This window comes from Bacillus manliponensis (assembly GCF_000712595.1).
Taxonomy (GTDB): domain Bacteria; phylum Bacillota; class Bacilli; order Bacillales; family Bacillaceae_G; genus Bacillus_A; species Bacillus_A manliponensis.
In genome coordinates this window covers 1-115343 of sequence record NZ_JOTN01000008.1, presented here as the reverse complement: position 1 = coordinate 115343, position 115343 = coordinate 1, and the positions used below count along the sequence as shown (strand labels likewise).

Sequence of the window (115343 nt, the reverse complement as noted above, 5' to 3'; positions counted from 1 at the left end):
AGTATGATTGCGCCTATACAACAACATTTTTCAAATTTCTCACCAAGAGCAAAAGAAGTTACTTTTGAAACCTTATTAAATATCGATGACTATAAAGGAATTCCAGTATTTCTACAGTTAGCACGTAGTTGCGATGAACATGTGACAGTTCCATTTTGGTTACTCGAAGACATAGATGGCATTGGCAAATATATTTTCCCGGAACTTTTACAACTGTTACTACATAAACAATATAATTTAACCCTGTCAGATCAAGCACTACTACAACATACAGTGTTAGCAAAAGCGGAAACTCTATATAAAAGTTACGGCTTATATGAGAAAGAATATAGTCTTGAAAAAGCCTATCAGCAGTGGAGTGATATGTACTTGCCACTCCGTTCGGAATTAAGTATGTACTGCGGAGTAATGGGATTTTTACAAGACTCTCAAACAAAACATTTTCTCAATCAATTACTATTAGCAAAAGATGATTGGATTGCATGTAGCGCTCTTATCTCATTAACAAGAAGAGGGGTTGAAGCTGGGCCAACTATATATGAAACATATGCAAAGTCCTCTGAAACACGTAGCTTTTTACTAGTACAGTTACAACTTATGGAGCAAGAAGACTTATTCCCGTCTCTATATAAAACACAACACCAGCTTGTCCTTGGACAAATCGAAGAAATGTTACTGGAAGGTAAATTTAAACATCTTCCAAATAAACATACACTTTGGACAGAATGCGAGCGAGAAGATGAAGATGGTACGAATTGGATTTACTATGTAACAAAGTTTACGAGCGACCACCTTCCTTGGAAAGAACAAGGAGAGTTAACAGCTGTTGCTCGTGTACAGAAAGAAAAAATGAAATCGGGATTCACAGCAGAAATAGAAGCATTTACAGGCTATGAAAAAGCAAACGCATATGAAATCGAAGAGCATATTGAACGTGCAATTGAATTTGGAAGTAATGATGACGAACTTGCAATGATAAGTGAAGAGACAATCTATGAATTTAGTCCTTCATTTCATTATATGAGACTAATTAGCTCTATTTTATTAACTGGGTTTGCCATTTTTCATGTGAAAGATAAAAGTTTCATAGAAATCTTATTGATCGCTACTTTCATTACCGTTTTAGTGTGGATTATACAAAAGAATTATCGCGAAGTACGAGCAACCTCAGTTCAATTAAAACGAGGATCCATTGAGTATGTAACGATGTACAATGCTTGGAAAGTAAATATTTCTGAAATTGCTTTCGTGAATTGTGAAAGAAGAAAGTTCCAAAAGGGAGAACGTTTAGAGAAACTGAGATCTTCTGGAGATTACATTGTTCTTTCCAATGCACAGCAAGAAGAATTGCTAGCAATACCTGTTGATTCATTCGATGAGGACCTATTCTTTAATTGGATTGAACATATCGTTCCTCATGCATCCGTTAAAATCACTTCAAAAAGAATTAAGACAAAAATTTTATAATCAAAAACAAGGTAGCTCTTATATGAGCTACCTTATTTTTAATTTCATTATTCTTTAATTTTCACAAGCTGTGCGTCTACCTCATCACCTTTAGGTATCTGTTTTGCTGGGTCTTTTTCAAACTTCAGTACACCTACTGTCGTTTCTTCGCCATTCACACTTGCATATTTCCCGTTCTCTACAACGGCAAACATATCCGCATAAGAACGACCATCACCGATGATTACATTTCCTTCATATTTTAACGCATACCCATCAAGAGCTACATTTGTCATTTCTTCTTTCGCAAATAATACACCTTGATTTTCTGTTACTGTTGGTAATTTATCAATTGCTGTCGTTTTATCATTCTCTACTTTCTTTAATAGTTCCTTTTTCATTAGCTCATCCGCTGTTTTTTGATCCATAACAAGCACTTTTTTATCGTCAATATTTACAACTTTCATCTTATACATATCTTTTTCAGCGGGCTTTTCTTTATCCGCAACTGCTTGTACTTGTGTTTCAGTTCCATATAATACAAAACCATTCGCTTTTTCTCCTAATAATCCACAACCTGTTAAAGCACTCATAGAAATTGCTGCCGCTAAACTTAACCTTACTAATTTTTTCATATATACCAAACTCCTATAGTTTTTATCATTTCTACCATGTTCAGTATATAGAAATAGTGTTCTCTCAACTATCGAGTTAACTTACATAAGTATTACAATTTTGTAAGTTAGTTCTTTAGCTTTTTCTCATATGAATACTGCTATATTTGAAATTATTCATAATATCAAGAAAATAAAATCAACTGTTTGATTAGCCCTTCTATTTGCCTATGCAGATGAATCTCTATTTCCCCTAATTGTTTGTTATATAACTTTCCGTCATCTGAAAATGACATTGCAAAGCGGTGTTTCCCATTCGATTTGAATCCAAATTGAGGGAACGTGAGACTATTGTAGTCTTTATATGTTTTCAATTTGGGATAGTTTGTATCTCCACGAAAAAAGCCATCATATGCCTTTTTGAGTCGTAAAAATACTTCTTGTAAGGGCTGTGATGGCACTTCTTTCAGAAAAAGATATCTCTTCTTATCGATTACTTGTTGCTTTTGCATGTCAGAACGTGTATACACTTGCTTATTTTCTTTATATTTTCTCTGTTTATCTAAAAGAGCAGAGTTATAGGTTTGACGACAATATTGTAGCCAACGTTCTAACATGTCTTTCTGTTCTTTCGTGGGAAAAATTTCATACTTTTGGCTCAGCAACATTGTCATCACCCTCCTTATTTTTCATTGTAGTGTTTCAAATTCCTACAAACAAAAACGAATGTACGTTCCTTTTTTTTTACTAGTATACATAAAGTTACAGGAAAAGGAAACAAAAATTCGTGCTGTGCACGACCAACATTCATCCCCTCCCTACTACTGGACTATGTCCTGCACGCGCTTGAGGAAGGAGACTTCTGTTGGAGTACTGTTAAAGGCATTCATATATTAAAGCGTTTTTTAGAACATGCCCCAAGTCCTAATGCAAGTATTTGGCATCAGTCATTAATTGGTGCTGTTCAAGACATTTTTCCTCATCAAACAGCATATTTCCACCGAAATGCAATCATTGCTCAAGAATATATTACTTCCTGGAATAACGATTGCGATGAACAAATCAATATGGATTGGATTAAGCATCTAAGAGATGACATGTTACCTTATACAAAAGGTGACTATGTAAATTGGCCTGATTTAAATATTAAAGATTGGCCAACTACGTATTATGGAACCAACTTTACAAAATTAAGAGAAGTAAAAACTTCCTATGATCCTTATGATGTATTTCGTTTTCCTCAAAGTATTCCACCGCTTGGCAAAAAGAAAAAGGAAGAACAGTAAATCGTTCTTCCTTATACCATAAATTGTTCGATTGTCTTCTTTAATTCTGCTGATCGCTCTTCTAACTCTTTTGATAGTTGATCAATTAATACCATATTCTCAGATTGTTTCAGTGTTACACGCGTTACTTCTTGTGATCCTGCTGATGTTTCTTCAGCAATCGCAGCTACTTCTTTTGTTTGTATACCTGTCTCATGAATCTGTTCCATTTGCTCATTCATATATTTACTAATTAACTGAATGGCTTCTGCTACTTCTATAATGCTTGAACTCATCTCTTTTAAGATTAGTTCAGTTGCTGCACCTCGCTTTGCCTCTTCCCTCGCTGTTTTCACTTGTCCTGTCATTTGCTTTGCAACGTGATCTACCTCTGTTTGCATATCATGAAGTAATCGTGAAATATTTTGAGCTGAATTTGCACTTTCATCAGCAAGCTTTCGAACTTCTTCTGCAACAACTGCAAATCCTCTTCCATGCTCTCCAGCGCGCGCTGCTTCAATTGATGCATTTAACGCTAGTAAATTCGTTTGACTAGCGATTTCACTAACTAACGAAACAATATGCCCCACTTGTTTCGTATGCTCTTCTAGCTTTTGTACACTTTGCATAGATTGTTCATTTTCTTTTGCTAACGTTTGAATTCCTTCAATTAAAGAAACAAATACTTTCGTACTTTGTCCTAACGCTTGTACCATTTGACTTGATAACTGATTCGAATGGTTTGCCTTCTCTTCCACTTCACTTGCAATTGATATTGTCTTATCCACTGTCGAAACAATGGTTTGAATAGATGCTGCTGATTGTTCTGCCCCTAATGAAATTTCAGAAAGTGTTTCTGATACACCTTGCGCTTGTTTTGTTGCTTCACTTGTTTGCTCACGAATTTGTTCCACATGATGATTTGTATACGTAAATGTTGTATCAATATTTTTTACCATCGTGCGTAAATTACTAAGCATTGTATTAAAAGCTACACTTAAAGAACGAATTTCATCATCTGTCTTTGGAAGAGGGACATCTTCACGAATATCACCCTCTGCAGCTTTGTGTGCTGCTTCCTCTAATTTTCGTAACGGCTTAATTAGAAAATCTGCTGCGAAATATGCTAAAATACCAGACCATATAACACCTAGCAACATAACTACAATGTTATACAATGTTTGATTTACATACTGATCTACATAGTCATACAAAACATAAATAAATACCACGCTTGTTGAGTATGTAATGAATGCTAATATTGTCGTAAATAGCATAAGCTGTATGCGTAAGCCGAATGAAAAAGGTTTTTTTTCATCTCTCATTTGTAACTCCCCCTATTTGTCCCACTAATTGCAGGTCACCTTATATCACATAAACAACGTCTATATACTACTATTCCTATTTTTATTATATATACATAAAATGATTATTAAAATATCTTTTTTGGAATTCAATAAAGTGAAACCTCACTCAGTGGGGGGGTTCTTCATCCCCACTGAGCGTTAGTTAAACAAATCGGGCTTTTACGGATTGCTAATCCCCCACCTAAACTTCTTCGTTTTCTCTCAAGTTTTGAAGTGGGAGTCTTACAGTCCGCAAATAGCGGGATAAAAGCAAGAAAATCCTTCTCTTCCATATACTCACCCTCTAAAAATAAGTTTTTTGAAAGCACAAAACACAAATTTGAGAAAAAAATAAAGGAATTTGACGTTTTATCCCTAATAACAAAGAAAAGATGCATTTTATAAAAAATTGTTATTGGGGGATTGGTATGATTCAAGTTCAAAATCTCGTAAAGTCATTTGACTCACTACAAGTATTAAAAGGGATTGATCTACAAGTAAAAGAAAAAGAAGTTGTTGTTTTAATTGGTGCCAGTGGTTCTGGTAAAAGCACATTACTCCGCTGTTTGAACTTTTTAGAAACGTATGACAAAGGTGAAGTTTGGATACAAGGTAAACAAATTGACCCAAAGCTTACGAATTTAAACAACGTCCGCGAAAATGTTGGAATGGTTTTTCAGCATTTTAATCTATTTCCTCATATGACTACATTAGAAAACATCATAGAAGCACCCATTCACGTCAAAAAACTAGAAAAAGCAAAAGCAAAAGAACTCGCTTACGAGTTACTTAAAAAAGTTGGCTTGCAAGATAAAGCCGATGTTACACCAGATTTATTATCAGGTGGGCAAAAACAACGTGTCGCCATTGCAAGGGCACTTGCGATGAATCCAAAGGTCATGTTATTTGATGAACCAACTTCAGCCCTTGACCCTGAGCTTGTTGGCGAAGTACTACAAGTTATGAAAGAGCTTGCTGAAGAAGGAATGACGATGATTATTGTTACACATGAAATGAGTTTCGCTAGAGATGTAGCTGACCGCATTATTTTTATGGATGACGGACAAATTGCTGAAGATGCACCGCCAGAACAATTTTTCACCGCACCATCAAGTGAACGAGCAAAACAATTTTTACGCAACATTATATAAAGAAAATGGAGGGGATTTGAATGAAACGAAAAGTGTTTGCAATTCTTACCGTACTCACATTATTTTCTTCTATCTTATTAGGTGCCTGTAGTAAAGAAACAAGCTCAGATTCAGCTGATGGAAAAAAAGAGTTCCGCTATGCAATGAGTGGATTATATAAGCCGTTTAATTATAAAGACAACGGAAAACTTGTTGGGTTTGATGTTGAAATTGGCGAAGCTCTTGCGAAGAAGATGGGAATGAAGCCTGTTCCAGTTACCAATCCGTGGGAAACGTTAATCCAAGGGTTAGATGCAAAGAAATATGATGTCATTTTAGGAAGTATGGCGATTACGGAAGAACGTTTAAAAGCAGTAAACTTTACGAATCCATATTACCGCTCTGGTGCACAAATTTTCGTTTCTGAAAATAACGATTCCATTTCATCAGCAAAAGATTTAAAAGGGAAAAAAGTAGGTGTAGTAAAAGCAAGCACATTTAAAGATCTTGTCGCAGAGCATACAGATCAAATTACAGAATATGATAGTGATCTTACTGCAATTATGGATTTAGAGCCTGGTCGTGTAGACGCTGTTGTCACAGATCAGATGGTAGGTCTTCGCGTCATGAAAGAAGGAAAATCAAATATTAAAGATGCTGGAAAGCCTCTATCATTAGACGAAATGGCTATTGCTGTTCGAAAAGAGGACAAAGAACTACTAGAGAAAGTAAATAAAGCTTTAGATGAAATTATTCAAGATGGGACATATGAAAAAATCAGTAAAAAGTGGTTTGGTCGTAACATTCTTGGAGAAGAAACAGATACAAAATAAACTTTAATTGATGTCCCGTTAATATGTAACGGGACATTCTCATTCACTATATGAGGGGGGACCTTTATGCTTGAAATCTTTACTTCTACATATCCAATATTTTTAAAAGCTGTCGTACTGACACTACAATTAACGATTACATCTTTAGCACTTGCTTGTGTGATCGGACTCATATTTGCTTTTTTCCGTATTTCCAACAGTAAAATTTTAAATGGCATTGCTCAAGTGTATATTGCGATTATTCGCGGAACACCGCTTATTGTCCAAATTATGATTCTCTATTTTGGGATTACTTCTATCATTGTACTTTCTCCATTCTGGGCAGGAACAATCGCTTTAGCAATTCATGGCGGCGCCTATATTACGGAAATTTTCCGAGGAGCCATTCAATCTGTTGATCGTGGACAGTTAGAAGCAGCTAGATCACTAGGAATGTCTTATCCACTCGCAATGCGAAGAATTGTTTTGCCACAAGCATTTCGTTTATCCATTCCACCACTTGGTAATCAATTCATTATTGGGTTAAAAGACTCTTCACTTGTTGCCTATATAGGTGGAACCTCTGAGCTATGGGGCTCTGCTCTATCTGAAGCGGCAGCAAATTACCAACAGCTTGAAACATATATGATCGTTGGGTTTTACTACCTCGTGCTTGTTTTGTTATTTACATACCTTGTACATCTACTAGAAAAAAGAATGGCACGAAAAAACAAAGTCAATGTGCAAAATAATCAACAAAAAGAAGTTTCCATGTAAAAAAACACGAACTTGCAAGCAAGTTCGTGTTTTTTTACGTTTCATATTATATAAAGGTTGTGAGGGTTATATAGATATTTCATCTACAAATTTGATTCAAACATTTTTATTAGCCGTTTTTTAAACCGTTCATTTTCTTTTCTTCTTCTAAATCCTTAGTGCGATATTCTATATTTTCAGGATCTAGCCCATTCCCTAAAGAGCCGTATACGTGTACTTTATGTGGGTCAATTAATTCATTATCTTGATAATATACACGTGGCGTTTTCCAAAGTGTCGCTAACGCTTTCCCCATCGGCATTTCGTGATAGCGTTCTGGCCACATTTCTTTAATTTTCTCTTTTACTAACGGGTAGTATTTTGAACTCATACCTGGGAATAAATGATGCTCAGTATGATATGAGAAATTGAAATGCAGAACATCTACCCAACGCGGCACTGTAACTGATAAAGAATTTGCTAATGGGTCATTAACAGGTGTAACTGGGTTCAAACGGTGATTTGTAGAAATGTATGCCATTACAATAAAGTTTGCAATTAATAATGGAATTACATAAGCAAAAAACCATTTTGCAGGACCCATAATGAACAATAAGCTAATCCATACAGTCCAAGGCAAAAGAAGCTGGAACCATACAGATGGTCTACTTGCTGACTTAAATTCTTTAATGAACTGAAAGAACATACGAGACGAATGCAGTGTAAATTGAATTGTTAACGATGCAAAACTGAAAAAAGAACGAACATGTAATGGAAGACGATATACCCATCGTAAAAACTTACTCTTTTTCCACTTTTCCAATGTAGGCCATGCATCTGGATCTTTTTCATCATGCTGCGTATGAACATGGTGAGTTAAATTATGCCATTTTCTCCATAATTTAGGACCAGTTGATAACGGCATAAATGCAATCGCTCCTAAAAAGTCGCGTAACCATGCTTTTCGTACAACTGTACCATGCAAAATTTCATGACCTAAAAATCCAAGTGACGCAAAACATAATCCTAATACAACCGCAATCCCGATATTTGCCCATACATGTAAGTCAAATAAGCCGATTGCTAAAAATCCCGCTACCGTAATTAAAAGATAAGCTAGTCCACCAAATAACCTAGCTGGAACTGGCTTAAACGCTTTCTTCGGCAAATGCGGGGATACGCGTGCTGCATACCATCCAAACGTATGAAGATCTTTCATCTTTTTGCCCCTTTCTTATGCCGCGCTTTCGCACTTTGTATACATAATCTTGCTTCCAGATTGATATTTGATAATGATTCTCTTTATCACTATCTTAATTTATACTCACTCTTACTTTTTATTATTCATTGAAAAACATTTCTCTTTTTACTCTTTATCAACCTTTCCACATGTTGAATGATATCAGTAGACTTTCTATATTGTCAACAACTTTTATGACCTAGTAATAAAAGTTGGTTATATTTTTATAATCAACTTTTATTTCACAAAAAAGAAAATGCTTATTTATAAAGGATTTCTTTATATAGCAATTTTGTATTTCATCTTAAGTAATAACTTCTAATCAAGAGAGACACATAAAACATTATTAATATCTAATATATGTATATCGAAAATTCAGAGAGCAATAAAAAACTGCACCTTCTCCGGATTTGTTATACTAAAATAATAAAAAACATACAAAAAAACCACTACTCTAATCAGTGGCTACATTCCGATCCACATACGATTTCACGGAATAATTCATTTAGTTCTTCTACATGTACTTCCTGTCCTTTTTCTAATTTTTTCGCATACTGTTCATAGTAATCAATTTGTCGCTCCAAAAACAAGTTCAATATCTTCACTTGCTTTTCATCATCAAGCTCTGCTCCTGCTTTCTTCTGTTGCAGTAAAACTTGTATTTCACTTACGATTTCTGCTGGCAATTTAACTTCATTCATTAATGTTTCAAATTCAACCGGTGGTAAAGTCCCTTTTTCCTCTATCCACTTGCAAGCAAATAATGGCCTGAGGACATAAAAATACTTTTTCAATTTCACTTTTTCTTTTTGTAAAAAAAGCCGATAGTTTTTCGATGCCATATGTAAATAATGATATAAAACTGCCTTTTTATTAAAACTATCATATGCTATTTGTTGTAAACGCTCTGGAAAATCTAATTGTTGACGATACGAAATTGGCGAATGAATCCATTCCAATATTGACGGATTGGACTTCCGAAATAATTGCAAGGCCTTACGAATATCCCAACCACTTATATCTAGCGCGTCACTAATAGGGCATTCAATTACATCACGTTTCTCATCAATGGATAAGTACCACTCTACAGAATGGCAAAAAACAAACCGTACATCATAATCACTATCAGTTGACGGAAATCCCCAAGCGCGGCTTCCTGATTCTACTGCAAATAAAATTTTTACATTGTGGTCTCTTTCAATTCGACACAACTCTTCTAAAATTTTCTCTCTCATATATTCCACTCTCATTTTTTGATTATTTCCTTGGAAATTCGACATTAACTTATGTGTATAATTGACACATTCAAACCTCTGCAATAGACAGCTACTTCTACATAAAGTGAAACTTCAATCAGTGAAGGGTTCTTCATTCCTCACTGATTGTTAACCCGACCAATCGGGCTTTTACATTTAAAAGCGAAGACGACTGTTCAAGCACGACAAGCACAAGATAAGCCTTGGCGTGGCTCAGTTTGCCACAGAAAGGATTAGCTTGTGGCTCGAGTGCTTAGGAGTCGTAGCTAGATACGGGCTGAAAAGAAATAGCTGCCTAGCTCCTATTGTATGTTATTTTGTTTGCTTTGAAAAACTTGCGATACTCTCTAGTTCTTTTTGAATTTCTTCTTTGTATTTGTCTACTTTTTCAAAATCCATTGCAGCAATATAAACTTTTTCTAGCTTATCTCGAACCATTTTCGCTTTTGCTAAATATGATATTGCTTCGCTCATTTTTTCTTTATATCGCAGTGACACATCTTGAATTTCCTGTTCATATTTCTCATCCGTTCCTGGCGTAATAATTAAATCGTACATATCAATAATTTCATCGCCCTCACGTGAAGGGAAATATTCATGCGGTGCAGTACTATCAAAAATTGCAAATCCTAATTCTCTTACAATAATCATATCCAAGCTATTCGGATCAAAACCACAATGATACACTTCTACATCAAATCCTTTTTGCTCCGCAGCTGTAGCTAATTTCTTTAACATTGTTGATTTACCAGAGCCTGGACGCCCTTTAATGAAATACCGTTTTTTCACGTCCTCAGTTAAATTCGGAACGAAATCAACCGCTCCTTTTGGCGTTGCCGCTCCTAAAAAACGATGTTTCACAATTGCCTGTTTCTTATGAGATTCCTTACCGAAGAATGTTTGAATTAATTTCTCTGTTAATTCATTTGCTTTCTCAAAATCAATGTTATCAATATAAAACTTCTCCCACTCATCGTGAACCGCTAACGCTTCTCGAAAACAAGCATACGCCGATTGAAAATGTTTACTCGCTTCTGCTGTATACTGCTGAATCGTCATTTTACTTTCTTTCAGCTTTTTCGAATCCCAAGCAACACCTAAATTCACATATTCCTCCACTGCCCCAGGTGCCTTCGGTTCAATAACATGAGGTGCTGTACCATCTACAACTCCCGCTTTCAAAGCAGGAATAATAACACCATCAATTGAATTATTGTCAGACGAACAATGAAGAAATTCAATGTCATATCCTTTTTGAATCCATGCTCTACCTATCGCTTTCATCAATGAAGATTTCCCTGTTCCTGGTCCACCTTTTAAAATAAATAATCGCTCTAACCCCACTATATTTTCTTCATATAAGCTATAAAAACCTCTGGCAGTATTCCCACCTGCGTAATAATTTATAATTTTCCCTGTCACTGTCTTACCACTCCTTTTACAGCGGTTTCATTACATAAGTACAGTATGCACATTGGGTGGGATGGGTGAATACCTAATTTTCTCTAATATAGAATAAAAAATCCCCTTTAGATAAACAGCAACGAGTCCATCAAATTTAATGATTTCTTCTTACTGAATATCTAAAGAGGATACAGCTATACTTGTTTATAGCTTTAGGACCTTTTTTAATCTAAAGCTATATTACCAAGATCCGAACATATTCCACCAACCATATCGTACCACTACTTGTTCTTGTTTAGTTTCCATTTCATGTCACCTCCTTCAATTCACTTTTTTTAGAATTCTCCTGTAAATACGAACAATCATGATGAAACTTTACCCATTTCGGGTATACTCTTTGAAATATTTCTACTAAGCCTGGATCAAATTGTGTACCACTTCCATCAATTATTCTTTGATAAGCCTCTTCCAACGAGAGCGCCGATCGATATGAACGAGATGACGTCATTGCATCAAAAGCATCTGCAATCGCTGTTATTCTCGCTAAAATTGGGATATCTGTTCTAGCTAATTGATCTGGATAACCGTTTCCATCCCAGCGTTCATGATGTGAGCGAATAACGGGTAGTCCATCTTGTAATCCCGTTACATTTTTAATTGCTTCTTCTCCAACAACCGGATGCGTTTTTATAATTTCGAACTCTTCTCCTGTTAATCTACCAGGTTTTGTTAAAATAGAATCTGGAATGTGAATTTTACCAATATCATGGAGTAAGCAGGCATTATAGAACATTTTTAAGTCCTCTTTATCAAATTGTTTCATTTCTTTAGCAAGCATTAATCCATAATTTGCAACTCTTTCACTATGTCCCCTTGTGTAAGGATCTTTTAATTCTAATGTGGCAATAACACCTTTTACAAGAGCTTCTAATTGCCTATCATAAGAATCTGCAACTGCTTGAACATGCATTTGAAAACGCTTCAATAAAATGTATGCAATACTTGAAAGTATCGTTATAAAGATTACAGGGGCCATAACAACAAAAGTTTGTAATGCAGCACCGATTACGATATATTTTCCAATTAAACTTCCGTATACAAAATAAAAGAATCTGATATTCACGAATATTGGGGTGAATAAAAGCACAAAAAGTTCTACTATATTTCCATTCCTATAGTTTAGGGGGTTATTCCAGTATGAAAATATATCATTTAAAAGCGCTAAAACTATATATACTAAAAATATTATATATTTTATCCACCTTTGTTTGTTTATTTTTTTCAAGTACCAAAAGATAGGAATGTTAATTAACATCCCCACATAAAACCAATAACCCATGGCATTCGATAAATCTTCCACCCCATAAGGGATATACTTGGGTATAAAGTAGTAACAAATCAAATCATAGCAAGCCATTATAAGAATAAATAAAGACAAAAACCAGTGCATTGATTGCTTTTCTTCACTTTCTAAAATAGTGTCATTCAATTGTTTCTTCATATCCTCCTTCTTCCTCTCAATATAGTAAAATAAACCTAATCAATATTTGATTCTCAGCAAATATAAAATCTATCAAATTTAATATTAAACTTAAACAATGTTAATTTTTATTATAAAACAACTTTATAATAAAACAAAGATGTCTCATATGTTTTTCATAGAAAGTCATGCAATACAAAAGAACTTTCCTCCTTTACATTAAGAAAATTTCTTTTTATTATAAACTGGCAATGTCAACGCAACCGTTGTCCCTACTCCCAAACTACTTTCAAAATGCAATTTACCTTCGTGTTCTTCAATAAACTTAGATGTGATCATTAGACCTAAACCTGTTCCATGCTCTTTTGTTGTATAAAAAGCTTCTTTCAATTTTGGAATTTTACCTTCCGGAATTCCACAACCTGTATCAGTAATTCGAATATGTATCTCATCTTTATTAACAACAGCCTGAACAAAAATATTTCCTCCATTCGGCATCGCTTCAATTGCATTTTTAATTAAATTTAAAAAGACTTGTTTCATTTGTTTTTCGTCACAGTTGATTTTAGATAAAGACTCTTGGAAATCTGTTTGTATAGTAATCCCTTGTTTAGACGCGGATTGCTCCACTACTTGAATCACATATAAAATAATTTCTTCTATGTCATTCATTTCATATTCTTTTGATTTTGGTTTTCCAAACAACATTAATTCACCGACAATTTCATTCATACGTTCAATTTCTTGTGTCATAATGTCGTAGTATGTATGATCCCTTGGATATTTTTCTGCTTGTAATTTTGTAAAACCCTTTAAAGCTGTTAATGGATTGCGAATTTCATGCCCAATCGCTGTTGCTAATCTTCCCAGTGCAACCAACTTCTCTTCTGCCTTCATTTTTATATGTACTTGTTCAATGGTTTCAATATATGACTGAAAACGTATTAAAAGTAACCAACATACTACTCCAAATATAAAACATAACGTAATAGCGACCATAACCGTTGTTGTCTGTAGAATAACCCCAACTAACGCATACTTCCCAATTATCCCTGTTGTTACTATCCAAAAATAACGTTTATTAACAAAGAACGGTGAGAAAAAAATAAAAAATACCTCTACTAAATTTCCTGCAAGAAATACTTTAGTTGTCCCGTAGTACATGAGCATATTATTAATGAAATCAAGGAAAATAAAAGCAATAAATAAAATATATTTTATCGCACGCAGATATCTAGTTTTCATTAAAGATATACATATGAAGGCTACTAATGCCATCCAAATATAGAACCATACACCTAGTCCTTCATCTGGAAAAACATATTTATCTAGTTGTGGCTCTGGTACTATAAAAGAGTAGTATATAATATCATTCCCTAAAAAAGTAACATAAAATAAAATAAAAAAAAGTTTAAGTGCTTTTATCTCTTCTTGAGCAAACATATAATCTTTATTCATACAAAACCACCTTTATTAGCAATATACGTTTTAAATTTAGTATTCACTTAATTATTTCGTTACTATTGTTTATTCTAAAATAATGATAAATAATATTATACATTCCAACAAGAAAAAGACTAGAAATTCTATTCTAGCCTTTTGATACATGTACTTCTTACTGAATAGGTAAACTCAATTCAACAGTAGTACCCTCACCAACATTACTCATAAATTGAATTGTCCCTTCATGTTCTTCAATAATTTTATACGTAACCATTAAACCTAAACCTGTTCCACTTTCTTTCGTTGTATAAAATGCTTCACCAATTTTCGGAATTTCACTTTCTACAATTCCGCAACCTGTATCTTTAACACGGATATTCATCATGTCTTTACTTACAACACCTGAAATGACAATGTCTCCACCAGCTGGCATTGCTTCAATCGCATTTCGTAATAAGTTTAAAAAGACTTGTTTCATTTGCCTTTCGTCACAATACACTTTTGGTAAACTCTTATCAAATTCCACTTTTAAAGTAACCTTTTGTCCAGAAGTAGCTTGTTCAACAATTCGAGTTACATATAAAATAATTTCTTCTATACTATGTAATTGATACTCTTTCGATTTTGGCCTTCCAAACAACATTAATTCACTGACAATTTCGTTCATACGTTCAATTTCTTGTGTCATAATGTCATAGTATGTACGATCCTCTGGATGTTTTTCTGCCTGTAGCTTTGTAAAGCCTTTTAAAGCTGTTAGTGGATTACGAATTTCATGACCAATGGCAGTAGCCATCCTTCCAATTATCGCTAATTTTTCTGTTTGTTTGATTTGTGTATGTACCGTTTCAAGTGCATTTATATAATCTTGGACACGTACTAAAATAACCCAACATATAAAAGCAAATATAGAACATAATGCAACCGGAACCATAACAACATTCGTTTTTAAAACAAGACCAATAATAATATACTTCATAAGTACCCCTCCGGTTATCCACCAAAAATAGTATCTATTCACAAAGAGAGGTGCGAAGAAAATAAGAAAAATTTCAACTATATTTCCTGAGATAAACCTTTTATCTGTTCCATAATACATTAAAATAAGATTTATAAAATCTATTACAATATATCCAATAAAAATGACATATTTCACAGCATACGGATAATCCTTTTGAACGCCTAGGCCAATAACTAGTAATAAAATTACTAAGATATATAACCAAATACCTAGTCCATCATCCGGAATACCCATCGGAGTGTTAATTAATCTCATCTTAGGTAAAACATATAGAGACAAAAATTCGTAAAAAAAATAAATACTATAAAATAACTTTAAAGAAAATTTAAGAGCTTTCATCTCTTGTTGGATTAAGATATGATCCTTATTCATACAAAACCACCTTTATTAGCAACATACATTCAAAGCTTACTATTAGCTTAATCGTTTCGTTATTACTATCTATCTCAAAGTAATGATAAATAATTTTATACATCCCAATAAGAGAAAGACTAGAAATCTCTTCCTAGCCTTTCGAATTATTCCCTTATTTTACATAATCGGAGTATATATATTTTCATTTAATTGGTAATGTCACCTCAACCGTCGTTCCTTTACCAACATTACTTGTAAATTGAATTGTTCCATCATGTTCTTCAATAATTTTATAGGTAATCATCAAACCTAGCCCTGTTCCACTTTTTTTCGTTGTATAAAAAGCTTCGCCTAGCTGAGGAATTTTACTCTCTACAATCCCACAGCCCATATCTGTGATTTTAACTTTCATTACCGTTTGACTAGCAAATACAGAAACGATAACACTCCCACTATTTTGCATAGACTCAATTGCATTCTTTATTAAATTTAAAAAAACTTGTTTCATTTGTGTTTCATCACAATATATCTTTGGCAATGACTTTTGGAAATCTGTTTTTATTGTAATGCCTTGCTTAGACGCAAATTGTTCCAAAATCTGTATCACGTATAAAATAATTCCTTGTATATTATGTAATTCATGTTCCTTTGATTTCGGTTTTCCAAATGCCATTAATTCACTTACAATTTCATTCATTCTCTCAATTTCTTGCGTCATAATCGTATAGTATGTACCTTCTTCTGGATGCTGTTCCGCTTGTAATTGCGTAAAGCCTTTTAATGCTGCTAGTGGATTACGAATTTCATGACCAATAGCTGCTGCCATGTTCCCTATGATTGCCATTCTTTCTGCTTCTTTCATTTTCATAGATGTTATTTTAATTATATCCACGTAAGAATAGAAGCGAGCTAAAAGCATCCAACATACAAGTGCCAGTACAATACATATTGTAATACCAGCTATAACTGTACTTGTCTTCAATATAATTCCAGTTATAGCGTATTTTCCAATTACCCCTAAATTTACTGCCCAAAAATATCGCTTACTCACAAAGAAAGGAGAGGAAAATACAAAAAATAGTTCTACTAAATTTCCCGAAAAGAATTGTTTTGATGCTCCGGAATAAATCATTATATTATTAATCAAATCCACAAAAAGAAATCCACTTAAAATAATATATTTCACTGCGTAAAGGTATCTTGTTTTCATACAATATATACCTATCAATAAAAACGGTAATACTAAAATATATAACCATACCCCTAATCCATCTACTGGGAATCCTCCCTCAGCTACATCAGGTCTCCACCTCGGTTGTATAATATAGTAATATACAATATCAGTACTTAAAAAAATAACATAAACTAAACATAAAAAAAGCTTAAGCGCTTTAACCTCTTCTTGTGCAAGCATATGAGCCTTATTCATTCAAAACCACCTTTATTAACAACAAACATTTTCAGTTTATCCCGCATTAGCTGGCTGTAAGACTCCCACCTCAAAACTTGAGAGAAGCAAAGAAGTTTAGGTGGGAGATTAACAGCCAGTAAAAGCCCGATTGGTCGGGCTAACACTCAGTGGGGGATGAAGAGAACCCCCACTGAGTGAAGTTTCACTTTATTAAAAAACCTCTCTCAAATTAACTATATTAATATAAAGATATTAACATGATTAATCGCTATCTGCATAAGAGAAAGACTAGAAAAGTCTTTCCTAGTCTTCATCCTTTACATCCATGTCCTCTGGAATGGGTTCATTTAATATTTCTTCTACTAATTTTTTATATTTTTCTAGTTGTTCAAAATGCGTTTGGAATTGATCTTGATACAGTAAATATTGTTCGCCATCATGCACTGCGCGTACGCGTCTTTGTAAAATTAAATTTTCTACTTGTGCCTCTGGAATATTTAAGTATTCCGCAGCTTCTTTTATCGTTAAATACATGATATTACGTCCTTCTTTTCATATGATTGATTTCTATTATACCACATACTCTTTACCATACAGTGTGCATCGTCACAAAACGATGCACACTGTATGGTAAAGAATTAAGCCCCTTTCTTAACCCTCTACCAATACATTATCCCGCATTAACGGCCTAACACTCAGTGGGGGATGAAGCCCCCACTGAGTGAAGTTTCACTTTATTTTTGTCCGTATGTCTCAAACTTTTTTGCCAATCGTTGTAGTTCTTCTTCACCTAATAACTTCGGTTCACCAATTGCTTTTGTTTGGTAATAAATTTGAGCACAAAACTCTATTTCTTCCGCAACCGTAAATGCCATTTTAATCGTATTGCCTCCCGCAATTAAACCGTGATTTGCAAGTAGAACTGCTCGGCGATCAATCATTCCTTCATAAGCTACTTCTGCTAGCTCTTTCGTACCAAATGTTTCATAAGGTGCACAGCGTACATTTGGTCCTGCAAATGCAATTAAATATGAAACTGGTGGAATCTCCCACCCTAATGATGCAATTGTTTTTGCATATGGCGAATGCGTATGTACAAGTGCATTTAAATCTTCTCTTTTTTTATAAAAAATTAAATGCATATCTAGTTCACTAGATGGATTTCTCTCTCCATCTACTATTTCACCGTCTAAATTTAGAACTACAACATCTTCAGGCTCCGTTTCAAAGTACTCTAATCCACTTGGACTCATTGCAACAAGCCCTTTTTCTCGATTAAAAATACTAATATTTCCGCCTGTTCCTTTTGTTAGGCCACTTGCAATTAACTTCTTACCATACTCTACAACATCTTCTCTCTCTTTTTGTAGTAGTAGCACTATATACACTCCCTTTGTTCTCTTATTTCATAAATAGTTTCTGCAAGCTTTCCGCAAATGGTGGGCGAATGATTCCTTTTTCCGTAATAATTGCTGTTACATTTTCATGCGGCGTTACATCAAATGCTGGATTGTATACTTTACTATCTACCGGTGCTGAATATTGCCCAAAGCGATTAATCACTTCTGAAGCGTCGCGCTCTTCAATTGGAATTTCTTTTCCGGTGGGTGTATTCAAGTCAATTGTTGGTGTTGGCGCTGCTACATAGAAAGGAATATTATAATATTTTGCTAGAATCGAAACACCTAACGTCCCAATTTTATTCGCAACATCACCGTTTGCTGCAACTCGGTCACAGCCAACAATTACTGCATCAATTTTCCCTTGCGACATCACCATGGCAGCCATGTTATCGGTAATAACCGTTACATCAATACCTGCTCGTTGTAACTCTAAAGCCGTTAGTGTGGAACCTTGTAATCTTGGACGTGTTTCATCCGAGTAAATTTTTAAATTCCAACCTTTTTCCTTCGCTAAATACATCGGTGCTGTTGCTGTACCATACTTTGTCGTTGCTAAAGCACCGGCATTACAATGTGTGAGCAAGCCCATTTCATCTTTAAAAAGTGTAAGGGCATGCTCGCCAATTTGACGATTAATTTCTTCATCTTCTTTATGAATGATTTTTGCCTCTTCTAGCAAAAGATTTTTCAATTTTGAAACAAGAATGTTTGTATGTTCCTTTGCGACACGCTCCATACGCTCTAATGCCCAAAATAAATTTACAGCCGTTGGTCTTGAAGTTGCTAAATATGCACATGCTTTTTCAACTTCGCGAATAAAACTCTCCATATCATCTTCTTTAGCATCTCTTACCCCTAAGTACACACCGTAAGCTGCTGAAACTCCAATCGCTGGTGCACCTCTTACTTTCATCACTTGAATAGCATCCCATACACCTTCTGCAGTCGTAAACTCTTCATATACAACTTCATTTGGCAATACAGTTTGATCTAGTAAAACTAATGCATCATTTTTCCACTGAATAGGTATTAATTGTTCTGACATGATCTTCTCTCCCTACGCTTTGCTGTATGAATGTGCCTCTTTTTGCAACACTTGTATAAAATCAGCACCTGTTTTGAACGTACTTGCTTGTAATACAAATAATTTTGCTGCTTGTAAACAAATGCGTTCTGCTCTAGCTCTTGCCTGTTCGTCTTCGATTGAAGTAATATCCTTTACTTTTGCTAATCCAACAATGCGACGAATTAATTCAAGTCCTGTAACAGCTGCTGTATCTGCTAAGACAGAGTTTAAGTACCATAATTTAAACTCATCATTCTTTGCCATTATATCTGTTACATGAATATCCCATGCAGCTACAAATTTCTCGCTAAATAAATCAATCACATCTGCAATGGTCTTTTCTAACCAAGCAACATAACTATCTTTTCGATCCCCTGCTTCCATTATCGCATCTGCGTTTACCCAAGCAAACATTAAATTTGCTACGATATTTCCAACGTCGTAGCCCATCGGTCCATAAAACGCAAATTCTGGATCAATTACTTTTGTTGAATCTCTCCGAACAAAAAGAGAGCCAGTATGTAAGTCACCATGTAATAACGCCTGTGCATTTGTCATAAATGAAAACTTTAATTTGGCTACTTCTGTTCGTAACTTCACATCTTCATATATATTCTTTTGAATCCACTCTTCATTTAGTAAGAATAGTTCATTTCTTTCGTTATGATTTACGTATGGCTCAGAGTACACAAGATCTTCTGTAATCTCACAAAGCTCTGGATTAATGTAATTTTTCACTAACTCTTTCTTTTCTTTATGATTCATCACAACATCGGATGTTAATAAAAGGTTACGTACTAAAAATGTAGTAATATCCTCTGCTAACTTCGGGAATATTTCATGATGTAACAGAGCTGTACGAAGAATTGTATGATCCGATAAATCTTCCATTACGCAACAATTCATTACGTCATCATAGAGATACACTCGCGGCACAAGTCCTGGTGCCAATTCTCCCTCTAACTTCAGCACGTCTGACTCAATACGAATGCGATTTGTCGATAATTTAAATTCATCTGAAATTCTTGCTGTATCTCCCGCTTGTTTCACAATGATAGAAGTCCCCTTTTCTTCATCCCAAACACGAAATACATAATTCAAATTACCGTCACCAATTTCTTTACAACATAAATGTTCTTTTTCTTCAAACATCGGTAGCTTTTCTACTACATACTCAATTACATCTTGTGCTTCCATTAAAAAATAATTTGTGAACTTAGACATAGTTTCTCCCCCACACCCTCATAATTGTAAGCGCTTTCTGAAAATAATAAAATAAATAGATTGATAGAACTCAATCCTTGATTTTTATTACATATTGTTTGAAACGAACATCTACTTTCATTATATCTCGCTATATATTATAGTCAATATTTTCCTATCTAAAGTAACCATTAGCTTCTTAATCAAAATAAAAAGCAGCATTTTAAAATGCTGCTTTTTATGATTTCATCATTTGTTTTACAAGCTCACGATTACGCTCTTTAAATACATCGTTATGCGAAGAAACCATTGCATAACCATTTGCATCAGGCTCGATAAATTGTTTTGCTTTATTAACAGCATTTGCGGCATCTTGAAAAGCACCAGCAATTAAATGTAGCTTTCCTTCATGCTTTAAAATATCACCAGCAGCATACAAACCTGGTACAGACGATTCACTATTTGCATTACAAGCAATATAATAGTCATCCGCTCTATCAATTGGAAGATTACTATTTTCAAGCAATGTTGCATCACGCTCATAGCCATGATTAATTACGACCTCATCCACTGCTAAATAAGAAACTTCACCTGTTTTTTGATTTGTTAACTCAACTTGTTCGATATATTCATGATTATCACTTGCAAGTAACTTTGTAATTGTCGTATTTAACAGACATTCCGCAGAACTATTTAGCAATTGTTCTACTTGTGCTTCATGACCTGCTAATTTGTCTTTTCGATATGTTATATATACTTTTTTAGCAACTGGTTCTAATTCATTTGCCCAATCAATTGCAGAGTTTCCGCCACCAGAAACGATAACCGTCTTACCTTTAAAATGCTGCAGAGACTTCACTGTATAATTTAAATTGGAAACTTCAAATCGCTCTGCTCCTTCTATTTCAAGCTTCTGCGGGTTTAATATCCCGCTTCCAATTGCAACAAGAACTGTTTTAGAAATGTGCTGATGACCGGAGGCAGCGTGTAAAGTGAAAATACCTTCTTCATTACGTGAGATTGATTCTATTTTTTCATTTAATACAACTTCTGGATTAAATGTAAGCCCTTGTTTTGTAATTTGCTCTATTAATTGTGCCCCCGTAGTAGGCAACAATCCTCCAACGTCCCAAATCATTTTCTCTGGATATACGTGTACCTTTCCGCCTAGTTTCGGTTGATACTCAACAATTTTTGTCTTCATTCCTCGAAGCCCACTATAAAAAGCGGCGTATAAACCAGCAGGACCTCCTCCAATTATCGTTATATCAAACAACTCATCTTGTTTCATCTTCGTTCACTCTCCGATCTAAAAGTAGAAGCATTTTCAACTAAATCTTGATATTAGAATAACTATTGACAACTTATATAAATAAACATTATAGTATGTAGGTCAGCGGTATTGATAATCATTATCACAATTATTACCTATCCTTAAAATAAAGTCAAACAATGATTCATCTGCTACTGACTAAATCGTTTCTTACATACACAAACTATGTTATATTCAATAATTTTATAAAAGGAGAAAACAAATGAAGAAATTATTATTCTCATTCGTATTACTATTTGTCTTTGTTATGGGAGCTTGTAGCAATCCATCTAAAGACAATGCAGATTTAAAAGGAAATAAATCAGATACAATTACGTATCAATCTGAAAACGGGAAAGTTGAAGTACCCGCAAATCCAGAACGTGTTGTTGTTCTATCAACATTTGCCGGTAACGTAATGTCTTTAGGCGTAAATGTTGTTGGTGTTGATTCATGGTCTAAAGCAAACCCTCGTTTTGAAAAAGGCTTAAAAGATGCTGTAGAAGTATCAGATGAAAATATTGAAAAAATTATCGAACTAGATCCGGATTTAATTATCGGTCTATCAAATACTAAAAACATTGATAAACTAAAAAAAATCGCACCAACTGTAACATACACATATGGAAAAGTTGATTACTTAACGCAACATATCGAAATCGGAAAATTACTAAATAAAGAAAAAGAAGCAAAAGATTGGGTTAATGATTTCAAAAAACGTGCTGCAAAATCTGGCGATGACATTCGTGCGAAAATCGGTGAAGACGCAACAGTTACTGTTATCGAAAACTTCGATAAGCAACTATACGTATTTGGCGATAACTGGGGACGCGGTACAGAAATTCTATACCAAGAAATGAAATTAAAAATGCCTGAAAAGGTAAAAGAAATGGCACAAAAGGATGGCTATTATGCTTTATCAGCAGAAGTTCTTCCTGAGTATGTAGGCGACTACTTAGTTATAAGTAAGCAAAGCAGCGCAGACAGTTCATTCCAAGAAACAGATAGCTACAAAAATATGCCTGCTGTAAAAAATAATCAAGTATTCGAAGCGGATGCAAGCGAATTTTTCTTTAACGATCCATTAACGCTAGATTATCAATTAGATTTCTTTACAAAAAGCTTTCTTCAAAAATAAGGTTTAACTAATAACCTATTAGTGGAGTATAATATTACAAAGAGGAATTCTTATACTAAGAATTCCTCTTCCTTTATTCTCATAAAGAAAAGATGTGATACAAATGGAAACAAGTAAGCTACGTTCTATACCTTTTACATACAAGTTCATTGGATCTGTACTAATTTTCCTTTGTTCATTTTTCATCGCGATGATGTTTGGCGCAGCAGAAACTTCAATGAAAGATGTATGGCTTGCACTTACGACTAATGATATGAGCGATAAAGTTTCTATCATTCGTGATATCCGCCTGCCACGTGAAATTGCAGCTATATTTGTTGGTGCTGCACTCACTATTTCTGGTGCTATCATGCAAGGTGTAACAAGAAACTCTTTAGCTGATCCAGGCTTACTTGGATTAACTGCTGGCGCAAATTTAGCGCTTGTTATTACAATTGCACTTATTCCTTCAGCAAACTATTTCTCTATTATGATTGCTTGCTTTGTTGGTGCTGCTGCTGGAGCAATGATGGTTTTTGGTATTAGCAACATGAAGCGAGGAGGCTTTTCACCACTACGCCTCGTTTTAGCTGGTGCTGCTGTGACTGCTTTTTTACAAGCATTTTCTGAAGGAATAACCCTTTATTTTAAACTATCAAAAGATGTGTCAATGTGGACAGCTGGTGGAACTGTTGGAACAACTTGGGGGCAACTGCAAATCATTGTTCCTGCTATTACAATCGCAACAATTATTGCAATACTCTTTTCTAAACAACTAACTGTTTTAAGCTTAAATGAAGAAGTTGCAATTGGATTAGGTCAAAGAATTATCCTTATTAAAACAATTCTCTTTATTATCGTTATTATATTAGCCGGTGCTGCTGTGGCACTCGCTGGGAACTTAGCTTTTGTTGGCTTAATGATTCCCCATATCGTACGCTCCATTGTTGGAACAGATTACCGTTTCATTATTCCAATGTGCGCGACTATAGGAGCAGCATTTATGTTATTAGCTGATACAATCGGACGAACAATTAATTCACCATATGAAACATCGATTGTTGCTGTCATATCCATAGTAGGATTACCTTTCTTCTTATTTATTGTACGAAAAGGAGGTCGAACATTCTCATGAACCCAGCGTTACTAAAAAAGCAAAGAATGGTTCTAGCTTTCATTACCTTGCTTACTATCGTAAGTATCATCATTGGTATGGGAATTGGCCAAGCTTCTTTATCTTTCGATCGATTACTTCCGACACTTTTCGGACAAGGTACATTTAAAGAAGAATTCATCCTATTTTCGATTCGATTGCCAAGAATTATTATTACATTATTAGCAGGGATGGCTCTTGCATTATCCGGTGCAATTTTGCAAGGAATTACAAGAAATGATTTAGCCGAACCGGGAATTATCGGTATTAACTCGGGGGCCGGTGTAGCCATTACAGTGTTATTTTTATTTTTCCCAATCGAACAAGAATCATTTGTATATGTGCTACCGTTTGTTGCTTTTCTCGGTGCTTTCATTACAGCTTGTCTCATTTACGTATTTTCATACGATAAACGGACAGGGTTGCAGCCAGTTCGCTTAACGTTAGTTGGAATTGGCTTTTCAATGGCCCTTTCTGGACTGATGATTGTGCTTATTTCCTCTGGTGAGCGATCAAAGGTAGATTTTATTGCGAAGTGGATTGCCGGAAATATTTGGGGTGATGATTGGCCTTTCATTTGGGCAATCTTGCCGTGGCTAGCTATTTTGATTCCTTTCAGTTTATATAAAGCCCAACGTTTAAATTTACTTTCCTTAAATGAAGAGGTATCAATTGGAGTGGGGATAGCTGTTGAAAAAGAAAGACGCATACTCCTTTTAACAGCAGTTGCCCTAGCGTCTGCAGCTGTTTCTGTTACAGGGGGCATTGCCTTTATTGGTTTGATGGCTCCCCATATCGCAAAAGCTTTAGTTGGTCCAAGACACCAACTCTTTATGCCAGTTGCGATTTTACTAGGTGGATGGCTCTTATTTATCGCAGACTTAATTGGACGTCAAATTTTAGAACCTGATGGTATTCCAGCTGGAATTATGGCAGCGATGATTGGTGCACCTTATTTTATGTACTTATTATTTAAAAAGTAGAAAGACCCCCCTTAAAGATTATTCTCAAGGGGGGTTTTTTACTTTATCAATGAAAAGGTTTAGTTACCTCTTTTCATTGAACCATTCTGTCCGCCATTACCTGTTCCTTGACCTTCGCCTGAACCATTACCTGTTCCTTGGCCTCCGCCTGAACCATTACCTGTTCCTTGACCTTTACCTGCCCCTGGGCCTTCGCCTGTTCCTTGGCCTTTACCTGCCCCTGGGCCTTCGCCTGTTCCTTGGCCTTTACCTGCCCCTGGACCTTCGCCTGTTTCTGGACCTTTACCTGCCCCTGGACCTTTACCTGCCCCTGGACCTTCGCCTGTTTCTGGACCTTTACCTGCCCCTGGGCCTTCGCCTGTTTCTGGACCTTTACCTGCTCCTGGACCTTTACCTGCCCCTGGACCTTCGCCTGCTCCTGCGCCACCTTTACCTGCTCCTGGACCTTCGCCTGCTCCTGCGCCACCTTTACCTGCTCCTGGACCTTCGCCTGCTCCTGCGCCACCTTTACCTGCTCCTGGACCTTCGCCTGCTCCTGCGCCACCTTTACCTGCTCCTGGACCTTCGCCTGCTCCTGCGCCACCTTTACCTGCTCCTGGACCTTCGCCTGCTCCTGCGCCACCTTTACCTGCTCCTGGACCTTCGCCTGCTCCTGCGCCACCTTTACCTGCTCCTGGACCTTCGCCTGCTCCTGCGCCACCTTTACCTGCTCCTGGACCTTCGCCTGCTCCTGCGCCACCTTTACCTGCTCCTGGACCTTCGCCTGCTCCTGCGCCACCTTTACCTGCTCCTGGACCTTCGCCTGCTCCTGCGCCACCTTTACCTGCTCCTGGACCTTCGCCTGCTCCTGCGCCACCTTTACCTGCTCCTGGACCTTCGCCTGCTCCTGCGCCACCTTTACCTGCTCCTGGACCTTCGCCTGCTCCTGCGCCACCTTTACCTGCTCCCGGACCTTCGCCTGCTCCTGCGCCACCTTTACCTGCTCCTGGACCTTCGCCTGCTCCTGCGCCACCTTTACCTGCTCCCGGACCTCCGCCTGGGCCGCCTTTACCTGCTCCCGGGCCTTCGCCTGGGCCGCCTTTACCACGTCCTCCCGGTTTGATTCCCATTTTTATATTTGAATACGTATACGTAATAGATTGGAATGTGCGATCGTCTACTACCCCTGTCACTGGTAATCCGTGCTTCTTCTGATAATACTTCACTCCAGCAACTGTTGTATCATCATATACTCCACTAATACTCCCTGCATAACTACCAATTGATTTTAACATTCCTTGAATAACATAAATATCCGGTCCTTTTGCACCTTTACCGACAGCTAAACTAGTTGCTGGCATACTTAGTACTAACATAAAAGCTAACAATAATGTCCCAATTCTCTTTTTGCCAGCGCCTTTAAAACTTAGTCGTTTTACACGAGAAAAAGGGCTCTGCTCCCATTTCTTCATTACATACACTCCTTTACATAAAATGAATTTTAACTACAAAATTTACTATCCCCTTTTTCTTTTCAATCATGCAAAATTCCATAGTTTCACAAAAAAATTTTCATATAAAAACAGCAGTTTCTTACTGTTTTTACAGAAGGAACTGCTGCTTTTTAATAATATGTAATTCATTTCATATGTTAAGTAGTATCAAACTTGATAAACTATGAAAGGGATTCTAAAATCCCTTTCGATAATCTTTCAATCGTAGGAATATCAGCCGGAGCCCATTCTAACAACTCTAATTCTGCTGGTAATAACCATTTTATTGCTACATGATCTGTTAATACTGGCTTACCAGAGATAAGCCTACAATAGAATGTAGTTAAATGTACTGTGCCAAAATCATACTCATGCACAGTATGGACAATTTGATCGCCTACCTTAATCTTACAATGCATTTCCTCATCAATTTCTCGAATTAAAGCTTGCTGCGGAGATTCTCCCTTTTCGATCTTTCCACCTGGGAACTCCCATTTCAGAGGAAGTATTTTCATTTCTCCCCTTTGTGCACATAGTATTTTTCCCTCTTCAACAATCACAGCTCCAACAACATGAATGTTCTTTTTCATAATTCCCCTCCTGTATGGATTAAAATAATGAAAAGCTAACACTCAGTGGAAGATAAAGCGAACCCCCCTGAGTGAAGTTTTACTTTATCTAATACCCAAATCGATATACTAAAAATCTCTCATTCGAATTATTTTTATATAACTCCGGTAATTGTATTTCTTTCGTTAACTCAAAGGCTGTTTGATACTCTAAAAAATAAATATAATCTTCCGATGGATAATATAAAATGATTTCAACTTCTCGTTCTACTTTTTCTACTGAAAGTAATATGTTATTCACAACATTCATAAACACTTGTACAGAAAACGGGTTAAAGAAGTAAAAGCGGTTATCACGCGGATTAACCTCGTACTCTTGTGCTAAGCAACACTTAAAATCTATTTCTCCCCCATTATCTTCTACCGCATCTAAATAGTACTCACGATTTGTCATCGCTTCTTCATAAAACACTTCATTCATTTCAATCCCGATTACATCCGACCCATGAAAATAATTAATATAAAAATTCAAACGCCCTTTTCCACATCCAAAGTCAACCACACGATCGCTACTTTTCAGTTCATACTGTTCAAATAATGTTTGCAGTGCACTATAAGGCGTTGGTTCATAACGATGATAGTGAAACGATTTATAAAAACCGTCTTGCTCTTCCCATGTTTGGATATTAAGCAGTTCATCGTAGTATTGTTCTGTCATGAATTCACTCCTAATTTATAACATGATAAATGTATTTCAATATAACTTTATTTTACAATCATAAAAAATAACCTTGATATTACATCAAGATTATTTTTCTTCTTACTATTTAGTTTCTCATACATTACATATGATTGAAACAGCGAGGAGGAAAAATCACTTTTAACCTACGCCTAAAACCTCACGTACGGCACCTTCTAATATCTCTACCCCATCTATTAAACACGCTCTATCAAACGTCATATGTGGGTGATGTAATCCTGGCTGTAAGTTCGCTCCTAATCCAAGCATTGCCGCTTTTAAATGTGGCCTTTTAATTGTATAGTAGTGAAAATCATCACTTCCTGTTGTCATAAGAGGTAATGTACACCCTTCTTCACCATACTTTTTCAGAATACCTTTGCGTAAAAATTGCTCTGCTTCCTCTGATACTTCCGCTCCCGGCACAAAATCAGTCCATTGATACGAAATTTTTGTCCCCATTGATTCAGCAAATTGTAGTACCGTTTCAATTTTTTCTTTTAACTCCTTAAGCAAATCATTGCTTTCTGCTCTTACATCTAAAGCAAATTGACCATTTCCTGGAATGATATTTAAATTTTCACCACCAGCTTGGCATCTTGTCATTTTTACAGAGTAAGAACATTGCGGTGGTAACCAAATATTTTTAATTCCCATATTAATCATCGAAATAACATCGATGGCATTTACCCCTTGATGCGGCCTAGCCCCATGAGCATCTGCTCCTTGTATTTCAGCTTCTAAAAAATCTGCTGCTCCGTGACGAATAGATGGTGCCGCTTGCTTAAGTGTAAGTTCTTCTACTGGCCTTACATGCATACCAAATAAGAAATCAGCATCATCAACAACACCATTTTCAACCATTGTAATTGATCCATTTCCCTTCTCCTCTGCTGGCTGAAAGATTACACGGATTGTTCCATTTTCCCACTTTGCATGTTTTAACTGTAAAATAAGTCCCATTGCAATTGTCATATGGGCATCATGTCCACATGAGTGATTCGCCCTAAACTCTCCATCTATCTCTTGCCATAATGCATCCATATCAGCACGAATTGCTACTATAGGTTTCCCACTTCCTAGTTCTGCTACAACTCCTGTACAATTATCGAATGTTTTATATGAAATACCTTCTCCCTCTAAAAAACGTGCAATATAAGCAGATGTATTGTATTCTTTCCAACTCACTTCAGGATGCTCATGTAAATAATGAAATATTTCATCCAATTGATTCTGTAAGTCTATTTTTTTCAATTCAGTACACTCCTCTTTCTAATTTAGATTGTTATTTCAATATAATTATCTCTCTTTGCAAAGCGACTAAAATTCGTATAATGCAACACCACGATGTAGTGCCTACACACATTACTTTATAAAGACATGCCCAAACTCTTGTAAGCGATTTCGTATTGACGTATCAATAAATAGAAGTTTATCATATTCATAATAACGTCTATTTTGCGACAATTAAAAATTATTCAATGATTATTATTAGGGGGAGTATTATGAAAAAAGAAATGACATTCACGATGGCAACTATTCCACTTCTTGTTACTATTTTTGTCATGACAATTACTGTTGTTGTTCTCGAACAAAGTCCTCACGTTCCACTTATTATCGGTACAACAGTAGCCTCTCTTGTTGCTTTATACGCAGGGCACAAGTGGAAAGACATTGAAGAAGCAATGTATAAAGGAATCCGCCTCGCATTACCTGCAATTGTTATTATTATTCTTGTTGGTCTTACAATTGGTGCTTGGATTGGCGGAGGTATTGTCGCAACAATGATCTATTACGGCCTAAAGCTTATGACACCTTCTTTATTTTTAGTTTCTATTGCTGTTATTTGTGCTGTTGTAACCCTTGCAATTGGTAGTTCTTGGTCAACGATGGGTACAATTGGAGTCGCTGGTATGGGTATTGGTCTTAGTATGGGTATCCCTGCTCCAATGGTTGCTGGTGCCATTATTTCTGGAGCTTACTTCGGCGATAAAATGTCACCGCTTTCAGATACAACAAATCTAGCAGCGGGCCTTACGAACACCAATTTATTTGTTCACATTCGTCATATGCTTTCTACAACAATACCAGGTTTCATCATCGCTCTTATCGTATATGCTTTTTTAGGTAGAAAATTTAGTAGCGAAAATGTTGATACAACAAATATTGAACAAATTTTGCATACATTAGAAAATAACTTTGTTATCTCACCATTTCTATTGTTAATCCCTGTTATTGTTATGGTATTAGTAGCAAAAAGAATGCCTGCTACACCTGCATTACTTATTGGTATTGCACTCGGGTTCCTATCACATATTTTCATTCAAGATGGCTCTGTTAAAGAAGCTGCTAGTGCCCTTCAAAATGGCTTTGTTATTGATACTGGCAATAAACTAGTTGATGACCTTTTTAATCGCGGTGGTTTAGATTCAATGATGGGTACTGTTTCCATGACGATCGTCGCAATGACATTTGGTGGTGTGTTAGAACATACTGGCATGCTTCACGTCATCGTAAATCAAATTTTAAAATTAGCAAAATCGACAGCAGGACTTATTGCTTCTACAATTGTCTCTTGCTTTGCTACAAATGCTACATGCTCTGAACAATATATTTCTATCGTTGTCCCTTCCCGTATGTATGCAAATGCCTATACAGAAAAAGGGCTTCATTCAAAAAATTTATCCAGAGCATTAGAAGATGGCGGAACATTAACCTCTGTATTCATCCCATGGAATACATGTGGTGTATTTATTCTTGGAACGCTTGGTGTAGGAGCTTTTGAATATGCCCCTTACGCTGTTCTTAACTTTGTTGTACCTATTATTTCAATCCTTTATGGAATAACTGGCTTTACAATCGAAAAGCTTTCGGAAACAGAATTGATGGAACTAAAGAAAGAACAACAAGCTAAACTTGAGGCTTAGTTTGCAAGGCATATACGGGTAGTTTGAATTCATACAATGTACGAGGGCGCCCTTTTTGATATGGCATTTCCTCACCACAAACTATCGCATACTTATGTTCAACTAGTTTCTTTAAAATTCGTTCCGCTGTGCGTCTTGTTACTTGTAAGTAATCAGATAAATCAGCAGCTGTAAATTGAAGTTCTGCACGCGACCTACTAAACTGGATAATTTTCGACAAGTTTGCTGGACTTAACTTTGTATCTTTTGCAATCTTCACCAACTGCGGGTGATTATTTTTCAAACTATACACCTTTTGTTCTTTAGGGAATGGACCAAGTAATTGTTTATCATCCGTTAATATGTAACAACAACTTTCAAATTCATTGTTTCGCGCAAAATTTCCAGCAATTTTGGCGTGTTGTTCGGCTTCTTTCACTGAACTTCCATAGCCAAATCCAAGTGCAATGGCACCTTTTGATTGCGCAAATACACTGTGAATAACGTCAGTTTTCATTAACATTTCAATATCACCGCGCGTTGTATACAAAATATATGAAGTATCAGTGATTTGACGAAACGAACCGTTCACATGACGGGAAAATTCATTTAATAGCTCTAATTTGACATTTTGCGACGACAGAAATGACACCACGCACGCTGCAACAGTCGCTAAATGGCTTTTTACTAACTGTGCTTTCGCTTTTGCATCACGTAACCCTTGTATAATCGACTTTGTAGTATCTATCATTCGCTTTGCCGGAACGCCGATTTCTATAAGCTTATCGTACACTGCATGAACGCTCGTTAATGCTAGATCGACCATGCCTAATTTATAACGCGAAGCATGAAATTCGGTAATCTCTTCTATTTTGAGCATATTTGGAAGCATATTTTGATAATCCATAACATTTGATGAGCTTGATATACCGATATCAGCAAAAACATTCGTAACGAAAGATGCATTCGTCAAATCGATAGAAATCCGCTCTGGCTTCACATTTTCATGATAGAAAATCGAAAGCAAAGAAGATGCGAGTGCTGTTTCATCTTGCTGCAAGTAAATATTTGGTACTCTCAATTGTTCTGTCATATCTTTTGAAATATAATATGGTAGAGCACCAGAAAAAAAGATGACATCACATGGCTTCAAATGCTTCATAATTTCTAGAGATTCTTTCGGGTGAGAATATATATACGGTTCAATCTCTATTTCTTCTACTTGATGTGCGACATGTAGCAGTTGCTTCATAAAATTTTCTGAACCAATCACCGCAATTTTTGTTACCATTTATAAACTCCTTATTTTTATTTAACGACTATTTAACGTCAACTATAACAACCGATAAAATGATTGTAAATAGAAAGGGGTATTTTCTCATGAAAATTACAAATATTCACTTATATGCAATTCGTTTACCACTCGAACAACCATTTATTATTAGCTACGGTTCTTACAACGACATGCCTTCTATTATTGTGAAGCTTGAAACAGATGAAGGCATTATCGGTTACGGAGAAGCTGTTGCCGATGATCACGTAACTGGAGAAACGTGGGAAAGTACATTCCATGTTTTAAAGCATTCATTAGCCCCTGTTTTATTAGGAAAAGATCCAATGAACATTGAAAAAATTCATGATTTAATGGATAAAACTATTTACGGCTGTCCTACTGCAAAGGCGGCTCTTGATATTGCTTGCTTTGATATAATAGGAAAAAAATTAAATCAGCCTGTATATAACTTAATTGGTGGTCGTTATCATGAAGAATTCCCAATTACACACGTATTAAGCATCGCTCCCCCAGCTGAAATGGCTGATGAGGCTGCAGCGATGGTGGAAAAAGGCTATCAATCTTTTAAAATGAAAGTTGGTACAGAAGTTAAAAAAGATGTAGAGCGCATTCAAGCAGTTCGTGAACGTGTAGGAAGTGAAATTGCAATTCGCGTCGATGTAAACCAAGGCTGGAAAAATAGTGCGGATACTTTAAGCGCCTTACGAGCATTACAAAACCTTGATATCGATTGGGTTGAGCAACCTGTTGTGGCAGATGACATTGATGCAATGGCTCACATTCGTTCCAAAACAGATATTCCACTTATGATTGATGAAGGCTTAAAAGGATCTCGTGAAATGCGTCAAATCATTCAAAAAGACGCGGCTGACAAAGTAAACATTAAATTGATGAAATGCGGTGGTATTTATCCTGCTGTTAAACTTGCGCACCAAGCAGAGATGGCTGGTATTGAATGTCAAGTTGGTTCTATGGTCGAATCATCTGTCGCATCCGCAGCTGGATTCCACGTCGCTTTTTCAAAGAAAATCATTACTAGTGTTGAATTAACAGGGCCGCTAAAGTTCTCAAAAGACATCGGTGACCTTTCTTATGACGTACCGTTCATCCGCTTAACAGAAAAACGAGGGCTTGGCGTTGATGTAAATGAAGATATTTTACAAGAACTAACTGTATTTCAAGATGTGATTCGCTAAAGGAGGGGACAAAATGATTAAGAGTTTATATGAAGGTACATTAAAGCAAAACAAACAAACATATGATATAAAAGAACTTTCGCTAAAACATATTGAGAAAATTTTATCTTTGCAAAACGTTGTCATCGAAGCATTAGAAAACAAAAACACTTTGCAACCTCTTACGTTAGAAGAATACGAATATATACTAACAGGAAATGGCCTAATGATTGGTGCATTCGTAGATGAAGAACTCATCGCATTCCGTGCTCTATTAGCTCCTCCTACCAATGACGAAGAGCACCTTGGTTTAGACATTGGATTACCAGAAAACGAACTACACCGCGTCATCTATCAAGAAATTTCAAACGTCCACCCTGCTTGCCGCGGAAACGGACTACAAAAGATTTTAGCAAATGTTATCATGAAGCAATTGCAGCAAGAACACAGTAAATATGATTATGTTTGCTGTACAGTAGCACCATTTAACATTCCAAGTTTAAAAGATAAATTTGCACAAGGAATGGAAATTACAGCGCTAAAAGAAAAATACAATGGCCGTCTACGTTATGTGTTCATGAAAGACTTACGAAGTAACAAGCAAACCGATTGGAAAGATACAACCTTTCTCCCAATGAATGATATTGCTCGTCAGCAAAATCTACTATCAGAAGGATTTCGTGGTTATAAAATAGAAAATTGTGATGGGGAGTATTTTGTATACTTCGGAAAGTAAAACAAAAAAGAACAGTGAGATACTTCATGCACTGTTCTTTTTTCTACAAATAAAAGCTTCACAAAAATGAAACATGATCTTCACAACAGCTTCACAAAAACTATCTAAATATTGTTAAAATTAATCTAAGAATACATTTTATTTCTCCTAAACTAGTTAATCGAAACACTCCATGTAATATTGAATGAAGAAAAATATTTAGAAAATCTCTTTAAATCTCCCGTAGTTCCCTAGCTTTAGCACCACTATGAGTAAAAAGTACAAACTTTTTACTTGCAAAATAAAAAGTTTTATATGATAATGAATATCGAATTAGAATTATTATTATTTATTAAATCTTTGCTTTATGAGCAATCTAATTAAGATTACTCATAACTTATAAATTAGGAGGTATTTTATTATGTTATTAATCGGTACAGAAGTATTACCATTTAAAGCAAAAGCTTTCCAAAAAGGTGAATTCCTTGACGTTACAGAAGAAAACTTCAAAGGTAAATGGAGCGTAGTTTGCTTCTACCCAGCAGACTTCACATTCGTATGCCCAACTGAACTTGAAGATTTACAAAACGAATATGCAGCATTAAAAGAGCTAGGAGTTGAAGTATACTCTGTTTCAACTGATACTCACTTCACTCATAAAGCATGGCACGATCATTCAGAAGCTATCGGCAAAATCGAGTACATCATGATTGGTGACCCAACATTAACAATCTCTCGTAACTTCAACGTATTAGTTGAAGAAGAAGGTTTAGCAGCTCGCGGTACATTCATCATCGATCCAGATGGCGTTATCCAAACTGTTGAAATCAACGCAGGTGGCATCGGCCGTGACGCAAGCATTCTTGTAGACAAAGTAAAAGCTGCACAATACGTTCGCAACAATCCAGGCGAAGTTTGCCCAGCTAAATGGAAAGAAGGCTCTGAAACACTTAAGCCAAGCCTTGACCTTGTAGGTAAAATCTAATAAATAAACAAAAAGAAATAAAACGTAAGGAGTAAGATACAATGTTACTAGATGCAGATATCAAAGCACAATTAGGCCAATATCTTCAACTGATGGAAGGCGACGTACTACTAAAAGTTAGTGCAGGATCTGATGACACATCTAAGGATATGCTAGCTCTTGTAGATGAATTAGCAACAATGTCATCAAAGATCCAGGTAGAAAAAACAGAATTAGAAAGAACGCCAAGCTTTAGTGTAAATCGTGTTGGTGAAGATACAGGGGTAGTTTTTGCAGGTATCCCTCTAGGACACGAATTTACTTCTCTAGTTTTAGCGTTACTACAAGTTAGTGGCCGCGCTCCAAAAGTTGAGCAAAAAGTCATTGACCAAGTTAAAAATATTCAAGGTGAATACCGCTTTGAATCTTACATTAGCTTAAGCTGCCACAACTGTCCTGATGTTGTACAAGCACTGAACTTAATGAGCGTTTTAAACCCTGGTATTACACATACAATGATTGACGGCGCTGCATTTAAGGAAGAAGTTGAAAGTAAAGACATCATGGCAGTACCAACTGTATTCTTAAATGGTGAAACATTTGGAAGCGGTCGTATGACCATTGAAGAAATTCTTGCAAAACTAGGCGGTGGCCCAGATGCGTCAGAATTCGCTGATAAAGATCCATACGATGTACTTGTTGTTGGTGGCGGCCCTGCTGGTGCAAGTGCAGCAATTTACGCAGCACGTAAAGGCATTCGCACAGGTATTGTTGCTGAGCGCTTTGGTGGCCAAGTGATGGATACAATGGGTATCGAGAACTTCATCAGTGTGACACGCACTGAAGGTCCTAAGCTTGTAGCAAGCCTTGAAGAACACGTAAAAGATTACGACATCGACGTAATGAATTTACAACGTGCGAAGCGCCTAGAAAAGAAAGACTTAATCGAAGTGGAACTTGAAAACGGTGCGGTTCTGAAGAGTAAGAGCGTAATCGTTGCAACAGGTGCACGCTGGCGTAATGTTGGTGTCCCAGGTGAAGCTGAGTTTAAAAACAAAGGTGTAGCATACTGCCCACACTGTGACGGTCCATTATTCACTGGAAAAGATGTAGCAGTTATCGGCGGCGGTAACTCTGGTATTGAAGCAGCAATTGATTTAGCAGGTATCGTAAAACACGTAACTGTTCTTGAGTTCATGCCAGAACTAAAAGCTGATGCTGTATTACAAGAGCGTCTGTACAGCTTACCAAACGTAACTGTATTAAAGAACGTTCAAACGAAAGAAATTACTGGTACTGACAAAGTAGAAGGTATTTCTTACATCGATCGTGAAACTGAAGAAGTTCACCATGTAGAATTACAAGGTGTATTCGTTCAAATCGGTCTTGTACCAAACACTGACTGGTTAGGCGACACAGTTGAACGTACTCGTGGTGAGATTGTTACAGATAAGCACGGTGCTACAAACGTACCTGGTGTATTTGCTGCGGGTGACTGCACAAATAACCCATACAAACAAATCATTATTTCAATGGGATCAGGCGCAAACGCATCTCTAGGTGCATTTGATTACCTAATCCGTAACTAATACAAAAGGGAGTGTCTGCCAAAGACACCCCCTTTTGTTTATATGAAACTTCTAATTTAATTGCTTATCCCTACTTATATTCCTTTCCCGTTAAAGTATAATAATCATATCCCTCAAACTCTTTATACTCATCAGAAAGGTTTTGTAAAGTATACTGATACTTCATCCCAAGTTTATGTAATATTGCTACAGAAGAACGATTTTCCGGAAAAACAGTTGTCACAATTTCATCTAGCTTTAACGTTTTAAAGCCATATTGTAGCACCGCACGAGTAGCCTCTGTCGCTATACCTCTCCCTCGAAACTCTTTTCCAACACCGTAATATACCTCAACTTTTGATGCATCAATATCATAAGGGCCAAGGCCGCAGAAACCAATTACTTTTCCAAGCTCTTTATGAACAATTGCTAAATTCAATTTATATATTTTATCAAGTCTATTTTTCTGATTGCATTGTATCGACCATTTTATAATCCCCTCCACTTCTTGAAGAGACGGTGCTACTTCTGGAATATAATCATAGAAATTCGCATCAGAAACTACTTGAAACAGTTCATAAAGATCCTCTTCCTTATACGGCCGAATGATACAACGTTCTGTTTCTAGTTGTAACTGAGTAAATATTGGATTGCCTATATCGTTTGATTTCATAAATTTTATCTCCTATAAAATGTTTTTTAATATTTTTTAACCAAACTGCGAACAATCTCATGGACTATTTAAACATACATAAGGAACTCGTAATACCTTACAGGTTAATTTTAACAAATGTAAATATAAAAACTATATTTCTTTATTGAGGATATTTTCGTTCGTAAACCGTGGCGAAAGCGTGGCTTTGCGAAGTTTTTGCTTACACAAGCTTTGAATTACTTAAAGTCTCATGATTTAAAATACGCTCATTTAATGGTACTGACCACAAATAAATCAGCTCTCTCTTTATATGAATCTGTTGGCTTTTATGAGGATGGGGAAGAAATTAGATATTATACGGAACTGAAATAAATACAGCAAAAAGAGAGGCTTGTTGCCTCTCTTTACTAAAACATTCCAGCTTTAGCTATCCTTCTTCATTAACAATGAAACATGCTCCTTATAGCTTAAGTACCATTGTAAATGGCTTTTAAAAATTTAATGCATTGTTTAGTAAACACTAGGATAGATATTTTTATTTCTGGTACAGTTCACCGTGATTTATGAAAATAAAAACATACGAGAGCATCTATTCTTTTTGATCAGTGATTAACATATGTCCTGGGGCATGGGTAATCATAATTTCAGGTTTTGCTTCTAATCCAACATATTGAGGGGTTACACCACAAGCCCAAAATACAGGAATTCCCTCGTCCTCACTAAATGGAGTAAATTCTCCATAATCAGTTTTTTCGATGTCATATATCCCAATGAGGGATGGGTCTCCAATATGTACCGGGGCACCGTGAGCTGATGGAAATTGTGAGGTGATTTCAATTACTTTCATTAGCTCTTCCTTTTTAATTGCTCTCATACTAACGACCATATTTCCTTTAAAACGCCCAGCACTTTTGCACTGGATATTCGTTTGATACATAGGAACAACCTTATTCATTTCTTGATGTAATAAACTTATTTTCGCCTCTGTTAGCGCCATTTCAAACGTAAAGCTGCAACCTAATAAAAAGGTAACGAAATTCCCCTGCCAATATTCTTTAATATCAAGTCTTTCCTCTTCTAGTTTCCCATGACGATATATACGATATTTAGGGAGATCTGTCCGAATATCTGCATCTGCTATATGTGGCTGAAATTGACCTACCTCTAACACATCCACAATCGGACATGGCTTAGGGTTACGTTGGCAAAATAAAAGGAACTCAAAGGCATATTCTTCTGGAAGTGTAATCATATTTGCTTGAAGATAACCATCACATAATCCTGATGTTGTTATACTTTCAAGATTTTCACGAAACTTAAGCCTTTGCTTTTTGGGACTTTCTATCATCATAAGATGGATCGCCTCCACTAGATATGATTATAATTCATAAATTTCAAGAAACTTTGTATTAAAATCCCCTTCTAAAAATTTCTCATGATTTAATAATTTTTTATGAAATGGGATCGTTGTTTTAACTCCATCAATACGAAACTCTTGTAAAGCACGTTTCATACGTGCAATTGCCTCATCGCGTGTTGAGCCATAAGTAATTAACTTTGCCACCATCGAATCATAAAATGGCGGGATTACATATCCTGTGTATACTGCTGAATCAACGCGAACACCAAAACCACCAGGTGGTAAGTATGCCTCAACCTTTCCAGGTGATGGCATAAACTTTTTATCTGGATCTTCCGCATTGATCCGACACTCAATCGCCCACCCGTTAATCTGTATATCTTTCTGCGTTTGGGAAAGTGGTTTATTATCAGCGATTTGAATTTGTTCTTTAATTAAATCCACTCCAGTCACCATTTCTGTTACAGGGTGCTCAACTTGAATCCGTGTATTCATTTCCATAAAATAGAAATAACCACTTTTATCATATATAAATTCAACTGTCCCTGCTCCAGAATAATTTACAGCCTTTGCAGCTCGTACAGCAGCCTCTCCCATTTCTGCTCGTTTCTGTTGATCTAATGCCGGTGAAGGAGTTTCTTCTAGCAATTTTTGTAACCGCCTTTGAATAGAGCAGTCACGTTCACCAAGATGAATTACATTTCCATAATTATCTGCAAGAATTTGAATCTCTATATGACGAAAGTCTTCAATATACTTTTCAATATAAACTCCCGGATTTCCAAATGCTGTAGCAGCCTCTTGTTGAGTAATATCAATCCCTTGTATTAACTCTTTTTCATTATTGGCAATTCGAATCCCTTTTCCGCCTCCGCCTGCAGTTGCTTTAATAATTACAGGGTAGCCCATTTCGTCAGCAAGTTTGACAGCGTCTTCTTTACTTTCAATAATACCATCCGATCCCGGGACAATTGGTACCCCAGCTGACTCCATTGTTGCTCTAGCAACATCCTTTATTCCCATTTGATTTATTGCAGCTGCACTCGGTCCAATAAATGTAATATTACAGTCCTCACAAAGCTCTGCAAATTGAGCATTTTCTGCTAAAAATCCATACCCAGGGTGAATTGCATCTACCCCCGTAGACATTGCTACACTGATAATATTCAAGTAATTTAAGTAACTATCCTTAGAGGATCTCGGTCCTATACAATAACTTTCGTCAGCCAACTGAACATGTAATGCATCCTTATCTGCTTCAGAATAAACAGCTACAGTTTGTATACCCAGTTCATGACAAGCTCTAATAATACGTACAGCAATTTCTCCACGATTTGCTATCAATACCTTTTTTATTCCCATCTAGCATTCTCCTATTCTGTCTTAATTAAGAATAGCGGTTGTCCATATTCTACTAGTTCACCATCATTAACAAGAACTTCTACAATCTCACCATTAACTTCAGCTTGAACATCATTAAAAAGTTTCATTGCTTCTATCACACATAGATTAGCATCCGCTGTTACGTGATCACCCACTTTAACAAATGGAGGTTTATCTGGTGCTGAAGAAGAATAAAAAGTTCCTACCATCGGTGAAACCAATTTATAGGTTGTATCAGTTACATCATCTAACTCTTTCTTCTCACTTACTACTGTTATTTCTTTTGAATCATAATCAGTTACTTTTTCATGACTTTGTATGGATTCTGTTTCTATATTCTTTTGAATAGGTTGTCCTTGAGATTCAAGGTTTCGATTTTTTACTCGTACAATAAAACCATCTTTCTCATAATAGACCTCATCTATTGTTGTTCCGTCAATACGCTCAACAAGCTTTAAAAGCTCCTCTGACTTTAACATATAAAAGCCTCCTTTAATGCTTACAAAGTTTAATAATTCGTTGTTGTAACTTTTTCTAAAATACGTAGAAACTTTGCTTTTTCTTCATACAATCGCTGTGCTTCTTCTACTGATACAGCGGTAAATCGAATCGAACAGCCAGGCAATGCTTGTGCCAATAATGGGATATCACTTGAAATAACAGTTGCTATTCTTGTATACCCACCAGTTGTTTGGCGGTCTGCCATTAAAATGATTGGCTCGCCATTTGCCGGAACTTGTATTCCTCCAAGAGGTATTGCTTCAGAAATAATATCTGCTGTCGTTTTATGTTCTAATTTAGGTCCCTTGAGACGATAACCCATTCGGTCTGATTGAGGTGTTACCTCATATGTCGATGATAAAAATGTTTTTATCGAAGATTCAAGAAACTCATGCTGATGCGGACCTAAACATACACGGACGGTAATTTCTCTTTCATAATGAGGAATTTCGTCAAGATGAAGGGCACGTCCGGCTACTGCACGGTTCGTTTCTATTCCATACAAAATATCATCTTTCTTAATAGCACGGCCGTCTAGTCCGCCAATCTTAGCTTTCAAATATGTAGATTTACTCCCCATTACAAGAGGAAGATCAAATCCTCCCGCTACACTAACATAAGCACGCGCTCCTTCAATTGGCTGGCCAAATTCAATGACCTCATCCTTTTTCACTAAGAAGCTTTTCCACATAGGCGCCTGCTTTCCATTTACTTTTGGCGAAAGATTACCACCGCATATCGAAATGACAGCATCCTCTAAAACTTTTAACGTTGGTCCCATCATCGTTATCTCAAGCGCTGCTTCATTCTTTTGATTTCCAACTAAAAGGTTTGCAATTTGCAAAGAATAATCATCCATCGCACCAGAAACAACAACTCCATATTCTTGATAGCCAGTGCGTCCTAGATCTTGAAACGTTGTTAAAAGTCCAGGCTTAATCACCTGAAATAGAGGTTTGGTCATTTGTTTTCAACTCCAAAATTTTGGATTTTTATATTTTCAGCCATTAATTTTTTTCTTAACTTTTTAACAAAATCTAAAGCTTCTGCTTCATCTCCATGAACACAGATTGTATCAGCTTGAATCGAGATATCCTGTCCGTTAACTGCTGTTACTTTTTTCTCTTTAACCATTCTCAGCACACGCTCAGCTGCAAGATCAACATCATGAATCATTGCATTTGGCTCAGTTCTTGAAGTAAGTGTCCCATCCGGCTGGTACGTTCTGTCAGCAAATACTTCTTGCGCTACTTTTAATCCTGCTGCTTCCCCAGCCCGAACTAGTTCACTTCCCGCTAAGCCGAATAAAACTAAATTTGGATTTACAGCATGCACAGCTTTTGCAATTGCCTCGGCAACTTCCCAATTTTTAGAAGCTAGATTATAAAGCGCTCCGTGTGGTTTAACATGTTGAACTTTTGTATGAAAAACAGCTGTTGCACCTTGTATAGCACCCACTTGATAAACAACGAGATTGAAAATTTCATCAGGTGACATTTTCATTTCACGCCTCCCAAATCCACCTAGGTCTGGAAAACCCGGATGTGCTCCGATACCTACGCCAAGAGAATTAGCTAATCTTACTGTGTTCATCATGACGTTATAGTCTCCAGCATGAAAGCCACAAGCTATGTTTGCGGATGAAATATATTTAAGCACTTCTGCATCATTTCCAATTGTATAAGCCCCAAAGCTTTCGCCTAAATCACTATTTAAATCTATTGCCTTCACCTTTATCTCTCCCTTACTTTTCAAAGTACTTTACCGTGTATTCACCAAGCTTAATGGCATTTTCAATTTCAGCGTACTCGCTTTCACTTATTGGGACGAAACGAAGATAATGGCCAGAAGATAATAAAATTGGATTATTACTATTAGGGTCATATAACTTTAACGGGGTTTGGCCAATGATTTGCCATCCACCTGGTGTTTCTAAAGGATAAATCCCCGTTTGCTCCCCTGCAATTCCAACTGATCCAACATTGATTCTTGGCCTTGGATTTTCACGTCGAGGTGTAGCAATTCGCTTCGACATACCACCTAAATAAGGAAAGCCAGGCACAAAACCCATCATATAAATAAGATAGTCCTGACTGGAATGAATAGATATGACTTCTTCTTTACTTATACCATTGTGCTCTGCAACAAAGGATAAATCAGAACCTGTCTCTCCTCCATAATAAGTAGGAATTTCAAAAATGAGAGAAGTAGAACTTTCCACCTCTCCTTGTACTTTCTCATAAATCGATTCAAGCTTGTCTCGAAGCTCCCTATAGGTAATCATGTCTGGGCGATAATAAAGTGATAATGTTGTATAAGCCGGTACCCACTCAATAACTCCGCCAATTGGATGCCTTGTTAAGTGTTCTGCGAACATTCTAATTTTTTGATTCGTTTCTTCAGAAATTTCGGTTCCAAATACAATTTGAGTTCCTGTATCTCCTAATGGATAAAATTCAAGTTTCACACCTAATCCTCCTCAAATATTAAGAAAATAATTGTGGAATTTGATTTATTAACGTGACGATTGCTAAATAAGCCGTTCCTAAAAAGACAATAATTCCAAAAATCGTTAACCACAATGGGTGTTTGTAATCTCCAACAATTGATTTTTTATGTGCAGCAATTAATAGAGCTCCTAATCCAAGTGGTAAAATTAATCCATTAAATGCACCTGCTACAATCAACAATGTTACTGGTTTACCAATTAAAACAAACATAATTGTAGAAACGACAATAAAACCAATAATTACCTTTGTATTATTACGATCGATTTTGTTTGATAAAGTACGTAAGAATGATACAGATGTATAAGCTGCTCCAACCACTGACGTAATCCCTGCTGCCCATAAGACTAAACCAAACATTTTATACCCAACTACACCTGCTGCTTGCTGGAAAACAGATGCAGGAGGATTAGCTGGATCTAATTTAAACCCTGTCGCTACAACTCCTAATACCGCAAGGAATAAAAAGACACGCATAACGGAAGCAATAACAATCCCGGAAACAGCGCCCTTTGTTACATGGTGAAGATTTTCTTTTCCTGTAATTCCTGCATCTAATAAACGATGCCCCCCTGCAAATGTGATATATCCACCTACAGTACCGCCGACAAGTGTAATAATTGCAAACATATCAATCGTTTCCGGTGCAAAAGTATGAACAATTGCTTCACTCACTGGAGGGTTACTTTGAAATGCTACATATACTGTTAGCAGCACCATTATTAATCCTAATATTCTAGCAATTTGATCCATCGCTGCCCCAGCTTCTTTTGAAAGGAAAATTCCAATGGCAATGACTCCAGTAATTAGAGCCCCTATACGAGGGTCAATTCCAAATAAAACGTTCATTCCAAGTCCTGCTCCACCTATATTTCCAATGTTAAACGCAAGACCACCTAAGGCAACCGCAAAAGCTAAAAAGTATCCCAAACCAGGCAATACCATATTCGCAATATCTTGACCTCGCTTTTTAGATACAGCAATAATTCTCCAAACATTAACTTGAACACCAATATCTAAAATAATTGACATTAAAATAACAAATCCAAAGCTAGCTAATAATTGCTCCGTAAAAACGGCCGTTTGAGTTAAAAACCCCGGGCCTATCGCGGAAGTACCCATTAAAAAAGCTGCTCCTAATAAAACGCTCCATTTACTCTTTGTAGAAGCATCCCCTGTTGAATGCGCTTCCATCTCTTTTTGTTTTAATGCCATGCATATACCTCCTCCATTTATAAAGTGAAACTTCAATCAGTGGGGGTTTTCTCCATCCCCACTGATTGTTAGTTGAACCAATCGGGCTTTTACTGGCTGTTAATGCGGGATAAAATTAAGCCTATTATTCCCTATCTATACGTTATCACAAAACTTTCAGTAAATTTTAGTGGATTACGCACAAAAAAATCGCCCATATCGGGCGATTTCGCTCATGTTATTTCATATTTTTCAATTCTGCGCTGCAATGCATACCGACTAATTCCTAATAATCGTGCTGCCTCTGAAATATTCCATTTTGTTGTTTGAATTGCTTCTTTAATATATTTTTTTTCGACGTTTTCGATATAGCTCTCTAAAGAGAAGTTTTCGTGTATTAAGATTCGGTCACCCTCTTTAGCATACGTATCATTTGTTTCTGATATATGTAAAAAATCAAAATGGTGAGCAGAAATTTCCTTTTCATGTTGTAATATTGCAATCCGTTCAATCGTATTTTTTAGTTCACGTACATTGCCGGGCCAAGAATAATTTAGTAAGCGTTTTTTTGCATCTGGGCGTAACTGTGGCGTTATTTTTCTCATTTGATGACAAAATTCATTTAAAAAGTGCTCAGCTAAAATAATAATATCTTGACCTCTTTCTCTTAAAGTTGGCATGTGAATAGGTACTACATTCAAACGATAATAAAGATCTGAACGAAACTCATTCTTTTGTATCATTTCCTCTAAAGAGCGATTTGTTGCGGCAATGATCCGAACATCGATTTCAACGTCATGGATACTTCCAATTCGCTTTATCTTTTTATTTTCTAAAAAACGAAGAAGTTTTACTTGAATCTCTAAAGAAAGATCACCAATTTCATCCAAAAATAACGTTCCATTATCAGCCCACTCAATCAAACCAATTTTTTTCTGTGACCCTTCCGAAAATGCATCATTTTCATATCCAAATAACTCACGTTCAATACGGTCAGGAGATATACTTGCACAATTAACTGCTACAAAGGGACCGTTTTGACGGTTACTTTGCCTATGAATATTTCTCGCGACAAGCTCCTTACCAGTCCCTGTCTCCCCTCGAATTAAAACTGTTGTACTATGACTTTCAGCTATTAATTTGATTTTCGATTTCAATTCTTTTAATTGGTCACTATCCCCAATCATTTCAGCTAATTTCATGCGACGCTTTTCTTCACGATAACGTTCTACTTCTTTTTCCAAATGATAGTGCTCCATCCATTTTTGAATGGTAATATTTAATTCCTCTAACTCAAATGGTTTCGTAAGATAATCAAAGGCCCCATCTTTAATAGCCTTCACTACTGTTTTCGCCTCTCCATAAGCAGTTAGCATAATAATAGCCAAATCAGGGTACTTCTCTTTTATATCCTTTAATGCATCAAGACCATTTCCATCGGGTAAATGGATATCTAACAAAAGAATTTTCGGTCGAAATTCCTCTAATAAATGCCAGCATTCCTCCAGATTAGATCCTGTTTTCACTTCATATCCTTCATCTTCTAAAAACATTTGTAATGATAGCCTTAACGTGATTTCATCATCAATCATTAAGATTTTAACCGCCATTATCATCTGCCTCCTTTCCAATCGGAAAAGTGATAAAAAATGTCGTCCCCTCATCAACATTACTTGTCACATAAATTTCTCCTTCATTTTGAATGATTAATTGATGGACAACAGAAAGACCTAGACCCGTACCTTCAGGGTTTGTTGTGAAAAAGGGATTGAATATTTTTTCTATTATTTCTTCTTTTATTCCAACACCTGTATCTGATACGGCAATCGTTAAGTCATTTTCTATTCGCTTACTTGAGATATTTAGTTCCCCGCCATTTGGCATAGCGTTTATCCCGTTTATCATTAAATTTAATAAAATTTGTCTTAAATGATCTCGGTCCACTCTAACATAATGATTATTTTCTTCCAAAGATAATTTTACATTCTTTTCTTTTACCACACTATCCATTAAAAGAAATAAAGATTTCACAGTATCATTTAACTTTATATGTTGAGGCTTTGAACCTATAGGACGAGAGAATTTTAGTAAACTCGTAATGATTTTATTTACTCTATCAATCTCTATTAACATATTTTCCGCTAATGCTAAGTTTTCGTCGCTTAAATCTAAACGTCGCATTAATAATTGTGTCGTCGTTTTTATCCCAGCAAGTGGATTACGTATTTCATGCGCAATACCTGAAGCCATTTCACCTAATGAAGCTAAACGTTGCATTCGTTCGACCCGTTGTTCTAATTTTCTTCTTTCTGTGATATCCTCAAACGTCATGATGTATCGATGATTTCCCTCTATATTTTCTACTGACAAATAATTTACTACATAATATACTTTTCCTTCATTTAACTTAAAATCCCATATTTCTTCTCTCCGCTTTTTCGTTTCGTAAATATTGATTTTCCGTACCTTTTCTTTTAGTAATGGGTTACCCTCTATCATTTTTTTTGCAGCATCATTAAATATCCATTCTGAATCTTCAACCATAAGAATCATCCCGACATGGACACTGTTTAGAATGGTCTCATTTAATTGTTTCATTTTGCTTAACTGTTGATTATGTTCATCTAATCTTTGAACCATCTCTTCTAAAGAATTTGAAAGAATACCAATTTCATCTTTACGATTTCTGCTAAGGTCAAGATCCTTTACTTTTTGCCCCTTACTAACCTGTCTACAAAATTCCGCTAAATTTTTTATCGGTTTTGAAAGGTGATGGGAAAAGATAATCGTTAACTCTACCGCAATAATGCTTGTAATAATACTAATTAACAATATATATTTTTGAATATCCGGAAGAGATCCAGTAAAAATAGAAAATTCCATTGGATAAGATAATTGCCAACTCCAATATGGTAAATCCTTTGTAATCACCAAACTTTCTTTAAAAAATCCTCTTTCCAGTTGAGAGGACCCTTCCAATTTCCAATCTATGCTTTCTTTTGAAATCTCTATTCCCTGCTTCGTTATTTCGTCATTTTCGTCTTTTAAATATAATCCATTTATTTTATAAATCATTATTTTTACTAATGACTTTGCTTTCTCTTCTGTCAATTCTCCTTCTCTAACTTGCTTGTCCAGTTCCTCACCATATCTTTCAATTGTTGTAAGAGTTTCGTTAATCGCTAGTTGTTTTAATTGTTTATCTGATTGATAACTAGACCACATAGATACGATGCCAATAATTATGCTTGGGAGTAAAACAATAATTAAAAAAGGAATTAATATTTTTCTTTCAATAGACTTAAACATGCTTTACTCCACCTTTCCAAAAAAACAATACCCCAGATACAATCATAGAAGGTAATACCGGATGATAAATATGTTGTATCTCACCTGGTATGAAAAGAAATGAAATACCATATGTAATGATTCCGCCAAACATGGACCAAATGGCGCTTTCCTTATTTCTATTAGTAAAAACCCCGCCATATAGAGGGAAAAATAAAGAGACCGCAAGTCCTCCCCATATATTCCCGCTAAATGTTACCATTCCTTTTTGGGAAGTAAATGCAATAAATAAAGAAATCGTTGCAAACAAAAAAATCATCCAACGAGTCCATGAAAGCTTCTTTTGATCAGAAATTTGTTTTCTTCTTAAAGGCCTGTTAATGTCATAAACGAAACTACTTGCCATAATAAGCAATTGAGAATTAGCAGTTGAAACAGCTGCTGCTACGACACTAACTAAAATAAGTCCCTTCCATGGTGTCTGTAATAAATAAGAAATCACATATGGATATATTTCATCGGAATTATCCATATAAATGTTTGGTTCTAGTACTCTAGATCCTATACCAATAATAAAAATCAATATATATATACAAACAAAAAATATAAAGCCAAGCACAATCATCTGCAAAGCAACTTGCTTCGATTTAGCTGATAAAATTCTTACGATATATTGAGGATTAACCGCTACCCCTAAACCTAATGTAAAGAAAGCGCTTAATAGAGTCCAAAACGAAAACCCATAATCTGGGAAAAAGTTCATATATGATTGCGGAATTATATTTTCTTTTTCATAATCACTTACTATCTGAAATAAATGTGTTAATCCTCCTATTTCTTTCACAATGAAAACAGCACCGAAAGTTGTACCTATAATAATCAATAAAAAATGAAAAATGTCCGTTCGAGCAACAGAATGCAAACCGCCAAATGTCGTATATAATACAAACAAATAAATTAAAAATATACTTATAGAATAAGGGATTTCTAACATTTCACTTACTACGATTCCAAACCCTCGTATTTGGATAAAAATATATAACATATAACTTATAACTAATATGATCCCCATCGCAACTTGAAGTAGCTTAGATTGATAACGAACATAGAAAAACTCAGGAACTGTAACTATTTCATATGTATACATTTTAGAAGAGATAAACAGAAGTCCAACGGCACCTAACAACCAAGCGAATGCAGTCGTCCAAATAACAGATAGTCCATTTTCGTATATTAACCCTGGTAAACCTAAAATAGATGCAGTACTAAACCAAGTTGCTCCAAAAGAAGCAATACTTGAAAATAACGAAAGATTACGTCCAGCCAAAAAATACCCTTTTAAATGGTCAGTTTTATCAAAACCATGTTTACCTAATACTAGAATCATAATTGAATATATTAGAAAAAATCCCAAATAAAGCAATTCATTCATAATTATCCCCTTTTTCAAATCTTTCTTATTCTTTAGAGTTTTACCATCATTTTAAACTACCTTTTCTCCTTTTACACTATCGCTATAGTATTTAATTCTTAAACGCTTAAAATATTTATCCCGCATTAACGGGCTGTAAGACTCCCACCTCAAAACTTGAGAGAAGCGAAGAAGTTTAGGTGGGAGATAAACAGCCCGTAAATGCCCGATTGGTTCAACTAACAATCAGTGGGGGATGAAGAAAACCCCCACTGATTGAAGTTTCACTTTATTTGAAATGAGCGTTTATAAGATAAAAATGACCGACAAAACTGCCGGTCATTATCAACTATTTACATCTCTTATTAATCCTCTATCGAAAGCCATGCCACACACTTCACATATCCAACGTGTATATAGTAGCTGTATATAAAATGCTCAGCTATTATAAAACGAGCATTTATATATATTCTTTTATTATTTTTTTAAATTAATAGCACTTTGATATTAGGTATTTTATAATAACATCCTCAAATATTTTTCAAAGTTAACCCCTTCTACTTCAGGAACTTGCTCCAAGAAAGTATCACGAATGGCTGCTGTTAAAAATGCCTCTGCAAGCTGGACAGATTTCTCTAAGTCTTCTCCTCGCATCATGCTTCCCATTATGACAGAAGCGAATAAGTCACCCGTACCAGAATAACTTGCGCCATTATAAGGAATTGCGTTATAAAAGGTTTTATTCTCGTCTAAATACATATTACCAATGAACTGCTTATCTGTATTTGCTGACGGTGGATTCACGCCAGTAATGATTACCTTCGCATCAGTTTCTTGCTGCAAAGTCTTTCCGGCTTCTTCTAATGCTTTCATAAAATCACTTTCGTTTGAATAGCTATGTAGTTTTTCATAAGATAGTCCAGTTAATAGACAGCACTCTGTTACATTTGGTGTAATTACATCCGCACATTTCACAAGTTCTCTCATTCGCATTAGTAATTCTTCTGTAAACAGTTTATACGTCTCACCTGTATCTCCCATGACTGGGTCAACAAGTAAAAGCGTTTCTTTCGTATGAAATTTATCTAAAAAACGAAAAATGTTATGAATTTGCTCCTGGCCCGTTACGAAGCCGGTATGGATCCCATCGAAAGTTACATGAAGCTTGCTCCATTCCTCTTCGAAATGCTGCATTTTGGATGTAAAGTCCTCACAAAAAAAGCTTGGATATCCTGTTTGTGAAGACAATACAGCAGTTGGTAAAGGACACGCCTGCACTCCCATTACCGAAAGAACCGGAATCGCAGCTGTTAATGAACATTTTCCAAAAGATGATAAATCTTGTATTACAGCGACTTTTTTCATAATGACCTCCTTAAAGTGAAACTTCAATCAGCCGGGATTCTCCATCTTCAACTAATTTACAGTCACTATTTGTATCATTCACTTCTCAAATACCGACAGTACATATCTGATTGTATCTTCCATTGATTCAGAAACTTTTCTTTATCACCATCTAATGAGTAGTGCATGCCAAAAGCATCAAGTGTAATAACAATGCTTTCTGCAATATTAATTAATACAGCAGGTTTAGTAGGTTCGATTGCTTGCATACAATTGCTATATACCTTAATGAGCTGCTGCTTTAAGTTGTGTATTCGATGTTTATAGTCTGGATGTATCAATGCATAATTAAAGTAATGAAACAGAGCTATAAATGTTTCTCTATTTTTCTCTGCCAGTTCAATTGTTAATTTACCTAATGCACGAAAAAATTCTTCTAATGATTCACAATTAAAACTTGATAATGATTGTGTAGCTTCTGAAGTGATTACTTCAAATAAATCTACCAATATGTCATCAACAGAATGAAAATGATGAAATATTGTACTTTTACTAATACCAGCTTCGTCTGCTATTTTTTTTGCACTCAAGCCGGACATACCTTCACGTGCAAGTATCGAAATTGCAGCTGCACGTATACGGTCTTTTGTTTCTAATCCCTTTTGAATTCTTAAATCATCTTTCATCGTATCACCCATTTCATCATAGCATTAACTGTCCGACCGGTCAAAAACATTATTGACCGACCGAGCGGTTAGTTTTATAATAACTTTAAATACATCTTAAGGAGGAAATTGGATGAAGAATGATAAAGTTCGAATACCTAAGTTTTTTTACGAATTATTCGGTGGTGAACAGTTCAAAAGTGAGTTAACCATTATTATTACCTTCACCATATTTTCAGCAACTGTTGTTGGTTTATTAACAATTGACTATTGGTCCACACTTAAATGGTATCAACAACTTGTTTTATTTCTTCTATATATTGATATTGCCGGAGGAGTCATCGCTAACCTCACATATGGAACAGATATCCATTATCACAAAAGCCCCGTAGCAAGGTGGACCTTTATCGCAATTCATGTTCAACCGCTTCTTGTCGCATGGATAGTGGGAAGTTCTATGCCTATAGCCTTTAGTGTATGGAGCTACACAATAGTAAGCGCAATTGTTGTCAATTTAATCCGAACCATGCCATTCCAACGAACATTCGCAGGAGCTCTATTAACATCCGGGTTAATTGGGCTATTTTTTATTGGACATGAACTGGAACAAGTAATCTTCATTATTTACATGATGTATATGATGAAAGTAATCTACAGTTTTGCTGTATATCATCATAAGGGGGACCTAAAATGAATAAAGTTCACAAGCAAGACTTTAAAATGTGTAGTGAATTATTTGAAAAGGCTTTTTCAAATGACCCCTTACTTATATATTTATTTGGCAAGAACCCTAATCGACCCATAAACAAGTTTTTTCACTTTATTTTAGAATATGCAAACGTGAAAAATCAGCTCATTGTAGGAAAAGAATTAAATGGAGTCATCCAAGGAGTAGCTTGTATTGAAACACCTGATTCACAACAACCCCTCAAATCAATTTCAACACATTTTAAGTCAATGAAAATCCTTACACAATTCGCACTTCAAATTGAGTGGTCAACATTCAAGAAAATCAATCATTACATGAAAATCACAAGTGCACTGCGCCCAAAAAGACCATATCATTACCTAGTCTGTATCGGTGTTCATCCAAAAGAACAAGGAAAAGGAATCGGAAAACATTTACTTGAATTGATTCATAAGACTGTTGATGCTGATCCTATCTCAACAGGAATTGGTCTTGATACTGAGAATAAAGATAATGTAGAGCTTTATAAAAAATTTGGTTATCAATTAGTAAGTGAAGATAAACTCGGTGACATTACTATTTATTCGATGTTTAGGAGTAAGGGGAATGATACACCATAATAAAAAGGTTTGAGATAAAAGGATTTCCCCTTCTTCTCAAACCTTTGCCACTCAGGTATTCTCTTACTTTTTAAGAGTTACATCATTTCACTGTCCCCGTGCCATCAACATTCTTTTCAAATTTATCAAGCATTGCACGCACTTCGTCTGTTGATTTCGTGCTCATCAAGTTATTTCTTAATTCAGCAGCTCCGTGGAATCCTTTGACATAAATTTTGAAAAAGCGATGAAGCCCTGTGATGGAACGTGGCAGTACTTCTGCATATTGATCTTGAAGATCAAGCTGCAATCTTAAAAGATCAAGGTATTCTTTACTACTATGCTCTTTTGGCTCTTTTTCAAAAGCAAAAGGATTTTTGAAAATACCTCGTCCGATCATAACGCCATCAATACCGTATTTTTCAGCAAGCTGTAGTCCAACTTGACGGTCAGGAATGTCTCCATTAATTGTTAGTAGTGTATTTGGTGCAATGCGGTCACGTAATTCCTTGATTTCTGGAATTAGCTCCCAATGTGCATCTACTTGGCTCATTTCCTCTCTTGTACGTAAATGAATAGAAAGGTTCGCAATATCCTGTTTGAAAATATGCGTTAGCCACTCCTTCCACTCATCTACCTCCTTAAAGCCAAGTCGTGTTTTCACGCTGACAGGCAGTCCGCCTGCTTTTGCGGCTTGAATAAGTTCCGCCGCAACGTCTGGACGTAGGATAAGGCCACTACCTTTTCCTCTCGATGCCACATTTGGTACAGGGCAGCCCATATTAATATCGATGCCTTTAAATCCTAGCTCTGCCATGCCAATACTCATTTGACGGAAATATTCGGGATTATCTCCCCAAATATGTGCCACCAATGGTTGTTCATCTTCTGTAAAAACTAAACGGCCACGCACGCTTTTGATTCCATCTGGATGACAATAGCTATCCGAGTTTGTAAACTCTGTAAAAAATACATCCGGTCGACCGGCTTCGCTTACGACGTGACGAAAAACAACATCTGTCACATCTTCCATTGGTGCAAGTACAAAAAATGGTCGTGGTAAATCACGCCAGAAATTATCTATCATTTTAAGCTCAAATCCTCTCACTATGGTTACAATTTCAAACTCTCGGTCAAAAAATATAAAGCCAAATGTTCCACTTCTTTTACACTTATATCATGCTTCATAACTTATTATCAAACACAAGTACATTTGGACATTTATAATTTGTGAAAATCGACAATCTTTATTTTAACTAAAATTGATCCTGAATAGTATTTTTATAAAGTGAAACTTTAATCAGTGGGGGGTTTTCTTCATCCCCCACTGATTATTAGTTGAACCAATCGGGCTTTTATGGGCCGTTGATTCTCCACCTAACCTCTTTGCTTTCGCTGAATTTTGAGGTAGGGGTCTTACTGCCCGTTAATGCGGGATAAATAAAAAAGCAGATGGTATAGATTTTTTCTATATCAAATGCTTTTCTATTATACCAACTTAAGTCAAGCCATACACTCCACATATGCGGGGTGTATGTGGCAATACAATGGGATGTTTGTGAGTTCAGTTATAAGAGAAGAAGCAATTATAAAGTGAAACTTCTCTCAAGTTTTGAGGTGGGAGTCTTACTGCCCGTTAATGCGGGATAAACTAAAACTGTAGTGTAATAGTAATCGCTCCAATGATGTCACTGCTAGACAGTCATTTTCCAGCTTGATAACGCTAACCAGTTTTCCATTTCTTTATAATCAGGCATTATCTTCCCAACAAGGCGCCAAAAGGAACGATCATGATTTAGATGGACCATATGGCACATTTCGTGAACGACTACATAATCAATCACCCTCGGTGGTGCCATTGCCAGCTTCCAATTAAATGTTAACTGTAGATTTGAATCACAAGTTCCCCATGTACAGTTACTATCTGAAATACGAATGGAACGCGGTTTTGTTTTAAAGTTGCTTTGATACGATTTAATACTCTTCTCTACTAACGTTTTACATTGCTTATAATAAAACCTTTTTAAAGCTTGTTTTATTTTCTCATCTTCAAGCTCTTTCACATATATATGTAGCTTATCTCCTTCAAACACTGCATTATCTTGCCCAATACTTGCATCTTGAGAGATTTGTATCGGATATGTGTTCCCTAAATATAAAAAGCTCTCGCCCTGATTATAAGCCTTCTCCTGCGGCCCGCGCATTCTCTCCTTCATTTCCTTACGCGTTTTCTGAATCCAATCCCATTTCTCCTCTAACAGTTGAAGGACGTATTCAACTGGCGTACCTTTCGGAGCTTGTACTTCAACATTCCCGTAAGAATCCACATAAAGACGTACGGATTTTTTCTTCTTATAATTTATATGGAAATTAATTGTCTCACCTGAATATGTATGTATCATTTCATCACCTAGAGTATTCGTTCATGTTATTTTTACAAACAAAAAAGAGTAGGCTACAAACGTCCTACTCTATCTATTATATCATTTACTGTTTTAACATAAATGTTACAATGCTTATCCTCTATATTTTACAGCTAGTCCCTTTAAGAAATTCCTTGCGTACCTGTCACCGCACTCTTTGTAATTCTTATGGCCTTTCTTTCTTAATAGAGCGCCTAGTTCTCCTTTTGTTACCTTAACCCCTACGCTATCTAATATATCAAGCACATCCTCGCTTGTTAATGATAGTGCTATTTTCATTTTCTTTAAAAGAAGGTTATTTGCACTTTCATTAGTTTGTAAAGGCATTGCTTGTCCAGCCGGTTGCCCTGGTTTCGGATCTTGCTTTCCTCTTTTAAAAGTAATAAAACCATTTAAAAATGACTCTAACATCATAATATCGCATGCTAGTACGTAATCATTTTCCTCATCAACTTCCTGCTGGGGACTTTTCTTTAACTTGGTAAGCATATCAACTACTTCTTCCTTCGTTACTTCAATGCCACCAAGTTTAAATATTTCCACCATATCTATATCTTTTATATCCATAGCATATCTTACTCTTTTTAATATATCATTATTGCTCATTGCCATTGTTAGTCCTCCTAAAACGTTACATATAGTAATACCTTTAGCACTTTTAAGCTAATGTGCGCTAAATTACTACTTTAACATTTTAAAGGCATGTTTTATAGCCTTACTCGGATTAATGTCTTTAAAATAAAAGCAGATAGAAATTCTCCTCATCAGAGTCTGGATTTCCATCTGCTTATTCAAACTATCTTTCAAGCCAAGCCACACACTCCACATGACTGGTGTGCTGAATGTAGATAAAATATAAAAATTGATGTAGTATTGTTCACCCAATATTTATATACATATTTTATTTATAGCATGCTTCAACATAGTATTAACAGCAGTATACAAAACTTTGTAAGAATTGAAATTCAATTCTATTTTCTAAATAAAAGATTCCTTCTTAGGGAAAATTAAGAACCTCGGTTAACTTTTTCTATTAGACCTCCTTTTTAGAGTCGGTGCGAATCTCTTTTTCATCATAATTGTATGTGATATCTATTGTTTGCCCCTTCACCTTTGCACTGGCTGAGAAATCTTTAAGAAGCGTATGGATTGTGCCTTCAGGTAAGGCCATTTCGTATTTAGAAGGGAATAACAAATACTTATATTTTTCTTCTGGCACATCATCAATACAATCCGGTCCTGCAAATGGAAGATAGATTTGGTAAGAGAAATTTTCAAAACATATTACAAAGATACCAAATGGTGTTTTCTCACTTGATTCCCACTTCCTTATGGCTAAGATCATTTCAATATCAATAAATGGCTTCGGCCCAGGAATAAACTGTTCAAAAATTTTACAAACCGGGGTGTCACGTAGCAAATAATTTTCTTCTCTAATCCAATCAAATGTCTCCCAAAAATATGGTAAATAGTGTTTTGGCATTATTGAAAGTGCCATTTTTACAAAACATTTATATACAGAGAGTGGAACGTAAGGGCTTCTCTCTCCTTTTATAGTAAATGAATTATTATTTGAATCCTCAACTATATTACCACTATTAATTACATCCTGAATGATAATCCTACGCCTCTTTTTCTCTTCCTTTTCATGCTCAATCCTTAACCCAGTTTTATTCTTATAAACTGGAATACCCGTCTTACCTCTTATACCTGTTGTAGAGCGTTCGAATGAGAGATAATTTGCCAATTCATTTTCCAGTTTGGAAAAGATTTTGTTGCACTCATCACATTCTTCATACGAAATCAAAACTTTATTCCCAATCAATTCAGGTATCGCATGAGCAATCTTCTTAAAGGTTGTTTCTCCCTTTTCTTTACCGCAAAATCTACACTTTCTTTTATTCTTATCTCCAATAAATTCCTTATCCTCGTTTCTAATATTCTCAGTCTTAAGCTTATAGGTTGTAATGTTATAATTTTCTATATAAAATTCAATATGTTGTTTTGCATCATTTCGGTTCACTTTATTCACCTACTATTTATAGTGTTATAATGATTTAATAATTAATTATAGACTCTATGAATAGATAGCTTCTCTTACTTCAGGTTTTAGTTCATATCTAAATTTTAAGTTAAAACCGAAAATCTCTAAAGCTCTTTCTCCATGTTTTTTCATTTGTTCATCTTGAAAACGATATGCATCTTTCTCTGATGGTAGTTTTAAATATGATTCAAAGTTCCCATCGATTGTAGATATCTCTTCTTCATCTTGGAATAAATTATTTTCATTTTGCCATGCATGACGAATCTCATGATATAGATTACCAACTAAATTAATAACTTCATTTGGATCTCTCTTTAAATTTCCAAAAAGAAATAAAAATATTTTAATTTGCCCTTTTTCTCCAACCGTTACACCTGCGGCCTCAATTTGCCCGTTTAGGATCTGTGCATATTGCTCATCCTTCATGACAGGGTTATTTTTCTGTTCTTTTTGAAGTTTTTCTCGATTTTCATAAAAATGTATAGTGTAATTTAAAGATGTGTATTCTTCACCTAACAAAGCAATACATTTCTTAATTTTTATTTGCAATCCTTTTTTTAAATTTCTTATACTTAACCCCATAACTATTCTTCCCCTACTTTATTAATTTATTTATTAATGTAATAAAATTTAGACATATTATTTTATACTGTGGCATGTAATTCTATATAAATAAAAGCTATATTCATAGATGCTCCAAATTAAACAAAAACCTCAAAAACATTAATTACAGAGTGTTTTTGAGAGTACATATTTCTATTCTCTGACGAGAAGCGCCACCGCTTCGCAATGGGTCGACATGATAGTATTGATTGAGTTTTCTACTATTCCATTTTGTTATAATTGATATATTTATGAAGAGTATCTAATAATTCAAGTAAAAACTGTGCATTATACGCCATGTTTCCTCTTTCATACATATATCGAAATACTATAAATGCTTGACCTAGACCATCCATTTCTTGCTCAAAACAATTTTTAGATATATTACCACACGGATGCGCTTCTTTTATTTCATTTTGTATTTCTTCTGGCAACTTCTTGAACAATTTATAAAGATTATGCTCTTTTCTGCAATCAATCTTCTGCCTTAACAGCAAACATTTCAAATATAATTCGCATGCAAATGACACATTTGTAAAAAAGGCATTCCTGTTGTCACTTAACATCATATCTATGCATCTATATGATACATTGTAAAATGCATTTGCTTCTTTATGGCACTTTTTAGACCAATTGAAATAACCTTCATCTGATTTTAAATCTTGCACAGGATTCTTTTGCATTTTCAAATATGCAAGAAGTTTACTGCTTTCAGTCATTGAATCCCTTCCTTTCGCAATCTTTACTTCACCCCTAATTAATTATTTTCATACGACCAACTTTACATCTTAAATAATAGTTCTCTAATATTTTCTATAAAAAAAAACCAAATCCCTTTAATTAGGATTTGGTCTTTCAGCTTTTATTATACTAACTTCAACCAAGCGACCGTTTCAACATGACTGGTGTGCTAGGTGTAGATAAAATATAATAATGTTGATGTAGTAGTGTTTACCTAATAGTAATATGAATATTTTACTTATAGACGGTTCACCATAACTATTTAAAAGGCGTTTTCATTTATTAATACTAATATCTAGAATTTAAGATTATAATTTATACGAGGTGGTATAGTTGAAAGGTATAGATTTAAAAAGTTTCTATCTAAACTCATTTGAAGAAATTCTAGGATTAAGTTTAAATTATAATAAAGATTTATCAATTTCTGTCTTAAACCTTCCAGAAGTAATCTCAAAAATAAATCCAACTAGTATTAATAATATAATTTATCCCATTGAAACCCTACTGAAAGAAGAAAATTTACTTGCTGAACTTTTAAATGAAAAGACATTTTATAAAAAAATATTAGTCACTAAATATATTTATAAATTAATTAACTCCCAAATTGAAGTAAGTGTTCTTGATAACTTTGTTGAAAAATTACAGTCCCTGAGCAATAAAACTTATGAACAACATCAATGTCAAATGGGCTTTATATTATTTAAAAATCCCAAAGATAATATAGAAACTGAGCTATCTAAACTAAAAATTAACTATATTCCTTTTGACAAGTTTTTAAGTATCGATGAATTGGATACCAATAAACAAGCTCTAAAATTAATAGATTCATTATCTCTTTGTTATGTAATCAATTCTTCATATAAAATAACTGGTCTAGCAAAAAAACAAAAGTCTAATCAAAGTATCTCTTCGATTATGTCAAATAGATATCAAAAGGATGAGGAATCACTCTTAAAGTTCTATATGTTTAGATATTTTATAGATAATAATCCAAATAATAAATATAATGATGAACTAGAAAAACTTGATACTCAAATTAAAGATTTGAAGAAAAAAAGCAACACTCTAACATTTTCGGTTGACGAGGCTACAAAGCATTATACATATCTAGGGGAAAACAACCCTAGCTCTTCAGAGTTTAAATCTGCTGAAAAGGCTTTAAAGGATTTATTAGAAGAGCAACTACTATTACTAGGGAATTTAACAACGCTTCAAAATAAGCAAATAGAAATATTGGAAGATGCCTATACTTGGAAGAAAGGGTTAAAAAAATTCAGTACTGAAAAAACAGCTAGAGCCAACAAGGATATTCAATTCATTCAATTTAATTCCAATAGAATTGAATGGTTCATAAATGATAATTTAATATGTGTATTATCTAATGGTAAATGGCGTGTTCAAAACTATGAATTAATCTCTCACATTATTCTAGAGTTTATACTTAGGCAATATTTCAAAAACAGTGACATCAGCAGTGAAACGTTCATAGGAATTATTAATAAAATTATACCTCGTGCTAAAATTCTATTTAATAATATCCGAGAACTTTCGAATAAAAATATTGGTGCTTTAATAATCCTTTTAGAACAAAGTGAACTACAAAAAAGAACTATTTATAAACAGCTCTTAAGTAAAGAAACATTAACTAATAATGACTATAAAAAAATAGTTCAAACAGATAAAACGAAGCCATTAAACCTCTATAGTTGTGATAAATATTTATTTGAATTAATCTGCTCAGTCGACGGGGCTGTTCTTCTAGATAAATATTTTAATATCTTATCTTTTGGTGAAATGATTAAAAACTCTATAGAAACTCCTCCCGTTGCGGAAGAAGGTTCTAGAACCTTAGCTGCGGCTAAAGCATCTCGATTCGGACTAAGTATCAAAGTGTCAGAAGATGGGGATATCAGTCTATTTGAAGATGGTTCACCAATAATAAAGCTTTAAGAAAAGGCGGCCCTAAAATGTAGTCGCCTTTTCTTATTTTACTTATGATAAGGTTCATCGTAATTAATCCTAGATAGAAATAAGACCCTATCGGAATATCGATAGGGTCTGTTGCTCACTGCTACATTCCGTATTGATTTTCCCTCACAAGCCAAATACACTCCACATGTGCAGAGTATATTTGGCAACACATGGGGTGTTGGTGAGTAATTATAATACATTATATATAATTTATCAGAATTTAATTTGCTATCTTCTGGTTATTTATTAATTAAATGGTCCTGTATCATTTGTTTGATTTCCCTAAAATTTTGTTTTCCTTTGTCACCTTCGGTATTTGCTCGCATATAAATTCTACCCACTAAATACTTACTAGATAAAGCATTAAAAATAATAGAATCTTTTATCCAATCATCTTTTCCTGAAATACAGAAATCCCCACTATCATCTTTATTAAGTAATACCGCTTTTTCTCCATTCAAATCTTTTAAAGGATCATTTTCAGTAATACAACTTCCTATAAAAGGCTCTAGGGCTCTATCACTTTGTATAATAACACCCTTAATATTATTAATTCGACTTTTTATATCCTCTCTCATCATTTCTTCTTTTGGATATTCCTCAAAAATACGTTTCCAAATCTTTCTATTTTTCAGCTCATGTATTGTCATTTTATCTTGTGATTCTGTAGCATTCTCAATGTAATCTAAAAACTTCTCATCTGAGAGGTTCAGATAATCAGCAATAAATTTTTCCGGTGTACTGCACTCTACAAATTCATATCCTGCAGCTTTTAATCCCTTTGTAGCGCAAGATAACATTGTGTTACAAGCTTGGTTTGTCTTATGAAAATAAACCTGTATATAGAGTTCATACCTTGCCTGAAGGAAATTTTCAACCGCGGGTAAACCACTCTTTTTTATCCCAAGCCTTATACTACTACTTTCGTTATCAATGAATGGTAATAGAGATTTAAGTAATCTATTAAGATCGTATGTCCCGTATTTTACTCCAGTAAAATAGCTATCCCTCAGTAAATAATCCATTCTATCACAATCTAACGGGGCCCCCGCAACAATTTGATTTAAAAAAGGTGTAATATTATATCCTGCTGTTTCAATAGTTCTAAGATTAAGTTTTTCATTCATAATAGTTAAAATAGCTTTTATCCTATCTGAATCAAAACCTAAATCTGTAAGCACCTTGGCAGTGAAATAGTAAGACACATATTCATGCTCTACATGTGATTCTGTTCCCTTCTTGCTTTCAATCAAGTGTTCTAATGCATTGGCCAGTTCTTCGTTGAATTTAAGATTCTCATCATTTCTAATCATACTTAAGAAAGCAGAGCTTTTTGGTGCAAACTCGTCGAATAGGTGTGACATCGGTCCGTGGCCGATATCGTGTAAAAGGGCAGCAATCCTCAAATCCAAAAATATATTTATAAACTCTTCTTCACTAACAGAATCATAAGTTAAAATACTTCCATTACCTTCTATTTTATATTTCTCCTGTTTGTCTCTTGATGTACTGGCATTACTTAGAGCACTCAAAAGCATCTCGCTAGCTAAATGCATTACGCCAATTGAATGTTCAAATCTTGTATGATTCGCGGAAGGAAAAACATAATACAAAAATGTGTTTTGTTTAACTTTTCGTAATCTATTAAAAAGCGGATGCGAAACTATTTTTATTTCGTCATCCGACATTTTTATAAGCCCATGAATGGGATCAAGTATACTTTTATTTAGTTTATCAGTAATAAATATCATACTATTCCTTCTTTCTATTTTTTACATAAATTATATCATAAGAGGTAAAAAATAACTATTCAGTATATTTCATCATTATATCTATGGGAATTTGTTATAATATCACCAGGAAGAATGCCAAATACACTATATACAATTCGGATCATGTACAATCGAATATGAACTAGCATGAAGTAAACGAAAAAAGAGTATTTCTATATCTGTGGATCAAAGCGGTGTAAAGGTTATTGCTCCTGAAGTTACTGAACTAGGATAAATTGAAGACATTCTCTATAAAAAAGGGACTTGGCTTGGATTCGAACTCAAATATCTAGCTTTGAAGAAATGAACCAACATAGTTTACAGCGTAAATTTGTTTTAGGAGAGAGGTTACCTTATCTCGGTCGCCATTATAGACTGCAGATAATAAAATCCTCGGATTTATCCTCTTCTTCTTTTCGCTTTCAGCAAGGACAATTTCAAGCATATGTCTGAAAAGATATAAGTAAATTCGAAGGTCGAGGTCAACTCTGTGTAGATGAGGGATATATAACTCCAAACACAAATGATCCTGTTGTAGAGACTGCTGTAAACTCGATTATTGTCCGGAAGTATACGATCGTTTTAAACAAAAGTATGATTTCGCTTTGGATATTAACTTCACTCGTCTCTAGGAAGAGTTCTTTCATGTCAGAGTCAGCACATAAATAATAAGGACAATAAAAAAGAGTAGAGAGCATCAATTGATTGATGCTCTCTACTCTTTTTTATATGTTTTGAACCATACTTTCTTCAATGATGAATTCGAAATTCCGCTTTACTATCACTTGTGATACGATTCACTGTAATTAACCATAACTAGAAAACAGGCCCTATCGATATTTCGATAAGGCCTGTTGCTCAATACTACACCTCTTATTAACCTTCCCTCACAAGCACCACCACACACTTCACATGTCCCAAGTATATATGACAATACAATAGAATGTTGGTGAACTGACATAAGAAAAAATTGTAACTAATAAATTCCCCTGCATTATATTTTCGATAAAAAGAAAGTAGAAAATAGAATGTAGATGCGAGACAGGTCATATATTATATAAAACTAAAAACGCCATTAAGTAAGATGGCTAGTGTAGTAGACAAACCGGTAGAATACTTACTATGAAAAACCTGGAAATATTGTGTGAATATGTACAGACTAAAGGGGGAAAGATTATTATACAACATCTATATTTTCAATAAAGAAAAATTAAAAATACTATATAACCAGGGACTTAATTTCTCAATGCGCCCAATAACTTAACTTCATTAGACCAATGGTATAAAACTTTTATTCAAAATACCGAGTGTAGATAAAAAAGAAAAAGGAGGATCAAGATTTGTCTATAAACTCGTTACCAAATGATGAACTAGTTGGTAAGAAGGTTGGAAGACTAACAATATTAGGTGTATTTAAACAGTTATATACAAGCGGAAGAACTCAAATAAAATATTCCTGCATATGTGATTGTAATACTGACCACCTGGTTTATATTAAGCGTGATGATTTAATCCACAAAAGACGCATTCACTGTGGCTGCTTACGTAAAGAACCAACTAATAAGTATAAAAATCGAAAGTATGCCATATTAAAGCATTACTACAATTCTTCTCTTGTCAAACGTTCCAGTAAAAAACGTTTCACTGAAATTATAGACTTTGACATTTTTGTTCTTCTTGTACAACAACCTTGTGTATTTTGTGGTGATTCATATTCTTGCATACTTAAGGATAGATTTTCTTCCGAGCAAATTAAGTGCAACACCATTGATAGATTAAATAATAACCTCGGTTATGTACCAGGTAATTGTGTACCGTGTTGTGTAAAGTGTAACATCGCCAAGGGAGAGCGTACCCTTGAACAATTTATACAATGGATATTAAATCTAAATAAGAATATCTATGAGGTAAATACGGATGTATCCTTATGAAAATCATATTAATGAACATTTTAACCAACTAACAATAAAATCCTTTTACAAAACTAAAATTAACAATCGTATGACAGGTATATATATATGTACCTGTCAATGTAATCCTAAAAAAAACATAGAGAAAAAAGCTTATGAAGTAATCAAATCTTTGACAATATCATGTGGTTGTCTACAAGGAAGCCAAGGAACAAAATATAATTACACGGAAGAAATTGGAAAAAAATACAACAAACTTACTATACAAGATTATAAAAGGGGGGAAAATGGTTATCTACTACTATGCCAATGCGACTGTGGAAGTTCTCCTAAATGGCTTAGTGCTTATTCAATCTTCCTAGGACAAGTCAAGTCCTGTGGTTGCCTGAACAATATGAACGACTACAAAAAGATGATTGGAATGAAATTTTATAAACTTACAGTTCTTAACTACAAATTAGGTAAGCGGCCCTCTGGACAATCTTTTGTACAATTGTTATGTAAGTGTGAGTGTGGAGTAATCAAATATATTGATAAGTATGAAGTGCAAACTGGACAACTCAGTTGCGGGTGCATGATGAGAGAACTTCTCTCGGAAAGAGGTAATAAAAACCGGACGGAAGCTATATATAAGAATTTATATAACTCTAAAATAAAGTCTATCTCTAAAAAGAGAAACATGAACTATGACCTTACCTTAGAAGAATTCATCTCTATAATTAATCAGCCATGTTACTATTGTAAGGAAGAATCCTCCAATACACACTATGACAAAAAAAGAAGAGATGGAACATATATTAGCGATACCGTAGTGTACTGTAATGGAATAGACCGATTAAATCCGAAAGTAGGGTATATTCGAGATAATGTAGTTCCATGTTGCCGTTTTTGCAATACAGCTAAGATGTCCATGGATGTTAAAGAATTTCAATTATATATAGCTAAATTATACACTCATTTCATTAAAAAACATTCCGGGAAAATAGACATACTTTCATAAAGAACTCCTACTACTTTCCAAACTAAACTTTTTCATTTTCGTACTACTGATAACTATCTAGGGCACACCATTTCTGATAAACTGTCTTTTTCAGTAAATGGCATTTAAAAATTAACAATATTATCACCAGAAAATTATATAAAACTTCAACATAATCAGCAGCATTCTATATAAATATGTGCTAGGTGTAAAATATAATTGAAATTCAGAATGTAACGGTGTTTATCTTATTCATTACCGTTACACAATATATCGTAGTATAAAAAACTAATAAAGTTAAGTGCTTTTTATTAAATTCCGATATTAATGTTTACAAATTTATATTCGTATACAAACTAAATTTTATATGTGTCATACTAAAATCTAGCTATATATAATACATTAAATAAACATTATCGTTCTTATAAAAAGATGATGATAGCATACCATCATCTTTTTATTTCACATTAACCTATTGACTCATTTCATATCTGTTTTTGAAACAGCACAGTTTAACATACTACTTTTTAAAATAGGTTTCTTTCCTTATTCAAAAGTTTCATTAATACGACTTCCCATCTTTAATTCCCAATCTCTTCGAGAACGGATTTCCTGTTCAATCCTATCCTCTTCCTTCTTAGCCCACTTCACAATTGACACATCGTCATGTCTTTTCAAATATGATATTAAACCTAAACGTTGCTGCATTATATCTGCTAATGAACCACTCCAAGACATTGGTATGAAAGATGCTTTAAATTGCTCCAGTATTTCAATTGGATTATCAGCCTTGACCAAAATTTTTAGCGCAAGTGGAGTCCATTCTAAACTACCGTTACTTTCCCTCCTCCTGTAAGGTCGTATAACTAAAGCAACTGCTGGATATCTTACTTTTGAGTCTTCTTCACACCACGTAATAATAATGTCTTCCCCAATGCCAGACAAAAGGTCCATTTCTTCAGAAAACGCTAACCTAATTCTCTTAGTAAAGTCCTTTTCCCCTAGAAGAGAATTGATAAATGTCAGTGGGTGGGTGATTGCAAGAACTTTTAGAACATCATTATAATCACTTAGAGATACCTTATAACTCTCTATAGCATTAAAAATCTTATTACTTAACGTTTTAGCATTTTCCACTGCATTATATCCAACAAAACAAACACTAATAATATTAGCTAGTTCATAATCCATTAAATCTTTACGTATATCATTTCTTAAAAAATCATACTGTAGAGCCAAGTACTGCCCTGTTAAAACAATAATATCACTAGTCATGCTCTCTTTATCTTTTCCATGAAGTCTCATATCTAGGATTTTGATTGCAACATTAACACCACCAGGCTGTGATGAAATGAGTTTTAGCAACTCACATAGATCATTATCAGAGATACTTTTATGAGTACCTCCATATGCTAAATTTTCATATTGCCATATTGGAATTAATCCCAGTGACAATGATTGCTTAAGCCTTTCTAAACCTCTAGAACTGATGTTTACACTAGCTTGTAGCCAGGGATATATTGGAGCTAATACTTCATTCGCAACTACCATGTCAAGGCATTGCTCGACTAGGTTTATATCTATTTTAGAAATCCCTCTTAGAACACCTCTAAGAAGTTGAACACTTCTAATATTTTCATCAAGATGTGATAATTGTTCTATCAAGGTTCGCCATAAACCTTCTCGATCAGCAAATCCTACTGCTAAACCTTCACCAAAACTAATTAATCTGCCCCCCTCGTTGCACAAGAGTTCCGGTAGTATTTCCTGTAGTACTTCTACATTTCCTCCTACCTCTTCTCCTAATAATCGAGTTATGTTTTCTATTCTAACATAATCAATTTTTTCTCCCTCATCATCTTCCCCATACTTAACGTCCATCAAATCTAATGAACTCCTATGATTAGAGAGGGCGTATAATTTTGCTCTTTCAACCAAACTCTTGGGCTCAACTAATGCAGCTAACTTATTCAGTTTTGCTAAATGTTTCAGATATCCAAAAATTACTCGGAATTGGTAGAAAACAAGCTTATACATTAGTTCATTCTGGAGAATTTCATGTAATAAATATTGGAAAACGTATCAAAGTATCAAAAAATGTTCTAATCAGTTGGATGGAAGGAGAAAATCAAGAATGGCTACACAAACAAAATTAGTTAATTGCGGCTCTAAGGTATTTGTTTATGATTTTAAAAGCAAAAATAAAATCGAAGGATTAGGCTTTGAGAAGGATCGCATTAAAGGTAGTATTGTTGATCTTGAGAGGCTGCTTTTAACCAACTTCGTGGATGATAGGCTGCTAACAAACTTTTGTTTAAGCATCTCACGAAATGAATATGCACAAGTACAAAATAGATTAAATTCTTTTATAAAGAACCTCAAAAAAGCAACTGGACATAAACAGATTAAATATTTAGCTGTAGCAGAACCGTCACCTGAGGATGATGAAACTGTTGTAGATATCCATCTTATTACAAATATTGGAATTGAAGACCTAACAATGATTCTAGATGAAGGTATGAACGAAGACAATATAGAGGAATACTTTGAGGACATCTGGGGAAATGAACTATTTATCGATGCCTATTCCTCAAATGAACTAATTAAAACTTTTACTTCTGCTTATGAAAAGTCACTAATAAGTAATGTGCTTGAAATACACCCTAAGCTTTTTTATCAAAACCTAGCATATCCCTCTATACTTTGGAATAAGGATGCTGAAGCATTTATAAAAAAACATAAGCTAACTAAATTTCCTATACACCACTCTACCGAGGTTTATGATAGCAGCTGTGGCTTCGTAATTATAAATGAATATGCTCTTTCATACGATGTTTCTTCCTCAGACAGAGTAGATTCAGAATACTTTTAAAAACTATGCAGAATTACCCCAAGTTTAAAACAAGGATTGCATTATTAGCGCTCCTTGTTTTAACTTTTTTATAAATAATTAGCCCTTAGGTAGAATACCTTTGTTAACTATTTATAAAAAAGTTTCTATACATCAAGATGTTCTATCACAAATCAAATCACACATATTCACAACAACTCCTTTATAAACAAAGGGGTGGGGCACCGAACTCCACTAGCCGAAGGCTCACCAAAACCTACTACCCCTCAAAAAATTTTTATATATTTTGTCTATATATAAGGTTTTTTAGATATCCAAAGGAAAATGGAGCATTTATAAGGATTGATTCGATACCCTATAAATTTCTAACCTTTTCCAACAGCAGTCATTACAGGGCTTATTTCCTGCCATTCTACAGATTTAGACTTATCCTTTCTATAAAAGATATAATTATTACTAGAAATCAGCTGAAATCACTATAAATCATTACAAAATACATTTCTAATGGATTTATAGAACTTATTATAGGTCTAGACCTCATTTAGATGGATGGGGAGAATATATACATGAATATAAAAAGGTTTTTTAACGAAAGTGCACATAACACGGTTCAAGACATTATACAGGCTCTAATTGATTCCAAAATTGACACTTTAATTGACGAATATTACTATCAAGATAAGGTGAACACTACTACATCTCATGCAGAAAGGAAGAACATATCATGAGATGTGCAGTTTATATAAGAGTTTCAACTGATAAGGAAGAACAAAAGGCCTCCCTTAACAATCAACAGGACTTGGCCACGAGATATATTTCTGAGAACAGCTGGGATCTCCATGAGTTTTATATTGACGTAAAAAGTGGTACTACAGATAAGCGTGAACAATTACAGCAACTTATATCTGACGCTAAAGCTAACAAATTTGATGTTATTTTATCAAAAGAATTATCACGTTTAGCTCGTAACGGCCGCTTATCCTATGAAATCCGTGATATTGCTGAGAGATACGGCATTCATATCGTAACTTTAGATAATGCAATTAATACCTTGACTGGCCAAGTTAATATGTTTGGTATCTACACCGCTCTGTATGAGGCAGAAGCTGATAGAATAAGCGAGCGTGTGAAAGCTGCTCGTAGAAGCCTTGCCCATAGAGGATTGTTTAAGGGATCTAATCCGCCTTATGGATATGAAGTGAAAAATGGTAAACTCTTCATACGTCCTGACAAAACTCCAGACGTAGTAAGATATATTTTTAAGCAATATCTTTCTGGGAAAGGTTTTGACTATATTGCTCGGCAATTGTATAACAATGGTTTATCAACACCTGCTCAAATCGCTGGAAAGAAAAACGCCAATGACAAATGGCAAGGTTCAACAATAAGGTGTATCCTAACAAATCCTCACTACACAGGTGACTTAGTTCAAGGACGTTCTACAACCAAAAGTGCTAGAAATAAAAATAGAGAGCACAATCACCCTGACAACTATATTGTGGTATCAAACACTCATGAGGCTATTATTTCAAAAACAGACTTTGAGGTTGTTCAACAACTAATACAAAGTAGAAAGCGCACTCGTCCTCAAGCAGAAAAGCACTTATTCACTAACACTTTATACTGTGCTGACTGTGGAAGTGGAATGCACTATAAGAAGAATAGTCGAGGTTATATTTGTGGAAATTACAACAAACATGGCTCTAAGGCCTGTAGCAACCATTTAATTCGAGAAGCTGACTTACAATTAGTGATATCCAGCGAACTCCAAATGTTTGCTTCTACCTTAAAAGATCAGGATATTTTACTTAAAATTGAAAGTAAAATGCAACAGCAACAGCAAACTTCACAGAAGCAAATAGAAGTCTTTTCCACCGAAATAAAGCGGTTGAAACAAAAGAAAAAGAAGATATTTGATTTATTTGTTGACGATAAAATTCCAAAAGAAGATTATGATGATTCTACAATCGATATCAACAACGAAATAAATGCGACATCTTCTAAGATTAAACAATTAGAATCTTCTCTTCAAGTCAAAGAGAATGAGCCCATACTTAAGGAATTAAAAAAGCAGCTCGACATTTTTATAAGCTTCCAAAAGCTTACACCTGAAATTCTACATCGGTTAATTGACCGAATTGAAATAAAAGCAGATGGAAATCCGAACATCTTTTATCGATGCTCGGATCCATCTGCTTATTCTTCGATTCTCTCTATCAACGCACAGCACTCCACATGCGTAGTATGCGGGAACATATCCACAGGCTGAACTTCCTGCGTCTTATATCCACCCTCTTCTAACACTTTTAAGTCACGTGCTAGTGTTGCTGGATTACAGGATACGTATACAACGCGCTTTGGTTTCATGTCGATGATTGTGTTTAGTAGTGCATCATCGCAGCCTTTGCGCGGCGGGTCTACTACGATTGTGTCGGCGATTATGCCTTGTTTGTACCAATTTGGGATGACAACTTCAGCTTCACCTACTGCGAATTCTGCGTTTGTCATGTTGTTTAATGTAGCATTTCGTTTTGCGTCTTCAATTGCCTCTGGAACAATTTCGACGCCGTATACTTTTTTCGCTTTTTGCGCTAAGAATAGTGAAATGGATCCGATTCCACAATATGCATCAATAACCGTTTCGTTTCCATCTAATCTTGCGTATTCTAACGTTTTATCGTACAGCACTTTCGTTTGTTCTGGGTTTACTTGATAGAACGAACGAGCGGAGATTGCGAATTTAATGTCTCCAATAAAGTCATAAATGTATTCTGATCCGTATAAAACAGTTGTTGTGTCACCGAAGATGACGTTTGTACGTTTATTGTTAACGTTTTGAACAACTGATTTTACGTTTGGAAATTTCGTTGTAATTTCTTTAATAATTGCTTCTTTATTTGGAAGATCCGCTGTGCGCGTGATGAAGACAAGCATAATTTCCCCTGTTACTTGTCCATATCTTGCCATAACGTGGCGCAACGTTCCTTTATGGCGCTCTTCATTGTAAGCTCTAACGCCATGCTTTTCACAAATGCCCTTTACTTCTTGAATTAACGTATCATTTTCTTCTGCTTGAATTAAGCAAGTTTCCATATTGATAATGTCATGTGTTCCTTGGCGATAGAACCCAGCAACAAGTCCACCTTCACGCTCCCCAATTGGTACTTGTGCTTTGTTTCTGTACAACCATGGGTTTTCCATACCGAGAACAGAGTGAACTTTTACATCTTGTAAACCACCGATGCGCTGCATAACGTCACGTACTTGTTTTTCTTTCGCTTTTAATTGTCCTTCATATGTTAAATGCTGAAGCTGACAACCGCCGCACTGATTGTATACAGGGCACTCTGCGTCTTTACGGTACGGACTTTCTTTATGAAGCTTCATTAAACGACCAAATGCAAAGTTCTTTTTTACTTTAATAATTTTAATTTGTGCTTCTTCGCCAGGTAAGCCATTTTTTACGAAAATAGGATAACCACTTACTTTCGCAACACCGGCACCGTCATGTGTTAAATCTTCAAACACTACATCAATAAATTCGTTTTTTTCCACTGGTGGTGTTATTTTCACGCTCATTTTTCCGACCTCTCTTTTTCATACATGCGTTACATTTTATCATATTATAATGTCTTTTTTCTATGTATAGAAAAAAGGTATTGACGAATTTTGTCGTATGATGTTAATCTACTACTAATTATATACGGATAGCATTACCTCATATATCCTTGATGATATGGATCAAGAGTCTCTACCTGGCAACCGAAAATTGCTGGACTATGGGGAAAACTAATGAATATTGGACTGTTGTATACACTTTGGCTCATATTGATTAGCTTTCTCTCATAGATGAAAGTGAATCCGTATGGGCTTTTTTGTTATTACAAAAGGTCGGACATCATATGTATAACCTTTATTAAACCGCTTTCACACACTGTCCTTCTATTCTAGAGGATGAGTTTTGAGCAGCTACATTAAGGTCCTGCTTTCACTAAAGGTCATGCGCTCTCTACCTACTTGTGTTTCAAACAAGGCGCGTGGCTAAAAAAGGCACTGACCGCTACTACACATGGACAGTACCTCTATCCTACCTAAAAAAGAGGGTTTTAAGGGTTTAAAGATTCTAGTTATACAACCGACGTTTTATGTTAACACTTTATATGAACTTCTGAAAGGGGCAACTTCATGCAGTATGTAATGAGCATTATCGGTATTCTTGTTATATTAGGTCTTTGCTTTGCTTTATCCAATAACAAAACAAAAATCAACTTCCGTGCAATTGCTATTATGTTTGTGTTCCAATTATTTATCGGTTGGTTTATGTTTAGTACAAAAATTGGACAGCAAATTCTAGTCTTTATTAGTAAAGTATTTAATAAGTTAATTAAACTTGGTACAACAGGTGTTGATTTTCTTTTCAATGGCATCGAAAGAGATTTTGTATTTTTCTTAAATGTACTATTAATTATTGTCTTTTTCTCAGCATTACTTTCTATCTTTAGTTACCTTGGTGTTTTACCTTTCATTGTCCGCGTTTTTGGCGGTGTGATTTCGAAAGTAACAGGTTTACCACGCGTTGAATCATTCCATGCTGTAAACTCTGTATTCTTCGGTTCTAGTGAAGCGTTACTTGTAATTAAAAATGACTTACAACACTTTAATAAAAACCGTATGTTCATTATTTGCTGTTCGGCAATGAGTTCTGTATCTGCTTCTGTTACAGCATCGTATGTAATGATGTTAGATGCAAAATATGTACTTGCAGCACTGCCACTAAATTTATTCTCTAGCTTAATCGTTTGTTCACTATTAACACCAGTTGATACAGCGAAAGAAGAAGAGGAAACAGTTCAAAAGTTTGATAAAAATCTATTTGGTGATAGCCTAATTGGTGCATTGATTAACGGTGCGTTAGACGGTTTAAAAATTGCTGGTATCGTTGCAGCATTAATGATTGCTTTCATCGGTGTGATGGAAGTTGTAAACTACGTCATTACTGCTGCTTCTGGTGCAATTGGTTACACAATTACATTACAGCAAATTTTCGGTTACATTCTTGCACCATTCGCATTCTTAATGGGTATTCCTTTTCATGATATTATCCCAGCGGGTGGTATTATGGGGACAAAGATTGTATTAAATGAGTTTGTTGCAATTTTAGATTTAAAAGAGATGGTGGGTACGTTAGATCCACGAACAGTAGGAATTTTAACAGTATTCCTTATTAGCTTTGCAAGTATTAGTCAAATCGGTGCAATTGCTGGTACGATTCGCGCTCTATCAGAAAAACAAGGAAGTGTCGTATCAAAATTCGGTTGGAAGATGTTATTTGCTTCTACACTTGCTTCTATTTTATCAGCTACAATTGCAGGATTGTTTATATAGTCTATATCATAACGAAAAGGCCTCCAATTACTGGTAGGCCTTTCTTTCTTTTTAGTATGAGTCAATGGAAATGAAATGTTATAATTTACAAAAACAGACATAGGGGGGCTATGTAAATTTGGAACACTTTTTCAAGTATCTTTACTCATCATTCATAGATATAAAAAATCACGATGTTGTTGGCGTACCATCTTATGTATTTTTTATTCCGGCAATTATCGCAATAAGTTATATGATATTTGTTTGTATAAAGCCTCCAAACAATACACTTTAACTACTCATGTTTTATTGTTCAAAATATAAAATGAGTCAGATACAAATATGGACCTGACTCATTTTATCCCGCATTAATGGGCTGTAAGACTCCCACCGAGTGAAGTTTCACTTTATATTCATTCGTAATTCCTTCTCCATTAAACTCCGTAAATGTGAATCTCGTAAATTTTTTCATTAAAAAATGCTTTTGTTTATATTTTTTAATTTTTCTTGTATTATATAAATTAAGAAATTTCTCAAATAAAGGAGAGAATACATATGTCATTTGAGCAAACGTTAGAAAAATATGCTGCATTAGCAGTAAATGTTGGCGTAAATATTCAACCTGGGCAAACATTATTTATCGGTGCCCCAATTGAGTCTTATGAATTTGTACGCCTTGTTACAAAGAAGGCATACGAATCTGGAGCAAAACATGTATATGTAGACTGGGCAGATGAAGTATTAACACGTATAAAGTTTGATTTAGCACCTGAAGAAGCATTCTCTGAATTCCCAGCATGGAAAGCACACGCTCGTGAAGAACTTGCAAAAGAAGGAGCTGCATTCCTATCGATTTATGCATCGAATCCTGATTTATTAAAAGGTGTAGATTCCGCGCGTATTTCTCGTGCAAATAAAGCAGCTGGCGAGGCAATGAAAGTATATCGTGACTATGTACAAGCTGATAAAGTAAGCTGGTGTGTCATTTCTGTTCCAACGAAAGAATGGGCAGCGAAAGTATTCTCAGACTTGCCAGAAGAACAGCAAATTCCACAGCTCTGGGATGCAATTTTCAAAGCAACACGTGCTGATTTAGAAAACCCAGTACAAGCGTGGGATGAACATAATGCAAATTTACATACAAAAGTAGATTATTTAAATGAGAAACACTATAAAGCACTACACTATAAAGGTCCAGGAACAGATTTAACAATCGAGCTTCCTGAAAAACATGTATGGGTAGGTGCTGGTAGCTTAAACGAAAAAGATGTACCATTTATGGCAAATATCCCAACAGAAGAAGTATTTACAATGCCTCTAAAAAAAGGTGTAAATGGTTATGTAACAAGTTCAAAACCGTTAGTATATAGCGGTAATATTATCGATAACTTTACACTTACATTTGAAAACGGTCGCATTGTTGACTATAAAGCGGAGACTGGTGAAGAAGCGTTAAAGAATTTAATTGAAACAGATGAAGGGTCCCATTTCATTGGAGAGCTTGCGCTAGTCCCACATGATTCACCAATTTCAAATACAAATATTTTATTCTATAACACATTATTTGATGAAAATGCTTCTTGCCACTTAGCAATCGGAAACGCTTATGCGTTTAACTTAGATGGTGGTAAAACGATGTCAAAAGAAGAACTTGAAAAACACGGTGCAAACTCTAGTATTACACATGAAGACTTTATGATTGGTAATGCTGAACTTGATATCGACGGTATTAAAGAAGATGGAACACGCGAACCAGTCTTCAAAAAAGGAAATTGGGCATTTTAATGCAAAAAACGGCTATCTCACTAAGAGAATAGCCGTTTTTTTATCTATAATAGACTTTCTTCTTCGTAAATAAAAGAAGTTTCTTCCCATACAAATTTACCTGTTTTTAAAATAAGTTCCTCAACAGATGGTAATAATACATCCGCAAGCGGTGCTAACGTTTTTTCATCTCCAGTTCCAGATAATACACCAATTCCGTAACCAGCCCCACTATTCTTTGCTAAATGCAAATCCGTTGGTGTGTCTCCAACAATTACTACTTCATTAGGTCTAATGTTAAATTTACTACAAAACACCTCTACAATTTGCTTATTTGGTTTTTGTACTGGAAATGTATCTGACGTTACAATAAAATCAAAAAACGATTGCAATTCGTATTGTTGAAGAAATAGCTCTGTTGAAGCATAATCATCTGCAGTGACGATACCAACAATATAATTTTTCTCCTTTAAAGTTGTTAATAACTTTGGTAGATTAGCAGTCATTTTCATATGTGAACGCTGCTTATATAACGTAGAAAATAAACTCTCACTAACCCACTCATGCACTTCGCTATATGCGACCGAAGGAACATGTTTTTGGAGAAGGTGTGCTAAATCTTTGCTCGTCCCTGCTGCGAGCGCACTGTATGGATCTACAAACTCACCATCTACTCCAATTTCTGAAAGAATCGCTGTTTTAAGTGTGATAGGTAATCTATGACGATTGATAAATTCTGTAACAACTTCTTCTGCAACTTTTACCCAAATTGAGTGAAAATCCATTAATGTTCCATCTTTATCAAACAAAATCGCTTTTATTGTACCCACAACTTTTCCCCCATTCTTTCTGAACTTACCTTGATTGTAACAGGGAAATGTAGATGTATTATAAAGCTATTGTAAAGATTTTGTTTATCCCGCATTAACGAGCTGTAAGAGCCCGATTGGTTCAACTTGTATAACATCAAAAGGCCCTATCATGAATAGCTGACAGGACCTTTTTTACTTATACTTAAACTTATAACCCTAAAGAAACATATTTAATTTCTAAATATTCATCAATTCCAAAATGACCACCTTCTCGGCCAATACCACTCTCTTTATAACCACCAAATGGCGCTTGTGCAACAGATGGTAAACCATCATTTAAACCGATAATTCCATACTCTAAAGCTTCACTAATGTAAAACGCTTGGCTCACATTTTCTGTGAATACATAAGCCGCTAAACCATACGGTGTATTATTTGCTCTCTCAATTACTTCGTCTACCGATTTAAACTTCGCAACTGGTGCAACCGGTCCAAATGTTTCTTCATACATACATAACATCTCGTCATGTGCCTCACCAATAATTGTTGGCTTCATAAAATGGCCATTTAGATCTACATCTGCTGCTCCGCCATATAAAACTTCTCCACCCTTTTGAACCGCATCTTCGATATGTTCTTTTACTTTTTTCACAGCAAACTCATCAATTAACGGTCCAACAGTCGTGCCTTCTGCAAAGCCATCTCCAACCTTTAATTCGCTTACAGCTACTTTAAACTTCTCTACAAATGTATCATATACATCCTCTTGTACAAAAACGCGGTTTGTACAAATACATGTTTGTCCTGCATTACGGAATTTTGAACCAATTACCGCTGTTACAGCTTTATTTAAATCTGCATCGTTCATTACGATGAATGGTGCATGTCCCCCTAATTCTAAAGAGATTTTTTTCATTGTTTTTGCAGCACCGCACATTAATTCTTTCCCAATCTCTGTTGATCCTGTAAAGGACACCTTTCTAACACGTCCATCTTCCATCCACGTATCAGCAATTGCTTTTGCACTACCTGTTACAACGTTTAATACACCTTTTGGAATTCCTGCTTCATGCGCTAATTCAGCTAGTTTCAATGCCGTTAATGGTGTTTGACTTGCAGGCTTTACAACCGCTGTACAACCTGCTGCAAGCGCTGGAGCAACCTTTCGCGTAATCATCGCTGCTGGGAAGTTCCATGGCGTAATTGCTGCGATAACACCAACGGGTTGTCTCATGACAAAAATACGTTTATCCGGATGCGAAGCTGGAATCATTTCACCGTAAATCCTTTTTCCCTCTTCCGCATACCATTCTACAAAACTATTTGCATAGTTCACTTCACCAAGCGCTTCAGTAAATGGCTTTCCTTGTTCTTTCGTCATGATCGCTGCAATCTCTTCTTTATTTTCATCGATAAGAGTGAACCATTTTTTTAGCTTTTGCGCACGATCGGCTGCTGTTAGCTTCGACCAACTTTTAAAAGCCATATGTGCTGCATCAACTGCTTGCTTTGCTTCCGTTACCCCGCCTTTTGGAACAGTCGCAAAAATCTCTTTCGTTGCCGGGTTGTTCACTTTAATTTGTGCCTCTAATTGAACCCACTCTCCATTTATATACATCGCTTTTTCTTCTAAATTCATATACGTCGCTTTTTTATCCAATGTTTTCATCCTCCTCTATATGTTCATCTCGTTTTCTTTCATATTTTCCTAGCAACATCCTTATAAAGAAGTAAGCACCAAATGCTGTCCATCCTAATATCATTACCCACTCATACGGCCAAATAAGTGCAGCTGGCATTCCAGGCATATAAAGTAGGACAAAACCGATACTTAATATAACTGCAATCCAGCCAAACACTTTCCCATTTTTCACTTTAAATGGCCTATCTAAGTTCGGTTCTTTATTACGTAAAATTAGAAACGAAACACTAACCAGTAAATACGAAATGACAATTCCAAGTCCACCGGCATTTACAATCCAAACGAGCGCTGGCCTTCCAAGTAAAGGAGCAAAAAACGAAAGCATTCCTAAAAATATAATTGCGTTTGAAGGTGTTTTATATTTTGGATGTACCTTCGCAAACCAAGCTGGAATCATTTCGTTTTTGGCCATCGCATACAGTACACGGCTTCCTCCAATGATAAAAGCATTCCAGCTCGTAATAATTCCTGCTAGTCCGCCAAAGATTAAAATGTTCGCAAATATTTTTGAACCAAAGACAGCAGCCATCGCATCAGCTGTCGCTAATTTCGTAGTTAAAAGTGCATTTTGATCCAATGCCATCGATACACCTAACGCAATGAGCAGATAAAAAATAACTGCGCAAACGACGGAAAAGATTAATAATTTTCCAATTTCTTTAAATGGAAGATTTACTTCTTCTGCTACTTGCGGAATCACATCAAATCCAACAAATAGAAATGGCACCATAATAAGTACAACCATCACACCACCGGCACCATCTATAAATAATGGCTCTAAATTTTTCGTATCTCCATTTACGCCTGCACCAAAGACAAGCATAATACCTGTTGCGACAATAAAGATTGTAAATATGCTTTGAAAGATTGCCGCAGTTTTCACACCGAGGTAGTTAATAATCGTAATTAAAACCGCTCCTGCCATTCCAATCATCGCCCACGTCAAGTATACATCCCAGCCACCGATTGTCCATAAATATATGCTTTGATAGTTTGGCAATATATAATCAACAACCGTAGGAAGTGCAACAGCTTCAAAGGTGACCACTGATACGTAACCTAAAACCATCGCCCACGACGCTACAAATGCTGCTTTCTTTCCAAATGCCTTTCTCACATAAAACAAGCCACCACCGGTTTCCGGCATAGCTGAGGCAAGTTCTGCATACGTTAAGCCCACGAAAATAACAAGCAATCCTCCGATCAGAAAGGCAATAACAGCTCCCATCGAACCAGCAGACGTAATCCAGTCGCCTGAAAGCACGACCCATCCCCATCCGAGCATCGCACCTACTGCTAAAAAGAGAACATCAAAACGAGATAATACTTTCTTCAGTTCCTTTTTCTCTTTCAAGTAGAAAATCCCTCCTCCACAAACTTTTTAATTTTTCTAGTCGCTGCAGACTGGCTTATTTTCAAAGACTCTGCTACTTTATAACTGGATCCATATGTTTTGTATGCTTTTAGGACAATATTTCGTTCCACTTCTTCCAATGTTTGATAGAGGCCTTTATCAGATTGCTCAATCACCGAGCTTTGCATCGCTAACGGTAAATCTTCTATCACGACAATATCTTCTGAAGTAATCACAATGCGCTCTACTACATTTTCTATTTCTCGATTATTCCCTTCCCAAGAATACTCTACAAATTTTTGTAAAACAGTAGGAGACACTTTTACACTGCGTCCATATTTCTCATTAAAATGCTGTAAATAATGATGAACTAAAGGTAAAATATCTTCTATTCTTTCACGAAGTGGTGGAATAGAGATTGGAATAACATTTAAACGATAGTATAGATCTTTTCGAAAAATACCTTGCCTTACCATCTCAGCTAAATCTCGATTTGTAGCTGCTACGAGGCGAATATCCACCTTCTTAAGCTCTCTACCACCTACTGAGCGAAATGTTTTTTCTTGCAGCACTTGTAGTAACTTCGCTTGAATTTCTAATGGCATTTCTCCTATTTCATCTAAAAACAATGTACCTTTATGAGCTAACTCTAAAATCCCTTTTTTCCCTTCACGATTTGCACCAGTAAATGAACCACCTGTATAACCAAATAACTCAGATTCAATTAAGTTTGTTGGCAAGGCTGCACAATTAATCTCATAAAACACTTCATTTTTCCGATGACTAATCTCATGCAAATGACGAACTAATCTACTTTTCCCTACACCAGTTTCTCCTAAAATAAGAACTGTGCTATCTACTTCTGATACTTTTTTGATTGTTCTGATTATTTTTTGCATGGCTGCACTTTTAAAAATAAGCCCTTCATGCTCATACGTTTCTCTTAACTCTCGTTTATACGTTTTTAACTGATGCTCCATCTCTTCTACCTTTTGTCTTAACTGATAGAGCTCCGTTAAATCACGTGAATAACTAATAACCCTTCGCAAGTTTCCTTGTTCATCAAATACAGGACGTGTACGAACGTGTAAATACTCTCCCGATTTTGTTATTTGAACAAGTTCAATAGGTTGCTTTTTTTCAATCACTTCTAATGTTGCTGACGGATAAAAAATACCTTCTTTTTGCAACTCTCTTACATGCTTTCCAATTAATTCACTTGCACGTAATTGATAATGCCGCTCACATGTACTATTTACACGAACGACAACCCCTTGTTCATCCGTAACAAAAATCTCATCAAATGCATATTCAAATACATCTTGTAAATCCATAAACGCCCTTTCCTTTTCAGTAACCATCCTATCTACGCTCCGTTTCACCTTACTCACTATATATCTTATTATAAAACGAATTAGAAAAGTTGAGATAGAATGGTCACATTTTTTTCACTCCATTACGTTATACACGAGCGGCATTTACTTTCTCATAGCAAACTTTTAAAGATTCCTCTAAAATATCCAATCCTTCTTCTAATTGCTCATCCGTAATCACAAGTGGCATTAGCACACGTACAACATTTCCATATGTTCCTGCCGATAAAAGAAGTAGACCTCTTTTATTTGCTTCCGTACATATATCAGCTGTTAATGCTTTATCTGGCTCTTTCGTTTCTGTATCTTTCACAAGTTCAAATGCACACATTGCACCTAATCCTCGCACATCACCAATGCAGTTATATTTTTTCTTCATTTCCTCAAAACGTTCCATAACAACTTTCCCTAAAGCAGCCGCTCGCTCATTTAAATTTTCTTTCTCAATGATATTTAACACCGCTAATGCCGCTGCACACCCTAACGGACTGCCAGCATACGTTCCACCTAATTCCCCTGGTGCAGATTCATTCATAATTTCTTTACGTCCAATTACTCCACTAATTGGTACACCAGCAGCTAACGATTTCGAAACAGTAATTAAATCTGGGACAACATCATAATGATCAATTGCGAAATACTTTCCAGTACGGCTAAATCCTGTTTGAATTTCATCTGCTACAAATAAAATGCCGTGTTCAGAGCAAAGCTCGCGCACTGCCTGCACGAATTTTTCACTTGGGACGATGAAGCCACCTTCTCCTTGTACTGGTTCCATGACAACAGCCGCAATACTCTCTGGCGCTACTTCTGAAATGAAAAAGTTCTTAAATTCTTCAATCATGAAATCATCATACTGCTCTTCTGTTAAGCCATTCGGACGGCGATACTCATATGGAAACGGTGCTTTATATACTTCTGGAGCAAATGGTCCAAATCCAAATTTATATGGCTTTACTTTACTTGTCATCGTCATGGTCATAAGCGTACGACCGTGAAATCCTTTGGAGAACGCGATAATTCCTGGACGCTTCGTATATTTACGAGCGATTTTCACTGCATTCTCAACCGCTTCTGCACCACTATTTAAAAATAGAACTTGCTTCTCAAAATTTCCAGGTGCTAACGCTGCAAGTTTTTCTGCTAATTCAATATATGGCTCATACATCATGACATTAAAGCCAGTGTGAATATATTGATCTACCTGTTTATGAAGTGCTTCCTTTACTTCTGGATGACAATGTCCAACGTTAATTGTTCCAATTGCTCCAGCGAAATCAATAAATTGATTTCCATCTACATCTGTTACAAGAGCACCGTTTGCAGATTGAACAAACGTTTGAATCCCATTACTTACCCCTCTTGGAATGATATTTTGACGTCTCTCCACTAAATCCGCAGCTTTTGGTCCTGGAAATTGTTCGCTCACTTTTGCAAATTTTTCATTCATTCTTTCCCCCACCTTTTTCCTTTTTCTTTTTCATATTGCAAAATGTATGCCAACTTATCAAAACGCTAAAAACCTTCATATTTCTTCTGTTTCCCCTACACAAAAGCTACTTTTATAAACAAAAATAAGTCTATGTAGACTTACATCGAGTCTTCATAGACTTATCACTCTTCCAAATTAGACTTAATTAGCAAAAAAGGATGCCTTTATCGGGCACCCTCTTCATCCTTTGGAACGAATAACTCTAAACAATGACGAATATTTTCAAACTCCATCGGCGCATCTCCGCCGTATTCACCATCAAGATTAATCATAAGTTTGTCTGGTGTATGAACTTTAATGCGGCTTGCTTGTGTATATAAAACTTTCGGGTTATTAATATGTTCACCACGCTGCGCTTGTGTTGCTGCTTTAATTAAATCAGCAATCGATCCTTTTTTCAGCACTAATAAGTCAAACAGACCATCATTAATAGAAGCATACGGTGCTACCTTTTCAAAACCACCGACAGAGCATGTATTAGTAATTAAGAACAGTGTAATCTCTTCTTGTAACAACTTCCCATCATACTCAATTTCAACATATGTTGGGTGAAGAGATGGCAACATTTCAATTCCTTTTAAATAATATGCAAGCTGTCCAAGAACCGTTTTCAATTTACTTGGCACTTCATACGTTAATTCTGTGATGCGTCCACCACCAGCGATGTTAATAAAATATGTATCATTTGCTCTTCCAAGATCTAGTGGTACCTTCTTACCCTCACAAATGATATCAACAGCTTCTTCAATATCACGCGGTACACCAATCGCTCTTGCAAAATCATTTGTCGTTCCAACAGGAATAATTCCAAAACTTGGGCGGTGCTCTTGTTCAACAAGTCCATTTACAACTTCATTTAACGTGCCATCTCCACCTGCTGCAATGACAACATCAAACTTACGCTGAGCAGCTTCTGTTGCTGCTACCGTTGCATCTCCAGGTCCTGTCGTCGCATGACAAGATGTCTCGTATCCCGCTTGCTCTAATTTTTGCAATACTTCTGGTAAATGCTTTTTAAAAAGCTCCCGGCCGGAAGTTGGATTATAAATAATTCTCGCTCGTTTCATATTTTAAATAGCATAGGAAAAACTTTGTTATATAGAAGGAATAGGTGCCAACTCTACATCTTCAGCACTCCTATGCCTACCTCCTCTCATTCTCCATATACTTTCGTACATTTCATCAAGCAGTATATATTCTCCATTGTTAACATCAAATTCTATTTTATTCTACCACAATGCTAGTTAACATTATCTTAAAATGAACATATTGAAAGCTCTTCTTTTAACATCATCATATCATGTGTGCAATACTAGCATTGTATGGGTAATTGTCAGTTAATCAAACGTTTGTTTAAAAGAAATATTTATTTTTAAACAAACGTTTGATTAACCCAGAAAAACACCCAGATTCGGGTGTTTTTCTGCTTAATCACTGCTGTCAAATTAACGCTTGTTAATCTCTTCAAGTAAAATTTTATTTACAAGTGGTGGATTTGCTTGTCCTTTTGTCGCCTTCATAATTTGACCAACTAAGAAGCCAATTGCACGGTCTTTACCGTTTTTGAAGTCTTCAATAGATTGTTCGTTATTATCAAGAATGTCTGTTACAACTTTACGAAGTGTACCTTCGTCCGAAATTTGAACAAGACCTTTCGCTTTCACGATTTCCTCTGGGTCTCCACCTTTTTCAATTAATTCGCTAAATACTTTCTTCGCAATTTTAGACGAAATTGTACCCTTTTCAATTAATTGAATCATTTTAGATAAGCCAGCTGGCGTTAATGCTACATCTTGTAACTCTTTTTGTTGTTTGTTTAAGTACGCTAATACTTCACCCATTAACCAGTTAGATGTAAGTTTCGCATCTGCACCGTCTGTAACTGTAGCCTCAAAGAAATCAGACATTTCTTTCGTTAATGTTAATACATGTGCATCATATGCAGGTAAGCCAAGATCTTCTACATAACGCGCTTTACGAGCGTCTGGAAGCTCAGGAATCGAAGCACGAACTTCTTCTTTCCATGCGTCATCAATGTAAAGCTCTACTAAATCTGGCTCTGGGAAGTAACGGTAATCATCAGAACCTTCTTTTACACGCATTAAGATCGTTTTCTTCGTAGCTTCATCATAACGACGTGTTTCTTGCTGGATGATACCGCCAGATAATAATTCTTTCTCTTGACGAACTTGTTCAAACTCAAGACCTTTTTGTACATAAGTAAATGAGTTTAAGTTTTTCAGTTCAGCTTTTGTACCGAACTTCTCTTGTCCAACTGGGCGAAGAGAAATGTTCGCATCACAGCGAAGAGACCCTTCTTCCATCTTACAATCAGATACACCTGTATACTGAATGATAGACTTTAATTTCTCTAAGTATGCATATGCTTCTTCTGGTGTGCGCATATCTGGCTCAGATACGATTTCAATTAGAGGCATACCTTGACGGTTGTAATCTACTAATGAATAACCTTCACCTGTATGTGTAGATTTACCAGCATCTTCTTCTAAGTGAAGACGTGTAATACCGATGCGTTTCGTCTTGCCATCCACTTCAATTTCAATCCAACCGTTTTCACCAATCGGCTTGTCGTACTGAGAAATTTGGTACGCTTTTGGGTTATCTGGATAGAAATAGTTTTTACGGTCAAACTTTGTTTCTGTTGCGATTTCACAGTTTAATGCCATCGCAGCTTTCATCGCAAAGTTAACAGCTTCTTTATTTAAAGTTGGAAGTACGCCAGGATATCCTAAGTCAATTACACTTGTTTGTGTGTTTGGATCCGCTCCAAATTCTGTTGGACTCGCAGAGAAAATTTTGGAGTTTGTCTTTAACTCAACGTGAACCTCTAAACCGATAATTGTTTCAAAATTCATCTATGCTCGCCTCCTTACAAACTAGCCTTTTTTGTATGATAATCTGTTGCTTGCTCAAATGCATGTGCAACGCGGTAAATTGTCGCTTCATCGAAGTGTTTACCGATAATTTGTAATCCTAGTGGCATGTTGTTTGCACCAAATCCACATGGGATAGAAATTGCTGGAACACCCGCTAAGTTCACTGGAATTGTTAAAATGTCGTTTGCATACATCGTCATTGGATCATCAGTTTTCTCGCCCACTTTGAATGATGTTGTTGGCGTTGTTGGTCCAATAATTACGTCATAGTTTGCAAATACATTTTCAAAGTCGTTTTTAATTAATGTACGAACTTGTTGTGCTTTTTTATAATATGCATCGTAGTAACCGGAGCTAAGTGCAAACGTACCAAGCATAATACGACGTTTTACTTCATCACCGAAACCTTCGCTACGTGTATTCTTGTAAAGGTCCATTAAGTTATTTACGTTATCAGAACGAACGCCGTAACGTACGCCATCAAAGCGTGAAAGGTTTGCAGACGCTTCAGAAGAAGATAGTAAATAGTATGTTGCTAGTGCGTATTTAGAGTGTGGAAGCGATACTTCTTCCCAAGTTGCGCCCATACCTTCTAATACTTTCAGTGCAGCTAATACAGACTCACGTGCTTCTTCGCCAACACCTTCACCTAAGTATTCTTTTGGTACAGCGATGCGTAAACCTTTTACGTCACCTGTTAAACCAGCTAAGTAGTTACCTACTTCTACATTTGCAGACGTTGTATCCATACGATCAATACCTGCAATTGCTTGTAATAAGTATGCATTATCTTCTACTGTACGTGTAATCGGTCCAATTTGGTCAAGAGAAGATGCAAATGCAACTAAACCGTAGCGAGACACACGACCATATGTTGGCTTTAATCCAACAACACCGCAATATGCTGCAGGTTGGCGGATTGAACCACCCGTATCAGAACCTAGAGAGAATAATACTTCCCCAGCCGCTACTGCTGCTGCAGAACCACCACTAGATCCACCTGGTACATAGTCTAAGTTCCATGGATTTTTCGTCGCATAGAAACCAGAGTTCTCGTTAGAAGATCCCATCGCGAACTCGTCCATGTTTAATTTACCGATTGTAACTGTGTCAGCAGCGTTTAACTTTTGCACAACTGTCGCATCGTAAATTGGATCAAAGTTTGCTAAGATTTTACTCGCACACGTTGTACGAAGACCGTTTGTTACGATGTTATCTTTTACACCGATTGGCATACCAAATAGTAAACCGTTATCTTCAGCACCAATTTTTGCATCTAATTCTTTCGCTTTCGCACGTGCATTTTCTTCATCTAATGTAAGAAAAGCTTTTACGTTATCTTCAACATCCGCAATACGTTTGTATGATTCTTCTACTAAATCCGTAACGGAAATTTCTTTGCTGTTTAATTTTTTATGTAACTCTGATACTGAATGATCAAATAATGACATCGAAATTCCCCTCCTCTATTCTAATACTGCTGGAACACGGATTTGTTTATCTTTGTGATCCGGTGCATTTTTTAATACTTCTTCAACTGGTAAACCTTTTTCAGGTACATCTTCACGCATAATATTCTTCATTTGTAATACGTGTGTTGTTGGTTTTACATCTGTTGTATCTAATTCATTTAACTGCTCAGCAAATGTAACAATTGCATCGAGTTGTTTTTGAAATTTTTCTGCTTCTTGATCTGTAATTGCAAGGCGTGCTAAATGCGCAACATGCTTTACATTTTCAACGGAAATTCTTGACACGGCTAGGCCACCTCCATAATATATCGTACAATCTACAATACTATTGATGATACCAAATTTTCAGTGCTTCAAGCAAGTAAACACAGCATACTTCCCTCATTTTTGGGTAAAAAAAGAAAGGCTATCGCCTCTCTTATTAATTTGCCATATTATTTTCCAGTAAACAAAGCTTGTTCTTATTTCTCAATTGTTTCTTTTTTAGAAGCTGGCTCATTATGAATATTGTTTGCATTATCTTCTTCGTTATCACGAATCGTTTTTTGCAATACAAAACAAGACATCGTTAAAAATAATGTTCCTATTAAATAATACCCTTTTACACTAAGTGGCTCCTCTAACGTATAAATCCCAATTAACATCCCTGAAAGTGCACAAACGAAAGATGTCCATGCTAAAAATGTGAACGCTTGTGTATTTCTCCTTCTCACTGCTTCTTCCCCCTTCTATACTTTATAGCCAGTTAATAATTCTTATTATAGAAATTTATGTAAAATAACTGTTCTTCCCGTATTACTTTAGCACATATAAAATGGTTTTTGTGGATAAAATTAGATTTTTCAGAAATAACTTGACATTTATAGGATTTGATGAATACAATGAAAATATATTACGAACTTCGAAATATACGGGAGTGGAAATAGTTGCTGCAATATGAACATTTTTTAGATTTACTGCTTGATAACGCGAAAAAACTTTTCTATCCAGAAGAATGGGTAAGTCTTGATTTATCGCTTTCTAAAACAGAAGTATTTTGCTTATTATGGATGGAGCGAAACACGGACATTACGATGAGTAAAATAACAGAGCTTCTCGATATCCCGATGAGTACAACAACAGGTGTCGTAAATCGCCTTGTCAAAAAAGGGTATATCGAGCGTTATCGTAGTGACAATGATCGCCGCATTGTTCTTATTCGTTTGACCGATTCTGGAGTAAAGCTTGTAGAAGAAGTTAAACAAAATGCAGCCCATTACTTTAACCTTGTAACAGAAGCATTATCTGAAGAAGAAAAAACATTTTTGTTACAAATCTTCCAAAAGGTAATGAACCATATCGCTACGTCACAACAAAAGCCAGAAGAAAAACGTACTTCATCAAGCATAAAAAATATTCCGATTGAATAAGACCCTAGAAGGGTTTTTATTCAAGAAAATATTTCGACACTCGTAATATTTGACTAACGAAGTAAAGGAGATAGGATAATGAGGATTATTTTATATACCGGTAAAGGCGGCGTTGGTAAAACGAGCATTTCAGCAGCAACAGCACTTCAAAGTGCAAAACAAGGCTTAAAAACATTAATAATGAGTACAGACCCTGCTCATAGCTTAGGAGATTCTTTTAATATTAAACTATCATCTGAACCGCAGGAACTATGCGGAAATTTATGGGCACAAGAAATCAATACAATTTATGAAATGGAAAAAGGATGGGGAAAACTCCAAAAATATATTACGCTTTTATTTACTTCTAAAGCAGCTGATGACATTACGACAGAAGAGCTAACAATGTTTCCTGGTATGGAAGATTTAATTAGTTTATTACGTGTATTAGATTACTATAAACAAAAAACATATGATGTCATCATTATTGACTGCGCTCCAACTGGTGAAACATTAGCAATGCTTAGCTTCCCTGACATGTTAGGGTGGTGGATGGAGAAGCTATTTCCAATTAAACGAAAAATGTTAAAAGTAATGCGTCCTGTTGCACAACCACTACTTGGCATCCCCTTGCCAACCGATGATGTGATGGGGGAATTAACAAATACACTAGAACAGCTTAGTGAAATGAGAGATCTGTTATCAAATCGTGAAATAACAAGTGTTCGAGTTGTTGTGAATCCAGAAAAGATGGTTATTAAAGAGGCACAGCGTAGTTTCACTTATTTAAACCTATATGATTATAACGTAGATGCGATTATGATTAACCGCGTCATTCCTGATACCGTTACAGATTCATACTTCCAAGCATGGAAAGATTCGCAAAAAAAGTATAAAGAGCTGATACACAATAGTTTTCACCCACTTCCGATTTATGAAGCACCAATGTTTGAACAAGAAGTTGTTGGGTTGCCTATGTTAAAGCGCGTCGGGGATGCATTATTTAAAGATGATTCTAATCCAACCGATGTGAAATTTAACGGACGGACTCATTACGTAACAAAAGATGGTAATGAATATATCTTTACTCTTTCTATTCCATTTTCCGATAAAAGCGAACTCTCTTTAAATCAAAAAGGTGATGAACTACTTATTCGTGCCGGCTCGATTAAACGAAATATTACTTTACCAAAAACATTAACGTATTTATCAATTCAAAGTGCTAAATTTGAAGATAATGTGTTAAATATTCGCTTTGGAGGTGGAGAGCATGCATGAAGAATTAATACGAAAGATTATTCAGACGAAAATTGAAATTGGGATGCATGTGATAAAAGAATTTCCATCCTCTATGCAACATCCTATCAAAACAGCAATGCATATTTTGCAGGAAGAACTTTCATATTCATTAGAAAAAGAAAACAAAAAATCAAAACAAAAACAACTACAATCTATTAACATTGATTAATATAAAGTGAAACTTTACTCAGTAGGGGTTTTCTTCATCCCCTACTGAGTGTTAGCCCGACCAATCGGGCTTTTACATTCAAAAAGCGAAGACGACTGTTCAAGCACGACAAGCACAAGCTAAGCCTTGGCGTGGCGAAGTTTGCCACAGAAAGGATTAGCTTGTGGCTCGAATGCTTAGGAGTCGTAGCTAGATTCTGGCTGTTAATCTTCCACCTAAACTTCTTTGCTTCTCTCAAGTTTTGAGGTGGGAGTCCTACAGCCAGTTAATGCGGGATAAAAAAGACCTTCTCACTAACGAGAAGGTCTTTCTATATATCTTATAAAGTTTCAGATGTTGTTTTCGCTTGCATGTGAAGTGCTAAGTAGTCAGGACCACCAGCTTTAGAGTCTGTACCAGACATGTTAAAGCCACCGAATGGTTGGTATCCTACGATTGCACCTGTACATCCACGGTTGAAGTATAAGTTACCAACGTGGAAGTCTTCACGTGCTTTTTCGATATGATCACGGTTGTTAGAAATAACTGCACCTGTTAAACCGTACTCTGTGTTGTTTGCAATTTCAAGTGCATGATCAAAGTCTTTCGCTTTGCAGAATGCTACAACTGGTCCGAAGATTTCTTCTTTCATTAGACGAGCATCTTCTGCAACATCAGCGATGATTGTTGGTTGAATGAACCAACCTTTAGAGTCATCACCTTCGCCACCAGCTACAAGACGGCCTTCTTCTTTACCGATAGCTACATAGCTCATTACTTTATCAAATGCTGCTTGGTCATTTACAGGACCCATGTTTGTACCTTGTACAGCCGGGTTCGCAACTGTTAACTCTTTTGTTAACTCGATTGCACGGTTTAATACGTGATCGTATACATCTTCATGGATTACTGCACGAGAACATGCAGAACATTTTTGGCCTGAGAATCCAAATGCAGATGCAACGATAGATTTTGCAGCTAATTCAAGATCTGCTTCTTTATCAACAACGATTGTATCTTTACCGCCCATTTCAGCGATAACACGTTTTAACCAAATTTGACCTGGGTTTACTTTTGCTGCACGCTCATAAATACGAATACCTACATCACGTGATCCAGTGAAGCTAATGAAACGTGTACGAGGGTGATCTACTAAGTAGTCACCAACTTCAGAACCATTACCTGGAACGAAGTTTACTACACCAGCTGGTAAACCTGCTTCTTCTAATACTTCCATAAATTTCGCTGCTACTACAGGTGTTGTACTAGCTGGTTTTAGTAATACTGTGTTACCAGAAACTAATGCAGCTGTTGTCATACCTGCCATAATCGCAAATGGGAAGTTCCAAGGAGAAATGATAACACCTACTCCTAATGGAATGTAAGAGAAACGATTATATTCAATTGGACGGCTTTCTACTGGAATACCGTCTTTCATTTTTAACATTTGACGACCATAGTACTCCAGGAAGTCGATTGCTTCTGCTGTATCTGCATCAGCCTCGTTCCATGGCTTACCAGCTTCTTTTACAAGAATTGCAGAGAACTCATGCTTTCTGCGACGTACGATTGCAGCTGCGCGGAATAAAATATCTGCACGCATTTCTGGTTTCGTTTTTCTCCAAGTTTTGAATGTTTCATCTGCAACTTGCATTGCTTTTTCTGCTAATTCACGGCTTGCTTTAGAAACACGGCCAACCAATTCTTCTTTATTCGCAGGGTTTACAGAAACAATTTTGTCTTCTGTAGTGATTTTTTCTCCCCCAATAATTAATGGATAGTCTTGTCCAAGATAAGATTCTACCTTCTTTAAACCTTCTTCAAAAGCTAATCTGTTCGCCTCTACCGTAAAATCTGTAAATGGCTCATGTTTGTATGCTACTACCATTCTATTTAGCCTCCCCTTTAGAAAAACGTTTACATTTTACAATGTTATTCTACACGATAATTTAGATTTGTTCAAATATTCATAGACTTATATTTTAAAAATTAATTAATTTTTAAAATATATTATTCTCAAAAAGCTTTTTATATCAACATTTCAAAGACTTACTACTATTATTAAAAATTTTTATTTTATTTTTATAACTTCACTAGTAATCTTAATTTAACTACAAAAATATTATTACTTTTCTTTTCTCATCCTTTTTAAATTTCTAAATATTCTTACAATAATACCCCTAAAAAAAGCCGGCTCTCACCGACTTTTAATCTAGAAAATGAACAAATGGTTTTTCTGCATTTTTTTCTTTCATAATAACAGCCTCTTGCTTTTGTTCCGAATTCACATTAACTTGTACACTAATTTCCTTTGGGAATATCTCTAACACGTGTTGCGTTACAACTTGAGATAACGCAATAACTTCAGACTTCCCATAAAATTGTACCCTTACATTCAAATTAATATGATCTAACTGACCGTTTTCATAAAAAACCTCACCATTTACTGGAATGTAATCTTTATTAAACTTCTTTACTTCCTCCGTAAATTTTTGAAGCATTTCTACATCTTTACTATAGGCTGCATCTCCTTCGAACTCTGGAGATGGATAGTTAAACGATTGTTTACTTGTCGTACCCCATTCTCCTATCGTCTGCTGCCCCTCTTCTATCATCATACTTCCGATGAACGAACCTGTCTGTAAAGAAGTTTGTGTTTCTTGCTTGAAAAGGGCAAATACAACTGGAACACTTGCCGTTTCTTCCTTTTCACGAAGGACCTTTAATATTTGACTTGCCACTTCTTTCCCGTCGTTCATTGCATCTTCATGAGAATAGTTAGCCGTTATACTTAAACCAATTACAACACCACCAAGTGTTAAATTATCTGACCTTTCTTCTCTTTTAAAATAATCATGCTCAATAACATTGGAAATCACACCTTGCTGTAACAATAGGTCCTCTATTTTCTTTTGCGGGAGATATTCACTCCTTTGAAGAAAATGGTCTTTCGTATTAAACGTGTCCTTTGCAATATCCATTAAACCCATTTCAAAGGCATTAAGGTCTAGCTTAGAGCCTGTGGCCTCATTAATTTCACCAATAATCTTTTGCTCTTTTAACGGAATAATCGTTCGGTAATACTCATCTGAAATTGCATATTTAGAAATAATTTTCTTTTCTTTTTCGTCATGCTCTTGAACAACTTCTTCTTGTTTTTTACCGAAATTCCCACTACATCCACTTAAGATGATGCTTAAACATATAAAAAATGAGGTTACTTTCTTCAACATTATTAACCACCTTTAAAAATAAGGAACAGCTTTCGTTTTAATTTAAAATTTTCATCAATGGTTCATCTTGTTTCACATCACGAATAATAATCGCTTCTGGACGATTGATGGATTTAATCGTTACTTGTACTTTCACATAGTTAGGGAAATAGTGCATCACATTCCCACCTACAAATTGTGTGAAAGCAATAATATCAGACTTCCCACTAAATTTCACAGGAATCTCCAGCTTCATTTCTTTCAACTGTCCATCTTGATAAAAGCCTTTACCAATTACTGCAGTGTAATCATCTTTAAAATAATCCGCTAATTTTGCATTAAAGTTTTTTACAATTGTTGCATCCTCACGGTATGCTTCGTCTGCTTCTGCTGAAGGGAATAAATAATATTCTTCGTCTATGTGCTTCCAATCTTCTACTTGGCCATCACCTTTATCTACTTGTGTATAAGCTAAAAACGAGCCTGGTACAAGTGAACCTTTTCCTTCTTGACGATAAATCGCAAACACAATTGGAACATCACGTAATTGCGGATCTTTCTCTTGTAAAATCGGTAAGATTTTTTGTGCCATTTCCTTACCTTGTTTTAACAATACTTCATCAGAAATTTGCACTTCACGCGGATAACCATGCTGCTCTTCATAATAATGAACAGAATTCATGGCAAGTCCAATTACAACGCCGCCAAGCTCCTTTTCATTATTGTCCTTTGCTACGTAATAATTGTGTTCTAAAATATTTGCTAAATATAGTGGCGCTTTTGCATTGCGCTTCTCTAGCGTTTCTGGAGGACCCTCTGGTAAAGGTGGATTCAGTCCAATATTTGGCGGCTTAGTTTTATCTTTTTTCTTGTCGCCTTTCTCTTCAGATACCTCTTCTTCAACACGTTTTCTTTTTACAAGCATGTTAATTGTATCTTTGTCTAAAAATGAACCACTTTGAAAATAATAATCCTCTGTGCTAAAAGATTCAGTTGCAATACGCATAAGCCCCGTCTCAAACTCATCAATATCTAAGCGAGTATTTAATCTATTAACTAATCCACGTGCTGCTCCGGCCTCAAACGAGGTTCCCGTTTTATAATGGTTCTCTGAAATCGAGTACGTTGAAAGTACTGTTTGTCCATTTGATTTCTTGTTATCCTTTTCTTCGTCGCTGCCTATACTACATCCACTAATAAACAGCCCAAGGCTTAACACAATTAGTGCTATTTTTTTCATCGTAAATTTGCACCTCTTACTTGTTCAGTTCTTGTAAGAATCTCTCTTCGTTCCAAACTTCAACATTATGTTTCTCTGCTTGTGCTAATTTAGATCCAGCTGCCTCACCGGCAATTACTAAATCTGTACTTTTACTCACGCTACCCGTTACTTTCCCGCCAAGCGCTTCAATCTTCTTCTTCGCTTCACTTCGTCCCATCACTTCTAGCTTTCCAGTAAGGACTATTGTTTTACCAGCAAAGTACGATTCTACGTTTTCAAAATCTGCACGTTTCATGCCTTTATATATCATGTTCACACCGTATTCTTTAAACTGTGTGATTAAATGCTGCACATCTTCATTATTAAAATATGCCACAATTGACTGTGCCATTTTTTCACCAATTTCATTAATAGCCGTCAATTCTGCTTCTGTTGCTTCCTTAATATTATCCATCGTTTCAAAGTGCTCTGCTAACGTACGTGCAGCCTTTGCACCAACGTGACGAATACCAAGTCCAAACAATAATTTTTCAAGCGAATTTTCTTTTGATGCTTCAATCGCCTGCACTAAGTTAGAAGCTGACTTTTCACCAAATCGCTCTAACTGTAACAATTGCTCCTTCGTAAGCGTATATAAATCAGCAAATGTACGGATGTAATCCGCTTCAAATAATTGTGTAATGACACGCTCGCCTAATCCATCAATATTCATCGCATTACGTGATACGAAATGAACGAGTCCTTCGCGAATTTGTGCGGAACACACTGGATTGATACAGCGAAGAGCTACCTCTCCTTCTAGACGAACAAGTTCACTGTCACATGCCGGACAATGCGTTGGCATACGGAACTCTTCTTCTTCACCTGTACGCTTCTCAAATAATACATTTACGACTTCTGGAATAATATCGCCAGCTTTTTTCACAACAACGTGATCACCAATGCGAATATCTTTTTCACGAATTAAGTCTTCGTTATGTAACGAAGCTCGGCGAACAATCGTCCCTGCAACGCGCACTGGCTCAAGTTCTGCTGTTGGTGTTACAACACCTGTCCGTCCAACACTTAGCTCAATCCCAGTTAGCTTTGTCACAACTTCCTCAGCTGGGAATTTATAAGCAATTGCCCAGCGCGGACTTTTTGCTGTCGTTCCTAAATTCGCTTGCAATGACATATCATCAACTTTAATTACAATGCCATCAATTTCATAATCTAGGCTTGGACGTTTTTCTTGCCATTCTTGTACATATGAAATAACGTCGTCAATTGTTTCACAAACGCGTCGATGAGGATTCGTTTTAAAGCCAAATTCACCTAGCATATTTAATGATTCGCTATGAGAAGAAACCGTCTTGTCCTCTAAGTTTGTAAGCCCATATACGAACATGGATAAATTACGCGAGGCTGCAATTTTCGGATCAAGTTGGCGAAGTGATCCAGCAGCCGCATTACGCGGGTTTGCAAATAGTATTTCTCCCTTTTGTTCCTTCTCTTCGTTTAACTTCACGAAAGAGCGCTTCGGCATATATGCTTCACCACGTGCTTCTAACGTCACTTCTTCTGTTAAACGAAGTGGGATTGCTTTGATCGTTTTTAAGTTTTGCGTAATATCCTCTCCAATTACGCCATCTCCACGCGTTGCCCCTTGAACGAAGCGTCCCTTTTCATAATGAAGGGAAACCGCAAGTCCGTCAATTTTTAATTCGCATACATATCTTACATTCGTCTCATCAATTCCTTGACGTACTCTTCTGTCGAAATCGCGTAAATCACCTTCATTAAATGCATTTCCTAAGCTTAACATCGCTGATTTATGCGTTACTTTCTCAAAAATATCAAGGACCTCTCCTCCTACACGAATGGAAGGAGAGTCTTCTGACATAAACTGTGGATGTTCCACCTCTAGCTTTATTAACTCCTGCATATAACGATCATACTCAGCATCAGATACAGATGGATTATCTAACACGTGGTACTCATAATTTAATTTATTTAAAATGTCACGAAGCTCGTCGATGCGCTTTTTCGCTTCTTCTACTGACATAGTCTCATTCCTTTCTTACACTTTCGTTACTGGCGCAAATTTTGCCAATAAGCGTTTAATACCAACCGGGCTAGGGAATGCGATATCTAATTCTTTTGCATCGCCTTCACCCTTCACACTAACAACCGTTCCAACTCCCCATTTTTGATGGGATGCTTTATCTCCAACTGCCCAACCGATTTGTTCACCGCCTGTTGTCTTCATTGTAGGCTGTACAACAGAAGAACGAGAACGCGTCGTCACAGTTGTCCTTGCTGCTGTGCGATTTGTTCTACTAAATGTTTCACGCTTTGGTGCCGTTTCATGAAGAATCTCTACTAAATCTGCTGGAATCTCAGCAATAAAGCGAGACTCTGCATTCATACTCGTTCTACCAAAGATCGTACGCATTTGCGCATTTGTTAAGTACAACTCTTCTTCAGCTCGCGTAACCCCAACGTAGGCTAAACGACGTTCTTCCTCCATCTCATCTTCTTCCATAAGTGAACGAGTATGTGGGAAGATTCCTTCTTCAAGCCCTGCAATAAATACGACTGGGAACTCCAATCCTTTTGCTGAATGCATCGTCATTAAAATGACTTCTTCACCAGCAGTTGGATCTTCATCCACGCGGTCAATGTCTGCTACTAACGCTAAATCTGTTAAAAATGCAACAAGGCTCTTATCTTCACTTTGCGATTCAAACGTTTGTGTAACAGATAAAAACTCGTCTAAGTTTTCTAAACGTCCTTCGGCTTCTAAAGAACGCTCGTTTTTCAGCATATCGCGGTAACCTGTTTTTTCAATTACCTCTTCTACGAGTTCCGTTACCGATAAGTACTCTTGCATATTAACCCAGTTGTGAAGTTGATCAGCAAATTCTTTTACTGTTTTTGCAATTTTAGCACTCACACCAACATGTTCAATTTCATCTAACACAGCCGTTAATGGTAATCCATTTTGCACACCGTAGTTAATGATTTTATCAATGGATGTCGCCCCGACGCCGCGCTTTGGTACGTTAATAATACGTGCGAAACTAATTTCATCATCTGGATTTGCAATTAAACGCAAGTACGCCAAAATATCTTTAATCTCTTTACGGTCGTAGAACTTAATGCCGCCAACAATTTTGTATGGAATGTTAGATTTCAAGAAAATCTCCTCGACCATACGTGATTGTGCATTCGTTCTATATAACACAGCAAAGTCCGTATAATTACGAGCACCGCTTGCAACATCATCACGAATCTTCTTGGCAATGAAATACGCTTCATCCTTCTCGGTTGCCGCGCGGTAATATGAAATTTTATTTCCAGCCATATTATCCGTCCATAGCTTCTTTGGTCTACGATTATGATTATTTTCAATAACTGCATTTGCTGCCTGTAAAATATTTTTTGTTGAGCGATAATTTTGCTCGAGCAAAATTACTTGTGCATTGTCATAATCTTTTTCAAATGACAGAATGTTGGTAATATCCGCCCCACGCCAACGATAAATGGACTGATCCGAATCACCAACAACGCAAAGGTTTTTAAAACGTGCTGCTAATTTATTAACTAAAATGTATTGTGCTTTGTTCGTATCCTGATACTCATCGACATGAATGTATTGAAATTTTCTTTGGTAAAACTCAAGCACTTCTGGCACACGTTCAAATAGATGAATTGTCGTCATAATTAAGTCATCAAAGTCAAGCGAGTTATTCTTCAATAGACGTTTCTGATATTCCGTATAGACATCACTAATCATCTTTTCATATGGATCTGCAATTGAAATTTCCTTCGTGTATTTTTCAGGAGATAATAGTTCGTTTTTCGCGTTACTAATGCCAGCTAAAATGGCGCGAGGGTCAAATTTCTTCGGATCAATATTGCGCTCTTTTAAAATCTTTTTCACAACTGTTAATTGATCACTCGCATCTAAAATTGTAAAGTTACGATTAATGCCAATGCGATCAATGTCACGCCTTAAAATACGGACACACATTGAATGGAATGTTGAAATCCAAATATCTTCTGCTTCTGGCCCAACAAGCTTATCAATACGCTCACGCATTTCACGTGCAGCTTTATTTGTAAACGTAATCGCTAAAATGTTCCATGGATTTACGCCCTTTTCACCTAACAGATACGCAATGCGGTGTGTTAACACACGAGTCTTACCACTCCCTGCACCTGCCATCAGTAAAAGTGGACCATCCGTTGCCTTTACCGCCGCTTGTTGCTGTGGGTTTAAACCTGTTAACAATTTCTCTGCAATATTCATGATTTTCGCCACCTACGCTCCTTTCACAGCTTTCACTGTTTGTAAAGCTGCCTTTATATCGTTATACACTAAATCACTCACAACAACTGTGTCAGCATATTCAGCGATTGCCTGTGCTTGCTGTTTATTTATAACGGTGCAATGTAGCATCGCTTGTTGTAATTCTTCTTTTACCTTCTTAATAAGTTCTGCGTTTTCAGATGCTCCCTCTAAAGAGAAAATTGGAAACTGCATGAGCCTGTCCGCCATACGAGCATACGCAATGATATCACCTTCCAATAAGTTACAGCTTTCCTCTACACTTGAATCTGGAGTTAATACACAGCTGCCTTGCATGAAAATTTCATCCCAGTTCATAATATCCCCAAACTCTTTCATTACATCGTATTGTAATCCTGTAATATACTCTGCTTTGTTACTATTTAAAACGCTTGGGATATAGTAAAAATCAAACCCTGGTGTCATCGTCTCAGCCGTCGAAACTTCTAACACACAAGGGACCATATATCTACGAATGCTTACTAGCATATGTAATACATCATCAATTGCAACATCAGCACTTCCACCAACAATAACGGCGTCCGTTCCTGATTCACAAATCATTTCTAAATGCTCATCGCTTAATTCCTTCGTTGGATCAAGCTTGAATACATGTTTCCACTGTGAAATATCGTACATGAAAACACCCTTTCTTTTATCTGATCGTTTTTTTGCATTCTTTCATTATAACAAAAAACAGTGTGCGAACCCACATTACAAACGACATCTTTTTTATCGACAAATGTTGGATTGTATACGTTAAAAATAGGAGTGAAACAATAAGGTTTGAAATAGAACATTCTATTTTCAAGTTAATAAAAAAAAGGAGTGCGTTCTTTTGATGAAACAAAACATCGGTACTGTAAATGCCCTTATCCGAATTACAATCGGGTTTGTTTTATTTGGCTGCTCCACCGCTAAACTTGTCCGCAAACCATGGTGTACTTGGTCACAAATTATGCTATGGATTGGTGCAATGAAAATCGCAGAAGGAATCATCCGCTTCTGCCCAATTGTAGAAGTATTTAAAATTAGTAAATACATGAATTTTATGAATATGTCTGATATGAAAATGCCTAGCATGGATTTCATGAAAGAAGGACATTCTAATACAGACGAAGCGAAACAAACTTCCAAACACGACGAGGCGACCACGAAAGGAAGTTATGACGCTTCTGATAAAGCTATCGAGTCAGAGATTGAAAAAGCTCTCATGACAGACGTGCTTTGAATCATTTGTCACAATGTAAGATGCTCTCAAAAGAGACTTAGCTACTGCAGTGGGTAGTTAAGTCTTCTTTTATTTTACCACAATACAGAACTTATGTTCTTGTTTTAAAAAAGAAAAAACTTTTTCTTTTTCGGTTCGAAGAGAGCATCACGCCTTGTGCAGTAACGGTCAGGGCATTTTTTCGCCACATGCTACGTTTAAAACAAAAAGGAAAAAATGAGTCTATCTGATCCTGATTTAATTATAAAAAATTAAAGACCTACTATAACACCGTAAAAACAACTTGTCCTCTACCCATTTAAGTTCGAAAAGACCATCAAGCCAATTTAACAGCCACGCCTTTTTCGCCACATACTGCGTTTTAAAACAAAAAATAGAAAATGAGTGTGGATTTCTTTTTATCTACAGAGAAAAAATGTATGAAGATGGTTATTTACCTATTGTCTTTTTTGATATAAAAGTGATATCATATTTATATCAAAGGAGGAGATAAGATGAAAGAAAAACAAGTATTTTATATGAATGGCTTTCTTGGTTTACTTGGTGTTTTAGCACTAGCAGGAATTGGCGCATTCTTTCTTATACAAAAGTTATTTGTAGTTGCTATTCCTTTATTTATTCTCACTTTGGTGATGGCAACTGGCATTGGCATTGTTCAGCCGAACCAAGCAAAAGTTGTTACATTTTTCGGTAAATATTTAGGGACAATCCGTGAAAACGGGTTATATTTAACAGTTCCTTTAACATTCCGTCAAACAGTATCCCTTCGCGTAGAAAACTTTAATAGTAAAAAGTTAAAAGTAAACGATGTAGAAGGTAATCCAATTGAAATTGCAGCTGTTATTGTATATAAAGTTGTGGATTCCGCAAAAGCAATCTTCGGTGTTGAAAACTATGATCGATTTGTTGAAATTCAAAGCGAAACGGCAATTCGCCACGTCGCAACGAAATACCCATATGACAATTTCCAAGATGATACTTGCATTACACTGCGTGGAAATGCTGAAGAAATCTCTGAAGAATTAAAACGCGAGTTAGAAGTTCGCTTAGAAATCGCTGGAGTGGAAGTACTTGAAACACGCTTAACACACTTAGCTTACGCAACAGAAATCGCACATGCAATGCTACAGCGCCAACAAGCAAAAGCTATTTTAGCAGCGCGAAAGGAAATTGTAGAAGGCGCTGTCCAAATGGCAAAAGCATCTGTGCAACAACTAGATGAAGACGGTATACTGGATTTAGATGACGAGCGTAAAGCAAATATGGTCAATAACTTATTAGTTGCTATTGTGTCAGACAAAGGCGCTCAGCCAGTCATCAATACGGGAAGTCTATATTAAAGGTTGTCGGTAATCATGGCGAAAAAGAAAAGCTTTCCACTCCGCATTGATCCAGAATTACATGCAGTGATAGAAAAATGGGCAAACGATGAATTTAGAAGTGTAAACGCCCATATCGAATATTTACTTCGTGAAATGGCAAAGCAAAAAGGAAAACTAAAAAAAGAGAACGAGTAGTAACATTAGACTCGTTCTCTTTTTCTTTATACAAGGACTTTCGCTTCCTCTATAACTCTTTCGATGATTTCTTTCACTCCTATTTTCCCTTGTAATAACCGCGTGCCTTGTCCCGCCCAAAGCGACATATATTCTGGATTGTTTTGCTTTGCTGCTTCTTTTCGAATGTCACCTGTCACTGTATTTTGTGTTGGGAATGCTAACGGCTGAATACCTGATTTCTCAAATTCCTTTATAAACGTATTTTTAATACCTCTTGCTGGGCGACCTGAGAAACTTTTTGTGATGACCGTACTTTCTTCTGTACTATTTAGAAGCGCTTCTTTATAAGCAGGATGTGCGCCCGATTCAATTGTCGGTAAAAAAGCTGTTCCCATCTGTACACCTTTTGCTCCGAGTGCAAGTGCTGCCGTAAGCCCTCTTCCATCCATAACACCACCTGCTGCAATTACTGGTACACTTACACTATCTACCACTTGTGGAACTAATGAAAACGTCCCGATATTTGCACCGTTTGGAAATCCATTTATGTCAAATGTACTACGGTGTCCTCCTGCATCACTTCCTTGTGCAACAATAATATCTGCGCCACTTCTTTCAGCTAGTATCGCTTCATTTACAGTCGTCACCATCGTCATAACTGTGATGCCTTTCTCTTTTGCTTTTTTCATCGCAACTTCAGGCAGTACACCAAACGCTGTACTTATAACTTGCACTTCTTCATCTAAAAGAACTTGAAATTGCTCCTCAAATAACTGCGGTGTTTTTACTTCCGCTTCACTTTTCTCAATCTTTAGCGCTGTTCGCATATTATTTAATATGTGCTCTACTTCTTGCAATCCTTCCACATTATCGTCCATGTTCGTGCAAAATAGATTTACCGCAAACGGCTTACTCGTTCTTGCTCGAATATCGCGCACAGCTTTACGAATATCATTCGGTTTCATATAAGCCGCCCCTAGCGTACCTAAAGCACCTGCCTCAGAAACAGAAGCAACTAAATCTACCGTAGTCGGCCCTCCTGCCATCCCCGCTTGAATAATTGGATATTGTATATGAAGCATACGACAAATTTCTGTTTGAACGTTCATTTTTTGTCTCTCCTTAATTCGAAAATGTAATTGTTTCCAAATTCCATATTCTAGTTTAATGACAAAAAACCTGTTTTTCACAAAAAAATGTCCAAAAGTAGCAATCCCACTACTTTTGGACATTTTTTAATACTCTACCTTCACAATTGCCCGGTAACCAATATCACTTCTATAAAATAAACCATCACTCTCAATTTTCACTATTTCTGCATATACCTTTTCCTGCGCTGTTTGTAAATCTTTTTCCTTACAAGCAACAAACAGTACACGACCGCCATTTGTAACGAACTCTCCATCTTTTACAGCTGTGCCTGCATGGAAAATGATTACGTCTTGTAGCTCATCTAATCCACGGATAACCGCACCTTTTTCATACGCTTCTGGATATCCTTTTGAAGCAAGAACAACACCAATAACCGCTTCTTCAGACCAGTGTAATGTTAATTCTTTTTCATCTAATAAGTCGTTACATACATCAACTAAGTCACTTTGTAATCGAGGTAATACTACTTCTGTTTCTGGATCACCAAAGCGAGCATTAAACTCAATGACTTTTGGACCATCGTTTGTTAAAATGAGCCCTGCATATAAAATACCAGTAAAGGAACGTCCTTCTTGTTTCATTGCTTCCGCTGTTGGATATAGTACTGTTTCAATGGCTCTCTCTACCGCCGACTGTGAAATTTGTGGTACTGGAGAATATGCTCCCATACCGCCTGTATTTGGACCTTGATCTCCGTCGAATGCGCGCTTATGATCTTGAGCAATCACCATTGGATACACTTTCGTATCTTTCACAAATGCCATTAGAGAAAATTCTTGCCCTTCTAAAAACTCTTCAATAACAACTTTTTTACTTGCTTCACCAAACTTTGCATCTTCTAGCATTTCTTTTGCAGCTTGCAATGCTTCCTCTAACGTCATTGCTACTGTTACACCTTTACCAGCTGCTAAGCCATCTGCCTTAATAACAATTGGAGCACCTACTTTTTGAATATAAGCTGCTGCTGCTTCATAATTTGTAAATGTATCATACGCCGCTGTTGGAATATCATACTTTTTCATAAGTTCTTTCGTAAAAGCTTTACTTCCTTCAATTACCGCCGCCGCTTTATTTGGACCAAAAATACGAAGACCTTCTTCTTCAAAACGGTCTACAATGCCATTCATAAGCGGAATTTCTGGGCCAACAAATGTTAGAGCAATCTGATTTTCTTTTACAAACTGAATTAGTGCATCAAAGTCATTTTCATCAATTTCGACTAACGTTGCAACGTCTTTCATCCCATCATTACCAGGAGCAACATATACTGTTTCTACTTGCTCTGACTGTGCAAACTTCCACGCTAACGCATGCTCACGACCACCGCGTCCAATTACTAAAACGTTCATCTTTCATCCTCCATTTTCCGTTCTATTTGTTAGTATTCAAAAGAAAGATAGCGACAGCTACCTTTCTTTTGAACAATCTCTATTAGTGTTTGAAATGACGTACCCCTGTGAATACCATCGCAATTCCAAACTCATCTGCTTTTTTAATAGAATCTTCATCACGGATGGATCCGCCTGGTTGAATAATTGCTGTAATACCTGCTTTTGCCGCTTCTTCTACCGTATCTGGCATCGGGAAGAATGCATCGGATGCAAGCGCGCTTCCATTTGCTTTTTCAGCTGCTTGTGTAATCGCAATTTTTGCTGAGCCAACGCGGTTCATTTGCCCTGCACCAACTCCAATTGTCATGTTATCTTTCGCCAATACAATTGCGTTTGATTTTACATGTTTTACAACTTTCCATGCCAATTTCAAGTCGTTCCACTCTTGTTCTGTTGGCTCGCGTTTCGTTGGAATTGTAACTGATTCTTCATTTAAAGAAAGCGTATCTTCTTCTTGGAGAAGTAAGCCACCTTGTACAGATGTTAACTGCTTACTTGCTACATCTTCTTTTGCAATGTCTACTGTCAATAGACGTAAGTTTTTCTTACTTTGCAATACTTCTAGCGCTTCTGCTGAGAATGATGGTGCGATAACAATTTCTAAGAACACTTCATGTAATTTTTCTGCTGTCGCTTTATCAATTTCACGATTTGCAGCGATAATACCGCCAAAGATTGACACTGGATCTGCTTCATAAGCACGTGTATACGCTTCATGAATATCTGTGCCAACTCCAACGCCACATGGATTCATATGCTTAACTGCTACAACCGCTGGCTCCGTAAATTCCTTCACGATGCTAAGCGCTGCATCTGCATCATTAATATTGTTGTAAGATAGCTCTTTTCCGTGTAATTGTTTTGCATAAGCAACAGATGAAGCCGCGGCAAATGGTGCTTTATAAAACGTCGCTTTTTGATGTGGATTTTCGCCGTAACGTAAATCTTGTTTCTTCTCAAAAGTTACCGTTAACGATTCTGGGCTTTCTTCTCCCGTTTGCTCCGTTAAGTAATTTGAGATTAACGCATCGTATGCTGCTGTATGACGGAATACTTTTGCTGCTAGCTTACGTTTCGTTTCTTTTGATGTTTCCCCGTTTGCTTTTAGCTCTTCTAATACAACAGAATAGTCTGCTGGATCAACGATAACTGTTACAAACTCATGGTTTTTCGCTGCAGAGCGAATCATTGTTGGGCCACCAATATCGATGTTTTCAATCGCATCTGTAAATGTTACATCTGGCTTTGCAATTGTTTCTTTAAATGGATATAAATTTACAACGACAAAGTCAATTGGCTGAATGTTTAATTCGTTCATCTGTGCCATATGCGTTTCATTATCGCGTACAGCAAGTAAGCCACCATGAATATTTGGGTGTAATGTTTTCACACGACCATCCATAATTTCTGGAAATCCTGTTACTTCAGAAATACCGATCACTTGTAGGCCATTTTCTTCTAGTAATTTTTTCGTACCACCTGTCGAAATAACTTCCACACCTTGCTCAAGTAACTCTTTTACAAACTCTACAACGCCTTCTTTATTTGAAACACTAACTAATGCACGCTTTTTCATCGATTCTTCCCCCAGTTATACGATATCAATCTATGTTGCTTTTTTGAAAGTTAAGTATTAATCGTTGTTACACACGGCATGACACTCTCTAAACCTATAGAGAGTGGCTGTTTTCGTTTAACTTTATAAGCTCTCTCACCGTATTTACATACACTCTATGTTCTACGCTTTGAATTTTCTTTTGTAAACTTTCCCTTGTGTCATCTTCACTTATCGTAACAGCCTCTTGCGCAATAATTGGACCTGTGTCCATTCCCGCATCAACATAGTGAACCGTTACGCCTGTCACTTTCACACCAGCTTCTAACGCTTGGCCAACAGCATCTTTACCTGGGAAGCTAGGTAAAAGTGACGGATGGATGTTAATAATTCTTCCTTCATACGCTTGTAATAACGTTGGACCAATGAGCCTCATATAACCTGCTAAAATTACATAATCAATCTCGTACTCTTTCAACTTCGCTAAAATTTTGCTTTCAAATTCCGCTTTCGTACCATAATCTTTTGTTGAAAAAGCAAAACATGGTACATGATGATAATGTGCTCTCCCAACAGCACGTGCTTCGGGTTGATCACATACTAGCAAGCTAATTTCTGCATCTAAACTTCTAGCTTCTACCGCATTAATAAATGCTTGAAAATTAGAGCCACTTCCTGAAGCGAAAACTGCTAATCTACTCATTTTGCTGTTCCTCCAGTAAATGTAACTCCTGTTCCTTCTACTGTTTTCCCGATAATATACGCTTTCTCCCCTTGTGCTTTTAGTAACCCTATAATAGCTTTTGCATCTTCTTCTTTCACAGCTACTACCATACCAATACCCATGTTAAAAATATTGAACATTTCTTCCGACTCAATATTTCCAGTCTCTTGAATTAGACTAAAAATCGGATGAACTATCCAAGAACCTAGTTCAATTTCTGCACCAATGTCATCTGGTAGCATACGAGGGATATTTTCAATAAAACCGCCCCCTGTAATATGTGCCATGCCATACACTTCATGCTTTTTCAATAGTTCTAAAATAGGTTTGACATAAATTTTTGTTGGCTTTAGTAACTCTTCACCAAGTGGTAGTTCTAAACGACCGTAAATACGCTCTAATGAAAGTTGACCATCTTCTATTAATACTTTACGAACAAGAGAGTAACCGTTACTATGAATACCGCTAGAAGCAAGACCAATCAGAACGTGACCAGCTTGAATCGATTCACCTGTAACAATTTTCTTTTTGTCTACAATTCCAACTGTAAAACCAGCTAAATCGTATTCTTCCACGCTGTACATGCCAGGCATTTCCGCTGTTTCACCACCAACTAATGCACAGCCAGCTTGACGACATCCTTCTGATATACCTTTGACGATATTTTCGATTTTACTAGGTTCTGCTTTTCCACAAGCAATATAGTCAAGGAAAAATAAAGGTTCTGCTCCTTGGACAACAATATCATTTACGCACATCGCAACTGCATCGATCCCGATTGTATCGTGTTTATCCATCATAAAAGCGAGCATTAATTTTGTTCCTACACCGTCTGTTCCAGATACTAATACTGGCTCTTCCAATTGAAACTTTGAAATATCAAACATGCCACCAAAGCCACCTAGGCCACCTAACACTTCTTTTCTCATCGTTGTTTGTACATGTTTCTTCATTCGATGTACCGCTTCGTATCCAGCTTCAATATCTACCCCTGCTTGCTTGTATGCATTCGCCATTATTTCATACACCTCGTCTTTTTATACGGAAAGAATGTCTCCGCCCTAATCAGCCTTTTATTTATTAGAAAAATGAGCTTCTACAATCGAAATTGCAGAAGCTATCTTTTATATGAATTCCCCTAAAAGCACCCTCGTTCTCTTACTTCATACTAGCGAGTAACTCTTGCTCATAATCATAAAGAGCTGTTGGATAATCGCCGTTGAAGTATGCCATACATAAGCCACCATATTTCCCTTCATATGGACGTCCAATTGCATCAATTAAACCATCTTCACTTAAAAACGTTAAAGAATCCGCACCAATAATTTGACGAATTTCTTCTATTGAATGATTTGCTGCAATTAGTTCTTTTCTCGTTTGAATGTCGATTCCATAAAAACATGGATATTTAAGAGGTGGAGATGCAATTCTTACATGAACCTCTGTCGCTCCCGCCTCTCTTAGCATGCGAACAATTCGCTTACTTGTTGTACCGCGTACAATTGAATCATCAATCATAACGACACGTTTTCCTTCAACAACACCACGCACTGCTGAAAGCTTCATTTTTACCCCTTGCTCGCGTAATTCTTGAGAAGGTTGAATGAATGTACGCCCAACGTAACGATTTTTAATTAAACCAAGCTCATATGGAATACCCGTTGCTTCCGCATAGCCAATTGCTGCTGAAATACTAGAGTCTGGTACTCCTGTTACAACATCTGCTTCCACTGTTGCTTCTGCTGCTAAACGTTTCCCCATATTTTTACGAGCAGCATGAACGTTTACTCCAGCAATGTTTGAATCTGGGCGTGCAAAGTAAATATACTCCATGCTACAAATTGCGTGCTCCACATCATTTGTAAAGCGATCAACCTGTATACCTTCATCGTTAATAATAAGCAATTCACCAGGCTCTACATCGCGAATGTATGTTGCACCGACAACATCAAATGCACATGTTTCAGATGCAACAACGTATGCATCCCCCATTTTTCCAATAGAAAGAGGACGGAAACCATTTGGATCTAATGCAACAATCATTTCATTTCCCGTTAGTAACAGATATGCAAAAGCACCTTTAACTTTATTTAATGCATCTTTTACACTTTCAATTAATGAACCTTTTTTATTACGCTTAATTAAATGAAGCAAAACCTCTGTATCTGAACTCGTTTGAAAAATACTTCCTTCCGCCTCTAGCTCTTTACGTAGCATTTTCGCATTAATTAAGTTACCATTATGCGCAAGTGCCATACTATGGTCAGAAAAGCGGAATAGAAGAGGCTGAACATTTGCTACTTCAGCTCCTCCAGCCGTTGCATAACGAACGTGCCCAATTGCTGATCTACCGTTTAAGCCATCTAATTCTCCGCGAGAAAACACTTCAGAAATTAATCCAAGTCCTTTATGAGCAACTAACTTCTCCCCGTTATTTACAACGATTCCTGCACCTTCTTGACCACGATGCTGCAAACTATGCAATCCGTAATACGTAACTTGCGCGGCATTTTCATGCCCCCAAATACCAAAGACACCACACTCTTCCTGTAATCCCTTTATTTCAGCAAGCATGGGATAGCCCCTTTCCAAGCTGTTCTCATTTCATCTACATTTGCTGTTACTACTAGTTCGTTTTTATCATTACGAATCGTTACTTCGTTTGTATTTGTTACTTCACCAATTTGAGTTGCTGCTACTTTTTCTTCAAATGCCTCTTTATTCTCACGTTTTACTGTAATAATGAATCGTGATTGTGACTCCGCAAATAAAGCTGCTACTTCTTCTCCTGTTACTGCTACATCAGCACCTAAACCAGTCGCTCCAATTGCACATTCAGCAAGCGCAACTGCAAAACCACCTTCTGCTACATCATGAGCAGATTGAACAAGTCCTGCTTGAATTGCTTCTAATAATTGACGTTGGCTCTTTAGCTCCGCATCTAAATCAATACTTGGCGCTTTACCGAAGATTTTCCCGTGAATCATTTTTTGTAATTCACTGCCGCCGAATTCTGCTTTTGTTTCACCAATCATGTAAATAAGATCGCCAGTTTGTTTAAACTGCTGCGTTGTTACATGTTTTACATCGTGTACAAGTCCAACCATACCAACTGTTGGCGTTGGATATACCGCTTCTCCGCTGCGCTCGTTGTACATCGACACGTTTCCACCAATAACGGGTGTATGTAACGTACGGCAAGCTTCACTCATACCGTCTACTGACTTTTCAATTTGCCAGAAGATTTCTGGTTTCTCTGGGTTACCGAAGTTTAAACAGTCTGTAATTGCAAGTGGTTCTGCACCAGAACATACGATGTTACGAGCAGCTTCTGCCACCGCAATTTTCCCGCCTGTTTCTGGATCTAAGTAAATGTAGCGAGAGTTACAGTCTGTCGTCATTGCTAACGCCTTTTCTGTACCACGTACACGAACAACTGCTGCATCAGATCCTGGTGTGACAACTGTACTTGTACGCACTTGATAATCATATTGGTTATATACCCACTCTTTACTTGCAATCGTTGGTTGTTGTAGTAAAGAAAGTAATGTTTCTTTATAGTTTTCTACTTTTGGTGCTTCTACGCTCATTTGCTGGAACTCCGCAAAGTAAGCCGCTTCTTTGGAAGGCTTATGATAAACAGGTGCTTCCTCTGCTAATGCATCTGCTGGCACTTCTGCAACCATCTCTCCTTTATGGAATAAACGAAGCATTTTATCTTCTGTTACTTTTCCCATAATAACTGCTGCAAGGCCGTATTTTTCAAATAGTTCGATAATTTCTTGTTCTCTACCTTTTTTCACAACAATTAGCATACGCTCTTGTGATTCCGATAGCATCATTTCATATGGTGTCATACCTGTTTCACGCTGTGGTACATCATCTAAGTACATTTCAATACCCATGCCAGCTTTACTTGCCATTTCTGCTGAAGATGACGTTAATCCAGCTGCACCCATATCTTGAATTCCAACAAGTGCATCAGACTTTACTAACTCTAAACAAGCTTCTAGTAATAACTTCTCCATAAATGGATCACCAACTTGCACAGCTGGACGTTTTGCATCAGAGTCTTCCGATAGCTCTTCAGATGCAAACGTTGCACCGTGAATACCGTCACGTCCTGTTGCTGCACCGACATACATAACTGTATTGCCCGCACCGTGCGCTTGCCCTTTTTTAATATCTTCATGATTAATTAAACCAACGCACATTGCATTTACAAGTGGGTTTCCTTCATAACAAGGATCAAATTGCACTTCACCACCAACCGTCGGAATCCCAATGCAGTTTCCATAGCCTGCAATTCCTGCAACAACTTCCTCAAATAAATACTTCACGCGTGGTGATTGTAATTCTCCAAAGCGAAGAGAGTTTAACAGCGCAACCGGACGCGCTCCCATTGAGAATACATCACGAATGATTCCACCTACACCTGTTGCTGCACCTTGATATGGCTCAATCGCTGATGGGTGATTGTGACTTTCCATTTTAAATACAACCGCTTGGTTATCACCAATATCTACAATACCCGCTCCTTCTCCCGGTCCTTGCAATACACGTTCACCTGTTGTTGGGAATTTGCGAAGTACTGGCTTTGAATTTTTGTAACTACAATGCTCTGACCACATAACAGAGAATAGTCCTGTTTCTGTATAATTTGGGAGACGACCTAAAATCTTTTCAACCATGGCAAACTCTTCGTCTGTTAGTCCCATTTCTGCATAAATGCGTTCTTCTTTAATTTGTGTTGGATTTGGTTCAAGCAGTAACGACATGTGTTTCCCTCCAATGTTTTAAAATAGATTGAAAGACTTTTAGACCATCTGCACCGCCAAGTAATTCATCAACAGCGCGTTCTGGATGTGGCATCATACCTAATACATTTCCACGTTCATTTACAATTCCAGCAATATCTGAAACGCTTCCGTTCGGATTATTTACATAACGGAAGACAATTTGATTTTTGTTTTCTAATGCTTGTAATGTCTCTTCATCACAGTAATAGTTTCCTTCACCATGTGCGATTGGAATATTGATAACTGCACCATTTTCATATTGTGATGTAAACATCGTTTCCGTGTTTTCTACACGAAGTTCAGTCGTGTTACACATGAACTTTAAATTTTTGTTTCGAATTAATGCACCTGGTAATAGCCCTGACTCTACTAAAATTTGAAAACCGTTACATACACCTAAAATTGGTTTACCCGCTTCTGCCGCCTTCTGCACAGCTTGCATGACGTTCGCAAAACGTGAAATCGCACCGCAACGAAGGTAATCACCGTAAGAAAAACCACCTGGTAATAAAATTGCATCGTATTCATCTAAATTTTCTGCGCTATGCCAAACATAGTCTACTTCTTCACCAAGCTCATCTTTAATAGCATGGAACATATCAACATCACAGTTCGAACCTGGAAAAACGATTACGGCAAATTTCACTGTGCGACAACCTCCTCAACTTCGTATGTGTAATCCTCAATTACGACGTTTGCTAATAACTTTTCACACATTTCTTTTACCGCTACATCAATGTCTTTCACAGACTCATGAATTGTTAACTCCATATATTTTCCAATGCGAACATCTTCTACTTCTGTGAAAGAAAGACTATGAAGTGCTCCTTTTACGGCTGTTCCTTGTGGATCCAATACACTCTCTCTTAACGTTACATATACCTTTACTTTATACATGTGAAGCTCCCCCTAATCGTTTTAAAATTTCTTCATAAGCCTCTGTTAAATCGCCTAGCCCGCGGCGAAATACATCTTTATCAAACTTTTCGTTCGTCTTCTCATCCCATAGACGACATGTATCTGGTGAGATTTCATCAGCGAGAATAATCTCTCCCTCTTCCGTTACACCAAACTCTAGTTTAAAATCTACTAATCTTACACGACAGCTTGCGAAATGCTCAATCAACACTTGATTGATTTGCACGGCCTTTTCACGTAATGTGCTTACTTGCTCTGGCGTTGCAACATTTAATATACGAATGTGGTCTTCCGTTACAAGTGGATCGCCTAAATCGTCATCTTTGTAGTAAAACTCTACAATCGCTTTAGAAAGATTCGTTCCCTCTTCCATTCCAAGTCGTTTAGAAAGACTTCCTGCAATTACATTGCGCACAACCACTTCAAGTGGGATAATTTTAACTTTCTTTACGATTTGCTCTGTTTCGGAGATCCTCTCCACAAAATGAGTTTTAATTCCCACTTCTTGCAACTTTCTGAATAACAAAGCCGTAATTTCATTATTCAAGCGACCTTTCCCTGTAATCGTTGCTTTTTTCTCTCCGTTAAAAGCAGTAGCACTATCTTTGTACTCTACCCAAACCATATCTGCTGCTTCTGTACAATAAATTCGTTTTGCCTTTCCTTCGTACAGCAATTCTAGCTTTTGCATTTCGCAAGCCCCCTGTAGTTTGAAAAATGTGAATTATCTATTTACAAAAGATGGCACAGAATCAATCATCCTGTGCCATATAGAATTATCAAGTGAAACTTTCGGTCAATTAGTTCAACCCAAGACGCTCGAAGATTGTATCAACATGTTGTAAATGATGCTCGTAGTTGAAGCATTCATTAATTTCTTCTTGCGTTAACTTATTTGTAATACGCTCGTCAGCTTCAACAAGTTCTTTAAACTGTACTTGTGTCTCCCAAGCTTCCATCGCTTTTGGCTGTACGATATCATAAGCTTCTTCACGTACCATACCTTTATCAATTAACGTAAGCATTACGCGCTGAGAGTAAATTAAGCCGTATGTTCTTGCCATGTTACGCTTCATGTTTTCTGGGAATACCGTTAAGTTTTTCACGATATTACTGAAGCGGTTTAACATGTAATTTAATGCGATTGTTGCGTCTGGTAAAATAACGCGCTCTGCTGAAGAGTGAGAGATATCACGCTCATGCCATAATGGAACATTTTCATAAGCTGTTAACATGTAACCACGAATTAAACGAGCCATACCTGTCATGTTCTCAGAGCCAATTGGGTTACGCTTATGAGGCATTGCAGAAGATCCTTTTTGTCCTTTCGCAAAGAACTCTTCTACTTCACGTGTTTCACTCTTTTGTAAGCCACGAATTTCAACTGCTATTTTTTCAATTGACGTTGCGATTAATGCCAATGTAGACATGTAATGTGCATGACGGTCACGTTGAAGAGTTTGCGTTGAAATTGGTGCTGCTTCTAAGCCTAAGTTTTCACAAACATACTTTTCTACGAACGGATTAATGTTTGCGTATGTACCAACCGCACCAGAAAGTTTTCCAACACGTACTGTGTCTGCTGCATGTTTGAAACGCTCTAAGTTACGTTTCATTTCTTCATACCAAAGACCAAGCTTTAAACCAAATGTTGTTGGCTCAGCATGAACACCGTGCGTTCTTCCCATCATTACTGTGTATTTATGTTCTTTCGCCTTATTTGCTAAGATTTCGATGAAGTTCTCTAAATCTTTTAGTAAAATTTCATTCGCTTGCTTTAAAATGTAAGACAACGCCGTGTCTACTACATCTGTAGATGTTAAACCGTAATGAATCCATTTACGCTCTTCGCCTAACGCTTCTGTCTCAGATACAGCGCGAGTGAATGCTACAACGTCATGACGTGTTTCTTTTTCAATTTCATAAATACGATCAATATCGAAAGATGCACGTTCACGAATTTTCTTCACATCTTCTTTTGGAATATCTCCAAGCTCAGCCCATGCTTCACATGCTAAAATTTCAACTTCTAACCAAGCTTTAAATTTGTTTTCTTCCGTCCAAATCGCACCCATTTCAGGGCGTGTGTAACGACTAATCATCTTTTTCCCTCCAACAGTTGTTCTTGATAGTCCCAAATGTGTAGCTCATCTGCTTTCTGTAAAGCAGTATTTACATCCTGGCTTAAAATATTAACATGCCCCATCTTACGCTGTTGCTTCGCTTCTTCTTTGCCATATAGATGTAGATGACACCCGGTTAATCTATTCACTTTGTTTAGGACCCCTTCTATATGTTCGCCTAAAATGTTCACCATGACAACTGGTTTTAACAAAGTTGTTTCACCAAGAGGTATATTGCAGATTGCTCTTATATGCTGAGCAAATTGACTCGTTTCACAAGCGTTCATTGTATAATGACCGGAGTTATGTGGTCTTGGTGCTAGCTCGTTAATGAAAATCTCCTCATCGGCCGTTACAAACATCTCTACCGCTAACGTTCCAACTAACTGGAATGTATCAGCTAATGACTTCGCATATTGGATTGCTCTCTCGGAAAGCTCCTCTGTCATACGCGCTGGCACAATTGATTGATGTAAAATGTTATTTACATGAATATTTTCAGCTACTGGAAATACTTTCGTTTCACCACTTACACTGCGAGTTACAATGACGGAAACTTCTTTTTCGAATGGAATCCATTTTTCTAAAATACATTCCGTCATGTTAACAAGCTGGAGCGCTCTTTCAAAATCAGCTTCACTTCTTAAAACGACTTGCCCCTTCCCATCATATCCTCCTGTTGTTGTCTTTAACACCGAAGGGAATGAGAGAAGATGAACAGCTTGCATAAGTTCTTCTTCTGTTCGAACAAGTAAGTACGGTGCTACTGGTAATCCAGCTTCACCAATTGATTTTTTCTCTGTAAAACGATTTTGCGTCGTATATAGTATCTGGCTACCTTGTGGTAAATACGCATTTTTTTCAAGCCATTGTAAGCAGCGATAATCAATATTTTCAAACTCATATGTCACAACGTCACTTACTTCAGCTAAAAACTGAATCGCTTTAAAATCATCGTAGTTTGCAACGATTTCCATATCAGCAACTTGTGCACATGGTGAATGTTTTGTTGGGTCTAATACAGCAATTTTATAGCCCATTTCCTTTGCTGTAATAGCCATCATTCTGCCGAGCTGACCACCGCCAATAATACCAATTGTTTGTCCAGGTAAGATTGTTTTACTCATTGCAGTTCACTACCTTCTCGCACGTTTTTCTCAATTGCTTCTCTTCTCAGTTCTAATACATCATGTATATCATCATGAAATGATCCAAGTATTTGTGCAGCTAGTAATCCTGCATTTGTTGCTCCTGCCTTTCCAATTGCAACAGTAGCTACTGGTACACCACCTGGCATTTGAACAATCGATAGTAAAGAATCTAGACCGTTTAATGCTTTCGATTGAACAGGCACCCCAATAACAGGAAGATTCGTCTTTGCAGCAACCATTCCTGGTAAATGAGCGGCTCCACCTGCTCCAGCAATAATAACTTTCAAACCACGCTCACGAGCTGTCTCTGCATATTCAAACATATAATCCGGAGTCCGATGAGCGGATACAACTTTCTTCTCATACGGAACATGTAATTCATCTAAGATGTCACAAGCATATTTCATTGTTTCCCAGTCTGACGTGCTTCCCATAATGACTCCAACTAATGGTTTCATACTTAGAATCCCCCCGATTCAAATAAAAAAGCCTGAAATAGAACATTTCTCTTTCCTATGAAGAGAAGCGCTCTACTCAGGCATACGTATCCTATGAGAATAGAAAATACCGAGTGACTTCCCCTCATAGTCTAACGAATAACGGTCGTTAGGTAGAGACTTGCAGGCCATATCCCCGCGATTATATGAGGTGCGATATAATATTGTTTCTATGGCTATATTAACAATATTTCATAATTGGTGTCAATAAATTATCGAATGTTTTTTATTACAGAAAGCAAAACGTTCGGTTTTATTCAATAAAGAAGCATAAATATGCTATATAAAATGAAATATACGCCTAATAACAATTATTATTCATACATGATTTTTATGAAATACACAAAGAATATAATGATACTTATGGAAAAGGCAGGTTTTATAGATGACAAAACAAGTCGCTGTACTTACTTTTAATGAGGATACACAGTCATACAAAGCATTCTCTATTATTAAAAAATATCACTTGGAGCATCGCCTGAAAGTAGAACAAATTGCAGTTATTAAACGAAAAATTGATGGAGAATTGTCAGTAGAAGATTTCTTAGACATAACTGGAGCTGATAAAACGAATAGAGGCGGTTTAGTTGGCATGTTCGTTGGCATGCTAGGGGGACCTTTTGGTGTATTATTAGGGGGACTTATTGGGTCAACAATCGGTGTGTTTCGTGACAAAAAAGAAATCACTCATGCTTATTCTGTTTTTGAGCGTGCATTAAAATCCATTAAGCCTGGAAAAACTGGTGTTATTTTAATTGTTGAAGAACAAACGGAAGACACCCTTAATCAGGTTGTACATGAAGGAGAGGGAAAAATCGATCGTTATCCGGAATCGGAATTACGCTCAGAGATTGAAGAAGCACGTAAAAAGGCAAAAAAAGAATAAAGTGAAACTTCAATGAAGCTATATTTTTCTTCATTATATAAAAACACGAAAAAACCCAAGTCATACTGACTTGGGTTAG

Annotated in this window: 101 protein-coding genes, 3 pseudogenes and 2 riboswitches (1 of these 106 running past the window's edge); of the genes and pseudogenes, 32 read left to right on the top strand and 72 right to left on the bottom strand. The window is 36.3% G+C overall.

Annotation, left to right across the window (positions count from 1 at the left end; translation table 11 throughout):
- On the top strand, positions 1–1467 hold the 3' portion of the coding sequence (locus BAMA_RS11415) for a hypothetical protein (RefSeq protein ID WP_034639099.1). Its footprint begins 231 nt before the window's first position; the window shows 1467 of its 1698 coding nt (coding positions 232–1698); its start codon lies off the left edge, out of view; its stop codon occupies positions 1465–1467.
- A 47-nt stretch (positions 1468–1514) separates the two neighbouring features.
- Here BAMA_RS11415 and BAMA_RS11410 read toward each other — a convergent pair whose 3' ends face one another.
- Complete coding sequence (locus BAMA_RS11410; protein WP_034639098.1) at positions 1515–2081, bottom strand: lipoprotein BA_5634 family protein; 567 nt, start codon at positions 2079–2081, stop codon at positions 1515–1517.
- A 173-nt stretch (positions 2082–2254) separates the two neighbouring features.
- Positions 2255–2734, bottom strand: a pseudogene (locus BAMA_RS11405) (RNA-guided endonuclease InsQ/TnpB family protein); the annotation flags it as partial.
- Between the two features lie 201 nt (positions 2735–2935).
- On the opposite strand from BAMA_RS11405, the pseudogene BAMA_RS24005 reads away from it, so the two are divergent.
- Positions 2936–3346 (top strand): annotated as a pseudogene (locus BAMA_RS24005) (BBE domain-containing protein); the annotation flags it as partial.
- Positions 3347–3357: 11 nt separating this feature from the next.
- On the opposite strand, the gene BAMA_RS11395 reads toward BAMA_RS24005, so the two are convergent.
- Positions 3358–4650 carry a methyl-accepting chemotaxis protein gene (locus BAMA_RS11395; RefSeq protein WP_034639095.1) on the bottom strand — a complete coding sequence of 431 codons (1293 nt, stop codon included), beginning with the start codon at positions 4648–4650 and terminating at the stop codon, positions 3358–3360.
- A gap of 164 nt (positions 4651–4814) precedes the next feature.
- Complete coding sequence (locus BAMA_RS24895) at positions 4815–4964, bottom strand: hypothetical protein (RefSeq protein WP_200874678.1); 150 nt, start codon at positions 4962–4964, stop codon at positions 4815–4817.
- Between the two features lie 135 nt (positions 4965–5099).
- Here BAMA_RS24895 and BAMA_RS11390 point away from each other — a divergent pair, with 135 nt between their 5' ends.
- From BAMA_RS11390 to BAMA_RS11380, 3 genes are all read left to right on the top strand, one after another.
- Positions 5100–5822, top strand: a complete 723-nt coding sequence (locus tag BAMA_RS11390) for an amino acid ABC transporter ATP-binding protein (protein WP_034639094.1) — start codon at positions 5100–5102, stop codon at positions 5820–5822.
- A gap of 20 nt (positions 5823–5842) precedes the next feature.
- Entirely contained in the window at positions 5843–6634 is a 792-nt protein-coding gene (locus tag BAMA_RS11385; protein ID WP_034639092.1) for an ABC transporter substrate-binding protein, read from the top strand.
- A gap of 66 nt (positions 6635–6700) precedes the next feature.
- On the top strand, positions 6701–7390 hold the full coding sequence (locus BAMA_RS11380) for an amino acid ABC transporter permease (protein WP_034639091.1): 690 nt from the start codon (positions 6701–6703) through the stop codon (positions 7388–7390).
- Positions 7391–7499: 109 nt separating this feature from the next.
- Here BAMA_RS11380 and desB read toward each other — a convergent pair whose 3' ends face one another.
- The 12 genes from desB to BAMA_RS11320 all read right to left on the bottom strand — a co-directional run bounded on the left by desB (position 7500) and on the right by BAMA_RS11320 (position 21941).
- The gene (gene desB / locus BAMA_RS11375; RefSeq protein ID WP_034639090.1) at positions 7500–8588 is read right to left on the bottom strand and encodes a Delta(10) desaturase DesB; all 1089 of its coding nucleotides are present in this window, start codon (positions 8586–8588) and stop codon (positions 7500–7502) included.
- A gap of 479 nt (positions 8589–9067) precedes the next feature.
- Positions 9068–9844: a nucleotidyltransferase domain-containing protein gene (locus tag BAMA_RS11370; RefSeq protein WP_034639213.1), complete on the bottom strand. Its 777-nt coding sequence runs from the start codon at positions 9842–9844 to the stop codon at positions 9068–9070.
- Between the two features lie 333 nt (positions 9845–10177).
- Positions 10178–11287 (bottom strand): PRK06851 family protein, encoded by a 1110-nt coding sequence (locus BAMA_RS11365; protein WP_034639089.1) that lies wholly within the window; start codon positions 11285–11287, stop codon positions 10178–10180.
- 289 nt (positions 11288–11576) lie between these two features.
- Positions 11577–12770 (bottom strand): HD domain-containing phosphohydrolase, encoded by a 1194-nt coding sequence (locus BAMA_RS11360; RefSeq protein ID WP_034639088.1) that lies wholly within the window; start codon positions 12768–12770, stop codon positions 11577–11579.
- Positions 12771–12968: 198 nt separating this feature from the next.
- Entirely contained in the window at positions 12969–14207 is a 1239-nt protein-coding gene (locus tag BAMA_RS11355) for an ATP-binding protein (RefSeq protein ID WP_034639087.1), read from the bottom strand.
- A gap of 157 nt (positions 14208–14364) precedes the next feature.
- Positions 14365–15585: an ATP-binding protein gene (locus BAMA_RS11350; RefSeq protein ID WP_034639086.1), complete on the bottom strand. Its 1221-nt coding sequence runs from the start codon at positions 15583–15585 to the stop codon at positions 14365–14367.
- A 184-nt stretch (positions 15586–15769) separates the two neighbouring features.
- Complete coding sequence (locus tag BAMA_RS11345) at positions 15770–16996, bottom strand: ATP-binding protein (protein WP_034639085.1); 1227 nt, start codon at positions 16994–16996, stop codon at positions 15770–15772.
- Between the two features lie 285 nt (positions 16997–17281).
- Entirely contained in the window at positions 17282–17512 is a 231-nt protein-coding gene (locus BAMA_RS11340; protein WP_034639083.1) for an excisionase family DNA-binding protein, read from the bottom strand.
- A gap of 200 nt (positions 17513–17712) precedes the next feature.
- Complete coding sequence (locus BAMA_RS11335; RefSeq protein WP_051758935.1) at positions 17713–18360, bottom strand: L-fuculose-phosphate aldolase; 648 nt, start codon at positions 18358–18360, stop codon at positions 17713–17715.
- A gap of 19 nt (positions 18361–18379) precedes the next feature.
- On the bottom strand, positions 18380–19426 hold the full coding sequence (mtnA, locus tag BAMA_RS11330; RefSeq protein WP_034639079.1) for an S-methyl-5-thioribose-1-phosphate isomerase: 1047 nt from the start codon (positions 19424–19426) through the stop codon (positions 18380–18382).
- 12 nt (positions 19427–19438) lie between these two features.
- Complete coding sequence (gene mtnK / locus BAMA_RS11325; RefSeq protein WP_034639078.1) at positions 19439–20671, bottom strand: S-methyl-5-thioribose kinase; 1233 nt, start codon at positions 20669–20671, stop codon at positions 19439–19441.
- Between the two features lie 217 nt (positions 20672–20888).
- Entirely contained in the window at positions 20889–21941 is a 1053-nt protein-coding gene (locus BAMA_RS11320; protein WP_034639077.1) for an NAD(P)/FAD-dependent oxidoreductase, read from the bottom strand.
- Positions 21942–22185: 244 nt separating this feature from the next.
- Between BAMA_RS11320 and BAMA_RS11315 the strand changes: the two genes are divergently transcribed.
- The 3 genes from BAMA_RS11315 to BAMA_RS11305 all read left to right on the top strand — a co-directional run bounded on the left by BAMA_RS11315 (position 22186) and on the right by BAMA_RS11305 (position 25215).
- On the top strand, positions 22186–23100 hold the full coding sequence (locus tag BAMA_RS11315) for an iron-hydroxamate ABC transporter substrate-binding protein (protein ID WP_034639076.1): 915 nt from the start codon (positions 22186–22188) through the stop codon (positions 23098–23100).
- 103 nt (positions 23101–23203) lie between these two features.
- Complete coding sequence (locus BAMA_RS11310; protein ID WP_034639075.1) at positions 23204–24214, top strand: FecCD family ABC transporter permease; 1011 nt, start codon at positions 23204–23206, stop codon at positions 24212–24214.
- On the top strand, positions 24211–25215 hold the full coding sequence (locus BAMA_RS11305) for a FecCD family ABC transporter permease (RefSeq protein ID WP_034639074.1): 1005 nt from the start codon (positions 24211–24213) through the stop codon (positions 25213–25215). Before BAMA_RS11310 ends, BAMA_RS11305 begins: the two co-directional genes overlap by 4 nt.
- A 59-nt stretch (positions 25216–25274) precedes the next feature.
- Here BAMA_RS11305 and BAMA_RS23485 read toward each other — a convergent pair whose 3' ends face one another.
- The 4 genes from BAMA_RS23485 to BAMA_RS11285 form a co-directional block, all read right to left on the bottom strand.
- Complete coding sequence (locus BAMA_RS23485) at positions 25275–26666, bottom strand: peptidoglycan-binding domain-containing protein (protein ID WP_084157973.1); 1392 nt, start codon at positions 26664–26666, stop codon at positions 25275–25277.
- Positions 26667–26869: 203 nt separating this feature from the next.
- Complete coding sequence (locus BAMA_RS11295; protein ID WP_034639073.1) at positions 26870–27277, bottom strand: (deoxy)nucleoside triphosphate pyrophosphohydrolase; 408 nt, start codon at positions 27275–27277, stop codon at positions 26870–26872.
- 88 nt (positions 27278–27365) lie between these two features.
- Positions 27366–27974 carry a methyltransferase gene (locus BAMA_RS11290; protein ID WP_034639072.1) on the bottom strand — a complete coding sequence of 203 codons (609 nt, stop codon included), beginning with the start codon at positions 27972–27974 and terminating at the stop codon, positions 27366–27368.
- A gap of 162 nt (positions 27975–28136) precedes the next feature.
- On the bottom strand, positions 28137–29249 hold the full coding sequence (locus BAMA_RS11285; protein WP_034639071.1) for a M20 peptidase aminoacylase family protein: 1113 nt from the start codon (positions 29247–29249) through the stop codon (positions 28137–28139).
- A 251-nt stretch (positions 29250–29500) separates the two neighbouring features.
- Between BAMA_RS11285 and nhaC the strand changes: the two genes are divergently transcribed.
- Positions 29501–30922 (top strand): Na+/H+ antiporter NhaC, encoded by a 1422-nt coding sequence (gene nhaC / locus BAMA_RS11280; protein ID WP_034639070.1) that lies wholly within the window; start codon positions 29501–29503, stop codon positions 30920–30922.
- Here nhaC and BAMA_RS11275 read toward each other — a convergent pair.
- On the bottom strand, positions 30906–32192 hold the full coding sequence (locus tag BAMA_RS11275; RefSeq protein WP_034639069.1) for a hypothetical protein: 1287 nt from the start codon (positions 32190–32192) through the stop codon (positions 30906–30908). The two genes, nhaC and BAMA_RS11275, sit on opposite strands and share 17 nt — an antisense overlap.
- An 89-nt stretch (positions 32193–32281) precedes the next feature.
- Between BAMA_RS11275 and BAMA_RS11270 the strand changes: the two genes are divergently transcribed.
- From BAMA_RS11270 to ahpF, 4 genes are all read left to right on the top strand, one after another.
- The gene (locus BAMA_RS11270; RefSeq protein ID WP_034639067.1) at positions 32282–33391 is read left to right on the top strand and encodes a mandelate racemase/muconate lactonizing enzyme family protein; all 1110 of its coding nucleotides are present in this window, start codon (positions 32282–32284) and stop codon (positions 33389–33391) included.
- 16 nt (positions 33392–33407) lie between these two features.
- On the top strand, positions 33408–34106 hold the full coding sequence (locus BAMA_RS11265) for an N-acetyltransferase (protein WP_157405992.1): 699 nt from the start codon (positions 33408–33410) through the stop codon (positions 34104–34106).
- Positions 34107–34506: 400 nt separating this feature from the next.
- A complete protein-coding gene (gene ahpC / locus BAMA_RS11260) occupies positions 34507–35070 on the top strand; it encodes an alkyl hydroperoxide reductase subunit C (protein ID WP_034639063.1) in 564 nt (187 codons plus the stop codon).
- Positions 35071–35111: 41 nt separating this feature from the next.
- Positions 35112–36638, top strand: coding sequence for an alkyl hydroperoxide reductase subunit F (ahpF, locus tag BAMA_RS11255; RefSeq protein ID WP_034639061.1), 1527 nt, complete (start codon positions 35112–35114; stop codon positions 36636–36638).
- Between the two features lie 70 nt (positions 36639–36708).
- Here ahpF and BAMA_RS11250 read toward each other — a convergent pair whose 3' ends face one another.
- Positions 36709–37290, bottom strand: a complete 582-nt coding sequence (locus BAMA_RS11250; RefSeq protein ID WP_051758928.1) for a GNAT family N-acetyltransferase — start codon at positions 37288–37290, stop codon at positions 36709–36711.
- A gap of 144 nt (positions 37291–37434) precedes the next feature.
- Here BAMA_RS11250 and BAMA_RS23995 point away from each other — a divergent pair.
- Positions 37435–37644: pseudogene (locus BAMA_RS23995) on the top strand (GNAT family N-acetyltransferase); the annotation flags it as partial.
- A gap of 217 nt (positions 37645–37861) precedes the next feature.
- Here BAMA_RS23995 and BAMA_RS11245 read toward each other — a convergent pair.
- The 12 genes from BAMA_RS11245 to BAMA_RS11190 form a co-directional block, all read right to left on the bottom strand.
- Positions 37862–38623 (bottom strand): putative hydro-lyase, encoded by a 762-nt coding sequence (locus BAMA_RS11245; RefSeq protein WP_157405988.1) that lies wholly within the window; start codon positions 38621–38623, stop codon positions 37862–37864.
- A 27-nt stretch (positions 38624–38650) separates the two neighbouring features.
- Positions 38651–39994: an acetyl-CoA carboxylase biotin carboxylase subunit gene (gene accC / locus BAMA_RS11240; protein ID WP_034639059.1), complete on the bottom strand. Its 1344-nt coding sequence runs from the start codon at positions 39992–39994 to the stop codon at positions 38651–38653.
- Positions 39995–40005: 11 nt separating this feature from the next.
- A complete protein-coding gene (gene accB / locus BAMA_RS11235) occupies positions 40006–40494 on the bottom strand; it encodes an acetyl-CoA carboxylase biotin carboxyl carrier protein (protein ID WP_034639058.1) in 489 nt (162 codons plus the stop codon).
- Between the two features lie 29 nt (positions 40495–40523).
- Entirely contained in the window at positions 40524–41480 is a 957-nt protein-coding gene (locus BAMA_RS11230; protein WP_034639057.1) for a 5-oxoprolinase subunit C family protein, read from the bottom strand.
- The gene (locus BAMA_RS11225) at positions 41477–42247 is read right to left on the bottom strand and encodes a LamB/YcsF family protein (RefSeq protein ID WP_034639056.1); all 771 of its coding nucleotides are present in this window, start codon (positions 42245–42247) and stop codon (positions 41477–41479) included. Before BAMA_RS11225 ends, BAMA_RS11230 begins: the two co-directional genes overlap by 4 nt.
- A gap of 13 nt (positions 42248–42260) precedes the next feature.
- A complete protein-coding gene (pxpB, locus tag BAMA_RS11220) occupies positions 42261–42983 on the bottom strand; it encodes a 5-oxoprolinase subunit PxpB (protein ID WP_034639055.1) in 723 nt (240 codons plus the stop codon).
- Positions 42984–43002: 19 nt separating this feature from the next.
- On the bottom strand, positions 43003–44217 hold the full coding sequence (locus tag BAMA_RS11215; protein ID WP_034639206.1) for an NRAMP family divalent metal transporter: 1215 nt from the start codon (positions 44215–44217) through the stop codon (positions 43003–43005).
- Positions 44218–44450: 233 nt separating this feature from the next.
- A complete protein-coding gene (locus BAMA_RS11210; protein ID WP_034639053.1) occupies positions 44451–45827 on the bottom strand; it encodes a sigma-54-dependent transcriptional regulator in 1377 nt (458 codons plus the stop codon).
- The gene (locus BAMA_RS11205) at positions 45817–47526 is read right to left on the bottom strand and encodes an ATP-binding protein (protein WP_034639052.1); all 1710 of its coding nucleotides are present in this window, start codon (positions 47524–47526) and stop codon (positions 45817–45819) included. Before BAMA_RS11205 ends, BAMA_RS11210 begins: the two co-directional genes overlap by 11 nt.
- Positions 47519–48937: a sodium:solute symporter family protein gene (locus BAMA_RS11200; RefSeq protein WP_034639051.1), complete on the bottom strand. Its 1419-nt coding sequence runs from the start codon at positions 48935–48937 to the stop codon at positions 47519–47521. The genes BAMA_RS11205 and BAMA_RS11200 overlap by 8 nt, the downstream gene beginning before the upstream one ends.
- Before the next feature lie 495 nt (positions 48938–49432).
- A complete protein-coding gene (locus BAMA_RS11195) occupies positions 49433–50281 on the bottom strand; it encodes a pyridoxamine kinase (protein ID WP_034639050.1) in 849 nt (282 codons plus the stop codon).
- 74 nt (positions 50282–50355) lie between these two features.
- Positions 50356–50958 (bottom strand): TetR/AcrR family transcriptional regulator, encoded by a 603-nt coding sequence (locus tag BAMA_RS11190; RefSeq protein ID WP_084157971.1) that lies wholly within the window; start codon positions 50956–50958, stop codon positions 50356–50358.
- A gap of 100 nt (positions 50959–51058) precedes the next feature.
- Here BAMA_RS11190 and BAMA_RS11185 point away from each other — a divergent pair, with 100 nt between their 5' ends.
- Together BAMA_RS11185 and BAMA_RS23480 are read left to right on the top strand one after the other, a co-directional pair.
- Positions 51059–51619, top strand: coding sequence for a hypothetical protein (locus tag BAMA_RS11185; protein ID WP_034639048.1), 561 nt, complete (start codon positions 51059–51061; stop codon positions 51617–51619).
- Positions 51616–52233: a GNAT family N-acetyltransferase gene (locus tag BAMA_RS23480; RefSeq protein WP_051758927.1), complete on the top strand. Its 618-nt coding sequence runs from the start codon at positions 51616–51618 to the stop codon at positions 52231–52233. The genes BAMA_RS11185 and BAMA_RS23480 overlap by 4 nt, the downstream gene beginning before the upstream one ends.
- A gap of 82 nt (positions 52234–52315) precedes the next feature.
- Here the strand turns inward: BAMA_RS23480 and BAMA_RS11175 are convergent, their stop codons facing one another.
- From BAMA_RS11175 to BAMA_RS11150, 6 genes are all read right to left on the bottom strand, one after another.
- Positions 52316–53299: a tRNA dihydrouridine synthase gene (locus BAMA_RS11175; protein ID WP_034639047.1), complete on the bottom strand. Its 984-nt coding sequence runs from the start codon at positions 53297–53299 to the stop codon at positions 52316–52318.
- Between the two features lie 607 nt (positions 53300–53906).
- Entirely contained in the window at positions 53907–54614 is a 708-nt protein-coding gene (locus tag BAMA_RS11170; protein ID WP_034639046.1) for a M48 family metallopeptidase, read from the bottom strand.
- A gap of 114 nt (positions 54615–54728) precedes the next feature.
- Positions 54729–55247: a YehS family protein gene (locus BAMA_RS11165; RefSeq protein ID WP_034639045.1), complete on the bottom strand. Its 519-nt coding sequence runs from the start codon at positions 55245–55247 to the stop codon at positions 54729–54731.
- 421 nt (positions 55248–55668) lie between these two features.
- Positions 55669–56658, bottom strand: a complete 990-nt coding sequence (locus BAMA_RS23475; RefSeq protein ID WP_051758926.1) for an HNH endonuclease — start codon at positions 56656–56658, stop codon at positions 55669–55671.
- Positions 56659–56712: 54 nt separating this feature from the next.
- Positions 56713–57261 (bottom strand): hypothetical protein, encoded by a 549-nt coding sequence (locus BAMA_RS11155; RefSeq protein ID WP_034639043.1) that lies wholly within the window; start codon positions 57259–57261, stop codon positions 56713–56715.
- A gap of 242 nt (positions 57262–57503) precedes the next feature.
- The gene (locus tag BAMA_RS11150; RefSeq protein ID WP_034639041.1) at positions 57504–58001 is read right to left on the bottom strand and encodes a HEPN domain-containing protein; all 498 of its coding nucleotides are present in this window, start codon (positions 57999–58001) and stop codon (positions 57504–57506) included.
- 355 nt (positions 58002–58356) lie between these two features.
- Between BAMA_RS11150 and BAMA_RS11145 the strand changes: the two genes are divergently transcribed.
- Complete coding sequence (locus BAMA_RS11145; RefSeq protein ID WP_034639039.1) at positions 58357–59973, top strand: diadenylate cyclase; 1617 nt, start codon at positions 58357–58359, stop codon at positions 59971–59973.
- A 260-nt stretch (positions 59974–60233) separates the two neighbouring features.
- Here the strand turns inward: BAMA_RS11145 and BAMA_RS11140 are convergent, their stop codons facing one another.
- A complete protein-coding gene (locus BAMA_RS11140; RefSeq protein WP_034639037.1) occupies positions 60234–61745 on the bottom strand; it encodes an HD domain-containing protein in 1512 nt (503 codons plus the stop codon).
- A 324-nt stretch (positions 61746–62069) separates the two neighbouring features.
- On the opposite strand from BAMA_RS11140, the gene BAMA_RS25620 reads away from it, so the two are divergent.
- The 3 genes from BAMA_RS25620 to BAMA_RS11130 all read left to right on the top strand — a co-directional run bounded on the left by BAMA_RS25620 (position 62070) and on the right by BAMA_RS11130 (position 64676).
- Complete coding sequence (locus BAMA_RS25620) at positions 62070–62219, top strand: hypothetical protein (RefSeq protein WP_415782930.1); 150 nt, start codon at positions 62070–62072, stop codon at positions 62217–62219.
- Positions 62220–63106: 887 nt separating this feature from the next.
- Complete coding sequence (locus tag BAMA_RS11135) at positions 63107–63697, top strand: hypothetical protein (RefSeq protein WP_034639035.1); 591 nt, start codon at positions 63107–63109, stop codon at positions 63695–63697.
- Positions 63684–64676, top strand: a complete 993-nt coding sequence (locus BAMA_RS11130) for a hypothetical protein (protein WP_034639033.1) — start codon at positions 63684–63686, stop codon at positions 64674–64676. The genes BAMA_RS11135 and BAMA_RS11130 overlap by 14 nt, the downstream gene beginning before the upstream one ends.
- Positions 64677–65201: 525 nt before the next feature.
- On the opposite strand, the gene BAMA_RS11125 is transcribed toward BAMA_RS11130, so the two are convergent.
- Positions 65202–66539 (bottom strand): hypothetical protein, encoded by a 1338-nt coding sequence (locus BAMA_RS11125; RefSeq protein ID WP_162176063.1) that lies wholly within the window; start codon positions 66537–66539, stop codon positions 65202–65204.
- Positions 66540–66577: 38 nt separating this feature from the next.
- On the opposite strand from BAMA_RS11125, the gene BAMA_RS11120 reads away from it, so the two are divergent.
- The 3 genes from BAMA_RS11120 to BAMA_RS11110 all read left to right on the top strand — a co-directional run bounded on the left by BAMA_RS11120 (position 66578) and on the right by BAMA_RS11110 (position 69775).
- Positions 66578–66811 (top strand): helix-turn-helix domain-containing protein, encoded by a 234-nt coding sequence (locus BAMA_RS11120; RefSeq protein ID WP_338022291.1) that lies wholly within the window; start codon positions 66578–66580, stop codon positions 66809–66811.
- Positions 66790–67527 carry a hypothetical protein gene (locus tag BAMA_RS11115; protein WP_034639028.1) on the top strand — a complete coding sequence of 246 codons (738 nt, stop codon included), beginning with the start codon at positions 66790–66792 and terminating at the stop codon, positions 67525–67527. The genes BAMA_RS11120 and BAMA_RS11115 overlap by 22 nt, the downstream gene beginning before the upstream one ends.
- Before the next feature lie 703 nt (positions 67528–68230).
- Positions 68231–69775, top strand: a complete 1545-nt coding sequence (locus BAMA_RS11110; RefSeq protein ID WP_084157968.1) for a recombinase family protein — start codon at positions 68231–68233, stop codon at positions 69773–69775.
- Here the strand turns inward: BAMA_RS11110 and rlmD are convergent.
- Positions 69703–71085, bottom strand: a complete 1383-nt coding sequence (gene rlmD, locus BAMA_RS11105) for a 23S rRNA (uracil(1939)-C(5))-methyltransferase RlmD (RefSeq protein WP_034639027.1) — start codon at positions 71083–71085, stop codon at positions 69703–69705. The genes BAMA_RS11110 and rlmD overlap by 73 nt on opposite strands.
- A 119-nt stretch (positions 71086–71204) precedes the next feature.
- A riboswitch (purine riboswitch) is annotated at positions 71205–71306 on the top strand.
- Between the two features lie 385 nt (positions 71307–71691).
- Here rlmD and BAMA_RS11100 point away from each other — a divergent pair.
- Both BAMA_RS11100 and BAMA_RS11090 read left to right on the top strand, forming a co-directional pair.
- Positions 71692–72891, top strand: a complete 1200-nt coding sequence (locus BAMA_RS11100; RefSeq protein ID WP_034639026.1) for a NupC/NupG family nucleoside CNT transporter — start codon at positions 71692–71694, stop codon at positions 72889–72891.
- A 534-nt stretch (positions 72892–73425) separates the two neighbouring features.
- Positions 73426–74655, top strand: coding sequence for an aminopeptidase (locus BAMA_RS11090; RefSeq protein WP_034639024.1), 1230 nt, complete (start codon positions 73426–73428; stop codon positions 74653–74655).
- A gap of 44 nt (positions 74656–74699) precedes the next feature.
- Here the strand turns inward: BAMA_RS11090 and BAMA_RS11085 are convergent, their stop codons facing one another.
- From BAMA_RS11085 to BAMA_RS11040, 10 genes are all read right to left on the bottom strand, one after another.
- Positions 74700–75464 carry an HAD family hydrolase gene (locus tag BAMA_RS11085; protein ID WP_034639023.1) on the bottom strand — a complete coding sequence of 255 codons (765 nt, stop codon included), beginning with the start codon at positions 75462–75464 and terminating at the stop codon, positions 74700–74702.
- Between the two features lie 190 nt (positions 75465–75654).
- Entirely contained in the window at positions 75655–77106 is a 1452-nt protein-coding gene (locus BAMA_RS11080; RefSeq protein WP_034639022.1) for an NAD-dependent succinate-semialdehyde dehydrogenase, read from the bottom strand.
- A complete protein-coding gene (locus tag BAMA_RS11075; protein WP_034639021.1) occupies positions 77099–78502 on the bottom strand; it encodes an APC family permease in 1404 nt (467 codons plus the stop codon). The genes BAMA_RS11080 and BAMA_RS11075 overlap by 8 nt, the downstream gene beginning before the upstream one ends.
- Positions 78499–79863 (bottom strand): sigma-54 interaction domain-containing protein, encoded by a 1365-nt coding sequence (locus BAMA_RS11070; RefSeq protein WP_034639020.1) that lies wholly within the window; start codon positions 79861–79863, stop codon positions 78499–78501. The genes BAMA_RS11075 and BAMA_RS11070 overlap by 4 nt, the downstream gene beginning before the upstream one ends.
- A gap of 100 nt (positions 79864–79963) precedes the next feature.
- The gene (gene gabT, locus BAMA_RS11065; RefSeq protein ID WP_034639019.1) at positions 79964–81325 is read right to left on the bottom strand and encodes a 4-aminobutyrate--2-oxoglutarate transaminase; all 1362 of its coding nucleotides are present in this window, start codon (positions 81323–81325) and stop codon (positions 79964–79966) included.
- Positions 81326–81531: 206 nt separating this feature from the next.
- Positions 81532–82434: a diacylglycerol kinase gene (locus BAMA_RS11060; RefSeq protein WP_034639018.1), complete on the bottom strand. Its 903-nt coding sequence runs from the start codon at positions 82432–82434 to the stop codon at positions 81532–81534.
- Between the two features lie 378 nt (positions 82435–82812).
- Complete coding sequence (gene gatB, locus BAMA_RS11055; RefSeq protein WP_034639017.1) at positions 82813–84243, bottom strand: Asp-tRNA(Asn)/Glu-tRNA(Gln) amidotransferase subunit GatB; 1431 nt, start codon at positions 84241–84243, stop codon at positions 82813–82815.
- 14 nt (positions 84244–84257) lie between these two features.
- The gene (gene gatA / locus BAMA_RS11050) at positions 84258–85715 is read right to left on the bottom strand and encodes an Asp-tRNA(Asn)/Glu-tRNA(Gln) amidotransferase subunit GatA (protein WP_034639016.1); all 1458 of its coding nucleotides are present in this window, start codon (positions 85713–85715) and stop codon (positions 84258–84260) included.
- Positions 85716–85730: 15 nt separating this feature from the next.
- Positions 85731–86021 (bottom strand): Asp-tRNA(Asn)/Glu-tRNA(Gln) amidotransferase subunit GatC, encoded by a 291-nt coding sequence (gatC, locus tag BAMA_RS11045; protein WP_034639015.1) that lies wholly within the window; start codon positions 86019–86021, stop codon positions 85731–85733.
- A 176-nt stretch (positions 86022–86197) separates the two neighbouring features.
- Positions 86198–86449 carry a YiaA/YiaB family inner membrane protein gene (locus BAMA_RS11040; RefSeq protein ID WP_034639014.1) on the bottom strand — a complete coding sequence of 84 codons (252 nt, stop codon included), beginning with the start codon at positions 86447–86449 and terminating at the stop codon, positions 86198–86200.
- 213 nt (positions 86450–86662) lie between these two features.
- Here BAMA_RS11040 and BAMA_RS11035 point away from each other — a divergent pair, with 213 nt between their 5' ends.
- The 3 genes from BAMA_RS11035 to BAMA_RS11025 all read left to right on the top strand — a co-directional run bounded on the left by BAMA_RS11035 (position 86663) and on the right by BAMA_RS11025 (position 88592).
- Positions 86663–87145: a MarR family winged helix-turn-helix transcriptional regulator gene (locus BAMA_RS11035; protein ID WP_034639013.1), complete on the top strand. Its 483-nt coding sequence runs from the start codon at positions 86663–86665 to the stop codon at positions 87143–87145.
- 75 nt (positions 87146–87220) lie between these two features.
- Complete coding sequence (locus BAMA_RS11030; RefSeq protein WP_235184447.1) at positions 87221–88402, top strand: ArsA family ATPase; 1182 nt, start codon at positions 87221–87223, stop codon at positions 88400–88402.
- A complete protein-coding gene (locus BAMA_RS11025) occupies positions 88395–88592 on the top strand; it encodes a hypothetical protein (RefSeq protein WP_034639009.1) in 198 nt (65 codons plus the stop codon). Before BAMA_RS11030 ends, BAMA_RS11025 begins: the two co-directional genes overlap by 8 nt.
- 319 nt (positions 88593–88911) lie before the next feature.
- On the opposite strand, the gene pruA is transcribed toward BAMA_RS11025, so the two are convergent.
- From pruA to pcrB, 6 genes are all read right to left on the bottom strand, one after another.
- Positions 88912–90459 carry an L-glutamate gamma-semialdehyde dehydrogenase gene (pruA, locus tag BAMA_RS11020; RefSeq protein ID WP_034639007.1) on the bottom strand — a complete coding sequence of 516 codons (1548 nt, stop codon included), beginning with the start codon at positions 90457–90459 and terminating at the stop codon, positions 88912–88914.
- Between the two features lie 319 nt (positions 90460–90778).
- A complete protein-coding gene (locus BAMA_RS11015) occupies positions 90779–91804 on the bottom strand; it encodes a CamS family sex pheromone protein (RefSeq protein WP_051758924.1) in 1026 nt (341 codons plus the stop codon).
- Positions 91805–91841: 37 nt separating this feature from the next.
- On the bottom strand, positions 91842–93023 hold the full coding sequence (locus tag BAMA_RS11010; protein ID WP_034639005.1) for a CamS family sex pheromone protein: 1182 nt from the start codon (positions 93021–93023) through the stop codon (positions 91842–91844).
- Positions 93024–93039: 16 nt separating this feature from the next.
- Positions 93040–95049: an NAD-dependent DNA ligase LigA gene (ligA, locus tag BAMA_RS11005; protein WP_034639003.1), complete on the bottom strand. Its 2010-nt coding sequence runs from the start codon at positions 95047–95049 to the stop codon at positions 93040–93042.
- A gap of 15 nt (positions 95050–95064) precedes the next feature.
- On the bottom strand, positions 95065–97299 hold the full coding sequence (gene pcrA / locus BAMA_RS11000) for a DNA helicase PcrA (RefSeq protein ID WP_034639001.1): 2235 nt from the start codon (positions 97297–97299) through the stop codon (positions 95065–95067).
- A 12-nt stretch (positions 97300–97311) separates the two neighbouring features.
- On the bottom strand, positions 97312–97977 hold the full coding sequence (gene pcrB, locus BAMA_RS10995) for a heptaprenylglyceryl phosphate synthase (protein WP_034638999.1): 666 nt from the start codon (positions 97975–97977) through the stop codon (positions 97312–97314).
- A 202-nt stretch (positions 97978–98179) separates the two neighbouring features.
- Here pcrB and BAMA_RS10990 point away from each other — a divergent pair, with 202 nt between their 5' ends.
- The 3 genes from BAMA_RS10990 (at position 98180) to BAMA_RS23985 (ending at position 100086) form a co-directional block, all read left to right on the top strand.
- Positions 98180–98569 (top strand): YgaP family membrane protein, encoded by a 390-nt coding sequence (locus BAMA_RS10990; RefSeq protein WP_034638998.1) that lies wholly within the window; start codon positions 98180–98182, stop codon positions 98567–98569.
- A gap of 494 nt (positions 98570–99063) precedes the next feature.
- Entirely contained in the window at positions 99064–99909 is an 846-nt protein-coding gene (locus BAMA_RS10985; protein ID WP_034638996.1) for an SPFH domain-containing protein, read from the top strand.
- A gap of 15 nt (positions 99910–99924) precedes the next feature.
- Complete coding sequence (locus BAMA_RS23985) at positions 99925–100086, top strand: type II toxin-antitoxin system antitoxin (protein ID WP_034638995.1); 162 nt, start codon at positions 99925–99927, stop codon at positions 100084–100086.
- Between the two features lie 26 nt (positions 100087–100112).
- Here BAMA_RS23985 and BAMA_RS10975 read toward each other — a convergent pair whose 3' ends face one another.
- The 13 genes from BAMA_RS10975 to purE form a co-directional block, all read right to left on the bottom strand.
- On the bottom strand, positions 100113–101177 hold the full coding sequence (locus tag BAMA_RS10975) for an NAD(P)H-dependent flavin oxidoreductase (protein WP_034638994.1): 1065 nt from the start codon (positions 101175–101177) through the stop codon (positions 100113–100115).
- A gap of 126 nt (positions 101178–101303) precedes the next feature.
- Positions 101304–102569 (bottom strand): phosphoribosylamine--glycine ligase, encoded by a 1266-nt coding sequence (gene purD / locus BAMA_RS10970; RefSeq protein WP_034638992.1) that lies wholly within the window; start codon positions 102567–102569, stop codon positions 101304–101306.
- Positions 102570–102651: 82 nt separating this feature from the next.
- A complete protein-coding gene (purH, locus tag BAMA_RS10965) occupies positions 102652–104187 on the bottom strand; it encodes a bifunctional phosphoribosylaminoimidazolecarboxamide formyltransferase/IMP cyclohydrolase (RefSeq protein WP_034638991.1) in 1536 nt (511 codons plus the stop codon).
- 94 nt (positions 104188–104281) lie between these two features.
- Positions 104282–104869 carry a phosphoribosylglycinamide formyltransferase gene (purN, locus tag BAMA_RS10960; RefSeq protein ID WP_034638990.1) on the bottom strand — a complete coding sequence of 196 codons (588 nt, stop codon included), beginning with the start codon at positions 104867–104869 and terminating at the stop codon, positions 104282–104284.
- On the bottom strand, positions 104866–105906 hold the full coding sequence (gene purM, locus BAMA_RS10955) for a phosphoribosylformylglycinamidine cyclo-ligase (protein ID WP_034638989.1): 1041 nt from the start codon (positions 105904–105906) through the stop codon (positions 104866–104868). Before purM ends, purN begins: the two co-directional genes overlap by 4 nt.
- 142 nt (positions 105907–106048) lie before the next feature.
- Positions 106049–107464, bottom strand: coding sequence for an amidophosphoribosyltransferase (purF, locus tag BAMA_RS10950; RefSeq protein ID WP_034638988.1), 1416 nt, complete (start codon positions 107462–107464; stop codon positions 106049–106051).
- A complete protein-coding gene (purL, locus tag BAMA_RS10945) occupies positions 107449–109668 on the bottom strand; it encodes a phosphoribosylformylglycinamidine synthase subunit PurL (RefSeq protein ID WP_034638986.1) in 2220 nt (739 codons plus the stop codon). The genes purF and purL overlap by 16 nt, the downstream gene beginning before the upstream one ends.
- Positions 109652–110335 carry a phosphoribosylformylglycinamidine synthase subunit PurQ gene (purQ, locus tag BAMA_RS10940; RefSeq protein WP_034638984.1) on the bottom strand — a complete coding sequence of 228 codons (684 nt, stop codon included), beginning with the start codon at positions 110333–110335 and terminating at the stop codon, positions 109652–109654. Before purQ ends, purL begins: the two co-directional genes overlap by 17 nt.
- Positions 110332–110586 (bottom strand): phosphoribosylformylglycinamidine synthase subunit PurS, encoded by a 255-nt coding sequence (purS, locus tag BAMA_RS10935; protein WP_034638982.1) that lies wholly within the window; start codon positions 110584–110586, stop codon positions 110332–110334. The genes purQ and purS overlap by 4 nt, the downstream gene beginning before the upstream one ends.
- On the bottom strand, positions 110579–111298 hold the full coding sequence (gene purC, locus BAMA_RS10930) for a phosphoribosylaminoimidazolesuccinocarboxamide synthase (RefSeq protein WP_034638980.1): 720 nt from the start codon (positions 111296–111298) through the stop codon (positions 110579–110581). Before purC ends, purS begins: the two co-directional genes overlap by 8 nt.
- 109 nt (positions 111299–111407) lie before the next feature.
- The gene (gene purB, locus BAMA_RS10925) at positions 111408–112709 is read right to left on the bottom strand and encodes an adenylosuccinate lyase (protein ID WP_034638978.1); all 1302 of its coding nucleotides are present in this window, start codon (positions 112707–112709) and stop codon (positions 111408–111410) included.
- Positions 112706–113857, bottom strand: coding sequence for a 5-(carboxyamino)imidazole ribonucleotide synthase (gene purK, locus BAMA_RS10920; RefSeq protein WP_034638975.1), 1152 nt, complete (start codon positions 113855–113857; stop codon positions 112706–112708). Before purK ends, purB begins: the two co-directional genes overlap by 4 nt.
- Entirely contained in the window at positions 113854–114339 is a 486-nt protein-coding gene (gene purE, locus BAMA_RS10915; RefSeq protein WP_034638973.1) for a 5-(carboxyamino)imidazole ribonucleotide mutase, read from the bottom strand. Before purE ends, purK begins: the two co-directional genes overlap by 4 nt.
- Before the next feature lie 107 nt (positions 114340–114446).
- Positions 114447–114548: riboswitch (purine riboswitch) on the bottom strand.
- 215 nt (positions 114549–114763) lie between these two features.
- Here purE and BAMA_RS10910 point away from each other — a divergent pair.
- Positions 114764–115264, top strand: coding sequence for a DUF1269 domain-containing protein (locus BAMA_RS10910; RefSeq protein WP_034638972.1), 501 nt, complete (start codon positions 114764–114766; stop codon positions 115262–115264).
- Positions 115265–115343 lie beyond the last annotated feature (79 nt).

Coding starts and splice junctions, on each gene's coding strand:
- BAMA_RS11270 (WP_034639067.1), top strand. CDS start 32,282: ATGAAAATTACAAATATTCACTTATATGCAATTCGTTTACCACTCGAA.
- BAMA_RS11380 (WP_034639091.1), top strand. CDS start 6,701: ATGCTTGAAATCTTTACTTCTACATATCCAATATTTTTAAAAGCTGTC.
- BAMA_RS11170 (WP_034639046.1), bottom strand. CDS start 54,614: ATGATACATACATATTCAGGTGAGACAATTAATTTCCATATAAATTAT.
- BAMA_RS11115 (WP_034639028.1), top strand. CDS start 66,790: ATGGCTACACAAACAAAATTAGTTAATTGCGGCTCTAAGGTATTTGTT.
- BAMA_RS11155 (WP_034639043.1), bottom strand. CDS start 57,261: ATGGGGTTAAGTATAAGAAATTTAAAAAAAGGATTGCAAATAAAAATT.
- BAMA_RS11390 (WP_034639094.1), top strand. CDS start 5,100: ATGATTCAAGTTCAAAATCTCGTAAAGTCATTTGACTCACTACAAGTA.
- BAMA_RS11190 (WP_084157971.1), bottom strand. CDS start 50,958: ATGGGTGATACGATGAAAGATGATTTAAGAATTCAAAAGGGATTAGAA.
- BAMA_RS11290 (WP_034639072.1), bottom strand. CDS start 27,974: ATGACAGAACAATACTACGATGAACTGCTTAATATCCAAACATGGGAA.
- BAMA_RS11305 (WP_034639074.1), top strand. CDS start 24,211: ATGAACCCAGCGTTACTAAAAAAGCAAAGAATGGTTCTAGCTTTCATT.
- BAMA_RS11165 (WP_034639045.1), bottom strand. CDS start 55,247: ATGGCAATGAGCAATAATGATATATTAAAAAGAGTAAGATATGCTATG.
- BAMA_RS11410 (WP_034639098.1), bottom strand. CDS start 2,081: ATGAAAAAATTAGTAAGGTTAAGTTTAGCGGCAGCAATTTCTATGAGT.
- BAMA_RS11315 (WP_034639076.1), top strand. CDS start 22,186: ATGAAGAAATTATTATTCTCATTCGTATTACTATTTGTCTTTGTTATG.
- BAMA_RS11360 (WP_034639088.1), bottom strand. CDS start 12,770: ATGAAGAAACAATTGAATGACACTATTTTAGAAAGTGAAGAAAAGCAA.
- pcrB (WP_034638999.1), bottom strand. CDS start 97,977: ATGTACGATATTTCACAGTGGAAACATGTATTCAAGCTTGATCCAACG.
- purS (WP_034638982.1), bottom strand. CDS start 110,586: ATGTATAAAGTAAAGGTATATGTAACGTTAAGAGAGAGTGTATTGGAT.
- BAMA_RS11245 (WP_157405988.1), bottom strand. CDS start 38,623: ATGATGATAGAAAGTCCCAAAAAGCAAAGGCTTAAGTTTCGTGAAAAT.
- gabT (WP_034639019.1), bottom strand. CDS start 81,325: ATGAATGAAAAATTTGCAAAAGTGAGCGAACAATTTCCAGGACCAAAA.
- BAMA_RS11210 (WP_034639053.1), bottom strand. CDS start 45,827: ATGGCGGTTAAAATCTTAATGATTGATGATGAAATCACGTTAAGGCTA.
- gatA (WP_034639016.1), bottom strand. CDS start 85,715: ATGTCATTATTTGATCATTCAGTATCAGAGTTACATAAAAAATTAAAC.
- purL (WP_034638986.1), bottom strand. CDS start 109,668: ATGTCGTTACTGCTTGAACCAAATCCAACACAAATTAAAGAAGAACGC.
- BAMA_RS11100 (WP_034639026.1), top strand. CDS start 71,692: ATGCAGTATGTAATGAGCATTATCGGTATTCTTGTTATATTAGGTCTT.
- ahpF (WP_034639061.1), top strand. CDS start 35,112: ATGTTACTAGATGCAGATATCAAAGCACAATTAGGCCAATATCTTCAA.
- BAMA_RS11185 (WP_034639048.1), top strand. CDS start 51,059: ATGAAGAATGATAAAGTTCGAATACCTAAGTTTTTTTACGAATTATTC.
- purN (WP_034638990.1), bottom strand. CDS start 104,869: ATGAGTAGATTAGCAGTTTTCGCTTCAGGAAGTGGCTCTAATTTTCAA.
- BAMA_RS11215 (WP_034639206.1), bottom strand. CDS start 44,217: ATGGAAGCGCATTCAACAGGGGATGCTTCTACAAAGAGTAAATGGAGC.
- purB (WP_034638978.1), bottom strand. CDS start 112,709: ATGATTAGTCGTTACACACGCCCTGAAATGGGTGCGATTTGGACGGAA.
- BAMA_RS11385 (WP_034639092.1), top strand. CDS start 5,843: ATGAAACGAAAAGTGTTTGCAATTCTTACCGTACTCACATTATTTTCT.
- accC (WP_034639059.1), bottom strand. CDS start 39,994: ATGGGAATAAAAAAGGTATTGATAGCAAATCGTGGAGAAATTGCTGTA.
- rlmD (WP_034639027.1), bottom strand. CDS start 71,085: ATGAGCGTGAAAATAACACCACCAGTGGAAAAAAACGAATTTATTGAT.
- BAMA_RS23485 (WP_084157973.1), bottom strand. CDS start 26,666: ATGAAGAAATGGGAGCAGAGCCCTTTTTCTCGTGTAAAACGACTAAGT.
- BAMA_RS11295 (WP_034639073.1), bottom strand. CDS start 27,277: ATGAAAAAGAACATTCATGTTGTTGGAGCTGTGATTGTTGAAGAGGGA.
- BAMA_RS11150 (WP_034639041.1), bottom strand. CDS start 58,001: ATGACTGAAAGCAGTAAACTTCTTGCATATTTGAAAATGCAAAAGAAT.
- purM (WP_034638989.1), bottom strand. CDS start 105,906: ATGGCGAATGCATACAAGCAAGCAGGGGTAGATATTGAAGCTGGATAC.
- BAMA_RS11310 (WP_034639075.1), top strand. CDS start 23,204: ATGGAAACAAGTAAGCTACGTTCTATACCTTTTACATACAAGTTCATT.
- ligA (WP_034639003.1), bottom strand. CDS start 95,049: ATGTCAGTAGAAGAAGCGAAAAAGCGCATCGACGAGCTTCGTGACATT.
- BAMA_RS10910 (WP_034638972.1), top strand. CDS start 114,764: ATGACAAAACAAGTCGCTGTACTTACTTTTAATGAGGATACACAGTCA.
- BAMA_RS11345 (WP_034639085.1), bottom strand. CDS start 16,996: ATGAATAAGGCTCATATGCTTGCACAAGAAGAGGTTAAAGCGCTTAAG.
- BAMA_RS10985 (WP_034638996.1), top strand. CDS start 99,064: ATGAAAGAAAAACAAGTATTTTATATGAATGGCTTTCTTGGTTTACTT.
- mtnK (WP_034639078.1), bottom strand. CDS start 20,671: ATGTCTAAGTTCACAAATTATTTTTTAATGGAAGCACAAGATGTAATT.
- BAMA_RS11355 (WP_034639087.1), bottom strand. CDS start 14,207: ATGAATAAAGATTATATGTTTGCTCAAGAAGAGATAAAAGCACTTAAA.
- BAMA_RS10990 (WP_034638998.1), top strand. CDS start 98,180: ATGAAACAAAACATCGGTACTGTAAATGCCCTTATCCGAATTACAATC.
- purE (WP_034638973.1), bottom strand. CDS start 114,339: ATGAAACCATTAGTTGGAGTCATTATGGGAAGCACGTCAGACTGGGAA.
- BAMA_RS11070 (WP_034639020.1), bottom strand. CDS start 79,863: ATGGTTACTGAAAAGGAAAGGGCGTTTATGGATTTACAAGATGTATTT.
- pruA (WP_034639007.1), bottom strand. CDS start 90,459: ATGGTAGTAGCATACAAACATGAGCCATTTACAGATTTTACGGTAGAG.
- ahpC (WP_034639063.1), top strand. CDS start 34,507: ATGTTATTAATCGGTACAGAAGTATTACCATTTAAAGCAAAAGCTTTC.
- BAMA_RS11205 (WP_034639052.1), bottom strand. CDS start 47,526: ATGTTTAAGTCTATTGAAAGAAAAATATTAATTCCTTTTTTAATTATT.
- BAMA_RS23480 (WP_051758927.1), top strand. CDS start 51,616: ATGAATAAAGTTCACAAGCAAGACTTTAAAATGTGTAGTGAATTATTT.
- BAMA_RS11370 (WP_034639213.1), bottom strand. CDS start 9,844: ATGAGAGAGAAAATTTTAGAAGAGTTGTGTCGAATTGAAAGAGACCAC.
- BAMA_RS11060 (WP_034639018.1), bottom strand. CDS start 82,434: ATGAAACGAGCGAGAATTATTTATAATCCAACTTCCGGCCGGGAGCTT.
- BAMA_RS11395 (WP_034639095.1), bottom strand. CDS start 4,650: ATGAGAGATGAAAAAAAACCTTTTTCATTCGGCTTACGCATACAGCTT.
- desB (WP_034639090.1), bottom strand. CDS start 8,588: ATGAAAGATCTTCATACGTTTGGATGGTATGCAGCACGCGTATCCCCG.
- BAMA_RS11200 (WP_034639051.1), bottom strand. CDS start 48,937: ATGAATGAATTGCTTTATTTGGGATTTTTTCTAATATATTCAATTATG.
- BAMA_RS11130 (WP_034639033.1), top strand. CDS start 63,684: ATGTATCCTTATGAAAATCATATTAATGAACATTTTAACCAACTAACA.
- BAMA_RS11350 (WP_034639086.1), bottom strand. CDS start 15,585: ATGAATAAGGATCATATCTTAATCCAACAAGAGATGAAAGCTCTTAAA.
- BAMA_RS11320 (WP_034639077.1), bottom strand. CDS start 21,941: ATGAAACAAGATGAGTTGTTTGATATAACGATAATTGGAGGAGGTCCT.
- BAMA_RS11010 (WP_034639005.1), bottom strand. CDS start 93,023: ATGAAAAAAATAGCACTAATTGTGTTAAGCCTTGGGCTGTTTATTAGT.
- purC (WP_034638980.1), bottom strand. CDS start 111,298: ATGCAAAAGCTAGAATTGCTGTACGAAGGAAAGGCAAAACGAATTTAT.
- BAMA_RS11025 (WP_034639009.1), top strand. CDS start 88,395: ATGCATGAAGAATTAATACGAAAGATTATTCAGACGAAAATTGAAATT.
- BAMA_RS11250 (WP_051758928.1), bottom strand. CDS start 37,290: ATGAAATCAAACGATATAGGCAATCCAATATTTACTCAGTTACAACTA.
- BAMA_RS11140 (WP_034639037.1), bottom strand. CDS start 61,745: ATGATATTTATTACTGATAAACTAAATAAAAGTATACTTGATCCCATT.
- purF (WP_034638988.1), bottom strand. CDS start 107,464: ATGCTTGCTGAAATAAAGGGATTACAGGAAGAGTGTGGTGTCTTTGGT.
- BAMA_RS11090 (WP_034639024.1), top strand. CDS start 73,426: ATGTCATTTGAGCAAACGTTAGAAAAATATGCTGCATTAGCAGTAAAT.
- BAMA_RS25620 (WP_415782930.1), top strand. CDS start 62,070: ATGAACCAACATAGTTTACAGCGTAAATTTGTTTTAGGAGAGAGGTTA.
- purH (WP_034638991.1), bottom strand. CDS start 104,187: ATGAAAAAGCGTGCATTAGTTAGTGTTTCAAATAAAGAAGGCGTTGTA.
- BAMA_RS11195 (WP_034639050.1), bottom strand. CDS start 50,281: ATGAAAAAAGTCGCTGTAATACAAGATTTATCATCTTTTGGAAAATGT.
- BAMA_RS24895 (WP_200874678.1), bottom strand. CDS start 4,964: ATGGAAGAGAAGGATTTTCTTGCTTTTATCCCGCTATTTGCGGACTGT.
- BAMA_RS11230 (WP_034639057.1), bottom strand. CDS start 41,480: ATGACCAAACCTCTATTTCAGGTGATTAAGCCTGGACTTTTAACAACG.
- BAMA_RS11275 (WP_034639069.1), bottom strand. CDS start 32,192: ATGGTAACAAAAATTGCGGTGATTGGTTCAGAAAATTTTATGAAGCAA.
- BAMA_RS11015 (WP_051758924.1), bottom strand. CDS start 91,804: ATGTTGAAGAAAGTAACCTCATTTTTTATATGTTTAAGCATCATCTTA.
- gatB (WP_034639017.1), bottom strand. CDS start 84,243: ATGAATTTTGAAACAATTATCGGTTTAGAGGTTCACGTTGAGTTAAAG.
- BAMA_RS11175 (WP_034639047.1), bottom strand. CDS start 53,299: ATGATAGATAATTTCTGGCGTGATTTACCACGACCATTTTTTGTACTT.
- nhaC (WP_034639070.1), top strand. CDS start 29,501: ATGAAAAAAGAAATGACATTCACGATGGCAACTATTCCACTTCTTGTT.
- BAMA_RS11110 (WP_084157968.1), top strand. CDS start 68,231: ATGAGATGTGCAGTTTATATAAGAGTTTCAACTGATAAGGAAGAACAA.
- BAMA_RS23985 (WP_034638995.1), top strand. CDS start 99,925: ATGGCGAAAAAGAAAAGCTTTCCACTCCGCATTGATCCAGAATTACAT.
- pcrA (WP_034639001.1), bottom strand. CDS start 97,299: ATGAATATTGCAGAGAAATTGTTAACAGGTTTAAACCCACAGCAACAA.
- BAMA_RS11340 (WP_034639083.1), bottom strand. CDS start 17,512: ATGTATTTAACGATAAAAGAAGCTGCGGAATACTTAAATATTCCAGAG.
- purK (WP_034638975.1), bottom strand. CDS start 113,857: ATGAGTAAAACAATCTTACCTGGACAAACAATTGGTATTATTGGCGGT.
- purD (WP_034638992.1), bottom strand. CDS start 102,569: ATGAACGTTTTAGTAATTGGACGCGGTGGTCGTGAGCATGCGTTAGCG.
- mtnA (WP_034639079.1), bottom strand. CDS start 19,426: ATGTCAGAACAATTAATACCTATTCAGTGGAAAAATGATGCATTAGTT.
- accB (WP_034639058.1), bottom strand. CDS start 40,494: ATGTTAAAGTCAGAGGAGCTTTTAAAGCTTGTTGAGCGTATTGACGGA.
- BAMA_RS10975 (WP_034638994.1), bottom strand. CDS start 101,177: ATGAACGTTCAAACAGAAATTTGTCGTATGCTTCATATACAATATCCA.